Source organism: Streptomyces sp. NPDC051320 (assembly GCF_040682175.1).
Lineage (GTDB): Bacteria > Actinomycetota > Actinomycetes > Streptomycetales > Streptomycetaceae > Streptomyces.
On the sequence record NZ_JBFBAL010000012.1, the window covers coordinates 76,230 to 191,206 of the forward strand.

At 70.1% G+C, this 114,977-nt stretch carries 94 protein-coding genes, 2 tRNA genes and 7 pseudogenes (1 of these 103 only partly in view); 64 read left to right on the top strand and 39 right to left on the bottom strand.

Annotated features, from left to right (window positions below):
• Together AB0M87_RS25055 and AB0M87_RS25060 are read left to right on the top strand one after the other, a co-directional pair.
• The coding region (locus tag AB0M87_RS25055; protein WP_365856607.1) for a hypothetical protein at positions 1–625 on the top strand (625 nt) is incomplete at its 5' end.
• 327 nt (positions 626–952) lie between these two features.
• Positions 953–1,576 carry a class F sortase gene (locus AB0M87_RS25060; RefSeq protein ID WP_365856847.1) on the top strand — a complete coding sequence of 208 codons (624 nt, stop codon included), beginning with the start codon at positions 953–955 and terminating at the stop codon, positions 1,574–1,576.
• Between the two features lie 14 nt (positions 1,577–1,590).
• Here the strand turns inward: AB0M87_RS25060 and AB0M87_RS25065 are convergent, their stop codons facing one another.
• Positions 1,591–2,493, bottom strand: a complete 903-nt coding sequence (locus AB0M87_RS25065; RefSeq protein WP_365856609.1) for an amidohydrolase family protein — start codon at positions 2,491–2,493, stop codon at positions 1,591–1,593.
• 272 nt (positions 2,494–2,765) lie between these two features.
• Between AB0M87_RS25065 and AB0M87_RS25070 the strand changes: the two genes are divergently transcribed.
• From AB0M87_RS25070 to AB0M87_RS25080, 3 genes and pseudogenes are all read left to right on the top strand, one after another.
• A complete protein-coding gene (locus tag AB0M87_RS25070) occupies positions 2,766–4,145 on the top strand; it encodes a chloride channel protein (protein WP_365856611.1) in 1,380 nt (459 codons plus the stop codon).
• A 37-nt stretch (positions 4,146–4,182) separates the two neighbouring features.
• Complete coding sequence (locus AB0M87_RS25075) at positions 4,183–4,593, top strand: RidA family protein (RefSeq protein ID WP_365856614.1); 411 nt, start codon at positions 4,183–4,185, stop codon at positions 4,591–4,593.
• A 307-nt stretch (positions 4,594–4,900) separates the two neighbouring features.
• Positions 4,901–5,997: pseudogene (locus AB0M87_RS25080) on the top strand (MerR family transcriptional regulator).
• Positions 5,998–6,498: 501 nt separating this feature from the next.
• On the opposite strand, the gene AB0M87_RS25085 reads toward AB0M87_RS25080, so the two are convergent.
• Together AB0M87_RS25085 and AB0M87_RS25090 are read right to left on the bottom strand one after the other, a co-directional pair.
• On the bottom strand, positions 6,499–6,690 hold the full coding sequence (locus tag AB0M87_RS25085) for a DUF397 domain-containing protein (protein WP_365856616.1): 192 nt from the start codon (positions 6,688–6,690) through the stop codon (positions 6,499–6,501).
• Positions 6,687–7,535: a helix-turn-helix transcriptional regulator gene (locus AB0M87_RS25090; RefSeq protein ID WP_365856618.1), complete on the bottom strand. Its 849-nt coding sequence runs from the start codon at positions 7,533–7,535 to the stop codon at positions 6,687–6,689. Before AB0M87_RS25090 ends, AB0M87_RS25085 begins: the two co-directional genes overlap by 4 nt.
• A gap of 157 nt (positions 7,536–7,692) precedes the next feature.
• Between AB0M87_RS25090 and AB0M87_RS25095 the strand changes: the two genes are divergently transcribed.
• Together AB0M87_RS25095 and AB0M87_RS25100 are read left to right on the top strand one after the other, a co-directional pair.
• The gene (locus tag AB0M87_RS25095; RefSeq protein ID WP_365856620.1) at positions 7,693–8,151 is read left to right on the top strand and encodes an ATP-binding protein; all 459 of its coding nucleotides are present in this window, start codon (positions 7,693–7,695) and stop codon (positions 8,149–8,151) included.
• A gap of 178 nt (positions 8,152–8,329) precedes the next feature.
• On the top strand, positions 8,330–9,046 hold the full coding sequence (locus AB0M87_RS25100) for a DUF4232 domain-containing protein (protein ID WP_365856622.1): 717 nt from the start codon (positions 8,330–8,332) through the stop codon (positions 9,044–9,046).
• A gap of 381 nt (positions 9,047–9,427) precedes the next feature.
• On the opposite strand, the gene AB0M87_RS25105 is transcribed toward AB0M87_RS25100, so the two are convergent.
• The gene (locus tag AB0M87_RS25105) at positions 9,428–10,198 is read right to left on the bottom strand and encodes an isocitrate lyase/phosphoenolpyruvate mutase family protein (protein ID WP_365856624.1); all 771 of its coding nucleotides are present in this window, start codon (positions 10,196–10,198) and stop codon (positions 9,428–9,430) included.
• Positions 10,195–11,640 carry a cytochrome P450 gene (locus AB0M87_RS25110; RefSeq protein WP_365856626.1) on the bottom strand — a complete coding sequence of 482 codons (1,446 nt, stop codon included), beginning with the start codon at positions 11,638–11,640 and terminating at the stop codon, positions 10,195–10,197. Before AB0M87_RS25110 ends, AB0M87_RS25105 begins: the two co-directional genes overlap by 4 nt.
• A gap of 65 nt (positions 11,641–11,705) precedes the next feature.
• On the opposite strand from AB0M87_RS25110, the gene AB0M87_RS25115 reads away from it, so the two are divergent.
• From AB0M87_RS25115 to AB0M87_RS25145, 7 genes are all read left to right on the top strand, one after another.
• The gene (locus tag AB0M87_RS25115) at positions 11,706–12,395 is read left to right on the top strand and encodes a winged helix-turn-helix domain-containing protein (protein ID WP_365856628.1); all 690 of its coding nucleotides are present in this window, start codon (positions 11,706–11,708) and stop codon (positions 12,393–12,395) included.
• A gap of 61 nt (positions 12,396–12,456) precedes the next feature.
• Positions 12,457–12,705, top strand: coding sequence for a hypothetical protein (locus tag AB0M87_RS25120; protein WP_365856630.1), 249 nt, complete (start codon positions 12,457–12,459; stop codon positions 12,703–12,705).
• 11 nt (positions 12,706–12,716) lie between these two features.
• On the top strand, positions 12,717–13,025 hold the full coding sequence (locus AB0M87_RS25125; protein WP_365856632.1) for a type II toxin-antitoxin system PemK/MazF family toxin: 309 nt from the start codon (positions 12,717–12,719) through the stop codon (positions 13,023–13,025).
• Between the two features lie 225 nt (positions 13,026–13,250).
• The gene (locus AB0M87_RS25130) at positions 13,251–14,540 is read left to right on the top strand and encodes an aspartate kinase (protein WP_365856634.1); all 1,290 of its coding nucleotides are present in this window, start codon (positions 13,251–13,253) and stop codon (positions 14,538–14,540) included.
• A complete protein-coding gene (locus AB0M87_RS25135; RefSeq protein WP_365856636.1) occupies positions 14,537–15,604 on the top strand; it encodes an aspartate-semialdehyde dehydrogenase in 1,068 nt (355 codons plus the stop codon). Before AB0M87_RS25130 ends, AB0M87_RS25135 begins: the two co-directional genes overlap by 4 nt.
• Positions 15,605–15,912: 308 nt before the next feature.
• On the top strand, positions 15,913–16,575 hold the full coding sequence (locus AB0M87_RS25140; RefSeq protein WP_365856638.1) for a SigE family RNA polymerase sigma factor: 663 nt from the start codon (positions 15,913–15,915) through the stop codon (positions 16,573–16,575).
• Positions 16,572–17,642: a hypothetical protein gene (locus AB0M87_RS25145; RefSeq protein WP_365856640.1), complete on the top strand. Its 1,071-nt coding sequence runs from the start codon at positions 16,572–16,574 to the stop codon at positions 17,640–17,642. The genes AB0M87_RS25140 and AB0M87_RS25145 overlap by 4 nt, the downstream gene beginning before the upstream one ends.
• Here AB0M87_RS25145 and AB0M87_RS25150 read toward each other — a convergent pair.
• From AB0M87_RS25150 to AB0M87_RS25160, 3 genes are all read right to left on the bottom strand, one after another.
• Complete coding sequence (locus AB0M87_RS25150) at positions 17,612–18,454, bottom strand: SURF1 family protein (protein WP_365856644.1); 843 nt, start codon at positions 18,452–18,454, stop codon at positions 17,612–17,614. The two genes, AB0M87_RS25145 and AB0M87_RS25150, sit on opposite strands and share 31 nt — an antisense overlap.
• Positions 18,455–18,516: 62 nt before the next feature.
• Complete coding sequence (locus AB0M87_RS25155) at positions 18,517–20,328, bottom strand: prolyl oligopeptidase family serine peptidase (RefSeq protein WP_365856646.1); 1,812 nt, start codon at positions 20,326–20,328, stop codon at positions 18,517–18,519.
• A 47-nt stretch (positions 20,329–20,375) separates the two neighbouring features.
• Positions 20,376–21,392, bottom strand: a complete 1,017-nt coding sequence (locus AB0M87_RS25160; RefSeq protein ID WP_365856849.1) for a helix-turn-helix domain-containing protein — start codon at positions 21,390–21,392, stop codon at positions 20,376–20,378.
• A 298-nt stretch (positions 21,393–21,690) separates the two neighbouring features.
• Between AB0M87_RS25160 and AB0M87_RS25165 the strand changes: the two genes are divergently transcribed.
• The 5 genes from AB0M87_RS25165 to AB0M87_RS25185 all read left to right on the top strand — a co-directional run bounded on the left by AB0M87_RS25165 (position 21,691) and on the right by AB0M87_RS25185 (position 31,534).
• Positions 21,691–22,356, top strand: a complete 666-nt coding sequence (locus tag AB0M87_RS25165) for a hypothetical protein (protein ID WP_365856648.1) — start codon at positions 21,691–21,693, stop codon at positions 22,354–22,356.
• Positions 22,357–22,376: 20 nt separating this feature from the next.
• Complete coding sequence (locus AB0M87_RS25170) at positions 22,377–24,452, top strand: flotillin family protein (protein ID WP_365856650.1); 2,076 nt, start codon at positions 22,377–22,379, stop codon at positions 24,450–24,452.
• Positions 24,453–24,709: 257 nt separating this feature from the next.
• Positions 24,710–29,497 (top strand): DNA repair ATPase, encoded by a 4,788-nt coding sequence (locus AB0M87_RS25175; RefSeq protein WP_365856652.1) that lies wholly within the window; start codon positions 24,710–24,712, stop codon positions 29,495–29,497.
• 205 nt (positions 29,498–29,702) lie between these two features.
• A complete protein-coding gene (locus AB0M87_RS25180) occupies positions 29,703–29,942 on the top strand; it encodes a chaplin (RefSeq protein ID WP_365856654.1) in 240 nt (79 codons plus the stop codon).
• Between the two features lie 170 nt (positions 29,943–30,112).
• Entirely contained in the window at positions 30,113–31,534 is a 1,422-nt protein-coding gene (locus AB0M87_RS25185) for a DUF234 domain-containing protein (protein WP_365856656.1), read from the top strand.
• Between the two features lie 21 nt (positions 31,535–31,555).
• Here AB0M87_RS25185 and AB0M87_RS25190 read toward each other — a convergent pair.
• Together AB0M87_RS25190 and AB0M87_RS25195 are read right to left on the bottom strand one after the other, a co-directional pair.
• A pseudogene (locus AB0M87_RS25190) lies at positions 31,556–31,663 on the bottom strand (leucine zipper domain-containing protein); the annotation flags it as partial.
• A 50-nt stretch (positions 31,664–31,713) separates the two neighbouring features.
• Positions 31,714–32,421, bottom strand: coding sequence for a GPR1/FUN34/YaaH family transporter (locus tag AB0M87_RS25195; RefSeq protein WP_365856658.1), 708 nt, complete (start codon positions 32,419–32,421; stop codon positions 31,714–31,716).
• 452 nt (positions 32,422–32,873) lie between these two features.
• On the opposite strand from AB0M87_RS25195, the gene AB0M87_RS25200 reads away from it, so the two are divergent.
• Both AB0M87_RS25200 and AB0M87_RS25205 read left to right on the top strand, forming a co-directional pair.
• Positions 32,874–33,560: a hypothetical protein gene (locus AB0M87_RS25200; protein WP_365856660.1), complete on the top strand. Its 687-nt coding sequence runs from the start codon at positions 32,874–32,876 to the stop codon at positions 33,558–33,560.
• 65 nt (positions 33,561–33,625) lie between these two features.
• Entirely contained in the window at positions 33,626–33,901 is a 276-nt protein-coding gene (locus AB0M87_RS25205; protein ID WP_365856662.1) for a hypothetical protein, read from the top strand.
• Between the two features lie 136 nt (positions 33,902–34,037).
• Here AB0M87_RS25205 and AB0M87_RS25210 read toward each other — a convergent pair whose 3' ends face one another.
• Together AB0M87_RS25210 and gntA are read right to left on the bottom strand one after the other, a co-directional pair.
• Positions 34,038–34,460: an acyl-CoA thioesterase gene (locus tag AB0M87_RS25210; RefSeq protein WP_365856664.1), complete on the bottom strand. Its 423-nt coding sequence runs from the start codon at positions 34,458–34,460 to the stop codon at positions 34,038–34,040.
• Positions 34,461–34,600: 140 nt separating this feature from the next.
• A complete protein-coding gene (gene gntA, locus AB0M87_RS25215) occupies positions 34,601–35,332 on the bottom strand; it encodes a guanitoxin biosynthesis heme-dependent pre-guanitoxin N-hydroxylase GntA (protein ID WP_365856666.1) in 732 nt (243 codons plus the stop codon).
• A gap of 351 nt (positions 35,333–35,683) precedes the next feature.
• Between gntA and AB0M87_RS25220 the strand changes: the two genes are divergently transcribed.
• Both AB0M87_RS25220 and AB0M87_RS25225 read left to right on the top strand, forming a co-directional pair.
• Complete coding sequence (locus AB0M87_RS25220; protein ID WP_365856668.1) at positions 35,684–35,872, top strand: hypothetical protein; 189 nt, start codon at positions 35,684–35,686, stop codon at positions 35,870–35,872.
• Between the two features lie 471 nt (positions 35,873–36,343).
• A complete protein-coding gene (locus tag AB0M87_RS25225) occupies positions 36,344–36,874 on the top strand; it encodes a universal stress protein (protein ID WP_365856670.1) in 531 nt (176 codons plus the stop codon).
• Between the two features lie 16 nt (positions 36,875–36,890).
• Here the strand turns inward: AB0M87_RS25225 and AB0M87_RS25230 are convergent, their stop codons facing one another.
• Positions 36,891–37,607 carry a serine hydrolase gene (locus AB0M87_RS25230; RefSeq protein WP_365856672.1) on the bottom strand — a complete coding sequence of 239 codons (717 nt, stop codon included), beginning with the start codon at positions 37,605–37,607 and terminating at the stop codon, positions 36,891–36,893.
• Between the two features lie 248 nt (positions 37,608–37,855).
• On the opposite strand from AB0M87_RS25230, the gene AB0M87_RS25235 reads away from it, so the two are divergent.
• The gene (locus tag AB0M87_RS25235) at positions 37,856–38,914 is read left to right on the top strand and encodes an MFS transporter (protein WP_365856674.1); all 1,059 of its coding nucleotides are present in this window, start codon (positions 37,856–37,858) and stop codon (positions 38,912–38,914) included.
• 32 nt (positions 38,915–38,946) lie between these two features.
• Here the strand turns inward: AB0M87_RS25235 and AB0M87_RS25240 are convergent, their stop codons facing one another.
• Genes AB0M87_RS25240 through AB0M87_RS25255 form a run of 4 tightly spaced genes read right to left on the bottom strand, consistent with a single transcriptional unit; the run spans position 38,947 to position 41,559 of the window.
• The gene (locus AB0M87_RS25240) at positions 38,947–39,381 is read right to left on the bottom strand and encodes a response regulator transcription factor (RefSeq protein ID WP_365856676.1); all 435 of its coding nucleotides are present in this window, start codon (positions 39,379–39,381) and stop codon (positions 38,947–38,949) included.
• On the bottom strand, positions 39,378–40,517 hold the full coding sequence (locus AB0M87_RS25245; RefSeq protein WP_365856678.1) for a PAS domain-containing sensor histidine kinase: 1,140 nt from the start codon (positions 40,515–40,517) through the stop codon (positions 39,378–39,380). The genes AB0M87_RS25240 and AB0M87_RS25245 overlap by 4 nt, the downstream gene beginning before the upstream one ends.
• Positions 40,514–41,197: a response regulator transcription factor gene (locus AB0M87_RS25250; protein WP_365856680.1), complete on the bottom strand. Its 684-nt coding sequence runs from the start codon at positions 41,195–41,197 to the stop codon at positions 40,514–40,516. The genes AB0M87_RS25245 and AB0M87_RS25250 overlap by 4 nt, the downstream gene beginning before the upstream one ends.
• The gene (locus AB0M87_RS25255) at positions 41,197–41,559 is read right to left on the bottom strand and encodes an STAS domain-containing protein (RefSeq protein WP_365856682.1); all 363 of its coding nucleotides are present in this window, start codon (positions 41,557–41,559) and stop codon (positions 41,197–41,199) included. The genes AB0M87_RS25250 and AB0M87_RS25255 overlap by 1 nt, the downstream gene beginning before the upstream one ends.
• Before the next feature lie 259 nt (positions 41,560–41,818).
• On the opposite strand from AB0M87_RS25255, the gene AB0M87_RS25260 reads away from it, so the two are divergent.
• Positions 41,819–42,226, top strand: coding sequence for an ATP-binding protein (locus tag AB0M87_RS25260; protein WP_365856684.1), 408 nt, complete (start codon positions 41,819–41,821; stop codon positions 42,224–42,226).
• Between the two features lie 138 nt (positions 42,227–42,364).
• On the opposite strand, the gene AB0M87_RS25265 is transcribed toward AB0M87_RS25260, so the two are convergent.
• Both AB0M87_RS25265 and AB0M87_RS25270 read right to left on the bottom strand, forming a co-directional pair.
• Positions 42,365–42,438, bottom strand: a tRNA-Pro gene (locus AB0M87_RS25265).
• A gap of 194 nt (positions 42,439–42,632) precedes the next feature.
• Positions 42,633–43,571, bottom strand: a complete 939-nt coding sequence (locus tag AB0M87_RS25270) for a metallophosphoesterase (protein ID WP_365856686.1) — start codon at positions 43,569–43,571, stop codon at positions 42,633–42,635.
• Positions 43,572–43,648: 77 nt separating this feature from the next.
• On the opposite strand from AB0M87_RS25270, the gene AB0M87_RS25275 reads away from it, so the two are divergent.
• Positions 43,649–44,113, top strand: coding sequence for a GatB/YqeY domain-containing protein (locus AB0M87_RS25275; RefSeq protein ID WP_365856688.1), 465 nt, complete (start codon positions 43,649–43,651; stop codon positions 44,111–44,113).
• Between the two features lie 109 nt (positions 44,114–44,222).
• Here AB0M87_RS25275 and AB0M87_RS25280 read toward each other — a convergent pair whose 3' ends face one another.
• Positions 44,223–46,499, bottom strand: a complete 2,277-nt coding sequence (locus AB0M87_RS25280) for a transglycosylase domain-containing protein (protein WP_365856690.1) — start codon at positions 46,497–46,499, stop codon at positions 44,223–44,225.
• Between the two features lie 413 nt (positions 46,500–46,912).
• Here AB0M87_RS25280 and AB0M87_RS25285 point away from each other — a divergent pair, with 413 nt between their 5' ends.
• On the top strand, positions 46,913–47,260 hold the full coding sequence (locus AB0M87_RS25285) for a WhiB family transcriptional regulator (protein WP_365856692.1): 348 nt from the start codon (positions 46,913–46,915) through the stop codon (positions 47,258–47,260).
• A gap of 76 nt (positions 47,261–47,336) precedes the next feature.
• Here AB0M87_RS25285 and AB0M87_RS25290 read toward each other — a convergent pair whose 3' ends face one another.
• Positions 47,337–48,617 (bottom strand): ArsA family ATPase, encoded by a 1,281-nt coding sequence (locus tag AB0M87_RS25290; protein ID WP_365856694.1) that lies wholly within the window; start codon positions 48,615–48,617, stop codon positions 47,337–47,339.
• Between the two features lie 64 nt (positions 48,618–48,681).
• Positions 48,682–49,641: an ArsA-related P-loop ATPase gene (locus AB0M87_RS25295; protein WP_365856696.1), complete on the bottom strand. Its 960-nt coding sequence runs from the start codon at positions 49,639–49,641 to the stop codon at positions 48,682–48,684.
• 71 nt (positions 49,642–49,712) lie between these two features.
• On the opposite strand from AB0M87_RS25295, the gene AB0M87_RS25300 reads away from it, so the two are divergent.
• From AB0M87_RS25300 to AB0M87_RS25315, 4 genes are all read left to right on the top strand, one after another.
• Positions 49,713–49,874 carry a DUF4177 domain-containing protein gene (locus AB0M87_RS25300; protein ID WP_365856698.1) on the top strand — a complete coding sequence of 54 codons (162 nt, stop codon included), beginning with the start codon at positions 49,713–49,715 and terminating at the stop codon, positions 49,872–49,874.
• Positions 49,871–50,338 carry a RidA family protein gene (locus AB0M87_RS25305; protein ID WP_365856700.1) on the top strand — a complete coding sequence of 156 codons (468 nt, stop codon included), beginning with the start codon at positions 49,871–49,873 and terminating at the stop codon, positions 50,336–50,338. Before AB0M87_RS25300 ends, AB0M87_RS25305 begins: the two co-directional genes overlap by 4 nt.
• A gap of 159 nt (positions 50,339–50,497) precedes the next feature.
• Positions 50,498–51,385: an NUDIX hydrolase gene (locus tag AB0M87_RS25310; protein ID WP_365856702.1), complete on the top strand. Its 888-nt coding sequence runs from the start codon at positions 50,498–50,500 to the stop codon at positions 51,383–51,385.
• On the top strand, positions 51,378–52,208 hold the full coding sequence (locus AB0M87_RS25315; protein ID WP_365856704.1) for an MBL fold metallo-hydrolase: 831 nt from the start codon (positions 51,378–51,380) through the stop codon (positions 52,206–52,208). The genes AB0M87_RS25310 and AB0M87_RS25315 overlap by 8 nt, the downstream gene beginning before the upstream one ends.
• A gap of 87 nt (positions 52,209–52,295) precedes the next feature.
• On the opposite strand, the gene AB0M87_RS25320 is transcribed toward AB0M87_RS25315, so the two are convergent.
• The gene (locus tag AB0M87_RS25320; RefSeq protein ID WP_164258843.1) at positions 52,296–52,970 is read right to left on the bottom strand and encodes a Crp/Fnr family transcriptional regulator; all 675 of its coding nucleotides are present in this window, start codon (positions 52,968–52,970) and stop codon (positions 52,296–52,298) included.
• 632 nt (positions 52,971–53,602) lie between these two features.
• Here AB0M87_RS25320 and nth point away from each other — a divergent pair.
• From nth to AB0M87_RS25340, 4 genes are all read left to right on the top strand, one after another.
• Entirely contained in the window at positions 53,603–54,391 is a 789-nt protein-coding gene (gene nth, locus AB0M87_RS25325; RefSeq protein WP_365856851.1) for an endonuclease III, read from the top strand.
• A 69-nt stretch (positions 54,392–54,460) separates the two neighbouring features.
• A complete protein-coding gene (locus AB0M87_RS25330) occupies positions 54,461–55,171 on the top strand; it encodes a CoA pyrophosphatase (protein ID WP_365856707.1) in 711 nt (236 codons plus the stop codon).
• A 117-nt stretch (positions 55,172–55,288) separates the two neighbouring features.
• Positions 55,289–56,494 (top strand): MarP family serine protease, encoded by a 1,206-nt coding sequence (locus tag AB0M87_RS25335; RefSeq protein WP_365856709.1) that lies wholly within the window; start codon positions 55,289–55,291, stop codon positions 56,492–56,494.
• Positions 56,491–57,903 (top strand): 6-phospho-beta-glucosidase, encoded by a 1,413-nt coding sequence (locus AB0M87_RS25340; RefSeq protein ID WP_365856711.1) that lies wholly within the window; start codon positions 56,491–56,493, stop codon positions 57,901–57,903. Before AB0M87_RS25335 ends, AB0M87_RS25340 begins: the two co-directional genes overlap by 4 nt.
• Before the next feature lie 65 nt (positions 57,904–57,968).
• On the opposite strand, the gene AB0M87_RS25345 is transcribed toward AB0M87_RS25340, so the two are convergent.
• The 7 genes from AB0M87_RS25345 to AB0M87_RS25375 all read right to left on the bottom strand — a co-directional run bounded on the left by AB0M87_RS25345 (position 57,969) and on the right by AB0M87_RS25375 (position 67,211).
• On the bottom strand, positions 57,969–58,148 hold the full coding sequence (locus AB0M87_RS25345) for a hypothetical protein (protein ID WP_365856713.1): 180 nt from the start codon (positions 58,146–58,148) through the stop codon (positions 57,969–57,971).
• A 120-nt stretch (positions 58,149–58,268) separates the two neighbouring features.
• On the bottom strand, positions 58,269–59,195 hold the full coding sequence (locus tag AB0M87_RS25350) for an alpha/beta hydrolase (RefSeq protein ID WP_365856715.1): 927 nt from the start codon (positions 59,193–59,195) through the stop codon (positions 58,269–58,271).
• Entirely contained in the window at positions 59,192–59,767 is a 576-nt protein-coding gene (locus AB0M87_RS25355) for a phage holin family protein (protein ID WP_365856717.1), read from the bottom strand. Before AB0M87_RS25355 ends, AB0M87_RS25350 begins: the two co-directional genes overlap by 4 nt.
• A gap of 181 nt (positions 59,768–59,948) precedes the next feature.
• On the bottom strand, positions 59,949–61,289 hold the full coding sequence (gene nhaA, locus AB0M87_RS25360) for a Na+/H+ antiporter NhaA (RefSeq protein ID WP_365856719.1): 1,341 nt from the start codon (positions 61,287–61,289) through the stop codon (positions 59,949–59,951).
• Between the two features lie 280 nt (positions 61,290–61,569).
• On the bottom strand, positions 61,570–63,525 hold the full coding sequence (acs, locus tag AB0M87_RS25365) for an acetate--CoA ligase (RefSeq protein ID WP_365856721.1): 1,956 nt from the start codon (positions 63,523–63,525) through the stop codon (positions 61,570–61,572).
• A gap of 97 nt (positions 63,526–63,622) precedes the next feature.
• Complete coding sequence (locus tag AB0M87_RS25370) at positions 63,623–65,968, bottom strand: SulP family inorganic anion transporter (RefSeq protein ID WP_365856723.1); 2,346 nt, start codon at positions 65,966–65,968, stop codon at positions 63,623–63,625.
• Positions 65,969–66,221: 253 nt separating this feature from the next.
• A complete protein-coding gene (locus AB0M87_RS25375; protein ID WP_365856725.1) occupies positions 66,222–67,211 on the bottom strand; it encodes an ATP-binding protein in 990 nt (329 codons plus the stop codon).
• A gap of 102 nt (positions 67,212–67,313) precedes the next feature.
• Between AB0M87_RS25375 and AB0M87_RS25380 the strand changes: the two genes are divergently transcribed.
• On the top strand, positions 67,314–68,174 hold the full coding sequence (locus tag AB0M87_RS25380; RefSeq protein ID WP_365856727.1) for an oxidoreductase: 861 nt from the start codon (positions 67,314–67,316) through the stop codon (positions 68,172–68,174).
• A gap of 314 nt (positions 68,175–68,488) precedes the next feature.
• On the opposite strand, the gene AB0M87_RS25385 is transcribed toward AB0M87_RS25380, so the two are convergent.
• Positions 68,489–69,346 (bottom strand): HAD-IB family hydrolase, encoded by an 858-nt coding sequence (locus AB0M87_RS25385; protein ID WP_365856729.1) that lies wholly within the window; start codon positions 69,344–69,346, stop codon positions 68,489–68,491.
• A 488-nt stretch (positions 69,347–69,834) separates the two neighbouring features.
• Between AB0M87_RS25385 and ssd the strand changes: the two genes are divergently transcribed.
• The 7 genes and pseudogenes from ssd to AB0M87_RS25420 form a co-directional block, all read left to right on the top strand.
• Positions 69,835–70,938, top strand: coding sequence for a septum site-determining protein Ssd (gene ssd, locus AB0M87_RS25390; protein WP_365856731.1), 1,104 nt, complete (start codon positions 69,835–69,837; stop codon positions 70,936–70,938).
• An 86-nt stretch (positions 70,939–71,024) separates the two neighbouring features.
• On the top strand, positions 71,025–72,161 hold the full coding sequence (locus AB0M87_RS25395) for a TadA family conjugal transfer-associated ATPase (RefSeq protein WP_365856853.1): 1,137 nt from the start codon (positions 71,025–71,027) through the stop codon (positions 72,159–72,161).
• A 14-nt stretch (positions 72,162–72,175) separates the two neighbouring features.
• Positions 72,176–72,899: pseudogene (locus AB0M87_RS25400) on the top strand (hypothetical protein).
• Positions 72,896–73,687 (top strand): type II secretion system F family protein, encoded by a 792-nt coding sequence (locus tag AB0M87_RS25405; RefSeq protein ID WP_365856733.1) that lies wholly within the window; start codon positions 72,896–72,898, stop codon positions 73,685–73,687. Before AB0M87_RS25400 ends, AB0M87_RS25405 begins: the two are co-directional and overlap by 4 nt.
• A gap of 163 nt (positions 73,688–73,850) precedes the next feature.
• Positions 73,851–74,033, top strand: a complete 183-nt coding sequence (locus AB0M87_RS25410; RefSeq protein ID WP_365856855.1) for a DUF4244 domain-containing protein — start codon at positions 73,851–73,853, stop codon at positions 74,031–74,033.
• On the top strand, positions 74,020–74,580 hold the full coding sequence (locus AB0M87_RS25415; protein ID WP_365856735.1) for a TadE family type IV pilus minor pilin: 561 nt from the start codon (positions 74,020–74,022) through the stop codon (positions 74,578–74,580). Before AB0M87_RS25410 ends, AB0M87_RS25415 begins: the two co-directional genes overlap by 14 nt.
• A gap of 41 nt (positions 74,581–74,621) precedes the next feature.
• Positions 74,622–74,855, top strand: a pseudogene (locus tag AB0M87_RS25420) (Rv3654c family TadE-like protein); the annotation flags it as partial.
• Positions 74,856–74,895: 40 nt separating this feature from the next.
• Here AB0M87_RS25420 and AB0M87_RS25425 read toward each other — a convergent pair.
• Positions 74,896–77,484 (bottom strand): DEAD/DEAH box helicase, encoded by a 2,589-nt coding sequence (locus tag AB0M87_RS25425; RefSeq protein WP_365856737.1) that lies wholly within the window; start codon positions 77,482–77,484, stop codon positions 74,896–74,898.
• A gap of 80 nt (positions 77,485–77,564) precedes the next feature.
• Between AB0M87_RS25425 and AB0M87_RS25430 the strand changes: the two genes are divergently transcribed.
• The 10 genes from AB0M87_RS25430 to AB0M87_RS25475 all read left to right on the top strand — a co-directional run bounded on the left by AB0M87_RS25430 (position 77,565) and on the right by AB0M87_RS25475 (position 93,364).
• Positions 77,565–77,918 (top strand): STAS domain-containing protein, encoded by a 354-nt coding sequence (locus AB0M87_RS25430; RefSeq protein WP_003967428.1) that lies wholly within the window; start codon positions 77,565–77,567, stop codon positions 77,916–77,918.
• A gap of 85 nt (positions 77,919–78,003) precedes the next feature.
• Positions 78,004–78,468, top strand: a complete 465-nt coding sequence (locus tag AB0M87_RS25435) for an ATP-binding protein (RefSeq protein WP_365856739.1) — start codon at positions 78,004–78,006, stop codon at positions 78,466–78,468.
• 239 nt (positions 78,469–78,707) lie between these two features.
• Positions 78,708–81,119, top strand: coding sequence for a sodium-translocating pyrophosphatase (locus tag AB0M87_RS25440; RefSeq protein ID WP_365856741.1), 2,412 nt, complete (start codon positions 78,708–78,710; stop codon positions 81,117–81,119).
• Positions 81,120–81,351: 232 nt separating this feature from the next.
• Positions 81,352–81,921 (top strand): small secreted protein, encoded by a 570-nt coding sequence (locus AB0M87_RS25445; RefSeq protein WP_365856743.1) that lies wholly within the window; start codon positions 81,352–81,354, stop codon positions 81,919–81,921.
• Between the two features lie 136 nt (positions 81,922–82,057).
• Entirely contained in the window at positions 82,058–83,569 is a 1,512-nt protein-coding gene (locus AB0M87_RS25450) for a methyltransferase (protein ID WP_365856745.1), read from the top strand.
• A 362-nt stretch (positions 83,570–83,931) separates the two neighbouring features.
• Positions 83,932–86,775 (top strand): type I DNA topoisomerase, encoded by a 2,844-nt coding sequence (topA, locus tag AB0M87_RS25455; RefSeq protein WP_365856747.1) that lies wholly within the window; start codon positions 83,932–83,934, stop codon positions 86,773–86,775.
• 223 nt (positions 86,776–86,998) lie between these two features.
• Positions 86,999–90,181: a dTMP kinase gene (gene tmk / locus AB0M87_RS25460; RefSeq protein ID WP_365856749.1), complete on the top strand. Its 3,183-nt coding sequence runs from the start codon at positions 86,999–87,001 to the stop codon at positions 90,179–90,181.
• A 149-nt stretch (positions 90,182–90,330) separates the two neighbouring features.
• Entirely contained in the window at positions 90,331–91,542 is a 1,212-nt protein-coding gene (locus tag AB0M87_RS25465) for a DNA polymerase III subunit delta' (RefSeq protein WP_365856751.1), read from the top strand.
• A gap of 80 nt (positions 91,543–91,622) precedes the next feature.
• On the top strand, positions 91,623–93,173 hold the full coding sequence (locus AB0M87_RS25470) for an alpha/beta hydrolase (protein WP_365856753.1): 1,551 nt from the start codon (positions 91,623–91,625) through the stop codon (positions 93,171–93,173).
• 117 nt (positions 93,174–93,290) lie between these two features.
• Positions 93,291–93,364: transfer RNA gene (locus AB0M87_RS25475), tRNA-Thr, on the top strand.
• Positions 93,365–93,961: 597 nt separating this feature from the next.
• Here the strand turns inward: AB0M87_RS25475 and AB0M87_RS25480 are convergent.
• Positions 93,962–94,516, bottom strand: coding sequence for a hypothetical protein (locus AB0M87_RS25480; RefSeq protein ID WP_176739353.1), 555 nt, complete (start codon positions 94,514–94,516; stop codon positions 93,962–93,964).
• A gap of 198 nt (positions 94,517–94,714) precedes the next feature.
• Between AB0M87_RS25480 and AB0M87_RS25485 the strand changes: the two genes are divergently transcribed.
• From AB0M87_RS25485 to AB0M87_RS25510, 6 genes and pseudogenes are all read left to right on the top strand, one after another.
• Positions 94,715–95,311 carry a hemolysin III family protein gene (locus tag AB0M87_RS25485; protein ID WP_365856756.1) on the top strand — a complete coding sequence of 199 codons (597 nt, stop codon included), beginning with the start codon at positions 94,715–94,717 and terminating at the stop codon, positions 95,309–95,311.
• A 1,024-nt stretch (positions 95,312–96,335) separates the two neighbouring features.
• Positions 96,336–96,674 (top strand): MerR family transcriptional regulator, encoded by a 339-nt coding sequence (locus tag AB0M87_RS25490; RefSeq protein ID WP_099218797.1) that lies wholly within the window; start codon positions 96,336–96,338, stop codon positions 96,672–96,674.
• A gap of 648 nt (positions 96,675–97,322) precedes the next feature.
• Positions 97,323–97,526 carry a cold-shock protein gene (locus tag AB0M87_RS25495; RefSeq protein WP_076967088.1) on the top strand — a complete coding sequence of 68 codons (204 nt, stop codon included), beginning with the start codon at positions 97,323–97,325 and terminating at the stop codon, positions 97,524–97,526.
• A gap of 325 nt (positions 97,527–97,851) precedes the next feature.
• Positions 97,852–99,369, top strand: a complete 1,518-nt coding sequence (locus tag AB0M87_RS25500; RefSeq protein ID WP_365856759.1) for a DEAD/DEAH box helicase — start codon at positions 97,852–97,854, stop codon at positions 99,367–99,369.
• Between the two features lie 46 nt (positions 99,370–99,415).
• Positions 99,416–99,819: pseudogene (locus tag AB0M87_RS25505) on the top strand (CBS domain-containing protein).
• Between the two features lie 56 nt (positions 99,820–99,875).
• Positions 99,876–100,187, top strand: coding sequence for an SCO5918 family protein (locus tag AB0M87_RS25510; protein ID WP_069752083.1), 312 nt, complete (start codon positions 99,876–99,878; stop codon positions 100,185–100,187).
• Between the two features lie 103 nt (positions 100,188–100,290).
• On the opposite strand, the gene AB0M87_RS25515 is transcribed toward AB0M87_RS25510, so the two are convergent.
• On the bottom strand, positions 100,291–100,650 hold the full coding sequence (locus tag AB0M87_RS25515; RefSeq protein WP_365856761.1) for a hypothetical protein: 360 nt from the start codon (positions 100,648–100,650) through the stop codon (positions 100,291–100,293).
• A gap of 235 nt (positions 100,651–100,885) precedes the next feature.
• Positions 100,886–101,353 (bottom strand): annotated as a pseudogene (locus tag AB0M87_RS25520) (PP2C family protein-serine/threonine phosphatase); the annotation flags it as partial.
• An 897-nt stretch (positions 101,354–102,250) separates the two neighbouring features.
• Here AB0M87_RS25520 and AB0M87_RS25525 point away from each other — a divergent pair.
• Positions 102,251–102,436 (top strand): annotated as a pseudogene (locus AB0M87_RS25525) (PRC-barrel domain containing protein); the annotation flags it as partial.
• Positions 102,437–102,707: 271 nt separating this feature from the next.
• Here the strand turns inward: AB0M87_RS25525 and AB0M87_RS25530 are convergent.
• The gene (locus AB0M87_RS25530; protein WP_365856763.1) at positions 102,708–104,255 is read right to left on the bottom strand and encodes a hypothetical protein; all 1,548 of its coding nucleotides are present in this window, start codon (positions 104,253–104,255) and stop codon (positions 102,708–102,710) included.
• A gap of 705 nt (positions 104,256–104,960) precedes the next feature.
• Here AB0M87_RS25530 and AB0M87_RS25535 point away from each other — a divergent pair.
• Positions 104,961–108,137, top strand: coding sequence for a discoidin domain-containing protein (locus AB0M87_RS25535; protein ID WP_365856765.1), 3,177 nt, complete (start codon positions 104,961–104,963; stop codon positions 108,135–108,137).
• Between the two features lie 414 nt (positions 108,138–108,551).
• Positions 108,552–108,959 (top strand): SgcJ/EcaC family oxidoreductase, encoded by a 408-nt coding sequence (locus tag AB0M87_RS25540; protein WP_365856767.1) that lies wholly within the window; start codon positions 108,552–108,554, stop codon positions 108,957–108,959.
• Positions 108,960–109,024: 65 nt separating this feature from the next.
• Here AB0M87_RS25540 and AB0M87_RS25545 read toward each other — a convergent pair whose 3' ends face one another.
• Entirely contained in the window at positions 109,025–109,987 is a 963-nt protein-coding gene (locus AB0M87_RS25545) for a sigma-70 family RNA polymerase sigma factor (protein WP_365856769.1), read from the bottom strand.
• Positions 109,988–110,479: 492 nt separating this feature from the next.
• Between AB0M87_RS25545 and hutH the strand changes: the two genes are divergently transcribed.
• Complete coding sequence (gene hutH / locus AB0M87_RS25550) at positions 110,480–112,015, top strand: histidine ammonia-lyase (protein ID WP_365856771.1); 1,536 nt, start codon at positions 110,480–110,482, stop codon at positions 112,013–112,015.
• 37 nt (positions 112,016–112,052) lie between these two features.
• On the opposite strand, the gene AB0M87_RS25555 is transcribed toward hutH, so the two are convergent.
• Entirely contained in the window at positions 112,053–112,856 is an 804-nt protein-coding gene (locus AB0M87_RS25555) for an IclR family transcriptional regulator (RefSeq protein WP_365856773.1), read from the bottom strand.
• Between the two features lie 73 nt (positions 112,857–112,929).
• Positions 112,930–114,183, bottom strand: a complete 1,254-nt coding sequence (locus tag AB0M87_RS25560; protein ID WP_365856775.1) for a threonine/serine exporter family protein — start codon at positions 114,181–114,183, stop codon at positions 112,930–112,932.
• Between the two features lie 335 nt (positions 114,184–114,518).
• On the opposite strand from AB0M87_RS25560, the gene sigJ reads away from it, so the two are divergent.
• Positions 114,519–114,977: the start of an RNA polymerase sigma factor SigJ gene (sigJ, locus tag AB0M87_RS25565; RefSeq protein WP_365856777.1), read on the top strand. The gene runs 477 nt beyond the window's last position; only the first 459 of its 936 coding nucleotides appear in the window; the start codon lies at positions 114,519–114,521; its stop codon lies off the right edge, out of view.

Here is a 114,977-nt window from a genome sequence, read left to right on the forward strand (position 1 = left end):
CGAGGACCAGGCCGGCCGTGACCACCACGGCCGTGGTGACGGCGACAACGCCCGGCCGCACGGTGGTATGCACACCGGTGGTGGCGCCCTCGCCATGATCAAGGGTGACGACGGGAACTCGGACCAGGGCGCCGAGGACCAGGCCGGCCGTGACCACCACGGCCGTGGTGACGGCGACAACGCCCGGCCGCACGGTGGTATGCACACCGGTGGTGGCGCCCTCGCCATGACCATGGGTGACGACGGGAACTCGGACCAGAGCGACCAGGCGGGCAATGACGACCACGGCAAGGCCGACCACGAGAAGGGCGACCACGACAACGGCCGGCCGCACGGTGGTATGCACACCGGTGGTGGCGCCCTGGCCCTGACCACGGCCGTGACCACGGGCGACGACGGCGGCTCGGCCTCCGGTGTCGACCGCGGCGACTCCTGGAAGGGTGACCACGACAAGTCGCGCGAGGACGTCCGGCCGCACGGTGGCATGCACACCGGTGGTGGTGGCATGGCCGTCACCAACGGCAGCCTGGCCGCAGGTTCGATGCTGCTGCTGGGTGGCATGGGTGCGGGCGCGTTCGTGCTGCGCCGTCGCCGCGGCAGTGTCTCGGGCCTTTCCGCTGCCTGACCGATTCCGCACCACCGTACGTTTCAGAGCTGACGAGGCCACCGCCCACCACGGGCGGTGGCCGCGGCGGTGGTCATTGCCGCTCGCCGGCCCGCATCCTCGCTCCCCGCCCGCACGTGCCACCACCCCGTTCTCGAAAGGCAGCGCACCACCCCCATGGCCGCCGAGAAGCTCCCCCCGCCGCATCCGTCCTCCCCGCCCGCCCCGCACCCCTCGTCCTCCCCGACCCCGCCGCCTCCCCCGCAGCCGTCGTACCCGCCGCCGCGCTCACGCTCCCCGTTCCGCGCGTTCCCGAAGAGACGTGTGAGCCCGCTGTACCGCGCACTGATGTTGCCGGTCGCGGCCATGGCCGCGGGGGTGCTCCTCCTCTGCAACTCCTTCGCCACCCCGACCGACGACGCCAAGGCGCAGTCCGGTCCCGAGGTCGTCGCGTCCGCCCCCGCCCCGCGGGTGGCCGCTCCCACTCCGGCCGGCGTCGCCCCGCTGCCTCGCTCCACGCCGACGCGGATCACGATCCCGAGCATCGCCGTCAACGCGCCGTTCACCCCCCTCGACATCGGCGCCTCCGGGCAGCTCAACGCGCCACCCCCCAACAACACCAACCTGGTCGGCTGGTACCGGGGCGGTGTCACCCCCGGCGAGCGCGGTACGGCGATCGTCGCGGGACACGTCGACACCAAGACCGGGCCTGCCGTGTTCCTGCTGCTCCGCACGCTGAAGCCGGCGAGCACGGTGAACATCACGCGGCAGGACGGCACCATCGCCGTCTTCAAGGTCGACTCCGTGGAAACCTTCAGCAAGGCCAACTTCCCGAACGACCGCGTCTACGCCGACACCCCCGACCCGCAACTGCGGGTGATCACGTGTGGTGGCGCCTACGACAGGAAGGCCCAGGACTACGAGGACAACGTCGTCGTCTTCGCCCACCTCGACTCGGTGAAGCACACCTGATCCGCCGGCGCACCTCACACGGTGAACAGCCGCGCCGCGTTGTCATGGCAGACCGCACGCAGCCACGCGTCACCCAACCCGGTGCGCTCCAGCGCGCGGAGCGCGTCGATGTACGGATAGGGGAGGTTGGGGAAGTCCGTCCCCAGCAGCACCCGGTCCCGCAGGTCGGCCAGCCGGGGGAGCGCGGCGCGCGGGAACGGAGCAGCGGCCTCCGCGAACGGCGTGAACGCCATGGTGGTGTCCAGCATGACCCCCTCGTGGCGTTCCGCGAGCCCGAGGAACTCCTCGTACTCCGGCATCCCGAGGTGCGCGACGATCAGCCGCAGCCGCGGATGCCGTCCCAGCAGCTCGGCGATGGGGCCGGGCCCGGTGAAAGGGCCGGGCACCGGCCCGGACCCGCAGTGCGTCACCACGGGGGTCCCGTGGTCGGCCAGCAGCCCCCATACGCCGTCGAGCAGCGGGTCGTTCGGGTCGTAACCGCCCACCTGCAGGTGGCACTTGAAGACCCGCGCGCCCTGGTCCAGCGCCCGGCGCACGTCATCGACCGCCTCCGGCTCGGCGAAGAAGGTGGCCGTGTGCAGACACTCCGGAACCCGCGCCGCGAAGTCGGCGGCCCAGTCGTTCAGCCAGCGGGCCATCCCCGGTTTGTGCGGGTAGAGCATGCTCGTGAACGCCCGCACCCCGAAGCCCCGCAACGTCTCGACCCGGTGCTTCTCCTCCTCCCGGTACGTGATCGGCCACGGCCGCCCGATCAGCGGCCCGGCCGCGTCGAAGTAGGCCCACACCTTGGCCAGCACCCGCTCCGGCATGAAGTGCGTGTGCACATCGATCAGCGCCTCCAGCCCCACCGCCCGCCGGAACGCGGCAACCTCGGCCTGCTCGGTCTCGCCACCGGGCGGTATCGGCTTCTCCGGCATGGGGCCGCTCCCTCGTCGTGTACCAGCACTGTTCGGCAGGACGGCCTCGGGCCGTCGCCGGACAGCGATCATCCTCCTGCGGACGGGTGCGCGACGTGGCCGGGGTCCGTACGCCTGCCCACCGCCCCGCCGGCCGGGTCAGAGGCCGGGCGGGCGCATCGTCCCTCCGTTCGGCCGCCCCGGGTGGCCGGTGGCCGCACCGTGGGTGAGACTCGGCGGAGTTCACCGAATGCCGGCCGCTGTCCGCCGGACGGTCCCGAGGAGTCGCTCTGATGTCAGCGGACGCCCCGGTGGGAGACGATCGGAACGCCGCCCTGCTCGAGGACCCGTTCGGCCCGCTGAGGAGCAAGAACTACCTCATGCTCCTCGTGCTGACCGGTCTGTTCGGCGTACTGATCTCAGCGGGCGCCTACGGCTTCCTCGAAGCGGTCTCCCATCTGCAGAGCGCCCTCTACACCGACCTGCCGACGGCTCTCGGCTTCCACCGGCCGCCGCCCTGGTGGCCGCTCCCGCTTCTCGCGGTTGCCGGGTTCCTGGTGGCACTGACGGTGCGGTTCCTGCCGGGCAACGGTGGGCACCAGCCGGCCGAGGGCCTCAAGACCAAGGAAACCGCCGCCGCCGCCGACCTCCCCGGTGTGCTGCTCGCAGCTGTCGCCTCGCTGGCACTCGGTGCGGTCGTCGGGCCCGAGGCGCCGCTGATCGCGCTGGGCGGGGGCTCGGCGGTGTACGCCTTCCGCTTGCTCAGACCCGACTCCGAGGCCACGTCCCGGGCAATGGTGGGGGCCGCCGGCAGTTTCGCCGCGATCAGTGCCTTGCTCGGTTCGCCGTTGCTGGGAGCGTTTCTGCTGATGGAGGCATCGGGGCTGGGTGGCCCGGCGCTCGGGATCGTACTGCTGCCCGGTCTGCTGGCCTCCGGCATCGGGTCCCTGGTCTTCACCGGCCTCGGTTCGTGGGCAGGAGTCAAAGGCGTCACGCTGGTCATCCCGCACCTCCCGCCCACCGAGCGGCCCGATGTCGCCCAGTTCGCCTGGGCGTTGGCGATCGGCGTCGCGATGGCGTTTCTCGGCACCGGCATCCGCTCCCTGGCACTGCGTCTGCAACGCCAGGTGAACCGCCGCAGGATGGCCTGGACCCCGGCTCTGGGTCTCGTCGTGGCGGCCCTGGCCATCGCCTATGCGGAGGGCACCGGCAAGGGCGCGTCCGATGTGCTGTTCTCCGGGCAGAGCGCGCTGCCCCACTTGCTGCTGCACACCGGCAGTTACTCGGCGTGGGCCCTGATCCTGCTGATCGTCTGCAAGGGACTCGCCTACTGCGCTTCGCTGTCCGCGTTCCGCGGTGGCCCGATCTTCCCCGCGATGTTCCTCGGTGCCGCGTGCGGGATCGTGGTCTCCCATCTCCCGGGGCTGCCGTACGTCACCGGCGCCGCCATGGGGATGGGCGCGATGTCGGTGGCGATGCTCAAGCTGCCGTTGACCTCCGTCCTGCTTGCCACGCTGCTGCTCGGCTCCGACGGAGTGGACGTGATGCCTCTGGTGATCGTCGCGGTGGTCGTCTGCCACGTCACCGTTTCCTGGCTCACACCGCCGTCCGGGCGGTCCCTCCACCCACGGCGAAAAAGAGAAGGCGGGAACCGGCGGGGTTTGCCAGGATGAACTCGCCCTCACCCGACCTGGAAGGCCCCGGACGACCATGGCCCACGCCGTCACCCTGATCCGCTCCGCCGCCCTGTCCGACGTCGCGGAGTACGCCTACGCGGCCACGACACCCGCCGACGCACGGCTGATTTTCCTCGCCGGGGCCTGCCCGCTGAACGAGGACGGCACGACGGCGGCGGTCGGAGACTATGCGGGTCAGGCCGCCCAGGCCGTCACGAACATGCAGACCGCACTCGCTGCCGCAGGCGCCTCCCCGCAGGACGTCATCAGCACCAGGGTGCTCGTCGCGTCCGCTCGGCGGGAAGACCTGGTGACCGCCTGGAAGGTGGTCCGGGACTCGTTCGGTGAACACGACGTGCCCAGTACGTTGATGGGCGTCACCGTGCTCGGCTACCAGGACCAGCTCGTCGAGATCGAAGCGGTTGCCGCCGTGCTCGACTCCTGACGCGGGCCACGGCCTGCCGGTGAGCGTCGCTTTCGGGGCGCCCGGGCGGCGAGGAGATCCGCAGGGCCGGGGCCGTACGCGGCGTCGAGCCCCCTGCAGTCTGCTCTCCACGTCATGGGTCCCGGTCCGGTAACCAGGGGTTCGACGGCCCGGCCGCGCGAACTGGTCCAGTTGGCGCACATGCGCCTCAGCGTCGACGTGGCGTGCGGCCGTGGCCTCCGATTCGGCTCTTGCTGCTGTGAGTCCGGCTCTTGACCCTCACGTGACGTCAGGCTGCATAGTCGGTGCCGTGGAGGATCGCTGGACCGTGGGACGCGTGGCCGAGCTGGCCGGCGTGAGCGTCCGCACGCTGCATCACTATGACGAGATCGGGCTCGTGCGTCCGTCGGCGCGGACCCCGGCCGGGTACCGCGCCTACTCGGCGGATGACGTGGAGCGACTCAGGGAAGTGCTGGCCTAGCGACGGCTGGGCTTCGGGCTGCGGGAGGTTGCGGAACTGGTTGGCGACTCGTCCACCGACGCAGTTGCGCACCTGCGCCGACTGCGCGGCCTGCTGCTGGAGCGGCGTGATCGCGCTGACGCCATGGTGACGGCCATCGATAGGGAACTTGAGGCACGGGCGAAGGGACTGAAGGTGACACCGGAGGAGCAACTGGAGATGCTCGGTGCACGGCTGTACGACGCGATCGGCGGCGCCTACACCGCGACTCGGCGTACCGAGCCGCGGATCGCCGCGCAGATCTTGGCCGCGCTCGGGGACGCACAGACGGTGGTGAACGTCGGGGCTGGCACCGGCTCCTACGAGCCTGTTGATCGCGATGTGACCGCGGTGGAGCCATCGGCGGTCATGCGGGGGCAGCGGCCTGCGGGCTCGGCGCCTTGCGTGGCCGCCGCTGCGGAGAGTCTGCCGTTCGAGGACCACTCCTTTGACGTCGCGATGGCCGTCTCCACCGTTCACCACTGGGGGACCCGATAGCGGGGTTGCGCGAAATGCGGCGTGTGGCCCGCCGGGTGGTGGTGCTCACCTTCGACACCGACGAGCCCGGATGGCAGGACCGGTTCTGGCTTACCCGCGACTACCTGCCCGAGTTCGCCGCCGTCCTCGCAGAATTTCCCTCGCTCGCCGGGATGGCCGATGCGATCGGCGCCCGCGCTGAGCCGGTGCCCATCCCGTGGGACTGCGCTGACGGCCTGTTCGAGGCGTACTGGCGCCGACCGGACGCGTATCTGGAGGATCACGTGCGCCGTGCGATGTCAGTGTGGACGAGGGTCGGGCCGGAGGCCGAGCAGCGGGCGGTACGCAGCCTCAGCGACGACCTCGACTCCGGCCGGTGGGCCGAGCGCAACAGCGACCTCGCTCACCTCGACGCGGCAGATCTCGGCCTCCGCCTGCTCATCGTCTAAAGGACACCGATCGCAGTCCTTGACCCGGCGCCCGCCAGGACAACGGTGACGCGTCCCTCCTGATAGCGGTGATGTCCCATGGCCATCCCGTTCTCAGCGCCCACCACGGTTCCGCTTGTCCCGGGAGCCGGAGAGGACCCGGTGGCGGACAGCGGCACCGCCTTACGCGGCTACCGTGAGGCCAAGTCAGGTGATCAGCCTGATGTGGCCGTGGACAGCGGCGTCGAGATTCCGGTGCCCGGATGCGGATGCAGAGGTCCGCGCGGTTGCCCCGGAGCGAGGCACGGAGCACAGCCCTGGCTCGCTCGGCGGCCGGCACATCGGCGAGTCCGTCGAGGGCCCGGAGCTCTTACGGGCTTTCCGACTCCGAGAAGACCCGGTCGGTGGCCTCACAGCGAACGTGGCACGCGCCCTCCACACGCCCTGCCAGGGTGGCAGAGGTCATGGAGACCCACGGGGAGCAGTAACCCCAGGGGCGCCGAGGGCTTGCCAGGCCGCCGATCAGAGCGTTTTGGCGGCGGAGTGCGCGATGAAGGTGGACCAGGCGCCGGGGGATACGACGAGAGGGCTGATCTCTGTGTCCTTGGAGTCACGGACATGGACTGCGTCAGGACGGTGAGCGACCTCGATGCAGTTGTCGTTCTCGCTGCCGCTGTAGCTGCTCTTGAACCAGTCCAGTTGTGTGCTGCTCATAGGGCTCCTCGCATCTGTTTCAGCAGGCTCACCGTAGCCCCGCAATCGAGGGCCTGCGAACGCAGTTTGCCATAGCGCTGGAGGAGCACACTGACGTCCTTCGGGGACGTGATGAGGTTGCTCGACCGTTGCCCCTCCGTGTAGCCGATCCACCGGTGATCCGGCGTTTCGGCCAGGTACATCTGGCCATCGACGCCTGCGTGGTCTTCCTGGCAGACCGGCATCAGCTGGATCTCAACATTGCGCCGACTTCCCACGCGTAAAAGGTGATCGATGACCTCGGAGGTGACGCGGCGGCCGCCCACGTGCCGTTCCAGGAGCGTCTGCTCGACGACGAAACTGAAGGTGGTACTCGGCCGCTGGGCGAAGAGTTGCTGGCGGTCGAGTCGAAGGCCTACCTCACGCTCGAGTTCGTCCTCCGCGATCGGAGGCACCCGCCGCTCAAAGATGGCCCGAACGTAGGGTTCCGGCTGCAACAACCCTGGAATGGCACGGCACTCGTACGCATACAGCGACACCGCCTCCTCCTCGATCCCCGCCCACTGCCGGAACCACGAGGCCAGCCCCGCCTTTCGTGTCAGGCTCTGCGCCGCCGCCTTCAGTACGCGTCCGGCCGTCGGCCCCAGTACGGCCTCCGACCGCTCGATCAGCTCCCGTGGCGGGAACCGTTTCCCCTGCTCGATCTTGGCGACGTAGTGGGCCGAGGACTGAACGCGGGGCGCGAACTCCTCCTGCGTCAGCTGGGCTTCGTCCCGTAAGACCTTCAACACCACGCCGAAGGTCCTGAGGCTTTCCGACATCTCGGGTTCGCTGTTCGTGCCGCCGCCACCATGGTCCGCCGTCATCGCCGCCCGCCTTTCGCTCCCGTACTCCGCGAACGCCCCCCACCCGTTCATCGTTACGGGGAGTTACCCACCCAGTCCAGAAGGGCGACCAGTACAGACCGCTCTGTACTGGCTCCGTCCCTGTTGGCGTGCGCTCGGCCTGGCGAGTCTGGCGAACATGTCAGCTTCCCGTGCCCAAGGGGCCGTCGCCGTCAGTTCGTTCGTTCAGCGGTTCTCCGCCACCCGGCGCGGTGCACGGCTGGCGCGCCGGCTCGCCACGCATCAACTGAACGGCTGGGGACTCGCGTACGGCAACCCCGTCTCCGACTCCGTGGCGCTGCTCGTCGCCGAACTGGCGGCCAACTCCGTGCTGCACGGCCGTGTGCCGGGGCGCGACTTCGAGCTGCGCCTGATGTACGACCGGGCTGCGGGCGTCGTGCGGATCGAGGTGTCCGACACGCATCCCGCTCAACCTGCCCGCGTAAGGCGTCCCGAGGATGCGGATGGCGGGCGCGGTTTGGTCCTCGTCGAGGCCGTCGCCGCCCGCTGGGGAGTGAGTGAACGAGTGGGCCCGGGTAAGACCGTGTTCGCGGAGTTGGAGTTCGGCACTGGTCACGACGGGCACGCTCGACACTGACGGACCGGTATGTACCACTTCTTCTGCTTTCCTGTCACGGCACGTCGACTCGCATGTCACGGGGATGTCTTGATCCAACTCCGGTCGCAACGGCTCGCCACGTCATAGGTGTCCTATGAAACAACAGCGTCCCGCTCAGCCGGAGCGAGCGGGACGACACCGCTTCCCAGGAGTACCGATGCGCGTCAAGAAGATCTCCGCCCTCGCCCTCGTCGTCGCCGCTGCGGGCCTCTCGCTGACCGCGTGCAGTGGCAGCGACGGATCGAGCGCCTCCGCCAAGACCGGCGCGTCCACCGCCGTCAGCGGCTCCACCGACTCCACGGGCTCCACCGACGGCCAGCGCTCGACATCGGGTTCCTCCGCGTCCGGCTCCTCCACCGCCTCCTCCTCGTCCGGCTCCGCCACCAGCTCATCCAACGGCTCCCATGCGGGTGGCGAGGCGAACACCGCCAAGACCCAGTCCGCGACGTCGGGCTCCATGTGCAGGACCGACGATCTCGGCTTCAGCGCCGCCTCCGCGGGGGTCAAGAACGAGATAGTCGTCAACCTGAAGAACAACGGTTCCCGCGCGTGCTCCATGCACGGCTTCCCGGGCGTCCAGCTCGTGGGCCCCGACGGCCTGGGCGACACCGGGCCCGACGCCGCCCGCACCGACGCCTCGGGGGCCACCGTCAAGATCGCGCCCGGCGAGGAGACCCGCTTCCTGCTGCACTACATCCCCGACACCAGCGGCTCCGGCAAGACCTACACCAGGCTGTCCGTGACCCCGCCCAACGAGAAGGTCTCGGAGATCGTGAATCTCAACGCCCTGGCGATCACCATCGCCGCTCCCAGCGGCCACGCTCCCGACGTCTACGTCGACCCGGTCGGCTACCACGTCGGCTCTGGCAAATGACTCGCCCCGTGACAGGGCTCCGCGTGCGCGTCAGCCGCTGTTCAACACCTCACCGCGCCGTGCGTAGTCGACCCCTGGGCTCACCGACACTGGTCGCGCCAGGGGCACCCCGTCGTAAAACGTGAGCAATTCCCGGTGAAGTGTTCACTGCCCGCTCAGTTGAGCGGCAGTGAACAGATCACGGCAAAGTGTTCACGCTTTTTGGCACCACCCCATCCCGGCGCCACCCCGGCGACCGGCACCGAAGGGGGCTCGCCGCGCTATCACGTGCGGTGGGCCTTGGCGTACTGGCCGTTGCGGCCCGCGTCCTCCAGGGCCGCGTTCACCTGGAGCAGCGCGGTGTCGTCCTTCTTCACCCTTCATCGCGAACCGTGGGTGGTATTACCCGCCGTTCAGCCCCTGCACCGCGTCGTACGTAGTCACCCCCGCCCCCACCGGCCGCCCCGCCCGTACGTCCGCTGCCGCGCTCACCGCCGCGTCGAGGGCCACCCGGAACAGCAGCGAGCCGAGGCTCACCCGGCGGACGCCGAGGGCGGCGAGTTGGGTGAGGGTGGGGCCCGAGGGGGAGTAGAGGACGTTCAGCGGGATCGCGCCGAGGAGTTCGACCAGCGCGGTGATCTCGGCGGGCTCGAAGAGGCCCGGGACGAAGGCGCCGTCGGCGCCCGCCTCGCGGTAGGCGGCGAGCCGGGGGGCCGTTTCGGACCGGCGGGTTTTCAGCCAGTGCGTGTCGGTGCGGGCGTTGACGAAGAGGTCCGGTACGGCGGTCTTCACCGCGGCGATCTTCGCCGCGTGCAGGTCCGTGGGGGTGAGCGTGCCGTCGCCCCGGCCGTCCTCCAGGTTGACGCCCACCGCCCCGGCGGCGGCCAGTCGGCGTGCCAGCTCGGCGACCTCCGCCGGGTCGTCGCTGAAGCCGCCCTCGGCGTCGACGGAGAGCAGGAACGGGCGCTGGCCCAGCCGTTGGGCCAGCAGCAGCGTTTCGTCCCTGGTCGCCGCCCGGCCGTCGGGCAGGCCGGCCGCCGCTGCCACGCCGAGGCTGGTCGTACCGATCGCCGGGAAGCCCTGGGCGGCGAGGGCCGCCGCCGATGCGTGGTCCCAGGCGTTGGGCAGCAGGAGGGGCGTCTCGGTGTGGTGGAGGTTGGTGAAGGCGGTCATGGCGTCCCCGGGTCGGTATCGGTGGCGGTCAGGTTGCCGATGGCATCGGCGTAATAGGCCGATCCCACGAGGTGGAAGGCGAGTTGGCGGAAGGTCCAGCCGGCGCCGGGAGAGTGGTCGAGCTGCTCGGGCGTCAGGGTGTGCAGCCGGTTGGTCCAGATCCCGGCGAGTCGGGTCAGTCGGCTGCGGGCCTCGTCGAGGTCCTGCCGGGTGAACGGGGAGAGGTCCGCGCCGGTGGTGATCGCGGAGGCGTGCCAGTGGTCGGGCTGCGGCACCTCACCGGCGAGCCGGGCCTCCAACTCGGCGAGGTGGTCGACGAGGTGATCGGTGACTCGGCGAATCGCCTTGTGCGGCGTGTAGACGCGGTCGTCGGCCGGGAACGGGCGGCCGTCCCAGGCCGTCCAGGTCGACGCGAGGGCCAGGACGTGTTCCACCATGGCGGCAACGACGTCGGCCGGGTCACGGTCGTCCGTGGCAGGGGTGTCGTCGGCGGGGTCGTCGACCGGGGCCCGATCCAGGATTCCGGTGGCCAGGGCCAGCGCGTGGTCCCTGCCGGGGCAGACGCGGGGCGGGCTGCCGAAGGTGAGGGAAGGCGGGCCGGTCCGCTCGGGGTCGAAGGTTCCCGGGTCCGGGAAGACCTCCGGGTCCCGGTTGGCGGCCGCGATGTCCAGGGTGACCAGGTCGCCCTCGGCGATGTCGGTCCCGGCGATCCGGGTGTCGCGGACGGCGAGGCGGCGCATCACCCGCACCGGTGGGTCGTAACGCAGGACCTCGGTCAGCAGCGCTTCGGTCGGCAGGGCCTCGGTTGGCAGGATCTCGGTCGGCAGGGCCTCGGTCGGCAGGGCCTCGTTCGGCAGCGCCTCCGTGGAGCAGCAGTACCCGGCCCGGTCGTCGTCGGCCGCCCGCCGGACGGCCCCGGCGGCCCGGTCGATCAGGCCGCTCGTGGCGTCGCAGGCCTGCACGAGGAGGCCGATCCGGTTGGCGGCCACCTCATCGGCCCCGTCATCGGGCCCGCCGTGGGCTTCCGTACCGGCCGGGTGCACACGGGGCAGCAGCCAGGCCACCGCCGCGTCGGCGTCCGGGTCGTCCCCGCCGAAGTACGACCGTGCCACGATGCCGATCGCCTCCGCGACGGCGGTCGGGTCCGGGAGGCCGAGTTCCCGGGCGAGGGTACGGACCACCAGCAGGCGGGTGTCACCGTCGGGGCCGGACGCGGCGGCCGCCCCGAGGGCCGCCCGGTCCAGGCGGGCCAGATCGGCCTCCACCAGGGCCCGGCGGCGGGTGTGGGCGTCACCGGAGCTGAAACGGGCCACGGTCGCCCGCAGCCACGCCATGGTGCCGGGAACACCGGAACCGGCGGCCGGCAGCGGGACCAGAACCGGATCCGCCAGGGCGGCCAGGACCTCCTGGTAGTGATCGAACTCGTGCACGGGGCTGGTCATGCCGCCAAGCTAGAACCGCGACAGTTCGGCGCCGGCCGAACTGTGCGCCGGGGCACGATGGGCCCATGACACTCGCCCGAATCGCCGGACTGCTCGCGGACGAGACCCGGGCCGCGTTCTGCATGGCCCTGCTGGACGGCCGGGCCTGGACGGCCGGTGAACTGGCCCGGCAAGCCGGCGTCTCGCCGTCCACCGCGAGTGAGCACCTGTCCCGCCTGATCGCCGGCGGCCTGCTGGCCGAGGAGCGCCAGGGCCGGCACCGCTACGTCCGGCTGGCCGATCCCACGGTGGCAGCGCTGATCGAGGATCTGGCCGCATACGCCCCGTCCGCCGCCCCGGTCCCGAGGAACCTGCGCGAGTCCACCCGGATGAGCGCCGAGGCGCGGGCCCGGACCTGCTACGACCATCTGGCCGGTCACCTGGGCGTGGCCGTCACTGACGCCGTCATCGGCCGGGGCCTGGTCAGTGACGAGGCGGGGCTCGCCGTCACCGAGCCGGGCCGCCTCTGGTTCGCCGGACTTGGCATCGAGCTGTCCGCCCCCGACGGGGCCGGGCGGAAGGGCTCCCGGCCGGTGGTCCGCAGTTGCCTGGACTGGACGGAACGCCGCGTCCATCTGGCGGGCGTGCTCGGGGCTGCGCTCTGCGGACACGCCATCGAGCGGCGCTGGGTGGAGCGGATCGGCGGCGGCCGGGCGCTGAAGGTGACGCCCGGCGGCAGGCGGGCCTTGAAGGAGTTGCTCGAGGTCGAGATGTGACCGGAGGCGGTGGATGGGCGGCCTGCTGCTAAGTTGCCTGCATTGCTGCTAATCTGCATGCATGACTGCTCTCACCATTCGTGACGTCCCAGAAGAGACCATTGAGCAACTCAAGATCCGCGCCGTCGTGGCGAAGAAGTCCCTTCAGGCATATGCGCTCGACGTGTTGCAGCGCCAGCTCTGGGAAGAGCGGGCGCATGAGGACATGACTCGCCTGCGTACGGAAGATCTCTCCGGCGAACCGGACGCGTGGGGATATGACGAGGGCGGTCAACCGGTGGACCTGCGGAGTCGGAGGGATTCCCGTTGATTCGGGGGGCGGTGTATCGCGTAGACCTCGGCGATGCCAAACGGGGACACGAGCAGCGCGGACGCCGCTATGGGCTGGTGGTAAGCGTCCAGCGTGACACCTGGTCGACTGTCGTGATCGTGCCGACCTCGACCAGCGCCCAGCCTGCGGTCTTCCGCCCCCAGCTGACCATCGCGGACCGGGACACTCTTCTCCTCGTCGACCAGATCCGTACGATCGACACCCGTTACGTCGTCGGAGACCCGGTGGATTACCTGGCGAACGAGGACATGGCGCAGGTCGAGCAGACCTTGAGCCTGTACCTGGGCCTCCACGGTTGAGATGGACCGGGCGCCCGCCAGGTCCCGGCAGTCCCGGGATGTGACTCGCCCCACGTTCCGAGTGCGGCGGGCCATCCGGGGCAGGCACCAGACCGAGCGGCCGTGTGCGCCTTCCCGGTGATCACTGAGTGAGCGGGACATCTCATGATGTGATACATCGGGGGAGCCGTGCGGCCGCTCGCTAGACTGAGCCGACCGCAGTAATGACTGGATCGAGGAGCGCACGTGGGCCTTGTCGTGCAGAAGTACGGAGGCTCCTCCGTAGCCGATGCCGAGGGCATCAAGCGGGTCGCCAAGCGAATCGTCGACGCCAAGAAGAGTGGCAACCAGGTGGTTGTCGTGGTGTCAGCGATGGGCGACACAACGGACGAGTTGATCGATCTTGCCGAGCAGGTGTCGCCGATCCCTGCCGGGCGAGAGTTCGACATGCTACTGACCGCCGGAGAGCGGATCTCCATGGCACTGCTGGCCATGGCGATCAAAAACCTGGGCCACGACGCCCAGTCGTTCACCGGCAGCCAGGCCGGTGTCATCACCGACTCGGTCCACAACAAAGCGCGGATCATCGACGTCACGCCGGGCCGGATCCGCACCGCGCTCGACGAGGGCAACGTGGCGATCGTCGCCGGGTTCCAGGGCGTGTCCCAGGACAAGAAGGACATCACCACGCTCGGCAGGGGTGGCTCGGACACGACCGCGGTCGCGCTGACTGCTGCCCTTGACGCCGAGGTCTGTGAGATCTACACCGATGTGGACGGTGTCTTCACCGCCGACCCCCGGGTCGTCAGGAAGGCCCGGAAGATCGACCGGATCTCCTTCGAGGACATGCTGGAGCTCGCGAGTTCCGGCTCGAAGGTGTTGCTGCACCGATGCGTGGAGTACGCGCGCCGTTACAACATCCCGATCCATGTCAGATCCTCGTTCTCGGGACTGCAGGGCACCTGGGTCAGCAACGAAGTACGCCAAGCACACGAAGCACAAGGGGAACGCACGGTGGAGCAGGCCATCATCTCCGGTGTCGCCCACGACACCTCCGAGGCGAAGATCACGGTCGTCGGCGTCCCCGACAAGCCCGGTGAGGCGGCGGCCATCTTCCGCGCCATCGCGGACAGTCAGGTCAACATCGACATGGTGGTGCAGAACGTCTCCGCCGCGTCCACCGGTCTGACCGACATCTCCTTCACGCTCCCCAAGGACGAGGGCCGCAAGGCCGTCGACGCCCTGGAGAAGTCCAAGGCGATCGTCGGCTTCGACTCGCTGCGCTATGACGACCAGATCGCCAAGATCTCGCTGGTCGGCGCCGGCATGAAGACCAACCCCGGGGTGACGGCGACCTTCTTCGAGGCGCTCTCCGACGCCGGTGTGAACATCGAGCTGATCTCGACCTCCGAGATCCGCATCTCGGTGGTCACCCGCGCCGACGAGGTCAACGAGGCCGTGCGCGCCGTGCACACCGCCTTCGGCCTCGACAGCGACTCGGACGAGGCAGTCGTCTATGGGGGCACCGGTCGATGACCGGTGAACCGACGCTCGCGGTCGTCGGAGCGACCGGAGCCGTCGGTGCTGTTCTGCTCCAGATGCTGTCGCAGCATGCCGACGTCTGGGGCGACATCAGGCTGATCGCCTCGCCGCGCCGGACCGGCCGCAGCCGGGTCGTGCGCGGCGAGGAAGCCGAGGTGCTGCCGCTCACCGAGGAGGCCCTCGACGGCGTGCAGGTCGCGATCTTCGCCGTCCCCGACGAGGTCGCCGCGCGGTGGGCACCGATCGCCGCGGCCAAGGGCGCGGTCGTGGTGGACGGTTCGGCCGCCTTCCGGATGGACCCGGCGGTGCCGCTGGTGGTGCCCGAGGTCAATCCCCATGCCCTGCGGCTCAGGCCACGCGGCATCATCGCCTCCCCGCACTGCACCACCCTGGCCATGATCGTGGCAGTCGGTGCGCTGCACGCCGAGTTCGGGCTGCGGGAGCTGATCCTCTCGACGTACCAGGCGGTGAGTGGCGCCGGCCATGCCGGGATCGAGGCGCTGCGCGGCCAGACCAAGCTGGTCGCGGACACCGAACTGGGCACCCGCCCCGGCGATGTGCGCCGGGCCGTCGGGGACGACACCGGTCCCTTCCCCGCTCCCATCGCGCTGAACGTCGTCCCCTGGTCGGGCTCGGTCGCCGCCGACGGCTGGTCGTCGGAGGAGCTGATGCTCCGTGACGAGACCCGCAAGATCCTGGACCGGCCGAAGCTCCCGGTGGCGGCGACCTGTGTACGGGTTCCGGTCGTCACCACCCATTCGCTTTCGGTGCACGCACGCTTCGAGAACGAGCTCACCATCGCCCGCGCGCACGAGATCCTGGCGACCGCCCCCGGGGTGGTGCTCTTCGACGACCCGGACGCGGGCGATTTCCCGACGCCGGCCGACGCGGTGGGCACGGATCCGGCCTGGGTGGGACGCGTACGGCGCTCGATGGACGATCCGCAGGCGCTGGAGCTGTTCGTCTGCGCGGACAATCTCCGCAAAGGCGCCGCACTGAACGCGGCTCAGATCGCCGAGGCAGTGGCCGCGGAGCTCGTGACCTCGGAACCTTTGTAGAATCCGTGCACGCACTGTGAGGAAGACCTTGGTCTGCACCACTTGAACTGTGACGGGTGCCTGTTACACGATTCACTCCCCCGGGGCAGCTGCGGTCATCTGCAACCGCCGCTGCGCCGACAGCGTCTTGGGGTTCACCTCTTTCTGCGCGGGTGTCATGAGCGGCAGCGCACGAAAGGGACATTGGGGAGATCGGTACGCATGAGGGCAGTGCGCATGAGGGCATCACACGCGCGGGCGTTGGCCACATCGCCAAAAGCGATGCCATACGCGTACAACCCTGACGGGGGGAAGCGTGTCCAACTGGCGTGGCAGAGGTTCTCGATATCGCAGCGGTGTCCGGACGTGGCGGAGTGGTTCGCCCGCTCCGGCGCCCCCGTACGCCCGGTGGCATGCCGGTGATCGCCCCCGTGCCGGCCACCCGCCCCACCAGGATTCCCTCCCAGAGCGGCGGGGGCGCTGACGACATCATGGCCGTCGGCACCACCGTCGATCACCTCACCGAGACCTACCGCGCGCACTACCGGTCGTTGCTGGGTCTCGCCGCGCTGCTGCTGGACGACACGGCCTCCTGCGAGGATGTCGTCCAGGAAGCGTTCATCCGCGTGCACTCCGCTCGCAAACGGGTCAGAGACCCCGAGAAGACGCTCGCATACCTGCGCCAGACCGTGGTCAATCTGTCCCGGTCCGCACTGCGCCGCCGCATCCTCGGTCTGAAACTCCTCTCCAAGCCGATGCCGGACATGGCGAGCGCGGAGGAAGGCGCTTACGACCTACTGGAGCGCGACGCGCTGAAGAAGGCCATGCGCAATCTGCAGCGCCGCCAGCGCGAGGTACTGGTGCTCCGTTACTTCGCCGACATGACGGAGGCCCAGGTCGCCGAGGCGCTGGGAATATCGCTGGGCTCGGTGAAGGCATACGGCTCGCGCGGCATCGCCGCGCTGCGGGTGGCCATGGAGGCCCCGGCATGAGCGAGATCAACCGGAACAACCAGGCTGGGAACGGAATGCCGAACGAAGGGCCGGATCACTTCGCGGACGGCCTCGACGAGGACGAGCTCGCGCTGCGTCGGCTGATGCACGGCGCGGTGAAAGACCTCCGGCCGTCCGAGGAAGCGCTCGACCACCTGTACAAGGCCGTTCCGGCCAGGCGGGCCCGCCGCCGTCAGGTGCTGGTCGGCGCGGCCGCGGCCGTCCTGCTGGTCGGTACCGCGATCCCGGCTTTCATCCACGTCGCCGGGGCCGGCGGTGGGCCACCGCGCAATCCCGTAGCGGTGGGGCACCGCCACCATCCCCAGGACAGTACGGGCCCGACGGAGGGAGACGGCGGCGGCAAGAAGGCCACGGACTCACCGTCGGGCAGCAACGCGACCGGCAAGGGCGGAAAGCAGCACAAGCCGTCCGCCACCGGCAAGGACGCACACGCCGGTACGCCGACGGGCGCGGGCGACCCATCGAGCAGCTCGTCGAAGAGCCTGCCAATCTGCGACGCCCAGCAGTTGGGCGTCACCTCGGCGTCGACCGCGCCGGCCGACGCCGACGGCACGGTCTACGGCACCTTCCGGGTCTCGAACGTCTCGGGCACCCAGTGCTCGATCACCGACCCGGGCACCGTGCACTTCCAGGCCATGGGGGCCGCCGACCCGGCCAGGATCGCCGTGGTCGACCACACGGCGGGTGACCCGGCAGCCCGGCTGCCCGACCCCTCGCTGGAGACGACCGGTCTCGTACTGAAGCCGTCCAAGGCGTATGAGGTGAAGTTCGCCTGGGTGCCCTCGGACACTTGCCCCAGCGAGCAGCCGTCACCCGATCCGACACCCTCGGGCGGATCCGACAGCACGGGGAGCACGGGCCAGGACGTGGCGCCGCAGAACTCCGCCAACACCAGCCCGCAGCTGGCCTACGGCGACGGTGACACCTCCGACGGCAGTGTGGCCGTCGTGCACGAGGCGGAGCCGGGCGTACCGGCTGCCGAGGCGACCATCCCCAACGCGTGCGCGGGCACCATCTACCGCACGGGCGTGCTCGACACACCCTGACCGTCGAGGCTCTCCGCGTCGTCCGGGTCCGCCGGGCTCTGCGCGTCCTCCGGGCCGGGCGGCCCTTCCGGTACCAGCCCCAGCGCCAGGTCCCGGGCGGCCTCGGCCTCGCGCCGGATCAGCCGGAACCACATGAAGACGACGAACCCGGCGAAGACGAACCACTCCCCGGTGTAGCCGAGGTTCTGGAACGACTTCAGGTCGAGGCCGCTGTTCTGCGGTGCGGCCGCCGGCACCGCGGTCAGCCCCGCGGAAGCGTGCGGCAAGGTAATCCAGGCGTCGTACACCGGGTAGGGCACCAGGTTCACCAGCGAGGCCGCGCTGATGATCCCGAGCTGCCCCCTGGGCAGACCGCCCTGGGTGTGCGCCCCGTCGGTGCCGCTGTCCTCTGAGGCCTGCAGCGACCCGGTGACGGTGACCTCGTCCTTGGGCGGGGCCGGTGCCTTCGACCCCGCGGGCAGCCACCCGCGCACCACCGGGAGCGCCTTGCCGCCATCGGTGCGCAGCAGGGTCAGCACGTACGAGCCCCGCCTGCCGTCGACGACCCGGTCGGGCACCAGGAACTGCTCCCCGTACCGCCCGGTGGCCCTCGCCTGGCGGCCCGAGGTGTCGAGGGTCACCGGCAGCAGACTCGCCAGCGGGGCGGATGCCTGACGCGTGGGGTCGGGCCGGTGCTCGTCGGAATCGTGCGTGGCGACGCGGGCCTCGAACCTGCTCAGCTGCCAGGACCCCATGAAGATGCAGAAGGGGATGGCGAGCAGGACGAAGACGTTGATCCCCCACCAGCGGGGTGTCAGCAGGAACCGGTACACGCCTCCAAAGGTACGTGGCCGCCGACGGGACTCTCCCCCCGGACCCCGGACCGACGGGCGGCCTACCCCACGTGCCGCGCCACGAAATCCAGCTCCAGGCCCACCTGCTTGACCCGTTCGTCCACCACCAGCGAGCCGTGCCCCGCCTCGTACCGGTACACCTCGTGCACCGCCTGCCGGTCCGCGAGCCGCCGCACGTAGTTCTCGACCTGGCGGATCGGGCACCGGGGATCGTTCACTCCGGCCGAGATGAAGACCGGCGCCCGCACCGCGTCCACATAGGTCAGTGGCGACGACGCCGCGTACCGCTCCGGTACGGATTCCGGGGTGCCGCCGAGCAGCGTACGGTCCATCGCCTTGAGGGCTTCCATCTCGTCGTGGTAGGCGGTGACGTAGTCGGCGACCGGGACCGCCGCCAGGCCCGCCGCCCAGACGTCCGGCTGGGTGCCGAGGCCGAGCAGCGTCAGGTAGCCGCCCCAGGACCCGCCGGAGAGCACCATTTTCGCCGGGTCGGCGAGACCGGAGACGACGGCCCATTCGCGGACCGCCGCGATGTCCTCGAGCTCGATCAGACCGACCCGGTGCTTGAGCGCGTCGGTCCACTCCCGGCCGTATCCGGTCGACCCGCGGTAGTTGACCCGTACGACGGCATAGCCGTGGTCCACCCAGGCCGCGGGCGCGGAGGCGAACTCGTCGCTGTCGTGCCAGGTCGGTCCGCCGTGCACGTCGAAGACGGTGGGGAAAGGGCCGTCCCCCTCGGGCTGCTGCACCAGGGCGTGGATACGGCCGCCGGGCCCCTCCACCCACACGTCCCGCACCGGCACCGAGGCCGGCGCGGTCATCCCCGGCGGGTCCAGGACCACCGCTCCGGAGGTGGACCGCACGACCGGCGGCAGCGCGGCCGACGACCACAGGTACTCGACCGTGCCGTCGGGACGGGCGGTCGCCCCGGACACCGTCCCGGCCGGTGTCTCGACCCGGGCGAGCCGGTGACCGGCGAGCTCGTAGCGCCACAGCTCGCTGCGCGCCTCGAAGCCGTGCACGACCAGCAGCGCGGAGCCGTCCGGATACCACTCGGCGCTGACATCACCGGGCAGGTCGACGGCGAGCGCGGTCTCCTCGCCGGTCGCCACGTCCCACACCATCGGCTCCCAGCGGCCCCGCCGCTGGTGCCCGACGAGCAACCGGGTGTCCCCGGCGACCGGCGCGAAGCCCAGGACCTGCAGGCCCAGCTCCTGCGTACCGCCGCGGGTGTCGTCGAGCTCCGCGACGGACGAACCGTCCGGCCGCACCACGCGCAGCGCGGAGTGCATCGCATCGCCGTGCTCGGTGTGCTCGATCGCGATGAGCGTCCCGTCGTGCGACAGATCGCCGACCCCGGCCGACTCACGGTGCCGGTAGATCTCCACGGGCGCCGCGCCGGGGCGCACCAGGTGGAGGGTGGACCCGTCCTCGTCGGTCGAGCGTCCGACCACCGCCGTGCCGTCCCGCCCGATCGCAAGACCGCCGGAGTAGGCGGGCTCCAGGCCGGGGGTCGCGGGTTCGTCGGGGCCGCCGTGGAAGGGCTGGCGCATCCAGACGCCGAACTCGTCCCCGTCGGTGTCGGCGAACCACCACACCGACTCTCCGTCCGGCGGGAGCACACCGTCGGTGGTTCCGTTCGGCCGGTCGGTGACCTGGCGCTGTTTGCCGCTTGCGCGGTCCCAGGCGTACAGCTCGTACGTGCCGGTCGCGTTGGACACGAACAGCGAGCGGTCCGGTGCGTCCTCCGCCCAGTCGGGCAGCCCGACCCGCGGGGCCCTGAAGCGCTTCTCCCAGGACGGCATCTCGGGCTTACGCGGGGCCTGGCCGGGCGTCGTGTGTGCGTCAGTCATGCGCCCATTGTGTAGGCCCGCGACCGCCGAGTGGGTGGCGCATCCGGTCAGATCTGCTGGGCGGGCCAGTTCAGCAGCCGGGCCCCGATGACGGCCGTCTGCAGCGTGTAGCGGTGCGCCGGGTCTGCGGGGTCGGCGCCGGTCAGCTGCTGAATCCGCTCCAGCCGGTAGGTCAGCGCGCGCACGCTCAGCGACAGCCGACGCGCCGCCTCGGCCGCGATGCAGCCCGATTCGAAGTAGTGGTTCAGCGTGGAGACCAGCGGCTCGGCGCCGCCACGGGCCTGCCGGAGCGGGCCCAGTGCACTGCGGACCAGGTCGACCAGGGCGTCCCGGTCCCGGGTGAGCACCGGGTAGACCAGCAGATCGGCGGCGTGGAGCACCGGCCCGTCCAGATTCATCCGGGCGCCGAGTTCGAGGGCGTTAAGTGCTTCCTCGTAGCTGTGCACGACACCGCCGGCGCCCGGGTGGGGGCGGCCGACCGCGATCAGCGCGCCGTCGTCGGTCGCCGTGTACGTCTGTTTGGCGAAATAGGTGAGCACGTCGTCCTGGTCACCGGGGGCGACGCAGATCAGCCGGCCGTCCTTGGTGGTGAGCAGGATGCTGCGATTGCCGAACCGGCTGAAGAGGGCGAGCCCGACGCTGCGGGTGACGCGGTCGCTCTCGTCGTACGCGGTGCCGCTCTGCGCCACCGCGACGGCGTGCGTCTGCGAGAGGCGCAGCCCGAACCGCTCGGCGCGCTGGGCGAGACGGCCGAGGTCGCTGCCGCCGTACAGCAGATCGTGGATGAACTCCCGCCGGGCCGCCTCCTCCTGGCGTACCGCGACGCGCTGCGCCCGCTCGTACCCCTCGGCGAAGGCGTCGATCGCCAGCTCCACCGCGGTGAGCGCGCTCGCGGCGGAGCCGGTGGGTACGGCCGGCCAGCAGGCGCGGGTGGCGGCGAGGTGCTCGCCGATGAGACTGCGCAGCGTACGGCCGTCCTCGGCGGCCCGTTCGCCGCCGGCCCGGCGGGCATCGAGCTCGTCCCGGGTCGGACGCCGGCCGGTGGCCAGGACCTCGGACAGCATCAGCGCGTATCCGTCCAGGTAGGGCGCGGATGTCTCGGGTCCTGACACGTCTCTCCCGTGCTTCTCTCGTGCGTTCGTCTCGCTGGGTTCGTTTCGGTGCGGCGGTCGTGCCGGGCCCGGCCCTGGCATGCGCGGACCTCGAATATTGCCGGGTTTCGGCAATGCGTCAAGTCGGGGTGGGCGGTCATCATGGGACAGCGGAAACGGGGGAGAGCGTCCCGGTGCCGGAGTGCGGAAACGTACGTCGACGCCGGGACGTTCTGCCGGGGGGTTCGCACGGGGAACGGGGGAGAGCGGTATGGGGGAGTTCATCGACGCCGCTCTCGGTTTTCCCGCGGTGCTGTTCGGGGCCGCGCTGCTGGTCGTCATCGCGTTCTGGCTGCTGGTTCTGGCCGGCGCCGCCGACCACGACGCGTTCTCGCTGTACGGGGGACCGCACGCGGGGATGCACGGGGAAACCGCGCACACGGTGCCGGGTGCCGACGCTGCGGGGGACAGCGCGGTGCCCGTCACCGTGCCGGTGTCGCTGGCGGTGCTGATCGCCTGGTTCGTCAGCCTCACCGGCTCCGTGCTGGTGCGCCGCGCCGAGCCGGCCGGCGGCACCCGCACCCTGCTCGACTCGGCGGTGCTGGCCGCCGCCCTGCTGATCGCCTGGACCGTCACCCGCCGGCTGGTACGCCGGCTGCGCAGCCTCTTCCCGTATCAACCGCCTCCCTCCCGGCTGGACTTCGTGGGACTCACCTGCACCGTCCGCACCGGCACGGTCTCCGCCGACTTCGGCCAGGCCGAAGTCGCGGCCGCCGACGGATCGACTGCGGTCGTGCAGGTGCGGGTGCAGGGCGAGGACGCTCTGCTGGGCCTGCGATCAGGCAGTACCGCCCTGCTCTACGCCTACGACGAGCCCGGCGAGTTCTTCTGGATCACGCCCTACGACCAGGCTCTGGACCCGCGCACCGCCACCTGAAAGAACAGATCGAGGAATTCATGGACGCCATCTCTCTGGGCATCGGCGTGCTGGTTGCCGTTGTCCTGCTCATCGCGATCGCACTGCTCCTGGTGTTCGGCAGGCTGTTCCGCAAGGTGGAGCAGGGCCGGGCGCTGATCATCTCCAAGACCAAGAAGGTCGATGTCACCTTCACCGGCGCCGTGGTGCTGCCGGTGCTGCACAAGGCCGAGTTCATGGACATCTCGGTGAAGACCATCGAGATCAGGCGGACCGGCCGGGAAGGGCTGATCTGCCAGGACAACATCCGCGCCGACATCCACATCTCGTTCTTCGTACGGGTCAACAAGACGGTCGAGGACGTCGTCAAGGTCGCCCAGGCGATCGGCACCGAGCGCGCCAGTGACAAGGCGGCCATCCAGGACTTCTTCGCCGCGAAGTTCTCCGAGGCGCTGAAGACCGTGGGCAAACAGCTGGACTTCATCGACCTCTACACCAAGCGTGAGGAGTTCCGGGACCGGATCATCCGGGTCATCGGGACCGACCTCAACGGCTACCACCTCGACGACGCGGCCATCGACTTCCTCGAGCAGACGCCGATGACACAGCTCGACGGTGCGAACATCCTCGACGCCCAGGGCATCCGCAAGATCACCGAGCTGACCGCGGTGGAGCACGTCCGCACCAACGAGTTCCAGCGCACCGAGGAGAAGGAGATCACCCGGCAGAACGTCGACGCCCGGGAGACCATCCTGGAGCTGGAGCGGCGGCAGTCCGAGGCGGAGATCAAGCAGCGCCGCGAGGTCGAGATCCTGCGCGCCCGCGAGGAGGCGGCCACCGCCAAGGTCCAGGAGGAGGAACGCCTGGGTGCCCAGACCGCGTTCCTGCGGACCGAGGAACAGCTCGGGGTGCAGCGCGAGAACCAGGCGCGGGAGATCGCGGTGGCGCAGAAGAACCGCGAGCGGGTCATCGCCGTGGAGAACGAGCGCATCGAGAAGGACCGCCTCCTCGAAGTCATCGGGCGGGAACGGGAGACCCAGCTGTCGCAGATCTCCAAGGACAAGGAGGTCGAGGCGGAGCGCCGGGAGGTCGCCGACGTCATCCGCGAGCGGATCGCGGTGGACCGTACGGTCGCCGAGCAGGAGGAGTCGATCAAGAAGCTGCGGATGGTCGAGGAGGCCGAGCGCAACCGTCAGGCCGTGATCATCGGCGCGGAGGCGGCGGCCCAGGAGAAGCTGGTCAAGGACATCAAGGCGGCCGAGGCGGCGGAGGCCGCGGCCAAGCACCACGCCGCCGAGCAGCTCACGCTGGCCGAGGCGAGGCTGCAGTCCGCGGATCTGGACGCGCGCGCCAAACTCCGGCTCGCCGAGGGTGTTCAGGCCGAGGCGGCGGCCCCCGGACTCGCCGACGTCCAGGTCCGCGACAAGGAGGCCGAGGTCACCGAGAAGGCCGGCCGCGCGGAGGCCCGCGCGACGGAGGCCCGCCTGACGGCGGAGGCCACCGGCTCCCGGCTCAAGGCCCTGGCCGTCGCCGAGGGCACCTCCGCCCAGGCCACCGCGGACGCCGCGATGATCGGCGAGAAGCTGAAGGCGGAGGCGGCGGGCCTCACCGAAAAGGCGGCCGCGATGGCCGCCCTGGACGACGCCTCACGCGGCCACGAGGAGTACCGGCTGCGCCTCGCCGCCGAAAAGGAGATCCGGCTGGCCGGCCTCGAAGCCCAGCGCCAGGTCGCCGAGGCCCAGGCCACGGTCCTCGCCACCGGCCTGGAGAACGCCGACGTCAGCATCGTCGGTGGCGAGTCCGTGTTCTTCGACCGGCTGATGTCGTCGATCTCGCTGGGCAAGAGCGTGGACGGTTTCGTCCAGAACTCCGAAACGGCCCAGGCACTGGCCAAGCCGTGGCTCGACGGTTCAGCGAGCTTCCCCGACGACCTGACCCGGATGGTCGCGTCGGTCTCCACCGGGGACGTGCAGAACCTGACGGTATCCGCACTGCTGATGGGCCTGATGAAGTCCGGCGGCGGACAGGCGGGGGCGGTACGGGAGTTGCTGGAGCAGGCGGATCGGTTGGGCTTGGCCAATGCGGTGCTGGCGGGGGCGAACGGGGTGCCGGCGTGACGCGTGGCGGTTGAGGCGCGCCTCAACGATTGGCCTCGATCTCCCCCAGCGGTAGCTGGGGGAGTTTGAGGCCATCTGTAACGCCGGCCGGGCGCAGCCACAGCCACCCCTTCCAGCCCGTCCGGCGCTTGAGGACAAGGGGGGCCCGGGGCGGAGCCACCCCGCGGCGGAGCCGCAGAATGTCACAGCGGGAAAGGGGCGGGGAGGGGAAGCCCGCCGCAGGCGCCACGACCCGCACGCGCAAGGAGCCGCACACCATGACCACCCAGCCCGCCCCCCTCGACCCCGCCACCTACGGCGTACTCCGCTCGCGCCTGACCACCCAAGCCACCACCCTCGCCACCCGCGCCACCGCCCTCAACGCCCTGCGTACGGAGACCTTCGGCGACACCGAGCTCACCCTCACCCGCACCGAACACCTCCGTACCGAACACCCCTGCCACCCGCAGGACATAGCGACGGTCGGTGACGCCCTCCTCTTCGGCTACAACCCGGCCCCCGGTCACCCCACCGAGACGCCCGCCGACGTCCTCGCCCTGCACACCCGCACCCTGACCCCGCTCCTCCCCACCGCCGAAGCGCCGACCACCCTCCTCAGCGACCCCGCGTTCACCCACGAGTTCAGCGCACTCCACCGCTACTACCGGGACGCCCGCCTCCTGCGCCTCCGTACCGTGGACGGCAAACTGCTGGCCGTCTTCCGTACCGGTGAGACCGCCGACGACGCCCGTGTCCTGCGCTGGGCGCTGGGCCAGGACGGTACGGCCCGGTTCCTGGACGCCCGTGGCGACCGGGACCATGTCCTGCCACCGGTCCACGACTTCAGCTGGACGGCGACGACCCGCCAGGACCACCGCCTCGGCCGCCACCCGCACGTCGCGCTGCCGCACGGCGTGTACGTCACGACCGTCGGCGGCAGCCTCACCCTCAAGGTCGAGGACGACACCGAGACCCCCGACGGCATCCACTCCGAGCCGGTGGACGAGCCGCTGCAGTCGCTCGCCGACGCCGACATCGAGTACGCCCGCGCCGGCGTACTGCTGTTGCTGCGGGTACGCCCGTACAAGGAGACGGCCCACCGCCATCTGGTCTTCAACACGGTGACCGGCACCGTCGCACGACTCGACCGCATCGGCCAGGGCTGCCGCAGCCTCCCCGAGGACCAGGGGATCATCTTCCCCGGCGGCTACTGCCTCGCCACCGGCGAGCACAAGACCTTCGATCTCGACACCGAGGGGCTGGAGTTCGAGCGGGCACTCCGCTCCCCCAACGGCGAAGACGTGCTGTACGTGTTCCGCACCCGGGCCGGCGGCCGCACCCTGCTGCTGTCGTACAACCTGATCCGCAAGGAGATCGCCGCCCCGCTCCCCTGCCAGGGGTACGCCCTCTTCGACGACGGCACGCTCATCGTCCTGCGCGCGGACCGGCCGGAACCGGCACGCGTCCACCCCATGCAGATCTGGCGCACCCCGTACGTGTCCGACACCTACGCGGCGGCCGCCCCGGCCGGTACCGGACCGCTGGCCCGGATCGGCAACGCCGACCTGGTGCGCGCCATCTCCGACTGTCTGTCGCTGGCCGGCTCGGTCACCGGGGCGGAGCACGCACCCACCACCGCCCTGTACGAGACCCTGCGTGCCGCGTCCGTGCGCGTCCTGGACACCTACCACTGGCTGGGTGACGAGGGCACCGGCGATCTGCGGGAGCCGCTGGAGGCCCTGCGGGTCACCGCAGGTCAGGTACTGGCCGAGTTCGAGACCGTGCAGACGCTGACCCGGCAGGCGGCGGAGGCGTTCGACGAAGCCGCCGGGCAGCTCGCCGCGCTGGTCCGGCGATGCCGCGGGGAGGCGCCGGACTCGGCTGCCGAGTGGGTGAACCGGCTCACCGAACTGCGCCGCGCACACGGCCACCTGCTGACCCTCAAGGATCAGCGGTACGCCGACACCGACCGCATCGACACCCGCGCCGCCGAGGTGGCGACCGACATCGCCGGCTTCGCACAACGCGCCGTCGGGCATCTCCGGCGGGAGGACGCCTTCACCGGCTACCACGCCGAAACCGATCGGCTCACGGCCGAAGCGGAGGCCATCGAAACGGTCGCGGCGGCGGCGCCGGTCGCCGGGCGGCTCGACGAACTGGCCGAGGGGCTGCGGACCGTCACCGAGGTGGTCACCGGTCTTGACATCGGTGACGCCACGGTCCGTACCGCCGTCCTGGAGCGCATCGCCGAGGTGATCGGCGCGGTCAACCGCGCCCGTGCCACCCTCGAAGCGCGCCGCAGCGAGCTGGTGGTCCGGGAGGGGCGCGCCGAGTTCGCCGCCGAGTGCGCCCTGCTCGCGCAGTCGGTCACCGGCGCTCTGGCCGCCGCGGACACCCCCGGGGCCTGCGACGATCAGCTCGCCGGACTGCTGCTGCGGGTGGAGGACCTGGAGTCCCGGTTCGCCGCGTCCGACGACTTCCTCGCCGAGCTCGGCACCCGGCGGACCGAGGTGTACGAGGCGTTCTCGTCCCGTAAGCAGACCCTCCAGGACGCTCGCGCCCGGCGCGCCGAACGGCTGGGCGCTTCGGCGGCCCGGGTCCTGGAGACGATCGCCCGCCGCACCCGGGCGCTGGAGTCGGCCGACGCGATCAGTACGTTCTTCGCCTCCGACCCGCTGGCCGCCAAGGTGGCCCGGACCGCGGACGAGCTGCGCGAACTCGGCGACCGGGTGCGCGCGGACGAACTGCTGGGCAGGATCGGGGCGGCCCGCCAGGAAGCCGTACGCGCCCTGCGCGACCGCACCGACCTGTACGCCGACGGCGGTGCCACCATCCGGCTCGGCCGGCACCGTTTCGCGGTCAACTCCCAGCCGCTGGAACTCACCCTGGTGCCGGACGGCGCCGAGTCCCTGGCGTTCGCCCTGGCCGGCACCGATTACCGCTCGCCGGTCACCGACCCGGAGTTCGGCACCGCTCGCCCGTACTGGGGACGGACGCTGCCCTCGGAGTCGCCCGAGCTGTACCGGGCGGAGTACCTGGCGGCCCGCCTGCTGGCCGAGCACGGCGCCGAAACGCTCGCCGCCGCCGACGATCTCCCGGCGCTGGTACGGAAGGCGGCCGAGGCCGCGTACGACGAGGGGTACGAGCGCGGCGTCCACGACCACGACGCGGCACTGATCCTCGGCGCACTGCTGCGGCTGCACACCGAGGCCGGGCTGCTCCGCCACCCGCCCGAGGCGCGCGCCGCCGCCCAGGTGTTCTGGGCACACCGGACGACGCCCGGGGCGCGCGAGGCGTGGACCCGCAGGGCCGTCTCGATGGCCCGCGCCAGGGAGACCTTCGGCCTGGCGCCGGCCATCGCGGACTGGTGTGCCGAACTCGCCGGTGTGATCACCGGCCCGTGCGCCCGCGCCGCCGCCGATTACCTCTTCGACGAGCTGGTCCACGGTGCACGGACCGGCGCCCCGGGGGCCTTCGTCACTCGCTCCGCCGCCCGCACGCTGCTCGACAAGTTCCGCCGTGCGGTGGGCGGTCCGGCCTACGACGAGGACCTCGCCGGACTCGGTGACGACCTCACCGCCCGCCGCCAGCTCATCGAGAACTGGCTCACCGCGTACACCGTCTCGACGGGCCAGGACACCGGCCCCGGTGACTTCGCGGAGGCCGTCGCCATCGAACTCTGCCCGGAGCTGGCCCGCTACGATTCGGCGGCGCCACTCACCGCGACCGTGCCCGGCCTGCTCGGCTCCCACCCCCGCGTCGACCGCCGCCGGCTCACCGTCCGTATCGACGAACTCCTGGCCCGGGCCGCCGAGTTCCACCGCACGGAGGCGCCCGGCTTCCGTGCCTACCAGCGCCGGCGCACCGAACTGGTGGCGGCCGAGCGCGCCCGGCTGCGGCTGGACGACTACCGGCCGCGGGTGATGTCGTCCTTCGTACGCAACCGGCTCATCGACGAGGTCTACCTGCCGCTCATCGGCGACAACCTGGCCAAGCAACTCGGCACGGCGGAGCACCCGAGCGGAGCCGAGGGCGGCGCGGGAGACGGGACCGCGCCCTCCGGGCGCACCGACAGCAGCGGGCTGCTGCTGCTCATCTCCCCGCCCGGTTACGGCAAGACGACCCTCATGGAGTACGTCGCCGACCGCCTCGGCCTGATCCTGGTCAAGGTCGACGGCCCGGCGCTGGGCAACCGGGTCACCTCACTCGACCCGGCCGATGCACCGGACGCGACCGCCCGACGCGAGGTCGAGAAGATCAATTTCGCCCTCGCGGCAGGCAGCAACACCCTCCTTTACCTGGACGACATCCAGCACACCTCGCCCGAACTGCTGCAGAAGTTCATCTCCCTCTGCGACACCCAGCGCCGGATGCAGGGCGTCGTGGACGGTGCCGCCCGGACGTACGACCTGCGCGGCAAGCGGTTAGCGGTGTGCATGGCGGGCAATCCGTACACCGAGTCCGGGCGGCGCTTCACGATCCCCGACATGCTCGCCAACCGCGCCGACGTCTGGAACCTCGGCGATGTCCTGACCGGCAAGGAGGACGTGTTCGCGCTGAGCTTCGTCGAGAACGCCCTCACCTCCAACCCGGCGCTCGCGCCGCTGGCCGGCCGTGCCCGGGAGGACCTCGCCCTGCTGGTACGCCTGGCGGACGGGGACCCGACGGCGCGCCGGGACCGGCTGGGCCATCCGTACGCCCCCGCCGAACTGGACCGGATCGTCGCGGTGCTGCGCCATCTGCTCGCCGCCCGCGCGACGGTGCTCGCCGTCAACGCCGCGTACATCGCGTCGGCGGCCCAGTCCGACGCCGCCCGCACCGAGCCGCCGTTCCGGCTGCAGGGCTCGTACCGCGACATGAACAAGATCGCCGCAAGGATCGACCCGGTGATGAACGCGGCCGAACTGTCCGCTCTGATCGACGACCACTACGCGGCGGAGGCCCAGACCCTCACCGGTGACGCCGAGTCCAACCTGCTGAAACTGGCCGAACTGCGCTGCACCCTGACCTCGGCGCAGGCCGAGCGCTGGGCCGAGATCAGGGCTGCCCACGTCGCCGGCCGGTGATGAACGCGGCCCGACGATCAGCGCCTGGACCTTGCCTCATCCGCGGATAAACGCACATCAGTGCACCACGTGATCACTTCGGGTGAACCCCGACCGCGTAACCGATCACCTCGCACGAGCGTTCCGAAGAAGACCGCAAAAGGCCGCAACGAAGGCGACCGCTGTGTTGCGTTCCGTTGAGGACGTCTAGGAAAGGCTTGTGTCCATGTCTCGTATCGTGCGGATGACCGCCCTGTCTGCCATTGCTGCCGCCACGGTGATGGGGGCCGCCTCGGCCGCCTCCGCCGACGCCGGCGCGGAGGGCGTAGCCGCCGGCTCGCCCGGTGTGCTCTCCGGCAACCTGGTCCAGGTTCCGGTGCACGTCCCGGTGAACGTCTGCGGTAACACCGTGAGCGTCATCGGCGCCCTGAACCCGGCGTTCGGCAACGTCTGCCTCAACGGCTGACGGCTGTATCGGCTGCCCAGCTGCGCCCCGGCAGGCCAGGCCTGCCGGGGCGCAGCGCGGTGTCGCCCGGCTAAGCACTGCCTGGGCGGGTCTACTGCCTCGGAGACAGTATCTGTCGCGATAGTATCTTCAGCGACAGTATGTCTCGACCGGTCTCAGGGGGCTCCCGTATGCATCGCTTCATCGGGCGGGCGCGCGAGCTGAACACGCTGTGCGGCGCCCTCGACGAGGTCCGCGCAGCTGATGGTGCTCCCCAGCCCGGCCAGTGCCTGCTGATCCGCGGGCGCCGACGGGTCGGGAAGTCGACGCTGGTCGAGGAGTTCCTGCAGCAGGCCGAGGTGCCGCACGTTTTCTTCACCGCGGGCGGCGGTTCCGCCGAGTCGGAGCTGACCGAGCTGCTCGACGCGGTCAGCGGGTCGAGTCTGCCGGGGCGCGCACTCTTCGCGGAGGAAACGCCGAGCCAATGGAACGCGTCCTTCCGGCTCCTCGCCGAGACCCTGCCCGATGACACCCCGAGTGTGGTGGTGATCGATGAGGCGCCCTACTTGATGGAGAGCATCGATGCCTTCGAAGGGATGCTCCAGCGGGCCTGGGACCGGCTGCTCAGCCGAAAACCGGTGCTGCTGCTCCTGGTCGGCTCTGATCTCTCCATGATGAAGGCGCTCAACAGCTACGACCGTCCCTTCCATCAGCGCGGACGCGAAATGGTCGTGGGCCCGCTCAACCCGGCCGATCTCAGCGACATGCTCGGCCTGGAGCCCGCAGCCGCCTTTGATGCGGCGCTGATCACCGGTGGGTTGCCACTGATCTGCCGGCAATGGCAGCCGGGGGCGTCGATGTGGGACTTTCTGGCCGCTGCGCTCGAGAGCCCGATCTCCGCTCTACTGGTCTCGGGTGAGCGGTCCCTCGCTGCGGAGTTCCCGCCGCACGCCATGGGCGGCGAGGTGCTGCGAGCGATTGGCGCGGGCGAACGGACGTTCACCAACATCGCGCGTGCCGCAGGAGGGATCTCCCACTCCACGCTCACCCGCGCGCTGGGCCTGCTGACCGGGAAAGCCGTGGTGGCAGGCGAACTTCCGCTCTCCCTGAGTCCGTCGAAGGAGCGCCGTTACCGGGTGTCCGATCCGTATCTGCGCTTCTGGCTGGCGTTCCTCGAACCGCACATGGCAGAGATCGAGCGTATGCGCGGAGACATCACCCTGGCGCGGGTGAAGGAGCAGTGGACCAGCTGGCGGGGGCGCGCCGTCGAGCCACTGATCCGCGAGGCACTGGCGCGGTTGCTTCCCGACGCGGACCTGCCGGCCGCACCGGCCGTCGGTGCGTACTGGACCCGCAGCAACGACGTCGAGATCGACCTCGTCGGCGCGGACCGCGAGCCTGTTGCCAAGCGGCTGTTGTTTCTGGGCTCGGTCAAGTGGCTGGAGACCTCCGCATTCGACGCCCACGATCTCGCGGCGCTGTGCAAGCACAGGTCCGCTCTGACCGACGAACCGGTGCCGCTCGTCGCCGTTTCGCGCAACGGAGTCAACTGCACCGGCCTGCAGGCAGGTTATGGTCCGGAGGACCTCATCGAAGCCTGGCGGTCGCACTGATCCGTACGGGGTCGGCATCGGCGAGATCCCCATCTCGGCGGCGACGTGCGCGAGGGGACGCCCGGATGCGACACGTGCGACCAGCAGACGCCTCCCGGAGACCATCGGCCGGGCATTACGGTGGGACACGAAGACCGACCCGACGGAGGCCGGCGGCGTGGAGGCGATGCCGGAGAACGTCACAACTGCCGCCGCACCCCCGCCTCGCGTTCGATGTCGTTCACCTGGTGGGCGAGGCCCTCCTCCAGCGACTGCCGGGCCCGCCCGCGCCGGGCCAGCGGGAGAATCGTGCGCTGCGCGCCGTCCTCGAGCAGCAGCGCCAGGCCGCCGTACAGCGCGAAGACGCCGAGTGCCACGCCGACCCACCCAGCCGCGGTCTGCAGTCCCGAGGGGGCGCCCGCCTCGTAGACGCCGATCAGTACGAAACGGCCGGCGCCGATCAGCAGCAGGACCCCGAACAGCGGCTTGCCGCGCAGTGACGCCACGAACAGCGCGAGGATCAGCGGGGCCGCGGTGAGCAGGAATACCGCCAGGACCGGACTGCGCTGTCCGGCTGGACCCGTGATCATGGTGAGCGCGCTGCCGGCCCAGACGCAGCCGAGCACGGACAACGCACAGGCTGCTCCGCTGTCCCTGGCCAGAAAGGCGAAGATCCCCGCGAGCAGCTCGAGCGGAACGGCGAAGACGAGGATCACCAGCATCAGCGGCCGTGTCTGCGCCACCGGAATCCAGTGCAGCTCCAGCGTGGTCAGCAGCACGCTCGCCGTGCCGAAGGCGAAGAACCCCAGGGGCAGACTGCTCGCCACCGGCCGCAGAACGATCCGGGTCAGCTCGCCGGGGGGCGAAACGGGGTTCTGTGCGACCTGGTCGCTCCGGTAGCCGGGCACTGTGTGTTCCGTTCGCTTCGTACGCTTCGCTGTCCTTGGCCGGCCGCGCCCCGGCAGCACATCAGATGCCCGCCGGACATGCCTCCGGGGAGTCCCGTGAGTCGGCCGGTATCGCTCGAAATGATGCACGACGGCTGGCAAATGGGTGACGGAGCATCGGCTCCGTGACTGAGGCGAGGGAACGCGCGTTACCCACCGGGAGGGGACGGCGAACGGGCCTGCGGCCCGCCGTCGGGAAAGCTCCCCACCAGGAGAGGCGATGAGATGCGTCGTCGGAATCGGGGGACGTTGGAGCGCTGCGCAACGGGTGCCGTCGTGTTCCTGCGGGACGCTTTCGCCGCCGTTGGCGCGCGGTGTGCAGGGCGCGGAGCCCGGGATTGCCTCTGTGTGTGCACTCAAGACAGCAATACGTAGTCAGATTTCCATACAGAAAATGAAGAGCCGAGGGTTTCATGCGCAAGTTTCAACAGATCGCGCTCATCGTCGCGGCGGCAGGCGGTCTGACCGCCGTCGGCGCCGGCACGAGCTTCGCCGACGCTCCCGTCGGGTACAACGGTGCCGCCCCGGAGGCGCTCGCCCCGGCTCCTGCTCCGGCTCCGCAGCAGTATGCTCCGGCTCCGCAGCAGGCCGCCCCGCAGCAGTATGCTCCGGCCCCGCAGCAGGCCCCGCAGCAGTACGCTCCGGCCCCGCAGCAGGCCCCGCAGCAGCAGTACGCGCCGGCTCCGCAGCAGCAGCAGTACGCCCCGGCTCCGCAGCAGCAGTACGCGCCGGCCCAGCAGCAGCAGTACGCCCCGCCTCCCGCCCCGCAGCAGTACGCCCCGGCTCCGCAGCAGCAGTACGCTCCCGCCCCGCAGCAGTACGCTCCGGCGCCGGCCCCGCAGCCGCAGTCCCGTTGGGCCGTCCCGCAGGTGGCTCCGCAGGCGGCTCCGCAGGTGGCCCCGCTGGTCGCGCCGCAGTTCGCCGCCCCGGGGGTCATCTCCCCGCAGTCCGGGCCGCAGGTGAACCCGCAGGTGAACCCGCAGGTCAACCCCCTGGTCAGCCCGCTGATCGCCCCGGGAGTCCCGCAGGTCTCCCCGTTCGGGCTCGGGCGACTCGCGGCTGCTCCGGTGGGACAGCTGGACATGCCCGGAATGGGATGACCGTTCAAGGAGGGTCCGGTGCGCCGGCCCCTGCTCAGCACGTCTGCCGATCAACGGAGAAAACAATGCGCATGCTTCACAAGGCTGCCGTGGTGGCCGCCGCCCTCGGAAGTGTCGCCGGATTCGGCGCCGGCACCGCCTACGCCCACGACGAGCCGGACCAGGGCATCGACGTCGAACAGAGCGTCGAGTGCAGGTCGCACGACATGAACGTCGACGTGCTCGGGGCGGTCGGGGCCCTTAACGGGGTGCTGGGCAACGCGCTCGGTGGCGAGGGCGGCCCCGGCGCGCAGCCCATGCACCTGGGCTCGGGCATGCGCTGCGACAACAGCGCGTTCTGAGCAACAGGTAGACGCACAGAAGTCGCGGCCCCAGGAGATGGCCGGACCGGAATGATTCCGGCCCGGCCATCAACCGTCTGTGCGAAAGGGCGGCCGACGTCGATGCGCGCCGACCGCCCGAAAACCCGGTGCCCTCTCAGAGACCGAACGTGTCCGGGTCGCCCGCCAGTGCCCGGAAGCGCTCCTGTGGGTCGCTGATCAGCTTGCGCAGGGTGAGGTCGAGCAGTCCGCCGACCGCGGTGAGCTCCGCCGCGACCGTGCCGTCGGCCTTCCGGATCGTCTGCTCGATCCGGAACGTCTTGCCCTCGCCCCAGACGAACGCACAGCTCACATCGACCTCGTCGCCCGCCACCAGCTCCCGCTTGTAGCGAATGGTCGTCTCCAGCGCCACCGGACCGACGCCCTGCTCCAGCAGATCGCTCTGGTTGATGCCCCCGGCGCGAAGCAGCGACCAGCGTGCGTGCTCCGCGTACTGCAAGTACACGCTCTGGTTGAGATGGCCCTGCGTGTCGGTCTCGTACCCGCGGACCTCGACACGTACGGAAAACGGATCTGCCACGACGTACCTCTCGACCCTCTCGACGGCGAGTCGCGCCGACGGTGCCGGCGCCTCGGCTGAGCGCTTGCTCAACCCGATCCAACCGCATCGTCTCCGCAGGGCATTCCACGGCCCTCGGGAACGCGCCGTTCCCGCCGGCCTCAGGCCCCCGAGGCCGTCAGTTCCCGCTCCTGCGCCCAGTCCTGCTCCAGTTGTGGCCGCTCCAGTGGTGGCCGCTCCGGCGCACCGGCGGCGAAGGGGCACTGCCAGTCGGCGGGCTTGGGGCGGCCGGAGTAACGGCGGGCTTCGGAGAGCTGCTCGTACTCGTGCAGGTTGGGGTTGATGTCACCCTGCAGTTTGATGTCCTGCTTGCGTATCTTGTCGGCCAGCCGGTCCCACATCCCGGCGCCCTTGATCCGGTCGAACTGCTCGTGCGAGTTGAAGGCCAGCATCGGGAACGGCGGCCGCCGGCCCCACCTGCGGTGGGTCTCGTGCAGCCCGATCACGAAGAAGGGGTGGCCGGCCACGCTGTACGCGAACTCCCCGGAGCCGGCATCCGAGGCATAGCCGTCGGCCCAGCGATGGGATTGCGCGTCCTGCTCGTGCAACAGCTGCAGCTGCTGCCAGAGGAGTTCCTCGAACCGCAGCTCATCCACCCCACGAGGCTGCTCGAAGGTCGCGATGAAACTGGTGAACGTCCGGGCGCTCCAGTCCGCGGATCCCACGAACTCCGCAAGATCGAACGCCATCAGCCGAGCCGACTCCTCGCTCCCGAGGAGGTCGTAGTGCCGATGCGCGATACCGCCCCGGCGCCAGGCGGAGCGCCCCGCCAGACAGGAGAACCGATCCCCCAGGATGAACTCCTCGACTTCGCCGCGCGCATCCACCGTCATGGCCAGTCTTCCTTCCAACTACGTGCCTCCTCAGCAGGGAGATCGTCACTTCATGCCACCGATGGCGCCCACCCCACATCGGCGGCGCCCGGCCCCACGGACAGCCGCGACCGTCGTGGCCGCACGCGGGCAGGACCGAGCCCGCGAAGAGACGGGGGAGGTCGCTCAGCGATTGTGACTGGCGGAAGCCGCACAGCAAAAACCCGGGTCCGGTTCCGTCGCTTCCGTCACCGAGGGGTACGTACGCGGGTGGATCGGGTGATCGGGTCGGCGTGGTGTCATGGCCGAAAACCGGTCTTTACGGAAACTCGGAGCGACTGCTCCGATCACTCACCGTAAGGATGTCCGCTCATGATCCGTCGTCTCACGGTGGTCGCCGCGACCGCCCTGGTGGCCGCCTTCCTCGCCGCCGGCGCCGCGTCCGCCGAGCCCGCCGGCCACCCGCAGCAGCTCACCCCGAAGGAGAAGGCCGGTCTGCGCGTTACCGAAGACGTGCTGGGATCGCTCTTCGGCGGCGCCTCTTCCGGCCTCGGCTTCTGAACGACTACCGCGCGGCGACGGAGCTGCCGGTGGCGTTGTACGGCTTGCACACCGTGCCGTCCGTCCGCGTCCGAGTAGTGACAGACCAGGTTGCCCTGCGCGTCGATGACTCGGACTCCACCACGGTGCCGACCTGGTGGAAATACCCTGCCGCTGTCCCCGCTCTCGTAAACGGTGCCGAGCCCGTTGCTGCCGTCGAGGGTGACGACCGAGGCGAAGATGCGGCCGTGCACCGCGCCGCTGCGCTCGGGGCGTACGGCACGGGGACAGAGGCCGGTGCCGTCCCGCAGCGGAGTCCTCGTCGCGGCGGCAGCAGGCGGGACCTGCAGGCCGAACGGCCCTGCGATCAGCCGGAACAGCCAGGCTTCTTGCGTGCGCCCCCGCGTTGCGGGGGATGGTGCGGGGGGCGGGGGCTGCACATAGCGACACCCCGCCGGCACCTGACCCAGCACCGAGCGCGCGGAGCCGCCCATGAGCGTCGTCATCTGGATCACCGAGGGCACCTGGCCCGCCTGCGTGGAGGCCGCACTCACCCGCGCCGCCCCCGATGAGGAGATCGTGCTGCTGTACGTCATGGACGACACCGTGGTCGAGACGGCGCACGGCGCGTTCGCCGGCCTCCTCGGCCGGGGCCACCCCGAACGTGATCCCGGGCACCGGATCGAGGAGCTCTCCGAAGCCGCCGCGCAGGAACTGCTCACCGCAGCGGAGCAGTCGTTGGACCGACCGGTCCGCCGGGTGCTGGCGCACGGCCGGGTGGAACGGGAAGTGGTCCATGCCACCACCGGCGCGGACCTCCTCGTCTGCGCACGCGACGGCGACCTCGCCCGCCTCGGCCCTCGCAGCCTTGGTCACGCCACCCGGTTCGTCGTCGACCACGCCCCCTGCCCCGTCCTGCTGGTCTGGCCCGGCAACACCCCCCGCACCGACCTGCCTCCCCCGCCACCACCCCACGGGCCCCCGCCTCCGCCTCCACCGCCCGGGTCCGGCCACCGCCCCTGAACCAGCCTCCCCGGGCTCAACCGTTGAGGTGCTTGCCCACCTCGATGAACGCCTCGATCAGCGGGACCTGGGGAACGGCCGGGGACATGACCTGGGAGGCGAAGTGCACGACGACGAGGTCGAGGCCGGGGGAGATGAACAGGCGCTGGCCGTGGATGCCGCTGGCCATGAAGGAGCCGTACGGGTCGTTCGGGATCCACCACAGGTCGTGATACGAGAGGGTGGCCGGCGTGCTCGCGGGGGCGGCGGGGAAGCGGACCCGCCGGGCGTAGCCCTCCGGCGTCGCGGTGCCGATGGTGGAGGCGACGGATTCCGCCACGATCTGCTGGCCGCCGACCGCGCCGCCGCAGCGGAGCATCTCGCCGAGCCTCGCGATGTCACGGGCGGTCGCGCTGAAGCCGCCGCAGGCGCACTCGGCGCCTGCGGAGTCGAGGAGGTAGTACGCGTCCTCCTCCGCTCCGATGCGGGACCAGAGGAGTTCGCCGAGGAGCGCGGCAGTGGTGGTCCCGGTGACCCGGCGAAGGACCTCGGCCAGCGCCTCCACGTTGCCGTTCTCGTAGCGGAACTCGGTGCCGGGGGCAGCCGTTTTCCGCGCCGTGGCGAGATGCTCGCGGATGGTCGTCGGGCCCGTGTAGCCGTACGGGCGAAGTTGAGGCGCGAGAATGGCGGCGTACCGCTGGGCCTCGAGCGCCTTGTCGTAAGGGCGGCCCGCATAGCTCATCTGCGTGCCCATGTGGAGCAGGTGGTCGACCTGAGCCCTCGCCGAAGGCGGTCCCGGCCAGTTCGGGGACGTAGGTGGAGACCAGTGTGCTCCGGTCGAGGAGCCCTTCGTGCTCGAGCATCGCCGCCAGCAGGCCCATGTATGACTTCGCGGCCGAGGCGTTGAAGTGCGGAGTGTGGGGCTCGTACCCGCGTCTCCAGCCGGGTGCTGCTGTTCGCCATGACGCTGCTGTGGGCGGTGGCCCAGGTCCCGTGCTCGTCGTGGCCGCGCTTCCCACGCTCATCGCCGGCCGGGTCCTGCTCGGCGCAGCCGAGGGCCCCGCTGCTTCCATGTCCATGCACGCCCTGTACAAGTGGTTCCCACCCGAGCGGCGCGGGCTGCCCTCGGCGCTGCAGATCGGCGGAGCGGCGCTGGGAACCCTCATCGCCGCGCCGGTGGTCACCTGGCTCATCAGCTCCTTCGGCTGGCGTTCGGCCTTCGCCGCGCTCGCCGTGACGAGCGCGGTGTGGAGTGCGGTGTGGTGGAGAGTCGGACATGACGGCCCGTACGCCCCCGAACGCGAACTCCGAGCGGACGTCAAGGACGTCCCGTCCGTTGCTCGGCTACCGCTGCGTAGCCTCCTGCTGACCGGCACGGTGCTCGGCAGCATAGCCAGCGCCTTCGGGGCCTCCTGGGCGCTCTCGCTCAGTCACGCATGGTTGCCCGCCTACCTCAGGACGCAGCTCGGCATGTCGGCGGGGTCCGCTGCGACCACCATCAGCGCGATCTCCGCATTCAGTCTGGTGCTGCTGCTGACCGTCTCGCCGTTCGTCGACGCACTCAAGAGACGGCGGGTGTCCAGCCGTTGGTCGAGTGGTCTCCTGCAAGGTGCCGCAGTATGTGTGGCGGGCACGGCCATGGCGGCCTTTCCCTTCGTCGGCGCGACCGCTCTCCGCGTCCTGCTGATCGCGCTGGCCTTCGGCGGTACGGCCGTGGCCGTACCCCTGCACTACATGACGACGGCCGAGGTCGTTCCCACCGCCCAACGAGGGGTCGTCTTCGGCATCGTGGCCGCTACCGGCACGCTGCCCGGCCTCGTCGCGCCCGCCCTCACCGGCCACTTCATCGACGCACTGGACAACCCGGCCGCGGGGTACACCACGGCCTTCCTCGTCACCGCCGCCGTCATGCTCTGCGCCGGAGTGTTCGCCATCGCGGCCATCCGTCCGGAACGCGACGTCCGGCGACTCCGTCTCACTGCCGAGGGGCCCGGAGCTCGCCCCCGTACGGACACGGCTTCAGCGTCTGCCCGAAAGCCGGCTACGAAGCCGCCGACGTAGCTCCGCGCAGCCGCCCGGTCGGCCGCCGGCCATTATAGGCCGGCTCCCTCTTCGGTGACGGCGGCCGTGGACGTGCGGGCTTCGGCTCCCAGGGCCCGGATCTCGGCCACCAGCCCGGCGTTGGTGGTGCCCTTGACGAGATATCTCGCGACACCGACCGCGGCCATCTCGGTGCGTGTGCCCTGGTCGCCGTAGGCGGAGAACGCCATGATGCGGACGCCTGGGACGACGCGGATGATGTTCTGGGCGGTGTACGGGCCCCCGCCGGGAAAGCGCACGTCGAGCACCACGACGTGCGGCTGTTGGACGGTGGCGAGCCGGATGGCCTCGTCGGCGTCGGCCGCGCTGCCGACCAGGGTGAGGTCGGGCTGGGCCTTGACGACCTCGGCCAGCGCCGCGCGCAGCATGTCGTTGTCGTCGCAGATCAGCACCCGCACGGTGCCCGTGGGCGTGGCGGGCCGGGTCATGACGGCCCCTGGGGGTCAGGCCGGGAGTCGAAGTTCCTGACGGGGGCGCCGGGCAGCGGTTCGTCCAGCAGGCTGCTCGGCAGGTCGGGCACCCAGAATTCCACGGTGGTGCCGGTGCCGGGCTCGCTGCGCAGCGTCCACCAGCCGCCTGCGGTCTCGGCCCGCTCGCGCATCTCCATCAGCCCGAAGTGTTCGTGCAACCGCTGTGTGGCCGCCGGGTGCCCGGTGCCGTCGTCGGCCACCCGGACCAGCAGGCCCCGGTCCTCGGTGTTGACGCTGACCCGTACGGTGCGCGCTCGGGCGTGCTTGCGCACGTTCAGCAGCGCCTCCTGCACGATACGGAAGATGGTGATCGCCGTCTCGGAAGCCGGTTCCTTCTCCAGGGCGTGGTCCAGGGAGAACTCAAGTCCCCAGCCCCCGACCTCGTCGGTGAGGTGCTGGGACAGCGACTCGATCAAGCCGTGCCGGTCGATGCCGGGCGGCTGGAGCCGGAAGGTGAGGTTGCGCAGGCGTCCCACCGCTTCACGTACCGACGTGTCGAGCTGGGCGATTTCACTCTCGTAGGGCTCGCCGACCCGGTCGGCGAGGAGCTGAAGTCGCATACCGACGGCGACCATGGCCTGGATGGAGTCGTCGTGCACGTCCCAGGCGATGCGGCGGCGTTCCAGCTCCTGCGCCTGCACCAGGTGGGTGAACAGGCGGCGGCGCTCAGTGAGCGCCTGCTCGGCGGCGCGGCGCTCGGTCATGTCCCGGGTGACCTTGCCGAAGCCGCGCAGTTCGCCGGTCTCGTCGAAGAGGGCGGTGATCACCACGTTGGCCCAGAAGCGGGAGCCGTCCTTGCGGATGCGCCAGCCCTCGTCCTCCAGCCGGCCGTCGGCGACGGCCACCTTCAGCTCCAGTTGGGGTTTGCGGACGGCGATGTCCTCGGGCGGGTAGAAGACCGAGAAGTGCTTGCCGATGATGTCCTGGGCGCGGTAGCCCTTGATCCGCTCGGCACCCGCGTTCCACGTGGACACGTAGCCCCCGGGGTCGAGCATGAAGATCCCGTAGTCGAGGACGCTCGATACCAGCAGAGTGAACGCCGTCTCGGATGGGGCGGGGACGAAGCTCCGTTCGTCGGGGCTGGTCCCGGTCACCGGAGAAGGCCTTCCCGGCGGGCCACGGCGACCGCCTCCAGTTGGGAGCGGGCGCCGAGCTTCTCCAGGACCCGCTGGACGTGGTTCCTGGCGGTGTTGAGGGCGACGCCGAGCCGCTGGCTGATCTCGGCGCTACCGAGGCCATCGCCGAGCAGCCCGAGGGTCTCGCGCTCGCGCGGGGTGAGGGTCGTACCCAGCTGGGCGGTCCGGCCGGTCAGCCGGTCCAGAACTCCGCTGAGCAGGCCCTTGCTGAAGGCCACTTCCCCCGCAGCCACCAGGCGTACGCCGTCCTGGAGCTCGCCCAGGTTGCCGGCCTTGAGGAGGAGTCCCGAGCCACCGGCCTCGGCGACGCGGGCGGCCACCGCCGGGGTCGCCTCGCCGGTCAGCACCAGTACCCGGGTGCCGGGCGCGGCGGCCTTGAGCTGGGTGATGGCGGCGATGCCGTCACCGTCGGGCAGTCGCCGGTCCAGCACCACCACGGCGGGGCGCAGCCGGGCGGCGTCGGCCAGCGCGTCCTTCACGGACAGACTGCGGCCGACCACCTGCAGGTCGTCGGTGCGGTCCAGGGCGAGCCGGATCGCCTCAGCCACCATGTCGTGGTCCTCGACGAGCAGGATGGTGATGCGCTCACCGGCGATGCGCGGCATCGGTCCCGGCGCGGTCTGCGATGTCGAAGGCATCAGACGGTCCTCGGTGGTAGACGGGGCACGCTGTCGGCGAATAGTTCGTCGGCGCCTGTGAGGGCGAACAGCCGGGCCACCTGCGCGCAGGCTCCCTCCACGCACAGCTCGGTGCCGATTCTATCCGCCGTGGCCTTGGCCTCCAGCAGCACGTTGCAGCCCGAGCAGTCGCAGAAGCGCAGGCCCCACAGGTCGAGCACGACACGGGCGGACCGCCGCGCGAAGCAGTCGGCGAGGGCGGCACGCAACTGCGCGGTACCGTCCAGGTCGAGTTCGCCGATGAGCCGGAGGCTGGGCACGTCGTCATCGATCGCGGCGCTGACTTGGAACAACGGGCCTTCCACCGTTGTGTCTTCTCGCACGTAGCAACCCCCTGCCTGGTTGATGAGCACCAGCTCAGAGTAGTGAATCTGCACTAGAAGGCAATCCGTTCCCGAACGGATCACCCACCGCGTGGGCAGATCAGCGCCAAAGCACGAGCGCAGGGAACGCGAATCCGTGAACGTCGGCTGGGTACCCTGCGGTATAGAAGAAGGTCACAGGTGCCCCGGCAGCGCGACGGGGTCACAGGCAGCGGTGAGGCACTCGGGCTGTGAGGCACTCAGTGGAAGGGGAGTTGGGATGGAACTCCCGCCGGCCACTCCGCACGACGCCCGTCCTCCGGAGGTGTGCGTGGACTTCGACGGTGCACCCGGCTGCATCGCCGAAGCACGGGAAGCCGCCGGCGCCTTCCTCCGCCACCACGCCCCGCACGTGTGCCACACCTTTCACGTCGACGTCCTGCTGGTCGTCTCCGAGCTGGTGACCAATGCCGTCCGCCACGCTCCCGGCCCCCTCATCCTGGAGCTCGGACTGCTTCCTGGCGGGATCGGGATCACCGTGCGGGACACCAGCTCCAGCCTCCCTCGCACCCGGACCCCTGACCGGACCGGCGGACGCGGGTGGCCCATCGTCCAGAGCCTCGCCCGCCGGGTGCGCGTCGTCCCCCGCCGCAACGGCAAGGCGGTCCACGCGGAGCTGGCCTGGTAGTCCCACGCGTGCGACGGACCGGACCACCTTCGACTGCGCGTTGCCTGCCCACCAGGCCCCACCGGCAGCGGCACCCGGAAACCACTCAGGGGCCTGATCCGCTAAGCGGATCAGGCCCCTGACCTGGTATTTCAGCTGTCGGGGTGGCGGGATTTGAACCCACGACCTCTTCGTCCCGAACGAAGCGCGCTGCCAAGCTGCGCTACACCCCGATTGTCGCTCGCGTGGCGGCGACATCGTTTACTTTAGCGGACCCCGGGCCTGAGACGAAATCCGGTTTCGTTGGCGGGCGCGGTACGGCCGGGGGAGGGGTGGCCGGGGGCGGAGCGCCCCTCCCGTGTCGCCATAACGGCCGTGATCGCGACACGGGAGGGGACTCTGCGGTGGTTCGCGGGTCCGGGCTGCGTCAGTGGCGGGCCGTGAGGGTCAGGAGTGAGGCCTCGGGGGCGCAGGCGAAGCGGACCGGGGTGTAGCGGTTGGTGCCGCAGCCGGCGGATACGTGCAGGTAGGAGCGATTGCCGTGGGACTCGTGGGCGGAGAGGCCCTTGACCCGGTCGGTGTCCAGGTCGCAGTTGGTGACCAGAGCGCCGTAGAAGGGGATGCAGAGCTGGCCGCCGTGGGTGTGGCCGGCGAGGATCAGTGGGTAGCCGTCGGCGGTGAAGGCGTCGAGGGCACGGAGGTAGGGGGCGTGGACGACGGCCACGGAGAGGTCGGTCCCCTCCTCGGGGCCGCCTGCGACCTGGGCGTAGCGGTCCCGCTTGATGTGCGGGTCGTCCAGGCCGGTGAAGGCGATCTCCATGCCGTCGATCTTGAGGCGGCCGCGGGTGTTACTGAGGTTCACCCAGCCTGCGGCGTCGAAGCCGTCGCGGATGTCCTCCCACGGGTTGTGGACGACGTTGGTCGCCGGGGCCTTGCCGTTCAGACCGTGCTTGCCCTGGGCCTTCTCGAGGAGGTAGCGGGCCGGGTTACGGAACGAGGGGCCGTAGTAGTCGTTCGAGCCGAAGACGTAGACCCCGGGGAACTCCAGCAGCGGGCCGAGGGCGTCCAGGACGTCCGGGACGGCCTCCGGGTCGGAGAGGTTGTCCCCCGTGTTGACCACGAAGTCGGGGCGCAGGCCTGCGAGGGACTGCAGCCAGCGCTGCTTCTTGCGCTGGCCGCGGACCATGTGGATGTCGGAGACCTGCAGGACGCGCAGCGGTCGGGCGCCGGGTGGGAGCACCGGCACGGTGACCCGCCTCAGGCGGAACGAGCGGGCCTCGAAGCCGGCGGCATAGGCGATGCCGGCCGCGCCAACGGCCGTGATTCCTGCGGTGACTTTGAGGGGGATCCCGTAGCGTGCGCGCATGTCTCCATCGTCGCAGAAGACGGGGGAGCGCGAAATCCGCGGGCGGGGCGGGCGCGGTACCTGCGACACTTGGGCACATGACCACGCTCAAGTCCAAGCTGCACGCAGAACTCACCGAGGCCATCAGGGCGCGCGACGAGCTGCGCTCCTCGACGCTCCGGCTGACCCTCTCCGCGATCACCAACGAAGAGGTCTCGGGGAAGTCGGCGCGCGAGCTCTCCGACGACGAGGTGATCAAGGTGATCGCCAAGGAGGCGAAGAAGCGCCGTGAGGCGGCCGAGGCGTTCGAGCAGGGTGGCCGCCCGGAGAGTGCCGCGCGGGAGAAGGCGGAGGGTGAGCTGCTCGCCACGTATCTGCCGAAGCAACTGAGCGACGAGGAACTGGGCGCGATCGTCGCGCAGGCCGTCGACGAGGCGAAGGCGGCGGGCGCGGAGGGGCCGCGGGCCATGGGCGCCGTGATGAAGATCGTGAACCCGAAGGTGGCGGGCCTGGCGGAGGGTGGCCGGGTGGCCGCCGAGGTGAAGAAGCGGCTCGCGGGCTGAGGCGGCGGCCGGCGGGAGACCAGCCGGCCCGAGCATACGAGAGGGGCGCCCCGATGGGACCGGGGCGCCCCTCTCGCGTACCGCCGCTCAGGTGCGGGGGAAGCGCCGGTTACCTGCCCGGCTTGCCGTTGTTCCCGCCGAAGAAGCCGGGCGGGAAGGAGATGCCCCCGGCGCCTCCGTTGCCGCCACCCCCGGTGTTGCCGCCGTTGTTGCCGCCTCCGTTGTTGCCACCGTCGGTGTTACCGGCGCCGCCGCCGGTGGTGGTGCCACCGGTGTTGTTGCCGTTGTGGCCGCCGTGGCCCTTGCCGCCCTTCACCTTGCCGCGCGGTACGTCGACGTGGGTGAAGGCAGGGTGGTCCGTACCCAGTGCGCCACTCATCGCGGTCTTCCAGATGGGGCCCGGCAGACAGCCACCGCAGACCTTGTCGTAGTACTGGCCGCCGATGGTGATGTTGGACATCGGGATCTGGGGGCTGCCGTCGCTGCCCACCCAGACAGCGGTCGAGAGGTCCGGGGTGTAGCCGACGAACCAGGCGTTCCTGCGCTCATCGGTGGTACCGGTCTTGCCCGCGTTGTCCCGGTCGGTGAGGCCGGCCGCCTTACCGGTGCCGTCCTCGACGACACCCTTGAGCATCTGGCTGATGGTGTCCGCGGTGTGCTCGCTCATCGCCTGGCTACAGGTCGACTTCGGCACGTCGAGGGCCTTGCCGCCCGGTGACGTCACCGACTCGATGGCGATCGGGGAGCAGTACGTACCGCGGTTGGCGAAGGTCGCGTAGACCGAGGCCATCGCCAGCGGGGTCGACTCCTGGCCGCCGAGGGTGGTGGATGCGGTGTTCAGCAGCGGCTTGTCGTCGCCGCGCTGGTAGCCGACCTTCTTCGCCATGGTGAGGGTCTCGCAGAGGCCCGTCTTCCGCTCCAGCGAAGCGAAATAGGTGTTGATCGACTTGCCCAGCGCGCTGGTCATGTCGAAGGTGCCCTTCTCCGACTCCAGTTCGTTCTGCACGGACCAGGGCTTGTCGTCGGTGACCTGGCCGGAGCAGGAACGGAAACCGTCGGCCGGCAGCTTGATCGTCCGGGGCGTGTTGAAGGTCTGCGCCGGGCTGATGCCCTTCTCCAGTGCGGCCGCCGCGGTGATGGGCTTGAACGTGGAGCCCACCTGGAAGCCGTAGTTGCTGCCGCCCATCTTGTGGTCGACGGAGAGGTTCAGCACCGTCTGGTGCTTGGTCATGTCCAGGCCGTACGGACGGGACTGGGCCATCGCCAGGATCTTGCCGGTGCCGGGCTGGACCTGCACCACCGCGTCCGCGATCTTGTCGTCCTTGTTGACCTTGGAGGTGGCGGCCTTGTTGGAGGACGCCTGCGACTTCGGGTCGAGAGTGGTCCTTATGGTGAGTCCACCGACCGCCCAGAGCTTCTGCCGCTCCTTCTCGGTCTTGCCGAAGGCCGGGTCGGAGAGGAAGACCTTGCGCACGTAGTCGCAGAAGAACCCGGCGCCCTGCACCGCCGTGATGCAGCCGCTCCTCGGCTGGGTGACCTTCAGCTTGATCGGGTCGGCCATCGCCTTGTCGGCCTCCGCCTGCGACACGTCGTGGAGGTCGGCCATCCGCCGCAGCACCGTGTTGCGGCGCTTGGTGGCCTCCTGCATGTCGTTCACCGGGTCGTAGCGGCTCGGCGACTGGACCATGCCGGCTAGCAGGGCGGACTCGCTGAGCGTCAGGTCCTTCGCGGGCTTGGAGAAGTATCGGTGGGCCGCGGCCTCGATGCCGTACGCCTGCTCGCCGAAGAAGGTGATGTTGAGGTAGTTCTCGAGGATCTTCTTCTTGCCGAGGCTCTCCTCGACCTGGATCGCGTACTTGAGCTCGCGGACCTTGCGGCCGAGGCTCTTCTGCTGCGCCTCGGCGACCTTGGTGGCGTCGTCGCCGGCCTCCTCGACGAAGACGTTCTTCACGTACTGCTGGGTGAGGGTCGACGCGCCCTGGGCGGCACCGCCCTCCTGGGCGTTGCGGTTCAGCGCGCGCAGTACGCCCTTGAGGTCGACCGCACCGTGCTCGTAGAAGCGTGCGTCCTCGATGTCGACGATCGCCTTCTGCATGTACGGCGAGACGTCCTTGAGCTTCACGACCGTGCGGTCACGCTCGTAGACAGTGGCGATCTGGCCGCCCTTGTTGTCGAGGATCGTGGTGCGCTGGCTCAGCGGCGGCGTCTTGAGGCTGGCGGGGATGTCGTCGAACCCCTGGACCGTGCCTTTGGCCGCGAGCCCGAACACCCCGGCTGCCGGCAGCGCGAGGCCCGCCAGTACAGCTCCGGAGAGCGCGGCGACACCGAGGAATTTGGCGGCCTGCTGGGTCGTGGAGAGACCCCCGCCGGAGCGCTTCTTTGGCATGGAGGCAGCCTACGTCGTCGAGAAGGAGCAGCCTCATTCGCCGGACACGCGTATATGTCTTGGCCTAAGCTGCACCTCACTGTCACAGCAGTGCGGTTCTGTATCAAGCCCCCCGGCATGACTTCGCCCTCCCCGAATGGGGCGGATCCGTGCCCGAATATGCCCCGATGTGATGCCTGGCGCACCTTGTGGCATCGACGAATCATCCCGTATTGCCTGGATTGTTCGTTATGTCCTGCGCTCACTCCGTTGGGTGATCTGCCGCGTACGCATAGTCCGTTCGGGCCATTCAAGATTGGGCCCACCGGGGGTGTTGCGCTGTGCCTGCCTTCCGTAACGTCCTCAACTGGCAGCGGTGAATATGCCGCTACCGCCGTGGGGGAGCCTCGATTTCGGGAGAGGACGGCGCCGGCATGGGCTGGGTAACTGACTGGAGTGCGCAGGCGGCCTGCCGCACTACGGATCCGGACGAACTGTTCGTACAAGGGGCGGCGCAGAACAGGGCCAAGGCGGTGTGCACCGGATGTCCGGTACGCACCGAATGCCTGGCTGACGCGCTGGATCATCGCGTCGAGTTCGGCGTGTGGGGTGGCATGACGGAGCGGGAGCGGCGCGCACTGTTGCGCAGACGGCCCACCGTCACCTCGTGGCGCCTACTGCTGGAGACGGCGCGCACCGAGTACGAGCGGAGCACGGGCATGCTGCCCGCGATCGTCGCGGACGACGAAGCGTTCGAGGAGACGTACGCCGCGGTGGGATAGACCGCGCGACGGGCCGTAGCGACCGGTGTCACGACCGGCCGTGACAAACGGCCCGTAACGGCGGACCGTACGGGACTCAGGCCGAAGAACCACCGGTCGCGAGGCGATCACCGATGGTCCGGAGCCCTGCGAGGTCGTGCACGTCACCGGGAAGGGCGGCCACTTCGGCCACCGCTACCTCGGGGTGGAGAGCGGCGAAACGGTCGCGGGTGCGCTGCTCACGCGCGAGCACCCGCATCCGTTCGGCATGCAGGCGCAGCAGACCGGCGGTGAGGGCGTCGACGGTGGGTGCTGCGCTGACGGGACCTACGGTGCTGTCCGGATCTGCGGCGCTGTCGGGATCTGCGGTGGGTTCGGGAGAGGCGACCGTGGAGTCACGAACTGCTTCATTCCCGGCCTCCTGATCCACAATGCGATCGTCCTCAAGATTTTCTGCGGCGGCCAACGCCCGCTCGGCCGACAGCCGGGCGGCCCCGCTGTGGTGCACCCGGTTGAGCACCAGACCGGCCAGCGGCATCTCCTCGGCGGCCAGGCGTTCCACGAAGTACGCGGCTTCGCGCAGCGCGTCCCGCTCCGGCGCGGCGACCACCAGGAACGCCGTCCCGGGTGCCTGGAGCAGCCGGTAGGTGGCGTCCGCCCGGGTGCGGAAGCCACCGAACATGGTGTCCATCGCGGTCACGAAGGTCTGCACGTCCTGCAGGAACTGCCCGCCGAGCACCTTTCCGAGTGTGCCGGTCATCATCGACATGCCGACGTTGAGGAACTTCATCCCGGCCCGGCCGCCGACCTTCGCCGGAGCCATCAGCAGCCGGATGAACTTGCCGTCCAGGAACGACCCCAGCCGCTTCGGCGCGTCCAGGAAATCCAGTGCGGAGCGCGACGGCGGGGTGTCCACGATGATCAGGTCCCACTCGTCGCGGGCCCGGAGCTGGCCGAGTTTCTCCATCGCCATGTACTCCTGGGTTCCGGCGAAGCCGGCGGAGAGCGACTGGTAGAACGGGTTGCTCAGGATCGCGCGGGCCCGCTCGGCGTCCGCGTGCGCCTCGACGATCTCGTCGAAGGTGCGCTTCATGTCCAGCATCATGGCGTGCAGTTCACCGTCGCCGGTGGCCTTGATGCCCTCCACCCGGCGCGGGATGTTGTCCAGCGAGTCGATGCCCATCGACTGGGCGAGCCTGCGCGCCGGATCGATGGTGAGGACCACCGCCCGGCGGCCGCGCTCGGCCGCCCGCACGCCCAGCGCGGCCGCCGTGGTGGTCTTGCCCACGCCCCCGGAGCCGCAGCACACGATGATGCGGGTCGCCGGGTCGTCGATCAGTGGGTCGATGTCGAGCAGTGGCGCGGTGTCCAGGGTCATCGGCTGTCCAGGGTCATCGGCTGTTCAGGATCATCGGCTGTCCGGAGTCATCGGCGGTTCAGGGTCATGCGCTCGTGTACTTCCGCAGTTGCGTGGCCAGCCGGTAGAGCCCGGCCAGGTCCATACCCTCCACCAGCAGCGGGAGTTCGTAGGTGGGCAGCTCCAGCTCGGCCAGGACCGCCCGTTGCTCGCGCTCCAGTTCCACCCGCTCGGCGTGGTCCGCGGCCTCCGCGAGCAGCGGCGCGACCAGCTTCGCCGAGCCGCTCACACCGACCCGGGTGAGCGCCTTGGCGACGTCCTTGCGGCGGTCGCCCGACACCGTACGCACGGCCTCTTCGTCCAGCAACGCGGGGCGGACCATGTTCACGATGATGTTTCCCACCGGGAGGTCCGCGGCGCGCAGTTCGGCGATGCCGTCGGCGGTCTCCTGCACCGGCATCTCCTCCAGCAGGGTCACCAAGTGGACGGCCGTTTCGGGGGACTTGAGCACGCGCATGACGGCCTGCGCCTGGTTGTGTATGGGTCCGATCTTGGCCAGGCCCGCCACCTCGTCGTTCACGTTGAGGAAGCGGGTGATGCGACCGGTGGGCGGCGCGTCCATCACCACGTGGTCGTACACGTAACGCCCCTGCTTGTCCTTGCGGCGGACCGCTTCGCAGGCCTTGCCGGTGAGCAGCACGTCCCTGACGCCGGGTGCGATCGTGGTGGCGAAGTCGATCGCGCCGAGCTTCTTCAGGGCGCGGCCGGCGCTGCCCAGTTTGTAGAACATCTGCAGGTAGTCCAGCAGGGCGCGCTCGGCGTCGATCGCCAAGGCGTGCACCTCGCCGCCGCCCGGTGCCACGGCGATCTTCCGCTCCTCGTACGGAAACGCCTCCGTCTCGAAGAGCTGGGCGATGCCCTGTCTGCCCTCGACCTCGACGAGGAGCGTGCGCTTGCCCTCCGTTGCGAGGGCGAGCGCGAGTGCGGCGGCGACCGTGGTCTTTCCGGTCCCGCCCTTGCCGCTCACGACCTGAAGCCTGCTCACGTATGCGAGCCTAACCAGTCGGGCGGGGTCCTACGCCGGAGACTGCCAGTGACAGCGACTACAGTCGCCGTATGGCCAAATGGGAATACGCGACTGTGCCGCTTCTGGTGCACGCGACCAAGCAGATTCTGGACACCTGGGGCGAGGACGGCTGGGAGCTCGTCCAGGTGGTGCCCGGACCGAACAACCCCGAGCAGCTCGTGGCGTACCTCAAGCGGGAGAAGGCCGCATGAGCGGGGCCGTCGACGCCCGGCTCGCTGACCTGGGGCTGACGCTGCCCGAGGTGGTGCCACCGCTGGCCGCGTACCAGCCGGCCGTCCGGTCGGGGGTGTACGTGTACACCGCCGGCCAGCTGCCCATGGTGGACGGCAAGCTGGCCGTGGTCGGGAAGGTCGGCGCGGAGGTCACGGCCGACGAGGCCAAGGAGCTGGCCCGCACCTGCGCGCTGAACGCGCTGGCCGCGGTGAAATCGGTCGCCGGTGACCTGGATCGCGTCGAGCGGGTCGTGAAGGTCGTGGGCTTCGTGGCCTCGGCACCGGACTTCACCGGTCAGCCGGCGGTGGTCAACGGGGCGAGCGAGCTGCTGGGTGCGGTGTTCGGCGACCGTGGTGTGCATGCGCGCAGTGCGGTCGGGGTGGCGGTGCTGCCGCTGGACGCGCCGGTCGAGGTGGAGATCCAGGTCGAGCTGCGGGACTGAGCGGCTGCCGGCGGCCGCCTACGGGGGAGCCGCGGGGATCAACGGGGGATTGCGGGAGCGTGGGCCTCGGCGAAGCCGGTCGCGCCGCTGCTCGCCACCCGCCGACCTCGATACCCGCTGACCTCGAACATCGGCGCGATACCGGTTAGCCTCGCGCGCATGCCCAACGGTCAGTGGTACCCCCCGGAATGGCCCGCCCGCATCCGCGCCCTGGCATCCGGCGACCTCACCCCCGCCCAGCCCCGACGCGCAGCCACCGTCATGCTGCTGAGAGACCCGCCGCAGGCGGCCGCCGGCCCCACTGTCCACATGCTGCGCAGACGCACCTCCATGGCCTTCGCCGGCGGCGCGTACGCCTATCCGGGCGGTGGCGTGGACCCCCGTGACGACGACCGGCTCGTCGGCTGGGCCGGGCCGAGCCGTACTGCGTGGGGCGAGCGGCTCGGGGTCGACGCGGCATCCGCTCAGGCCATCGTGTGCGCGGCCGTGCGGGAGACGTACGAGGAGGCCGGCGTGCTGCTGGCCGGCCCGACCGCCGACACGGTGGTCGGCGACCTGTCCGGCGACGACTGGGAGGCCGACCGGGCGGCGCTCGTCGCCCGTGACCTCTCCTTCGCGGAGTTCCTGGACCGCCGCGGTCTGGTGCTGCGCTCCGATCTGCTGGCCGCCTGGGCCCGCTGGATCACCCCGGAGTTCGAGCCGAAGCGCTATGACACGTGGTTCTTCGTGGCCGCGCTGCCGAGGGGGCAGCGCACCCGCAACGCATCGACGGAGGCCGACCGCACCGTGTGGATCCGGCCGTCAGACGCGGCCGAGGGGTACGACAAGGGGGAGTTGCTGATGATGCCCCCGACGATCTCGACGCTGCGCTCGCTGAAGCCGTACGCGACCGTGGCCGAGGCGCTGGCGGGCGCGGCCGGGCAGGATCTCACTCCGGTACTGGCGAAGGCGCGGCTGCAGGCGGGCGAGCTGGTGCTGAGCTGGCCGGGCCACGAGGAATTCACCCGGCGACTGCCGGCCGCGGAGCAGGAGACCATGGATGAGTGACGCAGCCGCCCTCCCCGGGCAGCCCCGGGACACGGTCCTCTCCGGGCCGGCTACCGCGCGGGCGGTCAACGTCCTCGCACCGAACGCTTCCGCGATGACGCTCGACGGCACCAACACCTGGCTCGTTTCCGAGCCGGACTCGGAGTCGGCGGTCGTCATCGACCCCGGCCCGCTGCACGAAGGCCACCTCAGGGCCGTGATCGACGCCGCGGAACACGCCGGCAAACGGATCGCGCTGATCCTGCTCACGCACGGCCATCCGGACCACGCGGAGGGCGCGGCACGGTTCGCGGAGCTGACGCGTACCGACGTGCGGGCGCTGGATCCGGCGCTGCGACTCGGCGAGGAGGGGCTCGCGGCGGGGGACGTGGTCACCACCGGCGGCCTGGAGCTGCGCGTCGTACCGACCCCCGGGCACACCGCGGACTCGCTCTGCTTCCACCTGCCTGCCGATCGCGCGGTCCTGACGGGCGACACGGTGCTGGGGCGGGGCACGACCATGGTCGCCCACCCGGACGGGCGGCTCGGCGACTACCTGGACTCGTTGCGCCTGCTGCGCTCGCTGACCGTGGACGACGGCGTGCATACGGTGCTGCCGGGGCACGGCCCGGTGCTCGACGACGCTCAGGGAGCGATCGACTTCTACCTGGCCCACCGTGCCCACCGGCTGGCCCAGGTGGAGACCGCAGCCGAGCGGGGTCTCACTACCGCGTCGGCGATCGTGGCCGAGGTGTACGCGGACGTCGACCGGTCGCTGTGGCCGGCGGCGGAGCTTTCGGTGCGGGCACAGCTGGAGTACCTGCGCGGGCACGGCCTGATCTGAGCCCCCGTGCGAGCGCACGTGACACGTGAGGGGCGCCCCGCCTACCGGCGCGGCGCCCCTCACGTACGGACAGGCAGATGCCGGCGGCTAGCGGGACCGCTTGGCGAGGCGCTCGACGTCCAGCAGGATCACCGCGCGGGCCTCCAGACGAAGCCAGCCGCGGCCCGCGAAGTCGGCCAGGGCCTTGTTGACCGTCTCGCGGGACGCACCGACCAGCTGGGCCAGCTCTTCCTGGGTGAGGTCGTGCACCACGTGGATGCCCTCCTCCGACTGCACGCCGAAGCGGCGCGACAGATCCAGGAGCGCGCGTGCGACCCGGCCCGGGACGTCCGAGAAGACCAGGTCGGACATCTGGTCGTTGGTCTTGCGCAGGCGGCGGGCGACCGCACGCAGCAGCGCCGTGGCCACCTCGGGGCGCACATTGAGCCAGGGCTGGAGGTCACCGTGGCCCAGGCCCAGGAGCTTGACCTCGGTCAGGGCGGACGCGGTGGCGGTACGCGGGCCCGGGTCGAAGAGGGACAGCTCTCCGATCAGCTCGCCGGGGCCCAGGACCGCCAGCATGTTCTCCCGGCCGTCGGGGGAAGTGCGGTGCAGCTTCACCTTGCCCTCGGTGACCACATAGAGGCGGTCGCCGGGGTCGCCCTCGTGGAAGAGGGCGTCACCACGGGCGAGCGTCACCTCACTCATCGAGGCGCGCAGCTCAGCGGCCTGCTCATCATCGAGCGCCGCGAAGAGCGGGGCGCGCCGCAGAACGTCGTCCACGAGTTCTCTCCTTGTCGACCTGCTCAGGGGACCGGCTGGACCCCATCATGCCGGACGGGTCAATCAGTGTGATCAGTCACAAGTTTGACGCACCGGTGTTGCGCCTTGTGCGGGAGGGGGCCGATTGGGTTGGTGATTGGCTGTGACCGGCGCGGATGTCGGTGGCTGGCTCTAGGCTGGCCGAGTGTCCAAAACGCCGGTGAGAGCACGGGGCAAGGGGGCCGAACGGGTGTCGGCGAACCAAAAATTCCGCTGTGGGCGAACGGTCGCCCGGCCGGGCGATGGAAGCGGCAAAAGCGACCAAACCGTTCAAGAGGGTCGAGGGAGTCACGGTGACTGAGGTGTCCGAGCCATCGGGGAGAACGAAGCGCGCGGGGGGCGCTGAGCCGTCCGAGGGAGCCGGGTCGGCGGCGGAGCCGGCCGGGCGACCCGCGCGGGGGGCGGCTGCGCCCCGTAAGGCGGCACAGGCGACGGTCAAGGCTGCCAGGGCGGCACAGGCGGCGGACCCGCCGAAGGCGGCCAAGGCTGCACAGGCGACGGTCAAGGCGGCGCCGGCGAAAGCCGCGAAGAAGTCGCCCGACAAGGCCAAGGCCACCAAGGCGGCGCAAGCCGGGCAGGGTGCGGGCCCGTCGGTGAAGGCCGTCAAAATCCCCGCGTCCGAGTCCCGTACCGCCCTGGTGCGCCGGGCGCGCCGGATCAACCGGGAGCTCGCCGAGGTCTATCCGTACGCCCACACCGAGCTCGACTTCGAGAATCCCTTCGAGCTGCTGATCGCCACCGTGCTCTCCGCCCAGACCACCGACCTCAGGGTCAACCAGACGACGCCGGCGCTCTTCGCGAAGTATCCGACGCCGGAGGACATGGCGGCCGCCGACCCCGAAGAGCTGGAGCAGATCCTGCGGCCCACCGGCTTCTTCCGGGCCAAGGCACGGTCCGTACTCGGCCTCTCCGCCGCCCTGCGGGACGATTTCGGCGGTGAGGTGCCGGGCCGTCTGGAGGATCTGGTGACGCTGCCGGGTGTCGGCCGCAAGACGGCCAACGTGGTGCTGGGCAACGCCTTCGGCGTACCCGGGATCACCGTCGACACCCACTTCGGCCGTCTGGTGCGCCGCTGGAAGCTGACCGCTCAGCAGGAGCCGGAGAAGGTCGAGGCGGAGATCTGCGCACTGTTCCCGAAGAGCGAGTGGACGATGCTGTCGCACCGGGTGGTCTTCCACGGCCGCCGGATCTGCCACGCCCGCAAGCCTGCCTGTGGTGCCTGCCCGATCGCCCCGCTCTGCCCGGCGTACGGCGAGGGCGAGACGGACCCGGAGAAGGCGCGGAAGCTCCTCAAGTACGAGAAGGGCGGCTACCCGGGCCAGCGGCTGAAGCCCCCGGCCGACTATCCGGGGCAGCCCGCTCCCCCGTTGGGGGCCGGATGACAGCAGCGCGGAACGATCGGGCCGGCCGTGGGCGTTGGGAAGAGCAGGCGGGAGAGAGCGGGGGTGTCGATGACGCACACCGGAGAGACAGAGACCGACCGGGCCCATGAGGGCCCGGTGGCCGTGACCGGCCGAGGGCTGCCCGGATGGCTGGCACCGGTGGCGCAGGCGGCCGACACCGTGCGGCCCGAGCAGCTCAGCCGGTTTCTGCCGCCGACGAGCGGCGACGGGCGGCAGTCCGCCGTGCTCATCCTTTTCGGCGAGGGCGCGTCCGGGCCGGAGCTGCTGCTGATGGAGCGGGCCGGCACTCTCCGCTCCCACCCGGGGCAGCCCTCCTTCCCCGGCGGCTCCCTCGACCCGGCGGACGGTGACCCGCTCACCACCGGACCGCTACGGGCGGCGCTGCGCGAAGCCCAGGAGGAGACCGGGCTCGATCCGGCAGGTGTGCAGATCTTCGGCGTGCTGCCCCGGCTCTACATCCCGGTCAGCGGGTTCGTCGTGACACCGGTGCTCGGCTGGTGGCGGGAGCCCACACCGGTCCGGGCCGTGGACAGCGCGGAGACCGCCCGGGTCTTCACCGTCTCCGTGGCGGATCTCACGGATCCCGCCAACCGCGTGACGGCCATCCACCCGAGCGGCCACCGAGGTCCGGCATTTCTGGTCGAATCGGCCCTCGTCTGGGGGTTCACCGCCGGAGTGATCGACAGAATCCTGCATTTCTCCGGCTGGGAGCAGCCATGGGACCGCACCAAGCAGGTCCCGCTCGACTGGCGCACATGACAGGCTGGCCGACGTACTGCGCCACCCGGGGAACGCCGCGATCCACTGCGGCCCGCCCGGGGGCCGCGCCACAGGCCGGATGATCGTGACCGGCGGAGAAAAGCGAGGCTCACGACGGTGAACGTGCTGGACATCCTGCTGCTGTTGGCCGCCGTGTGGTTCGCCGTGATCGGTTACCGCCAGGGTTTCGTCGTCGGCATCCTCTCGGTGATCGGCTTCCTCGGCGGCGGACTCGTCGCCGTGTATCTGCTGCCGATCATCTGGGACCAGCTGACGGAGAAGGCCGAGGTCTCCACGGCCGCCACCGTCGTCGCCGTGGTCGTCGTGATCGTGTGCGCCTCGGTCGGCCAGGCCTTCACCACCCACCTGGGCAACAGACTCCGCCGTTTCATCACGTGGTCGCCGGCCCGCGCCCTGGACGCCACCGGTGGTGCGCTGGTCAATGTGCTGGCCATGCTGACGGTCGCCTGGCTGATCGGGTCGGCGCTGGCCGGCACCACCCTGCCCACCCTGGGCAAGGAGGTCCGCTCCTCCAAGGTGCTGCTCGGGGTCTCCCGGGTCGTGCCGCCGGAGGCCAACGGCTGGTTCGCCGACTTCTCCTCCGTACTCGCGCAGAACGGCTTCCCCGAGGTCTTCAGCCCGTTCGCCAACGAGCCGATCACCGAGGTCCGGCCGCCCGACCCGGCGCTGGCCAACAGTCCTGTCGCGCAGACCGCTAAGAAGTCCGTGGTCAAGGTCGTCGGCACCGCGCAGAGCTGCAGCAAGGTCCTGGAGGGCTCCGGCTTCGTCTTCGCCGACCACCGGGTGATCACCAATGCCCATGTGGTCGGCGGCGTCGACGAGCCCACCGTCCAGGTCGGCGGCGAGGGCAGGCTGTACGACGCGAAGGTGGTGCTCTACGACTGGGCGCGCGACATCGCGGTCCTGGACGTGCCGGCCCTCGACGCGCCCTCGCTGAAATTCACCGACACCCAACACGACGCGCACAGCGGCGACAGCGCGATCGTCGCGGGCTTCCCGGAGAACGGCTCGTACGACGTCCGCGCCGCCCGGGTCCGCGGCCGTATCAACGCCAGCGGACCGGACATCTACCACCGCGGTACGGTCACCCGCGACGTCTACTCGCTCTTCACCACCGTCCGCCAGGGCAACTCCGGCGGCCCGCTGCTGACCCCCACCGGCAAGGTCTACGGCGTCGTCTTCGCCAAGTCGCTCGACGACACGCACACCGGATACGCCCTGTCGGCCGACGAGATCCGCGCGGACATCGCCCAGGGCCGCACCGCGGGCCAGCAGGTCGACACCCAGGGATGCGCGCTGTGAGGCTCACCGTCCTCGGCGGAGGCGGCTTCCGCGTTCCCCTGGTGTACGGCGCGCTGCTGCGCGACCACGCGGCCGGCCGGGTCACCCGGATCACCCTGCACGACGTGGACCGGGCCCGACTGACCGCGGTCGCGCGGGTGCTCGCCGATCAGGCGGCGGGTGTGCCGGACGCGCCGGAGGTCCGCAGCACCACCGACCTCGACGACGCCCTGCGCGGCGCCGACTTCGTCTTCTCGGCGATCCGGGTCGGCGGCCTGGCCGGACGTGCCGCCGACGAGCGCGTCGCCCTGGACCAGGGCGTGCTCGGCCAGGAGACTGTCGGCGCAGGCGGAATCGCGTACGGACTGCGGACGGTGCCGGTCGCCGTCGACATCGCCCGGCGCGTCGCCCGGATCGCCCCCGACGCCTGGGTCATCAACTTCACCAACCCGGCGGGCCTGGTCACCGAGGCGATGGCCGCGCATCTCGGCGGCCGGGTCATCGGCATCTGCGACTCGCCGGTCGGACTGGGCCGCCGGGTCGCCCGTACGCTGGGCGCCGACCCCGACCGGGCACGGCTCGACTACGTAGGCCTGAACCACCTGGGGTGGCTGCGCGGGCTGTACGTCACCGACGAGCGGGCGCCGGGCGGCGAGCGGGATGTGCTGCCCGCCCTGTTCGACGACGAGGGGCTGCTGACCTCGTTCGAGGAGGGCAAACTCTTCGGCGCTGAGTGGCTGCGCACCATCCGCTCGGTGCCCAACGAATATCTGCACTACTACTACTTCAACCGCGAGACGGTCGCCGCCTACCGGCAGGCCGGGCAGACCCGTGGCGCCTTCCTGCACGAGCAGCAGGCACGGTTCTACGACGAGATGGCGCGCCCCGCCACGCCCGCCTGGCAGGCCTGGGACCGTACGCGCGCCGAGCGCGAAGCGACGTACATGGCCGAGAACCGGGAGACCGCGGGCGCCGGGGAACGAGCCCCCGACGACCTCGAGTCGGGCGGCTACGAGCAGGTGGCACTGGCTCTGATGCGCGCGATCGCCGGGGGCTCCGCGGCCGCGGGCGAAGAGGGCGGCGCGGGCGCGACGCGGCGCGGCGAAGGCACCACGCTGATCCTCAACGTCCCGAACGGCTCGACGCTCGACGTGCTCGACCCGGAGGCGGTCATCGAGGTCCCGTGCCGGGTCGACGGGAACGGCCCGCGCCCGCTGCCGGTAAGCCGGCTGACGGGCCATGAGGCCGGTCTGGTCACCGCGGTCAAGGCCGTGGAGCGCTGTGTACTGGAGGCGGCGGAGAGCGGATCGGCGCGGGCGGCAGTGCAGGCGTTCGCACTGCACCCGCTGGTCGATTCCGTGAACGTGGCGAGGCGGCTGCTCGACGGATACCGGGAGGCGCATCCGGGCCTCGGCTACCTCAGGCGCTGAGCCCCGGGCCGCCGACAGCTAGGTCGCCGTCCGCCGTCTCGCTGCGCTGAGCCTCGGGGCGGCCGTCACGGCCTGGGATGCCGGAGCCACGCCGAGACCCAGCGGGCACGGCGGCGGAGTATGCGCGGAATGCCGAGGTGAGGGTCGAGCCCCCGGACGTGCGGGCCGCCCCTCTCGTGGGTGCTCAGACCTGTGGTCGAGCGATGGTTGGGTACTGCGTCACCGTAGTCGTGCGTCCAGCCCATACCCCGACGTTTGCCCGTGCCACAAGGTCGGTAATCGCTCCTCGCGGGGCCAATTGGCCTATGCGCCAGGCAATTGGCCGTTCGTAGGACAAGCGTTCTCCGGGCTGGTGGGTTCGCCGTTCAGCGGTCCGGCTCAGGGTCCCTCAGCCAGTTGATCAGCTCCGCCGAGAACGCCGCCGGGTCCTCCTCCTGGGGGAAGTGCCCCAGGCCGTCGAACAACCGCCACCGGTAGGGCGCTTCGACGTACTGCCCGGAGCCTGCCGCACTGCGTGTGCGCATCACCGGGTCCAGGGAACCGTGCAGATGCAGCGTCGGCACCCGGACGGGGCGCTTCATCCGTCGGTTGAACTGAATCCCGTCGGGGCGCGCCAGCGACCGCACCATCCAGCGGTACGGCTCGATCGAGCAGTGCGCGGTCGACGGGATCGACATCGCTCGCCGGTACATCTCCACCGCGTTGTCGTCGGGTCGTGCGGGACCCGACCAGTCACTGACGAGCCGGCCCACCAACGCGGCGTCGTCGGCGACGAGTTGACGCTCCGGCACCCACGGCCGTTGGAACCCCCAGACGTACGAGCCGGACCTGCTCTGCGCGAAGTCGGACAGCATCGCCGAACGCCAGCGTCGTGGATGAGGCATCGAGGACACCGCGAGCCTGCGCACCAGCTTGGGTCGCATCACGGCGGCCGTCCAGGCCAGGTACCCGCCCAGGTCGTGGCCGACCAGTGCGGCGTCCGGCTCGCCGAGGGAACGGATCACACCGGTGATGTCGAGGGCCAGGTTGGCAGGGTCGTACCCCCTGGGTGTGCGGTCGCTGCCGCCCACACCCCGAAGGTCCATCGCCACGGCCCGGAAACCGGCGTCGGCGAGCGCGGTCAGCTGATGCCGCCAGGTCCACCAGAACTGCGGGAAACCGTGCAGCAACAGCACCAGCGGCCCGTCGCCGGCCTCCGTGATGTGGAAGCGGGCGCCATTGGCCGCGACATCGCGATGGTTCCAGGGCCCGTCGATCCGTACGACGGAGCCCGATTCAGCAGAAGCGGTCATGCAGAGGAGCGTGCCACAGCATCGGCCTTCTCGATGACCGCCGGATTGACATTGGCGTTACCGTTCGGAGTACTGCTCGCAGCCTTGTCCAGTGCCGGGCCGGACGACCCGCCGGATGCCTCGATGGACTCCTCGTCGGAGGACGGCCGCGGATGCGGCTTGACGCCCTGGATCACGGAGGCCGACTTCTTGACGGATGCGGCGACCTTCTGCGGCGACTTCCCCCGCTTGGCCTTCTTGGCGAAGACCATGCCGATCAGTGCGAGGAAGCCGGCCACCAGCACGTTCGCGGCGAAGGACAGCACGAAGCAGATCGCCAGGTTCCAGTGGCTCCAGGTGCGGATGCCGTAGGCGAGAGCGAAGCTCAGCATCGGCAGGGAGAAGAGCAGCACCGTACCGGCCGCCGCGAACGCCCCGCCGCCGATCGCCCCGCGCTTGACGTCCTGGCGCAGTTCGGCCTTGGCCAGGGCGATTTCGTCGTGCACCAGTGCGGACATCTCGGCGGTCGCCGAGGCGACCAGCTGACCGAGACTGCGGTCGGCGGTGCCAGCAGGCTTGCTCGGGTGGCTCATCGCTGAATCCCTCTTCTCTTCCGCTCTTCTTCCGCGGCGTGTTGCGGGGGCGTTGTGAGTTGTCGTGGTGCTGCTTGCTGATACTTCGTCTTCTCGGCCGTTGTGGTCCGTATGCGTGCCACACGCGCTCGTTCCGAGGACCGTTCCTGCGAAGGCCTGATTTTCCTGTTCCGGAGTCAGATCATGCCCGACTGTCCTCGTCCCCGCCTGCTGCACCCGTCCGTTCGGAGCGGCCGGTCTCCGCCGCCGGCTCGTCGTCCGCCTCCTCGGCGAGGCAGATCGCCTGGTACTTGCGGTTCCGCAACCTGAGCAGGACCGAGGAGATCACGGCCGCGATCACCGAGCCGACGAGTACCGAAGCCTTGATCTCGCCGGTCAGAGCGGTGTCGCCGGTGAAGGCGAGTTCGCCGATGAGCAGTGAGACGGTGAATCCGATCCCGGCGAGTACCGCCACCGCGAACACATCGGCCCACGCCAGGTCCTTGTTGATCTCGGCCCGGGTGAAGCGGGCGGTCAGCCAGGTACCGCCGAAGATGCCGACCGCCTTGCCGACGACCAGACCCAGCACCACGCCGAGCGTCTCCGGCCTGCTGAACACATCGCCGAGCGCGCTTCCGGAGACGGAGACCCCGGCGGCGAACAGCGCGAACAGCGGTACGGCGACTCCGGCCGAGAACGGACGGACCAGGTGTTCGATGTGCTCGCCCGGGGAGCGCGACTCGCCTTCACGGCGGGTGCAACGGAGCATCAGGCCCATGGCGACGCCGGCGATGGTGGCGTGCACACCGCTGTGGTACATCAGGCCCCAGTTGATCAGGGCAAGCGGGACGTAGATGTACCAGCCTCGTACATTCATCCGCAGGAGTAGCCAGAAGAGGGCCAGCCCGAGCGCGGCGCCACCGAGCGCGGCGAAATGGACCTTTCCGGCGAAGAACACCGCGATGATCAGGATCGCGAACAGGTCGTCCACGACCGCCAGGGTGAGCAGGAAGGCGCGCAGCGCGGACGGCAGTGAGGTGCCGATGACGGCGAGGACCGCGAGTGCGAAGGCGATATCGGTGGCAGTCGGCACCGCCCAGCCGTCCATCGACCCACCGCTGACGGTGTTGACCAGCGCGTATACCAGCGCCGGTGCGGCCATCCCGCACAGCGCCGCGACGACGGGCAGCACGGCGGCCCGGGGGTTTCGCAGTTCGCCCGCGACGAGCTCGCGCTTGAGCTCGATCCCTGCGACGAAGAAGAAGACGGCGATCAGCCCGTCGGCCGCCCAGTGCTCGACGGACAGGTGCAGTCCGAGTGCGCCGGGACCGAGATGGAAGTCGCTGACGGATTCGTAACTGTGACTCAGTGGGGTGTTCGCCCAGGCCAGCGCGGTGATCGCGGCGATCAGAAGGAGCATTCCGCCGACGGTCTCGGTGCGCAGAGTGTCCGCGAGGTAGGCCCGCTCGGTGCGCGGCAGCCGACCGAGAAAGGTCAGACCGGCGCGGGGGCGGGAGCGGGGCTTCGGGTCGGGCGCGGCCACGAGGGGACCTCCGGTTGGTTGGACAGCACAGCACACATGCCGACCAGACTTCCCGGCGCACCCTTGATTTCCTGGAACAGCCTACCCGGGTTGCAGCAACGGCCCATCCGGTGATCATCACCCTACGTACGAAGCGCCATCCGGGCACCTTTCGCCGGGCCCGTTCCACCGGGCCCTTCCGCCCGGGCCCTTCCACCGGGCCCGTTCCGCGACGACTGCCGAGGGGGCCGGGAGCGGGGGGTCCGGGGCGTCGGCGCCCCGGACCCCGGCCGGCCCGGGCTCAGTCCTCGCTGGAAGCGCTGGGCAGCTTCGTCTGGATCAGATCCATCACCGTGGAGTCCGTGAGTGTCGTGACATCGCCGAGTTCCCGGTTCTCCGCGACATCCCGCAGCAGCCGGCGCATGATCTTCCCCGACCGGGTCTTCGGCAGCTCGGCAACCGGAAGCACCCGCTTCGGCTTGGCGATCGGCCCGAGCACCGCCCCGACATGGTTACGGAGCTCCGCGGAGAGGTCCGCCGACTCCGCCGCCGTACCCCGCAGGATCACGAAGGCCACGATGGCCTGGCCGGTGGTCTCGTCCGCCGCACCGACCACCGCCGCCTCGGCGACCGCGGGATGCGAGACGAGCGCCGACTCGACCTCGGTCGTCGAGATGTTGTGCCCCGACACCAGCATCACGTCGTCCACCCGGCCCAGCAGCCAGACGTCGCCGTCGTCGTCCTTCTTCGCCCCGTCGCCCGCGAAGTACTTCCCCTCGAACCGTGACCAGTAGGTGTCGAGAAAACGCTGGTCGTCGCCCCAGATGGTGCGGAGCATCGAGGGCCACGGCTCGGTCAGCACCAGGTAGCCGCCACCGCCGTCCGGCACCTCGTGCGCCTCGTCGTCGACGACGGTCGCCGAGATGCCCGGCAGCGCACGCTGTGCGGATCCGGGCTTGGTGGCCGTCACACCGGGCAGCGGCGAAATCATCATCGCGCCCGTCTCGGTCTGCCACCAGGTGTCCACGACCGGGCACTTGTCGGCGCCGATGTGCTTGCGATACCACATCCACGCTTCGGGGTTGATCGGCTCACCGACCGAACCCAGCACCCGCAGCGACGAAAGGTCGAACTTGGCGGGGATGTCGTCTCCCCACTTCATGAACGTACGGATCGCGGTCGGCGCGGTGTAGAGGATCGAGACGCCGTACTTCTGGATGATTTCCCAGAACCGGCCCTGGTGCGGGGTGTCCGGCGTGCCCTCGTAGATGACCTGGGTGGCGCCGTTGGCCAGCGGCCCGTACACGATGTACGAGTGGCCGGTCACCCAGCCGATGTCGGCCGTGCACCAGTAGACGTCCGTCTCGGGCTTCAGGTCGAAGACGGCGTGATGGGTGTACGCGGTCTGGGTGAGGTAGCCGCCCGAGGTGTGCAGGATGCCCTTCGGCCGACCCGTCGTGCCCGAGGTGTAGAGGATGAAGAGCGGGTGCTCCGCCTCGAACGGCTCGGGGGTGTGCTCGACGGACTGCCGGCCGGTGATCTCGTGCCACCACACGTCCCGGCCCTCGGTCCATGCGGTGTCCTGACCGGTGCGGCGGACCACCAGTACGTGCTCGACCTGCGGGCACTTGGCGACGGCCTCGTCGATCGCCGGCTTGAGTGCGGAGGGCTTGCCACGCCGGTAGCCGCCGTCGGAGGTGATGACCAGCTTGGCGTCGGCGTCCTGGATGCGGGAGGCGACGGCATCGGCGGAGAAACCGCCGAACACCACGGAGTGCGCGGCTCCGATCCGGGCGCAGGCGAGCATCGCCACCACCGCTTCGGGGATCATCGGCAGATAGACCGCGACCCGGTCCCCCTTGACCACACCCAGCTCGGCGAGCGCGTTCGCCGCCTGCGACACCTCGTCCTTGAGCTGTGCGTAGGTGATCGCCCGGCCGTCGCCCGGCTCGCCCTCGAAGTGGATGGCGACGCGGTCGCCGTGGCCGGCTTCGACGTGCCGGTCCACGCAGTTGTACGCGACATTGAGCTCACCGTCGGCGAACCACTTCGCGAACGGCGGGTTCGACCAGTCGAGCGTCTCGGTGGGCTCGGTGGCCCAGGTCAGCCGCCGAGCCTGTTCGGCCCAGAAGCCCAGCCGATCCGCCGCTGCCTGTTCGTACGCCGCCGCGGTGACGTTGGCGTTCGCGGCCAGCTCGGTGGGCGGCGTGAAACTCCGCTCCTCCTTGAGCAGGTTGGCCAAGCTTTCATTGCTCACGAGATCGCCCTTTCGACAAAGCCTTGTGTCCCGGCTCTTAGCTCATCAGCCCGTAAGCCACTCTGACAAGGGGCCACCGCAAGAAATTGGTTTAGACCTATAGCTCGAGGCTATGAAAGCCGCTTCGGTGCCCGCCGGTCGCCGACGCACTGCCTTCGGGACGGACGGGAGCCACCCGGTCGAAGACATCGTCGAACTCGTGAGCCTCGGCGAGCAGATAGGCCTGAGCCTCGCCGACGTGGAAGTACATGCCGTGCAGCTCCAGCTTGCCTTCGGCGATGCGGCGTGCCACCACTTCGTGCGCTCGCAGATGCTCCAACTGCTGGATGACATTGGTCAGACAGAGCTGCTCGACCTCGTCGGTCGGCATCCGCCCGGAGATACGCACCCAGGAATGATGTCGGCTCAGCATCCGGCCGAGGCTGGGCAGTCCGTGCCGCAGCCATCGCTGCAGCGGGGACCGGGAGCCTTCCGGTGCCCCGTCCAGCAGAGCCTGCATCGCGCCGCAGCCGGAGTGCCCGCACACGGTGATGGACTTCACGCCCAGGATGTCCACGGCGTACTCGATCGCGGCCCCCACCGAATCGTCCGATGCCTCCTCGCCGGGCAGTGGAACGAAATTGCCCACATTTCGTACGGTGAACAGATCGCCGGGGCCGCTCGATGTGATCATGCTGGTGACCAGCCGCGAGTCGGAGCAGGTGAGGAACAACTGCGAGGGCCGCTGCCCCTCGCGAGCGAGCCGGGCGAGTTCCTGCCGGACCAGCGGAGCCGTGTTCCGCTGGAAGAAACTGAGCCCGCTGGTCAGCTGGAGACTTCCCGGCCGTTTCGACGCGGCTGCGTCGGGCCCGCTGTCCGGCGTGGGCAGGTGCTGTGCGGCGTGGTCGTCGCAGTGGTGGTTACGCCAAGGGGCCCAGGGCCGGCAGCAGGCGTGCGGGGCGGACGGGGGCTCGGCGATCCTGGTCCCCGCCCTGCCCGTGACCTCGACCCGGCCGCCCTGCGACAGATGCGTTTCCTGCCAGTGCTGTAGGGCCTCGTACGCAGCGTGGTCCATGAAGGAACCGTCCAGTTCCACCACCACAGGAGCCCCGTGCGGCACCTGACTGAACGCACGGGTCAGCCTCGGCACGGCAAGGAAGGTCAACTGGCCCCGGGCGCACACCCGGTGCAGCCCGCCTCTCTCCTCCAGGGTGATCCGGGTTCTGGCCAGCCGATGCAGGGCCAGCCCCACCGCGACCGCGATGCCGACCAGCACACCTTGCAGGACGCCGAGGACGAGTACGCCGCCGACCGTGGCCACGTACACGAGGAACTCGCGGTGCTTATGGACATTGCGGATGTGTGCGTAGTTCACCATCTGGATACCGACGACCATCACGAGGCCGGCGAGAGCGGCAAGCGGCATCCGTTCCAGGGCGGAGACCAGAAATCCCGCGGCAAGCAGCATCCACAGACCGTGCAGCACGGTGGAGCCGCGGCCCGTCGCACCGGCCCGCACATTCGCCGTGCCACGCACCGCCCCACCGGACACCGCCAGCCCGCCGAGCAGTCCGGACACCGCATTGGCGATACCCTGCCCGCGCAACTCCCGGTCCAGGTCGGCGCGTTCGACGGGCGAGCCGGGCCGGTCGGCGGTCAGTTTGTCCACAGCCACCGCGGAGAGCAGTGATTCCAGACTCGCCACCAGCATCACCGTGAACACCGCGGTGGCCAGCCCGAGCACCGGGCCCTGCGGCGGCCCGGGCAGCGCATGTGCGGACCAGGAGGGCAGGTCCACGCGGGCGATGCCGGGGGCGGCGACTGCCGCTACCGCGGTGGCGGCGGCCACCGCCGCGAGTGCGGCGGGAATCCGGCGCAGTGCCCGGCCCGAGCGGCCGGGAATCCGCGGCCACAGGATCAGCACGGTCACGGTGAACCCGCCGATCAGCGGCGCCGCCGGATCGACGCGCCCCCATTGGTCGGGCAGCGCCATGACGTTGGCAATGGCGGAGCTCTGAGGCGTGCCGCCGAGCACGATATGGAGTTGAGCCAGAGCGATGGCGACCCCGATGCCGGCGAGGGTGCCGTGCACGACGGCCGGGGAGACGGCGAGCGCTCCGCGCGCCATGCGCAGCGACCCCAGGAGCAGTTGGAGCAGACCCGCGCCGACGGTGATCGCGCAGGTGGTGCGCCAGCCGTAGGTCTGGATGAGCCCCGCGGTCACTACGGTCAAGCCGGCGGACGGTCCGCTGACCAGGAGCGCGGAGCCGCCGAGCAGACCCGCGACGATCCCGCCGACGGCCGCGGCGAGCAGGCCTGCTTCAAGTGGGGCGCCCATGGCGACGGCGAGCCCCAGGGACATCGGGACGGCGAGCAGGAAGACCGTGATCGAAGCGGAGACATCGGCTCCCGTGACCCGGAAGCGGCGTCGGTGGTCGGTGGGTTGCGCGGTGCAGGCAGACATGGATTTCCCGTCTTCTCCGGGGCGGGACTACCAACTCTTGGTAAACGGATCGTAATGCAGAGTAAAGAAGCAGGTCGGGCATTGCGGACAAATAGCCGAACGGTTCATTCGATCCGGTGATGGTGCTCCCGGCTCCGGGCAGGGCAACGCGAAGGGCCGGACGTCGGCTCGCCGACTGTCCGGCCCTTCGCGGCGGCCACGGAGGGGCGCCGAACGCTTCATCAGGATGCGTCAGACCCGTTGAAGCGGGCCGTCATGAGGCGCGGGCGACCTCGGCGTAGCGCTCACCGAGCACATAGGAGGGATCGACCTGGGCGGCCAGGTCGGCGCCCGTCTTCTCGTTTCCCCAACTCTCCGCGTTCTTCAGATGGAAGTGCACCATCTGGCGCGTGTAGCGCTCCCAGTCGCGGTCCAGGTAGCTGTCCTCGGCCGCGTCCTGCAACGACTGCAGCGCCAGCCGGTTCTCGGCTTCGAGCAGCTCGAACCGGGGCGGACGTCCCTTCTCCATCGCGCGGACCCAGTTCGAGTGGCCGACGGTGACCAGCAGGTCATCACCGATCTCGGAGCGCAGAAACGCCAGGTCGTCCGCGTCCCGCACCTTGTTGCCGACGACTTTCAGCGCGACGCCGAAGTCCCGGGCGTACTCCTGGTACTGGCGGTATACGGAGACGCCCTTCCGGGTGGGTTCCGCCACCAGGAAGGTCAGGTCGAACCGGGTGAACATGCCCGAAGCGAAGGAATCAGAACCCGCCGTCATGTCGACGACGACGAATTCCTCGGGACCGTCGACGAGGTGGTTGAGGCAGAGCTCCACCGCACCGACCTTGGAGTGGTAGCAGGCCACGCCCAGATCCGACTCGGTGAAGCGCCCCGTCACCATCAGTCTGACCTCGCCGTCGTCCAGAGTGACCCGACGCGCACAGGCGGCGTACACCGGATTGTCCTCGTCGATCCGGAGCAGGCGGGATCCCCTGCCCGGCGGTGTGGTCTTGATCATCGTCTCGGTCGAGGAGATACGAGGGTTGCTGCCGCGCAGATAGTCCTTGATCAACGGGAGATGCGCACCCATCGCCGGTAGTGCGGCGGATGCCTCGTCGTCGAGACCGAGTGCGGCACTCAGATGCTGATTGATGTCCGCGTCCACGGCGAGGACAGGAGCCTCGTTGGCGGTCAGGTGGCGGATGAAGAGAGAGGACAGCGTCGTCTTGCCGCTGCCGCCCTTCCCTACGAAAGCGATCTTCATGTTCACGAAGCGTAGTCGGCCGAACGCGTTGCGTGCGTCCGGTAAGTGAAGAAGACCACTCCAACGTGGAAGGAGTGCTATGGACGCGTAGCCTCGCTTCCTATGACTGCGTTCTCCCGGAGGTCGTCCGCCGGATCCCCGGCGACCCCCCCTGATCCCTCAGATCCCCTTGCGGCACTGGGCCGGCTGTCCGGCGTCGACAGCGCCGTGGATGCCGTACGCAAAGCAGTGGACCGGGTCTACGGGCACCGTGTCATGCGCCGGCGTGGAAACGAGGTGACGGCGGAGGCGGCGCTGCGTGGTGCGCGCGGCTCGGCTGCGCTGTCCGGGGCGGACTGGGATCTGGAGGAGGTGCGCAGGCGTACCGACTTCAGCGGCGATCCCGAGGCCCGCACGGTCGGCGCCGCTCTGCGACTGTCCGCGGAGGCCGGACAATTGCTGTCCGTCTGGCGGCAGTCGCCGCTGCGGGTGTTGGCGCGGCTGCATCTGGTGGCCGCTGCCGACTCGACGGATTCGGTGGGCCGCCCGCGGTTGGCGGGTGAAAAGGCCGACGAGCCGCTGATCGAGCTTCCGCTGCCCGATGCCGATGAGGTGGCAGTGCGGCTGGAAGGCCTTTCGCAGCTTGTTGTTGCGGGGAGCTCTGCTCCGGCGCTGGTGACTGCGGCGGTGGTGCACGGTGAGTTGCTGGCCCTTCGCCCCTTCGGTTCATGCAACGGGTTGGTCGCCCGGGCGGCCGAGCGCATCGTGCTGGTCGGCAGCGGACTGGACCCCAAGTCGATCTGTCCCGCTGAGGTCGGCCACGCCGAGCTGGGGCGTGCGGCGTACGTGGCGGCGCTGGACGGCTACGTATCCGGGACCCCGGAGGGGATGGCTTCCTGGATCATGCACTGCGGCCGTGCGGTCGAACTAGGCGTCCGGGAATCCACGGCGGTGTGCGAGGCCCTCCAGCGCGGCGCGGCCTGAGCACCGGGCCCCTGTCGGCACAGAGTGGCGGCGATACCGGTTGAGCGGTACCGCCGCCGACATGGCCACTGAGTTACCAAGCGTCCTCGAATATTGCCCATCAGGTCGGGACTTGGCCCGTGCCCTGGTGCGGCTGGCCCGTAATCGACGGGTCGACGTCGCGTGGGTGCCCAGTTTTCATGCTCGGCCCGTGGGGCCTTCATGCGGTTTCAGGTGATCCTCTCGGATGTCCTTGGTCTCGCGGGCCGTTAAAACCTTTGTACTCCTGTCGCGGGGCAAGGGGAACCCCTCGCCCCGGTTCATCGCTTATCGGCTCAAATAGGGACAAAAGCCTCGCGCCTGCGGCTTACTCGGCCACCCCTGTTCACATACCAAACCAGGCCGGCGGTAGCGGCCGCAGCTCCGAAAGCGGCGGCGGCGACCAGTGCCGGCCGAGGCGGCATGCGCAGTGCCGGCAATCGTTGCTTCAGCCTCACCGGCCGGTTGAAGACGAGAATCGGCCAATCTCGTGCGACCGCCTCCCGCCGCAGCGCTCGGTCGGGATTGACCGCGTGGGGATGACCCACCGATTCCAGCATCGGCACGTCGGTCACCGAATCGCTGTATGCGTAGGAGCGCTCGAGGTCGTACCCCTCGGACGCGGCGAGCTGCTTGACGGCCTCCGCCTTGGTCTGCCCGTAGGCGTAGTAACCCACCTCCCCCGTGAAACAGCCGTCCGATCCGACCACCATCCGGGTGGCAACGACGCGGTCCGCGCCGAGCAACTCCCCGATCGGCTCGACCACCTCCGCGCCGGACGTGGAGACAATCACCACATCGCGGCCGGCGGTGTGGTGCTCCTCGATGAGGGAGGCGGCTTCGTCGTAAATGATCGGGTCGATCAGGTCATGCAGTGTCTCCGCGACGATCTCCTTGACCTGCTGGACGTTCCAGCCCTTGCAGAGCGCCGACAGGTACGCGCGCATCCGCTCCATCTGATCGTGGTCCGCGCCGCCCGCCAGAAATACGAACTGGGCGTAGGCGGTGCGCAGGACGGCGCGGCGGTTGATCAGGCCGCCCTGATAGAACGACTTGCTGAAGGTCAGCGTCGACGACTTGGCGATGACCGTCTTGTCGAGGTCAAAGAAGGCGGCTGTACGAGGCGACGGGTGGTTTTCCACAACGCCGAGCATAGGTGCCCGCCATTCGGCTTACGCTGCGGCGCGTGGGTTTGCCTGAGAAGGCCTTCGGGTACACCATGGAAGTCACGGATCGTTCGCGACCGTGCTATCCCCGTCCGGCTCCTCCCCCCCCCGAGTCGGACGTGGGGACGACCCCAGCTCTCCCCCCCGGCTGGGGTCGTCGCATGTCCGGGCCCGTTTTCGGCCGTGACTTCCGCCCTTCGGCCCCTTCGATGGTCATGGGCTGTTCTCCCCTCCGGTCTACGGTGACCCGCTCCTCACCTTGATACCGGTCACGGAGCGTGATGGGTGGACTGCTCTCCGGAAGTCACCGATAAGAGTGGCCGACATATTCACAACCCTTGAGTTGTCCACAGTTTTCGAGCAAGATCCACTCAATTTCCCGGATCCCTGCACGGTGATTCCGCTCGCAAAGTCCGCAGCTCGTTCGTGGCGGCTTCGCGACACGACGCGAATCACTGTGAGAGGGACGGAAGATCATGCCTGGATCTGTCACACCTGACCGGACCCCGGCCGTCGACGGACGGCCGGGCGGGCCGCTGATCCTCACCGAGGACGCGGCGCTCCTGGACGATCTGCTGCGGTTGTGTGCCGCGGCCGGCGTCGAACCTGAGGTCCATCACGGCGCACCGGAACGCAGGGGCAGCTGGGAAAGCGCCCCACTGGTTCTCGTCGGGGACGACGCGGCCGTACGGGTCCGGGGACACACGCGCAGATCAGGCGTGTATCTCGTCGGGAAGGACCAGGACGATCCGGACGTCTGGCAGCGGGCGGTCGAGATCGGCGCCGACCATGTGCTGCGCCTCCCGGACGCCGAGAACTGGTTGGTGGAGCGGATCGCCGATGTGGTCGAAGGTCTTGGGGGCCTGGCGCTCACCGTCGGCGTGATCGGTGGGCGGGGCGGAGCCGGCGCATCCACGCTCGCGTGTGCGCTGGCGGTCACCGCGGCCAGGAGCGGACAGCGCACGGTGCTGGTTGACGGAGACCCGCTGGGCGGCGGACTGGATGTGCTGCTCGGCGGCGAGCAAACGGAAGGCAGACGCTGGCCGGATTTCGCCTACTCCAAGGGGCGTGTAGGTGGAAGCGCGCTGGAGGAGTCCCTGCCGGAGTTGCACGGACTGCGGGTTCTCAGCTGGGGCCGGACCGATGCCGTGGTGATCGCTCCCGAGGCGATGCGTGCTGTTCTGGCGGCCGCTCGCCGGGGTGGCGGTGTGGTCGTCGTGGATCTGCCCCGGCGGGTCGACGAAGGAGTCGCGGAGGCGCTGGCCCAACTGGATCTCGGGTTGCTCGTGGTGCCGGGGGAGCTCAGAGCCGTAGCGGCGGCAGCCCGGGTGGCCTCGATGGCAGGCATGGTCCTGCCGGATCTGCGGGCCGTCGTGCGGGGGCCCTACGCGTCGGGCCTGGACGAGGAATGGGTGGCACACGCCCTCGATCTCCCACTGCTCGGTGAACTGCCCGTCGAGGACGGCCTGCTCGAGGCGCAGAGCCGCGGTACACCGCCGGGTGGTCGCCCGCGCGGACCGCTGGCCAGGTTCTGTTCCGCGTTCTGGGATCAGGCGCTGGCTGAGGAAGGCGTCTCGTGAGCTCGAAGGCGATGACCGGCGGATCACCGTTCACCGATCGATCACAGCCCGCCGGTGGACTCGAGTCCACCGGCACCACACCGCCTCTGCTGGACGCTGTGCGGCAGCGTCTCGCGCAGAGCGGCGCCGAGCCCACCCCGGCCCGAGTGGCCGCGGCGCTACGGGCCCAGGGGCGGTTGCTGGGCGACGCCGAGCTCCTGGGGGCAGCCCAGGAACTGCGTTCCGAACTCGTCGGGTCCGGGCCGCTCGAAGCTCTGCTCGCCGATCCGACGGTGACCGATGTGCTGGTGGCCGCGCCGGACCGGGTCTGGGTGGACCGCGGTGGCGGGCTCGAACTGACCGATGTGACCTTCGCGGATTCGGCCGCGGTGCGCAGACTCGCGCAGCGGCTCGCCGCAGTGGCCGGGCGGAGGCTCGATGACGCCAGGCCCTGGGTGGACGCGCGGCTGCCGGACGGCACCCGGATGCATGCGGTGCTGGAACCGGTGGCTGTCGGATCGACCTGTCTCTCGCTGCGAGTGGTACGGCCGAAGGCCTTCTCGCTGGCGGAACTCGTCGCGGCGGGGACGGTCCCGCCGGGCGGTGATCGGATGCTGCGAGCCCTGATCGACGCCCGGATGTCCTTCCTGATCAGTGGCGGGACCGGATCGGGGAAGACAACGCTCCTGTCCTCCTTGCTCGGCCTGGTGGGCCCGGCCGAGCGGATTGTGCTCGCCGAGGATTCGGCGGAGCTCAAACCCGATCATCCGCATGTGGTGCGACTTGAGTCCCGGCCGCCGAACCAGGAGGGCGCAGGCCGGGTGAGCCTGCAGGATCTGGTGCGCCAGGCGCTGCGGATGCGGCCCGACCGCCTGGTGGTGGGAGAGGTGCGCGGGGCAGAGGTGACCGAACTGCTCGCCGCCCTCAACACTGGCCATGAGGGCGGTTGCGGGACTGTGCACGCCAACGCGGCCGTGGACGTACCGGCACGTCTCGAGGCCCTGGGGACGGCCGCGGGACTCGACCGAGCGGCGCTGCACAGCCAGTTGGCGGCTGCCTTGGCCGTGGTCGTCCATCTTGTACGTGACCGTGGCGGGCGCCGCAAGGTTGCCGAGGTCCATGTGCTGGAGCGGGACGCGGCCGGCCTGGTGGTGACCGTGCCGGCGCTGCGGTGGGAAGCGGACGGCTTCGTCCAGGGTCCCGGCTGGCCGCGGTTGCGATCGGTGATCGGGGACGCGCTGTGAACGCGCCGGCATCGGTGGCGGTCGTGTGTGCGGTGCTGGGTCTTTGGTCGCCGGCCCGGCGCGAGCGGGGGCTGCGCAGGGCGCGGCTGTTGTTCGCCGATGGCGTGCGATCGGCACCGTCGGTCGCTCCGGGCTGGGACCGGGTGCGCGGAAGGCTGCGGCGCGAGTGGTTGTGCCTGCCCGTGGCGGCGGTGATTGCCCTGCTGGGTGGTTCGACGCTGCCGCTGTTGGCGGGGGCGCTGGCGGTGCCGCTGCTGGGACGGCGGCTTCGGGCGGCCGACGCGGCGCGGAAACAACGGCAGCGGACGGACGCCGTGATCGCCCTTTGCGGTGCGGTCGCGGGTGAGTTGAGGGCAGGAAAGCAGCCGGGAGAGGCGCTGCTCGCGGCCGGGCGGGATTCGGGGGCGCTGGGTGCGGCAGAGGCCGCCGTGCTGGCTGCGGCGCGGTTCGGCGGTGACGTGCCCGATGCGTTGCGGCGGGCGGCGCGAGAGCCGGGAGCGGGCGGTTTGGTCGGTGTGGCCGCGTGCTGGCGCGTGTCGGTGTGCCCGATCGACCGTGTTGGTTCTCGCGTTGTTGCCGGTGGGCGGGTTGCTGCTCGGTACCGCGCTGGGCGCCGACCCGTTGTGGACGCTGCTGCACACCCCTGCCGGGCTCTGCTGCCTACTGGCAGGCGGGATGTTGGAGACAGCGGGGCTGTTCTGGGCGGGGCGGATCGTCCGAGCAGGGGAGGACGCATGAGCGGGAGCTTCATGACCGCCGATGTTGTCCACAGGCTGGGGGCAGCGCTGTGCGTGGTCACTGCGGTGTCCCGGCTGGGAATCGCCTGGGCTGGACGAAGACGCCGGACGACGCTGCGCAGACGGGTCACCGCGCTGCTGCCGGTGGAGGCGGCCCAGGCCGGCTGGAGGCCGGACCTCGGGGGCTGGGCGAGGCGCTGGGGCGCGCCGTTGGGGGCGGTTGCCGTCGGATACGTGCTGGTCGGCGGAGCGGTCGGCCTCGGCGTCGGTCTTGCCGCCGGGTATGGAGTGCGGCGCTGGCAGCTTCGGCGTACTCCGTCCGGTGCTGATGACGCGCAAGCGAAGGCCGCAGCCCGCGAACTGCCGCTCGCTGCTGAGCTGCTGGCGGCTTGTGTGGCCTCGGGAGCCGGGCCCCGGGAGGCGGCTGAAGCAGTTGGTGAATCCCTGGGCGGCCCGGTCGGCGATGCGTTGGCCCGGGCTGCGGCAGAGCTCCGGCTCGGTGGCGACCCGGCGACCGCCTGGGGGCGGTTCGGCTCGGTGCCGGGCGCTGCCCGTCTGGCCCGTTGCCTGGAGCGGTCGGCGTCGACGGGAGCGCCTGCGGCCGAGGCGGTGGCTCGGATGGCCGAGGGGTTCAGGGCAGACCGCACCAGGGCGGCCAAGGGCCGTGCCGGCAGGGCGAGCGTGCTGATCACCGGGCCGGTGGGCCTCTGCTTCCTGCCCGCCTTCCTGGCGGTCGGAGTGGTGCCGGTGGTGATCGGACTGGCGAGCCACCTGCTGAAGGCGAATTGACTGACCGGCTCCATCAATCACATGAACCACGCCACAGAGAGATCACAGGGAGATCGAGATGCAGAACACGCACCACGTATCGAAGGCACTCGACGTACGGGGCAGTCGACGCCCACGGACCGCCTGGACCACCTGGAACACACGGCGCTGGCTCCGTCACCGCATGGATGTGCTCAGGCATGGCTCCGGAGCCGGTGGGGACGCGGGTATGTCCACCTCCGAGTACGCGGTGGGCACGATCGCAGCCTGCGCTTTTGCCGCGGTCCTCTACAAAGTCGTCACCAGTGGGCCGGTCGCCGCAGCGTTGCAGGCTGTCGTCGAGAAGGCGCTCAATGCGAAGTTCTGAACCAGTGCGAGGAGCAGCGGGAGGGACAGCGGGAGGAGCCACGGGACGAGACCTGGCACACCGGACGCGACCCGCATCGCGACTCGCCCTGACGGGAGGAACGGGAGCAGCGGAGAGGGGATCGGTATCGGCTGAGGCGGCGATGGTGATCCCTGCCCTGGTGCTGTTCACGATGGCGCTGGTCTGGGCCCTGACCGCGGCCTCCGCACAGATCCAGTGCGTGGACGCGGCACGGGCCGGTGCGCGGGCGGCCGCCAGATCGGAGCCACGGGCGGCCACGATTGCCGCCGCCCGCTCGGCCGCTCCACGAGGTGCACGGATCACGCTGGGCCGGGTCGGTGACATCTGGCGGGTCCGGGTCGAGGCCCCGATGCCGGGGCCGGGCCCGCTCGCCCTGACGGTCGGCGCGGCGGCCGCGGCTTTTGCCGAGGACGAGGTGGGGGTAGCGGATCGCCCCGCGGCAGGGAGGTGGCCCGCAGCAGAGGTGCGGTCGGGCATGAGTGCAGCGGGTGCAGGCGACCGGACCCGTTCGGGGATGAGGTCGTGAGGAGCCCGTGGGAGGGCGCCGGCGACCGGGGATTCGCGACCGTGTGGGCAGTCATGGCTACCGCTTCGCTCTGTGTGGTCTTCGCAGCTCTGCTCGCGATGGGCCAGGCTGTGGCAGCACGTCACCAAGCGGGCTCCGCTGCCGACCTGGCGGCGCTCGCTGCGGCTGATCGGGCCCTGCTCGGCCGGGAAGCCGCCTGCGGGGCCGCAGCGAAGGTGGCGGGGGCACAGGGCGCCAGGGTGGTGCGCTGCGCGCTGAGCGGCGAGATTGCCGATGTCACCGCGCAGGCGGGCTTCGGCCCGTACAGGCCGGAGGTCAGGGCGCGGGCCGGTCCACCGGACTCGGTGGCTTCAGCGGGCTCGGAGGATCCGACGGCTCCACCAGGTTCACCCGTTCGGCCGCCTCGTCCCGTTCAGTCTCTTCGGCCGTTGAACCCGCAGGTACGTGCGGAAGGTCCTCGGGCGCACCCCGGAGCAGTTCGGTGAGCAGGCGCACTGCGCCTCGTTTGTGCAGTGGGTCGTTGCCGTTGCCGCATTTCGGGGACTGGATGCACGAGGGACAGCCTGCCTCGCACTCGCAGGAGGCGATGGCCGCTCGGGTCGCGGTGAGCCATGCACGGGCCGTACGGAAGGCCCGCTCGGCGAAGCCTGCACCGCCGGGATGGCCGTCGTACACGAAGACCGTGGGCAGCAGGGTGTCCGGGTGCAGCGGGATGGAGACGCCGCCGATGTCCCAGCGGTCACAGGTGGCGAAGAGCGGCAGCATCCCGATGGAGGCGTGCTCGGCGGCGTGCAGGGCGCCGGCCAATTGCTCGGGGTTGACGCGGGCGGCGTCCAGTTGGTCTTCCGTGACCGTCCACCAGACCGCTCGGGTGCGCAGCGTCCTGGGCGGCAGATCGAGCTTGGACTCGCCGAGCACCTCGCCGGTGATGAGCCTGCGGCGCAGGAAGGAGACGACTTGATTGGTGACTTCGACGGAGCCGTAGCAGAGCCGTCCGGACCCCCAGGGGATCTCGGTGTCGGTCTGCAGCACCGCGATGGCGGTGGTGTCGCGTGCGGTGGTCGAGTAGGGAGGGCTCGCTTCCTCCACGAGGGCGGCCGAGTCCTCCAGGTCCAGGTGTTTCACGACATAGGTGCGGCCCTGATGGAGGTGGACCGCCCCCTCGTGGACGGCGGTGTGGGCGGACGCCTCGTCGACCGTGCCGAGCAACCGCCCGGTCCCTGCTTCGACGATCTGGACGGGGCTGCCGCCCCCGCCCCGGATGTCGGCGAGGTCGGCGGCGCGTTCCCGCCGGGTCCAGTACCAGGACTGCCCACGGCGGCGCAGCAGCTTCGCGGATTCCAGCTGTGGCATGAGGCCTGCGGCGGCTGGGCCGAACAGGTTCATGTCCGCTTCGGTGAGCGGAAGTTCCGCGGCCGCCGCGCAGAGATGAGGGGCGAGCACGTAGGGGTTGTCGGGATCGAGCACGGTGGACTCCACCGGCTGCTGGAACAACGCCTCAGGATGGTGGACGAGATAGGTGTCCAGGGGGTCGTCACGGGCCACCAGGACGGCGAGGGCGCCCCCGCCGCTCCGGCCGGCCCGGCCCGCCTGTTGCCACAAGGACGCACGGGTACCCGGATAGCCGGCGATGACCACGGCATCGAGGCCGGACACGTCGATGCCGAGTTCCAGGGCGGTGGTGGCGGCCAGACCGAGCAGTTCACCCGAGTGGAGGGCCGCCTCGAGGGCCCGCCGTTCCTCGGGAAGGTAGCCACCCCGGTAGGCCGCGACGCGGCGGGCCAGCGAACGGTCGACCTCGGCGAGACGTTCCTGGGCGATGACGGCGATGAGTTCGGCGCCGCGCCGGGACCGCACGAAGGCGACCGAGCGGACCCCCTGCACGGCCAGATCGGTGAGGAGATCGGCGGTTTCGGCAGTGGCGGTGCGGCGAACGGGTGCGCCCTGCTCGCCGTGGAGTTCGGTGAGCGGTGGCTCCCACAGAGCGAAGACCAGCTCACCGCGCGGGGAGGCGTCGTCGGCGACCTCGTGGACCGGGAGACCGATGAGGCGCCCCGCTGCCACGGCGGGGTCGGCAGCGGTGGCAGAGGCCAGCAGAAAGACCGGGTCGGCGCCGTATCGGGCACACAGGCGGCGCAGTCTGCGCAGCACCTGGGCCACGTGCGAGCCGAAGACGCCGCGGTACGTGTGGCACTCGTCGATGACCACGAAGCGCAGCGCGCGCAGGAAGGAGGCCCAGCGTGGATGGGAGGGGAGTATCCCGCGGTGCAGCATGTCGGGGTTGGTGAGGACGTAGTTGGCGTACTGGCGCACCCATTCGCGTTCCTCGACCGGCGTGTCCCCGTCGTACACCGCGGGCCTGATGCCCTGACCGAGAGGCGCGGCGAGCTCTCCGAAGGTGCGCCGCTGGTCGGCGGCGAGGGCCTTGGTCGGGGCGAGATAGAGGGCGGTCGCCCCCCGGCCGTTGGGGGCCTCCGACCCGTCGAGGAGGGTGGAGAGCACCGGGGCCAGATAGGCGAGCGACTTACCCGAAGCGGTTCCGGTGGCGATGATCACGGACTCGCCGTCGAGCGCGTGTTCGGCAGCTGTGGCTTGATGGACCCATGGGTGTTCGATGCCGCGTGTCCGAATGGCAGCGAGCACTTCTGGCCGGATGCGGTCCGGCCAGATGGCATGACGTCCCTCACGCGGGGGCAGGTGCTCCGTATGAGTGATGCGCGAAGCCCGGCTCTGCCCTGCGCAGAGACGGTCGAGGACGTCCTGGGGACCGGGTCGCAGACCCGTGTCCTCGGTGGGTCGCCGGTAGCGGTGATTCTTGGCCATCGGCACCGAGTGTGTCACTGGCATGACGGACAATGGACCGAAGGCGTCGTGCATGGCTGCTGGTAAGTGATTGAATGCCATCGCGGCTGGCGATCCGTTCTCTGGCTCCGCCGGGGAGACCCCAGGGGGCGGCCGCTCGATAGCAAGGTGCTGGAGGATCCGTGGACCTGTCCCTGTCGACTCGCAATGTGTCCGGACCTGGTGGCGACCGTACGGTCGTCGAGGTCGGTGGCGAGATTGATGTATATACCGCGCCCAAGCTGCGCGAGCAGTTGGTCGAGTTGGTGAACGACGGCAGTTACCACCTGGTCGTCGACATGGAGGGCGTGGATTTCCTCGACTCCACCGGACTCGGCGTGCTCGTAGGCGGCCTGAAGCGCGTGCGTGCCCATGAGGGCTCGCTGCGCCTGGTCTGCAACCAGGAGCGCATTCTCAAGATCTTCCGTATCACCGGTCTGACCAAGGTGTTTCCGATCCACACCACGGTCGACGAAGCCGTCGCCGCAACGGACTGACGGCTCCGGCGGAAGAACGAAGAGGGGTACCGGGCTCCCAGCCCGGTCCCCCCGAGAAGCACGCCCGAACGTCTGAGGGGATCGCATGGCCACCGTTGAACTCCGTTTCAGCGCCCAGCCAGAACATGTCAGAACGGCCCGTCTGGTGGCAGCCGCAGTGGCCCGCAGGTCCGGGGTCGACGAGGCTGTGCTGGACGAAGTGAGACTCGCGGTCGGCGAGGCATGCTCCCGCGCGGTGGGTCTGCACCGCAGCCATGGCATCGTGGCTCCGGTCCGGGTCGTACTGACCGAGGAGGAGAAGGCCTTCTCCATTGAGGTCGGGGACGAGATGCCGAGCACGGGCGAGGCAGCTTCCGCCGTTCCCGGGGTGCGCAGCACCTCGACCGGGGAAGACGTCGAGCCGTCCGGCGACGGCGAGGACGAGATGGGTCTCGCGGTCATCAGCGGCCTCGTCGACGACGTGGAAGTCACGTCGAGCGGGGCCGGCGGAGTCATCCGGATGACCTGGCCGACGACACCGGCGACGACACCGGCGACAGTTCTGCCGTAACCGCTGATCTTTGCAGTCCGTTCTTGATCCCTCTGTCTTGATCCTCCTCCAGGCCCTGCTGAGCAGGGCCTTTTTATTTGCCCTAGATCTTTATCGCCATTCAATGCCTCTGCCCCATTACTGGCGCCGAACGGGTTTATTCGAGCGACGGTCGATTTCGTTTACCGCGCTCTTTTTTGATCAGGATCCGATCCCTACAATCCGTCCACATCTTGTGCTCTGAGCATCAAGGAGGACGAATGGCGGGGCTCTTCGACCCACAGCAGTCCGAACCCATCACTTCACTGGCCGCGGTGACACTCACCGACGGCAACCGGATCATCGTGATCGTCATCGCCGTGGTGGCGCTGGCGGCCCTGCTCGTCGCCCAGCTGCTGGTACGCCAGGTGCTGGCGGCCGGTGAGGGTACCGATTCCATGAAACAGATAGCCGCGGCCGTGCAGGAAGGCGCTAATGCCTATCTGGGAAGGCAGCTGCGCACCCTCGGCATCTTTGCCGTCGTCGTGTTCTTTCTGCTCTTCCTGCTCCCTGCCGACAACTGGTCGCAGCGAGCCGGCCGTTCTGCGTTCTTCCTGGTCGGTGCGCTTTTCTCGGCGGCCACTGGGTATATCGGCATGCGTCTCGCGGTGCGGGCGAATGTGCGCGTCGCGGCCGCCGCGCGGGAGGCGACTCCGGCAGTGGGCGAACCGGAAAAGGATCTCACGGCTGTCTCACACCGAGCCATGAAGATCGCTTTCCGTACCGGTGGCGTGGTCGGCATGTTCACGGTGGGTCTCGGCCTGCTGGGTGCCTCCTGCGTCGTACTCGTCTACGCCGCGAACGCGCCCAAGGTGCTGGAAGGCTTCGGCCTGGGCGCCGCGCTGATCGCCATGTTCATGCGGGTCGGCGGGGGCATCTTCACCAAGGCCGCCGACGTCGGCGCGGACCTGGTCGGAAAGGTCGAGCAGGGCATCCCGGAGGACGACCCGCGCAATGCGGCGACCATCGCGGACAACGTGGGCGACAACGTGGGCGACTGTGCCGGGATGGCGGCCGATCTCTTCGAGTCGTACGCCGTCACCCTCGTCGCCGCGCTGATCCTGGGCAAGGCCGCCTTCGGGGACTTCGGGCTCGCTTTCCCGCTGATCGTCCCGGCGATCGGCGTCATCACGGCGATGGTCGGGATCTTCGCTGTCGCACCGCGGCGCGCCGACCGCAGCGGCATGTCGGCCATCAACCGAGGTTTCTTCATCTCGGCGGTGATCTCACTGGTCCTGGTGGCCGTGGCGGTCTACGCGTATCTGCCATCGACGTACCCCGGGCTGGACGGCGTCACCGACACCGCGATCACCGGACGCGGCGGCGATCCGCGGGTGCTGGCGCTGGTCGCTGTGGCCATCGGCATCGTGCTCGCGGCGCTCATCCAGCAGCTGACCGGGTACTTCACCGAGACCAGCCGCCGACCGGTCAGAGACATCGGAAAGTCCTCACTGACCGGGGCCGCGACCGTGGTACTCGCCGGGGTGTCCATCGGGCTGGAATCCGCCGTCTACACCGCGTTGCTGATCGGACTCGGTGTGTACGGGGCGTTCCTGCTCGGCGGCACGTCAGTGATGCTCGCCCTGTTCGCGGTGGCGCTGGCCGGCACCGGACTGCTCACCACCGTCGGTGTCATCGTCGCGATGGACACCTTCGGCCCGGTCTCCGACAACGCTCAGGGCATCGCCGAGATGTCCGGTGACGTCGAAGGAGCGGGCGCCCAGGTCCTCACCGACCTGGACGCCGTCGGCAACACCACCAAGGCCATCACCAAGGGCATCGCCATCGCCACGGCGGTCCTCGCGGCGTCGGCGCTCTTCGGCTCGTACCGGGACGCGATCGCCACCGCCGTCGACGAGGTCCATGCCAGGGCGGGCGAACTGGGACTCAGCATGGACATATCCCAGCCCAACAATCTGGTGGGTCTGGTGTTCGGCGCCGCGGTCGTCTTCCTCTTCTCCGGGCTGGCGATCAATGCGGTGTCCCGTTCGGCGGGCGCCGTGGTCTACGAGGTGCGCAGGCAGTTCCGCGAGCATCCCGGGATCATGGGCCGCACCGAAAAACCGGAATACGGCCGGGTGGTCGACATCTGTACGAAAGATGCGCTGCGCGAACTGACCACGCCTGGCCTGCTCGCCGTCATGGCGCCGATCGCGGTCGGCTTCACCCTCGGCGTGGGCGCCCTCGGCTCATTCCTCGCGGGGGCGATCGGGACAGGCACCCTGATGGCCGTCTTCCTGGCCAACTCCGGGGGCGCGTGGGACAACGCCAAGAAGCTCGTCGAGGACGGCCGTCACGGCGGCAAGGGCAGCGACGCCCACGCCGCCACGGTCATCGGCGACACCGTGGGCGATCCGTTCAAGGACACCGCAGGACCGGCGATCAACCCGCTGCTCAAGGTGATGAACCTGGTGGCGCTGCTGATCGCACCGGCGGTGGTGAAGTTCAGCTACGGAGACGACGCAAGTGCCGGGATACGCGCGGTGGTGGCCGCCGTCGCCGTCGTGGTGATCGTTGCTGCGGTGTACGTGTCCAAACGGCGCGGCATCGCCGTCGGGGAGGACGGCGAGGACAGCGACGGCGGCGCGGGGGACCGGGTCCCGGAACAGGCCGATCCCGCGGTGGCATCGTGAGTCGGTCCCCGTAACGCCCCCTCAGTGCGGGGGCGGGCGACGTCGCCTGACGCCTCGTCCGCCCCCACTCGCGCGCCTGTGCGCCTCCCCCGTGCGCTGGTGAGCCTTGTCTCGCCGGCAGCTCCTTGGTTCAAATGGCTGCAATACGGAGTAAGCCGGACGCATGACGTGCGAGCGTCGCCCGGTTGGCGTGTATGTTCCGGGGCCGAGAGCCTTGGAAGGGACCAATCCGGTGAACAAGAAGCTTGCAGCCGCACTGTCCGGCGGCGCGGTACTGGTACTGGCGTTGTCGGGCTGCAGTGACGACAGCAGCGACAAGATGAACGACTGGGCCAAGTCGCTCTGCGGTGACATCGGGCCCCAGCTGAAAAAGATCAACAAGGCCAACCAGCAGATCACCGCCGTGGCGGCGGACGGCAAACCGGCGGACATCCAGAAGGCCGACTCGGCCGCGTTCCAGGATCTGTCCGAGGCCGACGCCGCCATCGCCGCCGATCTCAAGAAGGCGGGACCACCGCCGGGTGACGACGGCAAGAAGATTCAGCAGGACGCCATCACCGAACTGACCGCCAACTCGAAGGCGTACGCGGACCTGAAGAAGCAGGTCGACGCTCTGAACGTCAAGGATCAGCAGAAGTTCTCCGAGGGCCTCAAGAGCGTCGGCGACAATATGAAGAAGATCAACGAAACCGCCTACAAGCGGCTCTTCTCGGGTGACACCGGCAAGGCGCTGCTCAGCCAGGACGCCTGCAAGGTCGCCACTGTGAGCCCCTCGCCCACGGTCACCCCCAGCAAGACCTGACACAACGCACGCGGCCGGTGCGCGCCCACGGCTGCCCGTCCTGGGCGGCCGGCCCGGGGGCGTGCGCCCGGTCGGCGCCCCACGGATACCGGGCCGCGTTGATGCCGTTGTCAGTGCGAGCAGCCACAATGGGCGGGTGAGTACGACCAGTCTTCCCGCGCCCGATCGTTCGCCCCTGCTCCGCGACGCTCTGCTCGCCGCGGACTTCACCGTGGACGGCCTGCTCGATCTGCTCGGCGCGCCCGCCTACGCCGCGCTGGCACGCAGCGAAACCGTGCCCGCGTTGCGTGCCACTCGTGGTGGGACGCCGCTGGAGACGTTGGTGCGGCTGTTCCTGCTGCAGCGGCCGGTGCCATCGGAGCGCGCCGGCGCCGTGCTGCCGCTGGCGGACTGCCTCGCGGACGGCTGGCTGGCGTCGGACGGCGATGACGTACGGGCGACGGTGGACGTCCGGCCGTACGGCGGCCCGGAGGGTCAGGACTGGTTCATCGTCTCGGACCTGGGGTGCGCGGTCGGTGGGGCCGGCGGCATCGGCAGCCATGACGAAGGGGTGGTGCTGGGGGTCGGCGGAGCGTCCACCACGCTCGCCGGAATCACCGTTCGCACACCTGTCGCAAGGGCGCTCGACGTCGGCGCCGGGTCGGGTATCCAGGCGTTGCACGCCGCTCAGTACGCCACGGCGGTGACCGCCACTGATCTCAACCCACGGGCGCTCGCCTTCACCCGGCTCACCCTTGCGCTTTCCGGCGCCCCGGCGGCCGATCTGCGGGAGGGCTCGCTCTTCGGGCCGGTCGAGGGGGAGCGCTACGACCTGATCGTCTCGAACCCGCCGTTCGTCATCTCGCCCGGAGCGCGGCTGACCTACCGGGACGGCGGCATGGGCGGCGACGACCTCTGCCGTGCACTGGTGCAGCGGGCGGGTGAGCATCTGAATCCGGGGGGTTACGCCCAGTTCCTCGCCAACTGGCAGCAGGTGGAGGGCGAGGAGTGGCAGGACCGTCTGCGGTCCTGGGTGCCGCGTGGCTGCGATGCCTGGATCATCCAGCGCGAGGTGCAGGACGTCACGCAGTATGCCGAGTTGTGGCTCCGTGACAGCGGCGACCACCGCGCGGATCCGGACGCCTACGCCGCGCGGTACGAGGCGTGGCTGGACGAGTTCGAGTCCCGTAAGACGAAGGCCGTCGGCTTCGGCTGGATCACGCTGTACAAATCCGGCTCGGACCGTCCGTCGATCGTGGCGGAGGAGTGGCCGCACCCCGTCGAGCAGCCGCTCGGCGAGACCGTACGTGCGCATTTCGAGCGGCAGGACCATCTGCGGAGCCATGACGACGCCGCACTGCTGGCCGGCCGCTTCAAGCTTGCCGACGAAGTGGTGCAGGAGCAGGTGGGGATGCCCGGCGCCGAGGACCCCGAACATGTGATCCTCCGGCAGAACCGCGGCATGCGGCGCGCCACCAAGGTCGACACCGTGGGCGCGGGCTTCGCCGGAGCCTGCAACGGCACACTCACCGCCGGGCAGATCCTGGACGCCATCGCCCAGCTGCTCGGCGAGGATCCGGTGGTGCTCAGGGATCGCACCCCTCAGTCCATTCGCCTGCTGGTGGAGGAAGGCTTCCTGGAGCCGGTGGAACCGATCGAACCGGTGTAGCCGGTGAGCCGGTGGACGACCCGGCCACCTGACCGCTGCCCCCCGTAGCGTGATTTCGGCCGCGGTTTCCGGGAGGGCTGTGCGGGACGCCGGCCGACTCGGCGGGTGGTGTTCGTCCGGGTTTGAGGTGCGGAGTTCTTCGCAGCGGTAGATCCGGTGACCCGCGGTGCCGCAAGGGTGGGAGGGCCGGAGAAGGGGGCGGCAGGAGGGCAGTGAACCGATCCGGGCGGCAGGAATGGCGGTAGTCGGGTTACCGTTCCAGTGGCCGTTGCGGGCTTTCGTCGTTTGACACGGGGGCGGGATGTACCGTCACACTCCGCAGCGAGCATGACCACGAGTGCCGACCGGAGAGAAGAGCAACGTTGTCCCCGACCAGCGAGACCGCACACGGCGGCCGCCGACTCGTCATTGTCGAGTCGCCCGCCAAGGCGAAGACGATCAAGGGCTACCTCGGCCCGGGTTACATCGTCGAGGCGAGCGTCGGGCACATCCGCGACCTCCCGAACGGCGCCGCCGAGGTGCCGGACAAGTACACGGGCGAGGTGCGCCGTCTCGGGGTGGACGTCGAGAACGACTTCCAGCCCGTCTACGTCGTCAACTCGGACAAGAAGTCCCAGGTCAAGAAGTTGAAGGAACTCCTCGCGGAGTCCGACGAACTCTTCCTCGCCACCGATGAGGACCGCGAGGGCGAAGCCATCGCGTGGCACCTTCAGGAAGTTCTGAAGCCCAAGGTCCCGGTGCACCGGATGGTGTTCCACGAGATCACCAAGGAAGCCATCCGGGCTGCCGTCGCCAGCCCGCGCGAGCTCAACAAGCGCATGGTCGACGCCCAGGAAACCCGCCGCATCCTCGACCGTCTCTACGGCTATGAGGTATCGCCGGTCCTGTGGAAGAAGGTCATGCCGCGCCTGTCGGCAGGCCGCGTGCAGTCAGTCGCCACTCGCTTGGTCGTCGAGCGTGAGCGCGAGCGCATCGCCTTCCGCTCCGCCGAGTACTGGGACCTGACCGGCACCTTCTCCACCGGCCGCCAGGGCGACAGCTCCGACCCCTCGACCCTGCTCGCCCGGCTGAATTCGGTGGACGGACGCCGGATCGCCCAGGGCCGCGACTTCAACTCGACGGGACAGCTCAAGAGCGACGTACTGCATCTCGACGAGACGAATGCCCGGGCGCTCGCCGCCGCTCTCGCCGACACGGTCTTCGCCGTTCGTTCGGTCGAGTCGAAGCCGTACCGCCGCTCGCCGTATGCCCCGTTCCGTACGACGACGCTCCAGCAGGAGGCCAGCCGCAAGCTGGGATTCGGCGCGAAGTCGACCATGCAGGTGGCTCAGAAGCTGTACGAGAACGGCTTCATCACCTATATGCGTACGGACTCCACGACCCTCTCGGACACCGCGATCTCCGCGGCCCGCGCCCAGGTCACGCAGTTGTACGGCAGCGACTACCTGCCGGAGAAGCCCCGCACGTACGCGGCGAAGGTCAAGAACGCGCAGGAGGCGCACGAGGCGATCCGTCCCTCGGGCGACCGATTCCGCACCCCCGCGGAGACCGGGCTGTCCGGCGATCAGTTCCGGCTCTACGAGCTGATCTGGAAGCGGACCGTCGCCTCCCAGATGAAGGACGCCGTCGGCAACTCGGTCACCGTCAAGATCGCAGGCACCGCGTCGGACGGCCGGGTCGCCGAATTCTCCGCGTCCGGCAAGACCATCACCTTCCACGGCTTCATGAAGGCGTACGTCGAAGGCGCCGACGACCCGAACGCCGAGCTCGACGACCGCGAGCGCAGGCTCCCGCAGGTCACCGAGGGGGACGCGCTCTCCGCCCAGGAGATCTCCGTCGACGGTCACGCCACCAAGCCGCCGGCCCGCTACACCGAGGCTTCGCTGGTCAAGGAACTGGAGGAGCGGGAGATCGGCCGCCCTTCGACCTACGCCTCGATCATCGGCACGATCCTCGACCGCGGCTACGTCTTCAAGAAGGGCACCGCGCTGGTTCCCTCCTTCCTGTCCTTCGCCGTGGTCAATCTGCTCGAGACGCACTTCGGGCACCTCGTCGACTACGACTTCACCGCGCGGATGGAGGACGACCTCGACCGCATCGCGCGGGGCGAGGCACAGTCCGTGCCGTGGCTGAAGAGCTTCTACTTCGGTGAGGGCAACGCCGTGGGCGCGGCCGCGGAGGGCGGCGGCGACGACCACCTGGGCGGGCTCAAGGAGCTCGTCACCGACCTGGGCGCCATTGACGCCCGGGAGATCTCGTCCTTCCCGGTCGGCGAGGGCATCGTGCTGCGTGTCGGTCGCTACGGGCCGTACATCGAGCGCGGCGAGAAGGATTCCGAGAACCACCAGCGCGCCGACGTCCCCGACGACATGGCGCCCGACGAGCTGACCGTGGAGTACGCGGAAGAGCTGCTCGCCAAGCCGAGCGGCGACTTCGAGCTGGGCACCGACCCCGAGTCCGGCCACCAGATCGTGGCGAAGGACGGCAGGTACGGTCCGTACGTCACGGAGATCCTTCCGGAGGGCACCCCCAAGACCGGCAAGAACGCCGTCAAGCCGCGGACCGCCTCGCTCTTCAAGTCGATGTCCCTGGACACCGTCACGCTGGCCGACGCACTCAAGCTGATGTCGCTGCCCCGGGTGGTCGGCACGGACGCCGAGGGCGTGGAGATCACCGCGCAGAACGGCCGGTACGGCCCGTATCTGAAGAAGGGCACCGACTCGCGCTCCCTGGAGACCGAGGACCAGCTCTTCGGCATCACCCTCGACGAGGCGCTGGCGATCTACGCGCAGCCCAAGCAGCGCGGGCGAGCCGCGGCCAAGCCACCGCTCAAGGAACTGGGCACCGACCCGGTCAGTGAGCGTCCGGTGGTCGTCAAGGACGGCCGTTTCGGCGCATACGTCACCGACGGCGAGACCAACGCAACGCTGCGGACCGGCGACAGCGTCGAGGACATCACCCCCGAGCGCGGCTACGAACTGCTGGCCGAGAAGCGCGCCAAGGGCCCGGCGAAGAAGACGGCCAAGAAGGCGGCGAAGAAGGCTCCGGCCAAGAAGGCCACCACCGCGAAGAAGACCGCGGCGAAGAAGACCACCACGGCCAAGAAGGCGACCGCGGCGAAGAAGACCACCACGGCCGCGAAGAGCACAGCCGCGAAGAAGACCACGCCGACGAAGACGGCCGCCACGGCGGCCTCCGACGAGTAGTTCGGACCCGACGCCGCGCCGGGCGGCGGCGAACGGCCGGCAGAGCAGGCTCCGAGGGCCGGTGCCCAGCGCGGGAAGCGGGCGCTGCCGCACCGGCCTCTTCGCATGCTGCGGGCGCTCGACGGCCTGCAGCTGACACCCGCTCAGTGCACGTACGCAATCAGTGCGGCCAAATGTTCGGGGGGCCCAGCGGGGATTTGACCCTTCCGGATACGCTGGTCGGATGACGCGAGCCGAGCAGCCAACGGTCGTGAGCCCCACCTCCGACGAACTAGCCGCAGACTCACGCGAGCGCGCCGTCCGAGCCCTGTTGCGCATCCCTCCGCTCCGGCGGTTGTGGAGCGCGCAGCTCGTCGGCTCCATCGGCGATTCCCTCGCCCTTCTCGTGCTTCTGCTGTTGTCGTTGCAGGCGGCGGTCTCGCAGGAATCCTTCGGAGGCGGGTACCGGGGTGCCGCCTTCGCTGTAGCCGCCGTTTTCGGCGCGCGGGCCCTTGCCACCCTCCTCTTCGGTGCTGTACTGCTCGGCCCGGTGGCCGCGCTGATCGCGCCGAACGGGCCTCTGGACCGCCGCTGGACCATGATCGGTGCGGACGGCCTGCGGGTCGCGCTGCTGATCATCGCGCCGCTGTGGATCAACTGGACCCCGGCCAAGGCGCCCGCGCTGCTCCTGGTCACCGTCTTCGTGGCCGGTGTCGCCGAGCGGTTCTGGACGGTCGCCAAGGAGAGCGCGGCGCCCGCCCTGTTGCCGCCCCCGCCTGCCGAGGGCAGTGCGGTACGCCCGCTGCCCGACCACCTCGAAGCGTTGCGCAGGCTCTCGCTGCGCACCACCTTCGTGGCCATCCCGGCCGCGGCCGCTGCCCTGCTCATCGCCACGCTGATCAGCAATCTGCTGGGCTCCGGTATCGACTGGTTCTCGCTGCACCAGGCGGGTCTCGGCTCGTACGTCGCGGCCGGGCTGTTCGCCGCGTCCGTCTCCACGCTGTACTTCCTGGAACTGCCCGACGGCGTGACGCCCCGCGCCCGCTCTCCGCTGGAGGGCCTGCGCCGTCCCGCCGCTGGTGACGGACCCGACAAGGGACGTACCGGCGCCATCCCCCTGCTGGTGCTGGCCGCGGCCTCGGTGGCCGGAGCCGTCGCTGCCGTCGCTGCCGTCGCTGTGCTGCACACGAAGGACCTCGACGGCGGCCCGGCCGCGTTCGCGCTGCTGATTCTCGTACTGACCGGGGGCACCGTCCTCGGGATCCGTACCGCCGCCCAGACCCTGCCCGGCCTTTCCCGGCGCCGGCTGCTGGCGCTGGCGATCGCCCTGACGGGCGTGGCACTGCTGGTGATGGGTCTGGTCCCGGACACCGCGACGGTGCTGTTGATCGCAGTGCTGGCCGGCTGGTCGGCCGGTGTCGCCGCCAACCTCGCGCACACCCTGATCGATCAGGAGACCGAGGACGCCCGGCGTGCGCGCACCACGGACCATCTGCACGCTGTGGTCCGTGTCGCGGTGGCGCTCGGCTCCATCGCGGCCCCGCTGGTCGCGGCCGCCATCGGACCGCACCACCTCGCCAACGGCAGCTTCGTCTTCGCACATGGCGGTGCCGCCTTCACCCTGATGCTGGTCGGCGCGCTGCTGCTGCCGGTCGCCGCACTGATCCTCACCAAGGCGGACGACCGTTCGGGCGTACCGCTGCGCCGTGATCTGCGCGATGCGCTGCGCGGCGGCGCCGACCCGCTGCAGTCCCCGTCCACCACCGGTTTCTTCCTCGCCGTCGAAGGCGGCGACGGAGCCGGCAAGTCCACCCAGGTCGAGGCGCTCGCCGAATGGATCCGGGCCAAGGGCCACGAGGTCGTCGTCACCCGCGAGCCGGGTGCCACGCCGGTCGGCAAGCGACTGCGTTCGATTCTGCTCGATGTCTCGTCGGCCGGGCTCTCCAACCGTGCGGAGGCGCTGCTGTACGCCGCCGACCGTGCGGAGCACGTCGACTCGGTGGTCCGTCCCGCCCTGGAACGCGGCGCGATCGTCCTCTCCGACCGGTACATCGACTCCTCGGTGGCCTACCAGGGAGCCGGTCGTGATCTGTCGCCGACCGAAATCGCCCGTATCAATCGCTGGGCCACGGGCGGACTCGTACCGCATCTGACGGTGCTGCTCGACGTGTCGCCGGAGGCCGCCCGCGAGCGCTTCACGGAGGCACCGGACCGGCTGGAGTCCGAGCCCGCCGAATTCCACCAGCGCGTACGGAGCGGTTTCCTGACGCTGGCGGCGGCCGACCCCGGGCGTTACCTCGTGGTGGACGCGGCGCAGCAGCCGGAGGCCATCACCACGGTCGTGCGCCACCGCCTCGACCAGCTGCTGCCGCTCTCCGAGGCCGAGATCAGGGCCAGGGAAGAGGCACGGAAGGCCGCCGAGGAGGAGGCCCGGAGGAAGGCCGAGGAAGAAGCGGCCCGCAAGGCGGAGGAAGAGCGCCAGGAGAAGGCCCGCCAGGCCCAGCTCGCGAAGCTGCGCGCCGAGGAGGAGGAGCGCAAGCGCCTCGAGATCGAGGAGGCGCGGCGCCGCGAGGAGGAGCGCCAGGCGGAGGAAGCACGCCGGCAGGCCGAGGAGGCCAGGCGCCTCGCCGAGGAGGAACGGGCCCGCCGCGCGGCCGAGGAAGAGGCGCGCGAACAGGAGCAGGAACGACTGCGCCGGCAGAAGGCGGAGGAGGACCGGCTGCGCGCCGAGGCGGAGGAACGCCGCCGGGAGAAGCAGCGCAAGGCGGAAGCGGCGCTGCTGCGGGCGGAGGAGGCCCGGCGGGCCGCCGAGGCGGAGGCGGCCGCAGCGGCTGCCGCAGCGGCGGAGAGCGCACGGGCCGAGGCGGCGGAGGAAGCCCCCGAGTACCCGGACAACGAGTCGACGGTGCAGACGCCGATCGTCGGGGCGAACGAAGCGCAGCAGACGCCGGTCGACGTCGACGGTGCGAACGAGGTGACGCAGCCGGTGCCCGCGGTCCGGCCGCCGTCGCCGCGACCCGGTGCGGGCGGCGGCGACGCCGACGAGACCAAGGCCATCCCGAAGGTGGGCGACGCCGACGAGACCAAGGCCATCCCGAAGGTGAGCGACGCCGACGACACCAAGGTCATCCCGAAGGTGAGCGACCAGGAGGAGACGGCGGTACTGCCGCCGGTACGGGACGCCGCCCCCGAGGACCGGGTGCCACCGGGCTACTTCCGCGAGGAAACCGGCCCGCACTCCTCGCCCGAGAACGCGAACGAGCGCACCCGAGAGCTCCCGCAGGTCGACCCCGGCCGTCCGCGCAGGCGTCCGGACTGGGCGGAGGAGACCCCGCTCGACGACCTGCCCTCGCTGGCGGACGAGCTGCTGGGCTCGGACCGTGACGAGGACGAGGACCGTCGCGGAGGAGGCCGGCGCCGCCGCTGATCTCCGCGGCGGCAGCCGGCCGGCCCGTCGGTGGTGCCGGGATTGTCGGACCCCTGCGCCACAATGGGAACCGCACAGCGCCCGCACACCACCACAGCGTCCGCTGACCACCACAGCCGTCCGCACACCATGCGAAAGGGGGCGAGCAGATGACCGTATGGGACGACCTCGTCGGTCAGGACCGTGTCCAGGCGCAGCTCGCCGCCGCCGCCCGGGACGCCGACGCGCTGGTCACCGCCGATGCCGCGCACGCCTCCACCGACGGCATGTCGAAGTCGACGATGACGCACGCCTGGCTGTTCACCGGCCCGCCGGGCTCGGGTCGCTCCACCGCGGCCCGTGCCTTCGCCGCAGCCCTGCAGTGCGTCAGCCCGGACCGCGCGCTGGGGGGCGTGGCGGGCTGCGGATTCTGCGAGGGCTGCCACACCGCCCTGGTCGGTACGCATGCCGACGTCGAGGTCGTCCGGACGGAGGGGCTCTCCCTCGGCGTGAAGGAGACCCGGGAGCTCGTCCGGCGCGCCCAGCTCTCCCCGGCGGTCGGCCGCTGGCAGATCATCGTCATGGAAGATGCCGACCGGCTCACCGAAGGTGCGGGAAACGTCCTGCTGAAGGCAGTGGAGGAGCCGGCGCCCCGCACGGTGTGGCTGCTCTGCGCGCCTTCCCTCGAGGACGTACTGCCCACCATCCGCTCCCGCTGCCGCAGCCTCACCCTGCGCACGCCGCCCGTCGACGCCGTCGCCGACCTGCTGGTCAGGCGCGACGGCATTGATCCCGGGGCTGCGATGTCGGCGGCCCGGGCCACCCAGGGCCACATCGGCCGCGCCCGTCGTCTGGCCACCGACGAGCGCGCGCGCGCCCGGCGCGCCGCTGTGCTGAAAATGCCGCTGCGGATCGACGACATCGGTGGCTGCCTCAAGTCGGCGCAGGACCTGGTCGACGCGGCGACCGCGGACGCCAAAGAGGTGGCGGAGGGCTCCGACACCAAGGAGACCGAGGACCTCAAGGCGGCGCTCGGCGCTTCGGCGGGAGGCCGGATGCCGCGGGGCACAGCCGGCGCGATGAAGGAGCTGGCCGATCGTCAGAAGCGCCGTTCGACCCGTACCCAGCGCGACAGCCTGGATCTCGCGCTGACCGACCTGACCGGCTTCTACCGCGATGTGCTGGCCCTCCAACTGCGGTCCAGGGTGGCCATAGCCAACGAGGACGTACGGGACACGCTCGACCGGGTGGCCCTGAATTCCAGTCCGGAGCGGACCCTGCGCCGTATCGAGGCGATCAGTGCCTGCCGTGAGGCGCTGGACCGCAATGTGGCTCCGCTGCTCGCGGTCGAGGCCATGGCAGTGTCGCTGCGGGCGGGCTGACCTCGGTCGTCGGCCCGGTCCGAGTCACTCGTACGAGCGCTGAGGAAGACCTTCCCTCCGGGCCCGACTACGCTCCGAGGATGGACATCAGGCGTCTGCTCTCCACCTCCACCCTCGCGTTGGCCCTGGGCGGCCTGCTCGTTTCGGGCTGCTCGTCGGGCAAGTCGGCGTCCAGCGCCTCCGCGTCCGCCACCCAGGCGCAGGCCCCGAACGCCGCGCCGTCCCCGGATCTGGCCTCGTACTACGGCCAGAAGCTGAAGTGGCACGCCTGCGGCGCCACCGGCTTCGAGTGCTCCACGATGAAGGTGCCGCTCGACTACAAGAAGTCCACGGACGGCGACATCAAGCTCGCTGTCTCCCGCAAGAAGGCCACCGGCCCCGGCAAACGGATCGGTTCGCTCCTGGTCAACCCCGGCGGCCCAGGCGGCTCCGCGATCCAGTACCTCCAGGGGTACGCGGCGATCGGCTACCCGGCATCGGTCCGCGCGCGCTACGACATGGTGGCCGTCGACCCGCGCGGCGTCGCCCACAGCGACCCCGTCGAGTGCCTGACGGGCAAACAGATGGACGCCTACACCCAGGTCGACGAGACGCCGGACGACAACAGCGAGACCAAGAAGCTCACCACCGCCTTCAGGAACTTCGCCCAGGGCTGCGAGAATCACTCCGCCAAGATTCTCCCGCATGTCTCCACGGTCGAGGCGGCCCGTGACATGGACGTCCTGCGCGCGATCCTCGGGGACAAGAAGCTGAACTACGTCGGCGCCTCCTACGGCACCTTCCTCGGCGCTACCTACGCCGGACTCTTCCCGGCGCGGGTGGGTCGCATGGTGCTCGACGGAGCGATGGACCCCTCGTTGTCCTCGCTGGCCATGAACCGTGACCAGACCGCCGGTTTCGAGACCGCCTTCAAGTCCTTCGCCACTGACTGCGTCACCCACCAGGACTGCCCGCTCGGTACGAAATCCGCCGCTGACGCCTCCCATCGCCTGGAGGCCTTCTTCTCCCGGCTCGACGCCCATCCGGTGTCCACCGGCCAGAGCCGGAAGCTGACCGAGTCGCTGGGCACCACCGGGGTGATCTCGGCGATGTACGACGAAGCCTCCTGGCCCGAGCTGCGCACCGCCCTCTCGCACGCCATGGCCGGCAACGGTGCCGGTCTGCTCGCCCTGTCGGACTCGTACTACGAGCGCGAGAGCAACGGCAGCTACGCCAACCTGATGGCCGCCAACGCCGCGGTCAACTGTCTCGACCTCCCCCCGGCCTTCTCCAGCCCCGCCGCCGTCACCGCGGCGCTGCCCTCCTTCGAGAAGGCGTCCCCGGTCTTCGGCGAAGGCTTCGCCTGGGCCTCCCTGAACTGTGCCTACTGGCCCACCCACGCCACCGGCACCGCACACCGCATCGTGGCGAAGGGCGCGGCCCCGATCGTGGTCGTCGGCACCATCCGCGACCCCGCGACCCCGTACAAGTGGGCCAAGTCCCTCGCCGCCCAGCTCGACTCCGGCACCCTCCTCACCTACGACGGCGACGGCCATACGGCGTACGGGCGGGGCAGCGACTGCATCGACACGGCCATCAACACCTACCTGCTCGACGGCACCCCGCCCAAAGACGGCAAGACGTGCTCCTGACCCGCCCTGCACGCCTCTGACCTGCCCGGAAGCCCTCGGAGGAGGGGCGTCAGGAGCACCCTGGAAAACTGTGTAGACTTGGCGTCGCCGTTGACCGCACCATGGTCCGCACGGCATGCCGCCTTAGCTCAGTTGGCCAGAGCAACGCACTCGTAATGCGTAGGTCTCGGGTTCGAATCCCGAAGGCGGCTCAGAAAAACCCCAGGTCACATAGCCCGTGACCTGGGGTTTTCTCTTTTGGTGAGCGTGACATCGCGGTATATCCGTCACTTATGGCCTGTTCGCCTCAATGCGTAGGTCGCAGGTTCGTTTCGCTGTCGTCTGTGAGTTCCGGCAAGGCTCTGACCTGCAGTTTTGGTCAGCTGAGCCCTTCGGTGACCTAGCGGTCACTTACTCCGGTGGACAGCCGGTGGACAAGCGTGCTTGACGCTGCGTCAGGGAAGCCTGCGCCTTCCGTGGGAAGGGGATGGTTTCCGATGCCTGCGGAGGGGCGGTTCGGCCGGAGGGCTCTCTGTGCTGGTCCGACATAGGGAAGAAACCTCTTAGCAGCAGCTGCCTGTCGCTGTTCCACCAGCCTGCTGGTCGCCGTCGGCCGTCATGTCCCTCGCTGTGTGCGGGGAGTGCGGCCACCGCTTGTGCGCTGGGCCAAGTGCTTTGAGGGGGGAAGCGCCCTGTGGTGTGCCGCAGGGTTGCGGCACGTCACTTACGACCCAGCTGAGCGAGCCCGAGCGAGCGGCTGTCGTCCGACGCGGACGCGCCGTTGCCGAGCCCACCTCGAGAGCCTGCTCTCAGACGCTCGACCAAGCTTTGAGGAAGGCTTTCCGCCCTACAGGATCGTCCGACCTGCGGTCGGCGTGCAGGACATGCCAGGCGGTGAGTTCGAGATCGCGGATCCATAGTTCGCCGATGACTTGTGTCTTGAGGTCGGGGAGGTGGTCGGACTCGATGAGGGCTTGGCCGATAACCTCTCCGGCTGCGAGGCGTTGGGGCGGGGTCATCTCGTCGACGGCAGACAGAATCTGTCGGGCCAGGGTGGTTCCTTCGCCGGTCAGTGATTCGAGTACGCCGGCCTTGATAGTGGCGGGCAGTAGGTAGGCAGTGCCTGAAGACCTCCACAGGTCCGACCAGAAGCGTTCTCCTGCCTCGGTGGGGGCGGGGAGCGCGGCCAGCAGTCCGAGGAGATGGCCGATTGCCGCGTAGCCACCGGAGTGGGCTGCTGCAACGACTGCGATGCCTGCGAGGCGCTCCACGTCGAGCTGGCTGGTTCCCGAAGAGGGGCCCAGCTGATGTTCCAGCTGATCGGTCAGATGGGTGGACAGATGGGGGCGAACTTCAGGGAGCATGGGCGATCCTTGCGGGTGGGCGAGCGGAGATGCCGGTCCGGAAGCCTGATCGTTCCCCACGGCCGGTCGGTCTACTCGGCTCCGGCAGGCCGAACCGACGTCGGGGGCGCGGGGGTTCGTCTGGCGGCGTCGGTTCCGCATCGGCGGCGAGTTCTTTCTCCCGGACCTCTTGAGGGCTTTCGCGTTGGCTTTTCTAGCATGAGCGGGATGGTCCCCGCCTCGTTGATCGCGGGCATCGCGCTCATCTGGCTGGCTCGCACGCCGCAGGCGGCCTGGGCCTGCACCGTCTACGCGGTAACTGCCTGGTTGCTGTTCGGGACAAGCGCCATCTACCACCGCGGTACCTGGGGGCCACTGGCAGAGGCTCTCCTGCGACGCCTCGACCACGCCAACATTTTCCTGATCATCGCCGGTACCTGCACCCCCCTGGCCGTGCTGCTTCTGCCGCCCAACGACAGGTCTGTGCTGCTGTGGACCGTCTGGGCGGGCGCGTTGGCCGGCATCGCGTTCCGGGTCCTGTGGGTCGGAGCGCCGCGCTGGCTGTACACCCCGTGCTACCTGGCTCTGGGGTGGGCGCCGGTGTGGTACCTGGCCGACTTCCTGCACACCGGAGGAGCGGCCGTACTCACCCTGATCGTGGTCGGCGGTCTTCTCTACAGCGCGGGCGCAATGGTCTACGCACTCCAGCGCCCCGACCCCTCACCTCGGTGGTTCGGGTTCCATGAGGTGTTCCACGCGCTCACCGTGGCAGCGTTCACCGTGCACTACATCGCCATCCTCTTGGCCGCTTACTGAACAGCCGCCGCTCATGAGGGGCGATCCGCCGTTGTCGTGGACGGCCACCGTGATGTTGTCCGGGCAGGCGGATAGGTGAGCTGGCCCAAAGGGCAGGTGCCGTCGCCGAGCGGGCAGGTGAGACGTCGACGCTCATCGTGTCCACCAGGCCACCCTGGTCTCCGTCGGCCGTGCTGGAATCCTGTCTGAACGGGGCCTGTGTCCTGTCCGGCCGCGCTCCGACCGGATGTGCCCAGCTGCGGGTAACGGCCCTGGTCGGGTGCAAGGGTCTTGGCTGGGATGGCCCATCTGCGCTCCGCCGGTGGCTCAGGCAGAGGGTCTTTCTCGCTAGCGCCTGAAAATCTGTGCTGGCCGAGGTAGACATTGAGGTGCGGGGTGGTTATGGTTTCTCTCGTAAGCAAGAAGGACGGCAGGGCCTGGTAGAGATGAACTACCGGGCAGCAGTACTCAGCAGTTGCAGTGTGCAGGTCGGTGCGGTGGTGGAGTTCCGAAGCCAGGGTTCTTGCAGGATGGCGACGGGGCTGACGACCGGACCGGGTGGCCCGCAGTTTTCAGGGGCTGCCGTGAGCACAACCGCGGGAAGCAAGTGCAGTCCGCAGTACCAGTGGTCCCTCGGTAAATGGCGTCAGGCTGCGGCGCGCGTACCGGGAAGTTCGGCAGTGGGGTTCTAAGCCAGAGCAGATGCAGGACGGGCGACGGGGCTGGCTGCCGGAGTGGCGCTGTGAGAGGCCACCAGGAGTACGGAAGTGGTTTGTCCAGAGGGAAAGAACGGAGGAGTTGAGCGCCATCAGGATCGCCCGGGCGGAAGTGTTGGGCCCGGGTACCGCAGGACATCGTGAGTGAGGTGGTCTCCGGTCAAGCAACCGCGATCCCCGCAACCCCCGGATCTCTTTCCGGCAGGTATGCGGAAACGCAGAGCCGGCGTAGCCGATCAAGGCCGGCTGATGGTGTAGCAGTTCCTTCGGGGCCCGGGTGCCACATGGCACCCGGGCCCCTCCGACGCGTGTTCCACAGGAAGGTACAGATGACAGCAGACGACTCGTTCGGCCGCCTCGACGACGACGACTACCCCGCCTACACCATGGGCCGGGCAGCCGAGATGCTCAACACCACACAAGGGTTCCTCCGCGCCATCGGCGAAGCCCGCCTCATCACCCCACTGCGCTCCGCGGGCGGCCATCGCCGCTACTCCCGTTACCAGCTCCGCATTGCCGCCCGCGCCCGCGAGCTCGTCGACGGCGGTACCCCGATCGAGGCCGCCTGCCGCATCGTCATCCTTGAGGACCAACTCGAGGAAGCCCAGCGCATCAACGCCGAACACCACCGAGACACCAAGCCGCCCGGCATGCCGACCTCGGCCTGAAGCGCCGCGCGCCCGGTGGAAGACCGGCAGGTGTCGGACTCACCTGCCGGAAGTGTGCTCAAGGGTCGTCTCCCTTGCGGTCGTCATGCTCGAAAGGCTGCTCTCGTCTTCGGTGTGGGTGCTCTGTCGTGGCGCTGCTTCTTCGCGCAAGATGTCCATCGGCTGGTTGGGGCGGCGTCTGCAGGCAGCTTCGACCCAGTGAAGAGCTTTGGTCGCGGCGTCAGAGGCAGCTTCCCGGAGGCGTACCGCCCCGTTCGTGCCCTTCGGGCTACCGTGAACTCCAGCCTGTCGCCGCCGGGAAGCGGTCGGCATCCCCGCACTGTGAAGGGTGAGGACCCTTCCGGCAACGCTGTGCTCGGGGCGGGCCGATATCTATGGCCGCGGCGTGAGAGTTCAATGCGCCGCGCTGGGAGTGTTTTTACCGCAGCAAAGAGACTGAAATTTTTCACCGTACGCGGACCATTACGGCATGCTACTGTCGATCTCGGTTGCAGTTGTGGTTCCCAAAACTTCAAGCTTCTGCGTGGGTATTTCCAACCAGTGGAAGCTTCATTGTATTTCCGGTTCTCTCCGGGCGGGGCATCATCGCGGCGACGCGGAATCCGTGCATGACGGATCCCGACGTACCTGCCCCGAAGGAGATATGACATGGCGTCAGGCACTGTGAAGTGGTTCAACGCAGCCAAGGGTTTCGGCTTCATCGAGCAGGACGGTGGCGGCGCTGACGTGTTCGCCCACTTCTCGAACATAGCGGCCCAGGGCTTCCGCGAGCTGCTCGAAGGCCAGAAGGTCACCTTCGACATCGCACCGGGCCAGAAGGGCCCGACGGCCGAGAACATCGTTCCCGCCTGACGCTGACGCGCACTTCGTAGCTGGGGCCCGCATCCTTCGGGGTGTGGGCCCCAGCTCCGGGCATTCTCCCGGAGTGGTGCCACCTGCGGTGAAATCCTCGCCCGCAGAGTTTTCTCGCTGCCCACTCCTTCCGAGTCCCACCTACCGGTGGAACTGGATTCCTCGCCCCTGTGGCGTCGCCCGTTCCATGGCCTGCCTCCCCATCCGGGATCATTCGCAGGCCTTATTTGATTCCCTATTCTGCTCGGCCCGTTCTTGTGATTCCCCGCGCTGTTCTTCCGCTGCGGGAATTCCTTGATACGTGCCGTATCAAGGAAGGTTCTGAATGAACCCCACACGTACGAACAACCGCTCTTCCCGTGCCCGCAGCCGTACCGCCGACTCCGGCCGGGGCGGTAGCCGCTTCAACTCGACCGCCCCGACCCGTTCCGCTGCCCCGGCCCGTTCCGGCGGTTCGGGCCGCTCGGGTGGCCATGGGCGGCGGCCCGCCGCGGTACAGGGCGAGTTCGCCCTGCCGGTCACGGTCACTCCCGCGCTGCCCGCCGTCGAGGCGTTCGCCGACCTCGACATGCCGGCACAGCTGCTGGCGGCGCTGACCGCGCAGGGGGTGAGCGTTCCGTTCCCGATCCAGGGGGCGACCCTGCCCAACACCCTGGCGGGCCGCGACGCCCTGGGGCGAGGGCGCACCGGCTCCGGCAAGACCCTCGCCTTCGGACTGGCCCTGCTGGCCCGCACCGCCGGTCAGCGTGCCGAGCCCCGTCAGCCGCTGGCCCTGGTCCTCGTGCCGACGCGTGAGCTGGCCCAGCAGGTGACCGACGCCCTGGCTCCCTACGCCCGCTCGGTGAGGCTGCGCATGGCCACCGTCGTCGGTGGGATGTCGATCGGGAGGCAGGCCCAGGCGTTGCGCGGTGGTGCCGAGGTCGTCGTGGCGACGCCGGGCCGGCTCAAGGACCTCATCGACCGTGGTGACTGCCGACTTGACCAGGTCGCGATCACCGTGCTGGACGAGGCCGACCAGATGGCCGACATGGGCTTCATGCCCCAGGTCACCGAGCTTCTGGACCAAGTCCGCCCCGAGGGCCAGCGGATGCTGTTCTCCGCCACCCTGGACCGTAACGTCGACCGCTTGGTCCGCCGCTACCTCAGCGACCCGGTCGTCCACTCCGTCGACCCCTCCGCCGGTGCGGTCACCACGATGGAGCACCACGTGCTCCACGTGCACGGCGCGGACAAGAACCGTACGACCACCGAGATCGCTGCGCGCGACGGCCGGGTCATCATGTTCCTGGACACCAAGCGGGCTGTGGACAAGCTCACCGACCACCTGCTGGCCAGCGGTGTGAGGGCCGCGGCGCTGCACGGCGGGAAGGCGCAGTCGCAGCGCACCCGGACCCTCACCCAGTTCAAGACCGGGCACGTCACCGTGCTCGTGGCCACGAACGTCGCCGCGCGCGGCATCCACGTCGACAACCTCGACCTCGTTGTCAACGTCGACCCGCCGACCGACCACAAGGACTACCTCCACCGCGGCGGCCGAACCGCGAGGGCAGGGGAGTCCGGCAGCGTCGTCACGCTGGTCACTCCCAACCAGCGCCGCGACATGACCCGCCTCATGACCGCCGCCGGCATCGTGCCCCAGACCACCCAGATCCGCTCCGGCGAAGAGGCACTCGGCCGCATCACCGGCGCCCAGGCCCCCTCCGGCATTCCTGTGACGATCACCGCGCCGGTAGTCGCGCGGCGTGAGCGCAGCCGCAGCGCATCCTCTCGCGGCCGGCGCAGCCCCGCCTCCGCGGCCCGGCGCGTGACCGCACATCAGTCCTCCTTCGACGCCGCAGCCTGAGAACTCCGTGATCCGGAAACTCACCCACCACTGCAGGAGGCACCTTTTGACGTTCGTCCAGATGCAGCCCCGCACGACGAATGCCACTGCCGTAGGCAGGACGGTCGCCGATGCCATGGACACCGCCGGGCCGCAGGTCTGTGATGACATGACCGTCGAGGTGGCCCTGTCCGTCATGGCCAGTGCCCGCACCGGGCATCTGCTTGTCTGCGACGACAGCGGCCGGTGTACCGGGCTGGTCACCCAAACCCAGCTTGCAGCAGCTCGTGACGGTTCCGCGTACTCGGACAGGGTCCGGCTGCGGGACATCCTCGGGGACCGAGGGCCGTTCACCTCGCCCGTGACCACCATGGCCGAAGCCGGCACATGATGCGCTACAGCGACGTCGATGCCCTGCCCGTGGTCGACGAACACGGCAGCGCCCTGGGCGTCCTCGCCCTCGCCCGCTGAGCCGTCCCATCCGCGGCAGAACCACTCCCTCTTCGTTCCTCTCCCTGTGAGGCATCATGCGCTGTGTCATCGCCCGCTTCCCGTTCGACCTCACCAGGAGCGGCGTCCTGGAATCGATGAAGGGCATCAAGCCCGAGCACGCTCCCGGCGAGTCCGTGATCATCGGCCGACGGACCTACCCCGTCAAACAGGTCGGACAGGTCATCACACGCCAGGACCGCCGCGACTTCAGCGCAGGAGAAGTACTGCGGGCCATGACCCAGCTCGGCTTCACCTGCCGCGACCTGGCCCCGGCCCCCGCACCCACTCGCGTTCTCAATCCTTTGCAGCAGGCATCCGCGATGCTCGGCGCCCCTGTGGCCGCTTGAGCGACGGGCAGGCGTGAGCCGCCGGCAAGCAGTGGTGAGGGGCCGTCCGGAGCATCCGGGCGGCCCCTCACCGTGTGCTGGAGCAGTCCGGCCCGACAGCGTCTCAGTGGTCGGAGTAGCTGAAGTCGCCCATCGTCCAGGCGCTGACGTCCTCGATCGCGACCCGGTACATCCCGCCCGTCTCCGGGATCCCCACCGTGCCCTGCAGAATCCGCGCCACGTGGAAGTGCAGGTGCGTGGGCGGCCCTTCCTCGGGTGCAGCGGTGGTGAACATGGCGGAGAAGTCGCTTAGGCGGGCCGAGTCCGCAAGGACCTCCGACACCCGCTGCCTCCAGACGGCCTCGGGTGCCAGTCGGCCCGTGATGACAGCTCCACCTGCGACCACGGTCAGGGCCATCTGATTGCTGCGCCCGGATTCCACCAGGGCGGCAACGTCAACAAGCAGCGCGTCAGGCTTCGACATAGGGCCGATTATATTCGTCGAACATTGGCAGGCTCTCCCGCGCTGCCGCTGCGAGCAGGACAGCACTGAGGCCCTGTTGCCGGAGGCGCTGAACCGCCTGTCAGCGGCACCGGAGCCAACGCTCCTCCTGCCTGCGGACGCCTGCTCCGAGAAGGAGACGAGTCGGCTCACCTCTGCATCGAGTCGATCCTCGCGCTCGGCGCATGGTCCGTTACGGGCATGAGGCCGGGCACCTTCAGCTTCGAGGTCCTGCGGCCGGTGAGGGAGAGGTGTGCTGTCCTGCCGTCGGGGAAGCTTCGGAGACGTCGGCGCCGTGGTCCGCGTCGCGGCGGGTGGACATGGTGCCGTACCAGTCCAGACACATCACGGTGGCGTCGTCGTCCAGCCGCCCGTCATGGGCGTGGACGACGTACTCGATCAGGACCCGGGCGGCCTCCCGCGGGTGCAGGTCCTGGGTGCTCTCGATGAGGGCCGGCAGATCGAGAGCCGCAGCGCTGCGCTCCAGCATTCCGTCGGTGAGCATGACCAGCCGGTCGCCGGCCTGCAGGTCCAGCTCCTGGACCGTGTAGGTGTGGGGTGCTATGAAGCCGAAGGGCATGTCGACGGCCGGTGTGATCTCCTCGACCTTTCCACCGCGCAGGCGCAGGGGCCAGGGGCGGCCGGCGTTGATGAACTCGGTTCGACCGTCGCGCAGGCTGATCCGCGGACGCGATGGTCTGCTCTCGCCGCGGGTGTCGTGTTCTGGCGATGCGTCGCGAGCCGACCTCAAGGATGCGCAGCCGCTGCGGTGCGTCTGCCGACACCCTGGGCGGGGGCACCAGCGGGTGTCGGCCTTGATCCAAGGGAGGGGGCGGAGCACGGTCGTGACCGACTTTCCGGCCTGGCGGGAGTGGAGCTCATGGGACCGGAAGCGGAGGTGGCGAGGTGCCTAGCCAGCCCTGAGACACCGGTGCGGCGCGGACCACCTCGGGAGCCTTCAGTCGAACCGACCCCGCTGGGCATCCCAAGGGGCTTCTGCTTCCAGGCGGAGTCGGCGCAACGTGCCTTCCGTCTCACGCCTGAAGTGTTCGAAGGACACCAGACGCTGCCACAACGGGTCAGGACGGCAGGGGACGGCGGCTCCTTCGGATGACCATTCTTCGGCGAGCCGACTGTACAGAGGTGTACTCCCGTTCATCGCTTCGTCAGAGGCCTGCTCTCGAGCGTGAGCCGGGCTGCAGGAATGTTTGCCGCGCGCTTGCTCCGGAAGACGAGGGCCCGCTCTGCGCTTGCCCCTGCCGGCCGGTGCGCTGCGGTTCGATTCGGCCCCATGATCATTCGTCACATATGCCAGAACGATTCCTCCACCTCTCCGGATACTGCTGCCGTACTCCGCCGGCCTGCCCTGGCCCGCCCTTCGCGCAACGGCCGCCTCCGCCACAGGGCCTTGGCGGTCACGGAAGCCACCACTCAACCCGCTCCAGCGGCAACCGACTTGGCTTGCTCACACGCCGACCGCCGCATCGAATGGCTGATTGCTCGGCACGTTGCAGGGAAGGAAGAGACCGTCGTAGGAGACCAGGCCACCGTCCGCGGTCGGCCGGGATGAAGGGCTGGGTCGGTGAGCAGTATGTGGATGTACGCGCAGGACAGCGGTCACATGGATGGCCAGTCGCTGGTGGGCTTCACCGTGGAGGCCGCGGACGGGGGCATCGGCCACGTAGACCGTCAGCAGGACCAGCCCGGCATGCAGCACTTGGTCGTCGACACCGGTGTGTGGAAGTTCGGCAGAAGCGTGCTGATCCCGGCCGGTCACCGGTGGACGGCCGGTGGACAGACGCCTTTGGACGGTGCGGTACGGGGTGGCACAGGCCAAGTGGCTGCGCATGCTCTGACCAGTAAGAACGTCATGAGACAGCACAACAAGTCACCACCCGGCATGATCGCTCGCGGTCTCGTAATGCGTAGGTCTCGGGTTCGAATCCCGAAGGCGGCTCTGCCGAAGCCTCAGGACTCACTCGCCGTGACCTGGGGCTTTTGCTTTTTTGATGCGGACCGCGTTCCGGCTCTGCGTTCGGTCAGGCACTCCCTCCCGGGTCTGCTGGTTCAGGCCAGGGGAAGCCGAGTGCCTCGGCGTGCGAGCGGCTGCCTCCCCTGACCTGCGCGTAGGTTTTCGGGTCCTGCTCGGCCAGTTGCCGCAACGCCGCAGCGGCCTGATGCTCGGGAGGTGTGCCGTCGTCGGGAAGACTCCAGATGAACTGCAACCAGGGGCCGTCCTTGTCCCGCTGCCCGGCGGCAAGGCCCGGCCAGTAGGTGAAGGAGACCACGGCCGAGTCCTGATCGTGGAAGTCGGTGCCGATCCAGCCGACCCGGCTGTCCCATCGGGTGAGGAGATCCGGTTGGTCGCGTAGCTCCGCGGTTATCAAGCGGGCGGTATTCCGAGCCGGCCAGGCCCAGGACCGGTCGTTCTCGGCACGCTCGATCTCCGTGTCGTAGTCGGCTGCATCGAAGCGGTACTCGGCGAGGGGCGCCTGGGGTTGCCGCGTCGGCGGGCGACGCCAGTCACGCCACACGACCTGGTCGCCTTCCCTGCAGATGGTCACGTAGAGCGCGCCGCAGCAACCTTCGGTGCAGTAAGCCTCGGCGAGCTGCACCTCACGGGGTTCGGCTGTGGCCCGCAGGCGGCCGCTGTCGAGAAGGTACTCGGGGGAGTTGGCCGGCCCCTTGCCGAATGCTTCGGGTACCAGGGGCCGGCCGTCGATCAGCAGCCGTGCCTCGACCGTGTCCGGGCCTGCCGGGTCTCGGACGGTGGTCTCCACCCGGAACCGGGAGGCCGTCGCGCGGTGGAAGGGCTGCCGTGCCGCGCGACGTATCCAATGGACCCGGCGACTTTCGGCGGGCTCCTCGGGCTCGCTCTCGGCGACGGCTGCCCAGGACCGCGTGCTCAGGACGGCTTCCAGGGTGCGCAGAAGGGCTTCTCGCTGTCTTGGCTGCCAGTCGAGAAGCACGCTGGGGCCACTGTGCAGGTCCAGGGCGACGGACAGCAGAAGGGCGTAGTGGTCCAGCGTCGGGGGCAGTTGGGAGGCGCGTGCGACGAACGCGTCGTAAGTGGTGGTGGCTTGCCGGTAGCTGAGAATCTCGGGCTGGTAGTCGCGCAGCCCCGTCATACGGGAGAGGAGACGCCCGGCCTGGGCCACTACCCGGGCTTCGAACTGCTCCTGGCGGAGAACGTCGGCGAGTTCGACGGCCTCGGCGATTCTGCGGGCGGTTGAAGGTCCGACAGCACCTGAGTCGAAAGGGGTGTTGATCAGCCATCTGCGGGCCTCGTGGTCATCGCGCGCGGCGATCGCGACGATCAGGTGGCGCAGGGCACGGCTCTCGGCGTGGTTGGCCAGCCAGACCAGGGCTGCTGTCGGGCAGTCGAGGGTGGTGAGCGCGCCGACGACGGGACGGGCGAGAACCCTCAGCAGGCCGAGGATCTTGAGGTAAGGCACGTCCTCCGGTTCGCCGAGACGAGCCAGGAGAGCGATGCCGACGTTCACGGTCAGTGTGCTGGTGCCGGTACGTGTCAGACGGCGGCCGAGAGCACGGGCCGCCACTGTCTCTTCCAGGGGCAGATCGGCCATCGCGGCCTGGATATGACGATCCCGAACACCCAGCGTGTGCAGCCTGCGGTGGATCTCATCGGCAGCACGGACCGTGTCCGGACTGGACAGCAGAGGCGCGACAGCATTCCGCACACCTGCTTGGCCCTCGCGCCAACCTAGGGGTGCACGTAGGTGTGGCGGGTCAGGCGAGGGGTAGCCACCGTGAGGCAGTCGACCGTCGGGCTTCGACTGGTACAGGCGCAGCGCGTATGCGTACAGGGAGGGCCAAGGGGCGGGGACTTCACCGCCTGCCTGGGCGCTCATCGGGTGGGGTGAGACTCGATTCCATAGGTCATGCGGCGGATCCTGTCACCACTGGTTGGTCGACGGCCAGGGGTTTTAGTTGGTCAGCAACGGGCCTGACGGACGGTCTCGGGAACAGCCGGCCGAAGAGGTCCGCACCGGCCACCCTGGACGGGCCTTCTGGAGCGCATCCCTCACCTCCAGGGAGGCATGCATGCCCCGCACTCGACTTCTCTCCTCACGGGATGACTCCCCGCCCGGCAGGGCGGCCGGTCCGACTGCGCTGCCCGATGACCGCGCGGCCTCCGCGGAGGGCGTGAACGGGTCGGGCAGGTGCCCGCAAGGGGTTGACGGCGGCGAGGAGCGGTGCAAACAATGACCGACGTCTGACAACGTTGTCGAGTGGGTGTCGACCCCCGGCCCCCGAGGTTGGAGCCACCCGTGCAGGACAGCACACCCCCGCTGAGCCGCCGTCGATTCACCCAATTCGCCGGAATGGCGGCGGCCTTGGTCGCTGTGCCGACGACGCTCGCAACCGCCTCGCCCGCCCGGGCCGAGGAACGGGCGGGCGAGGCGCCCCGGGACATCGTTCCGTCCAGCACCCCGCCGGACCCCGTCGCCGCCGCCTACCACCAGGTCCTGCTGCGCCACACCCGGTGGACCGAAACGCAGTGGGACGCGGCCGCCGGGCACTACAGGGCCACCGACTTCGGCTTCGCCGTCGTGCTCGGGCACGCCCTGCTGCTGACCCGGGGCGGCTACGACGCCGACATCACCGGGATCGACGAGGACACGCTGCGCTCCCGCACCCTGGCCACCATCACCCATTTCGCCGCCTCCAACCGCCTGACCGGCGGTAGCGAGTGGGGCAAGACGCTGTTCTTCGACACCACGTTCCAGCTCTACTTCGTGCTCGCCGCCCGCCTGCTGTGGGACCAGTTGGACGCCGCGACGCGTGCACACGTCGACACCATCGTGCGCGAACAGGCCGCCTACACCACCTCGCTGGGCTCGGGCAACGACCCGCTGTCGGGGAGCTGGACACCAGACGGGCTGCGCGGCAACCACGTCGGCGACACCAAGCTCGAGGAGATGGGCGTCTACGCCCAGTCGCTGGCGCCCGCGCTGGCCTGGGCCGCGGACGACTCACGGTACGCGTCCTGGAGTTCCCGGTACGGGACGTGGAGCCGCAACGAGACCGGTCTGCCGGCCGCGGACCTGGCCAATGCGGCGGTCGTGGACGGCGTCCCGGTCAGCGACAACACCGCGCAGAACCTCTACGACACCTTCATCGTGGAGAACCACGGCTCGTTCGGCCCGCACTACCAGTGCGAGCTGTGGCGCACGTCCGGCCGCAACTCGGTCCATTTCCTGACCGCCGCACGGCCGCTGCCCGAGGTGCTCACCGCCCAGCCGAACGCGGACCGCCTCTGGGCCTCCACGCTGGCGGTGATGAGCGACTCCGGTGAGCCGCTGATGCCGATGGTCAACGACCGCGAGCACCTCTACGGCCGCGACGTCATTCCCGTCGCGTTCCTCGCCCAGGTGCTGGGCGACCCGGCCGCCGCCTACGCCGAGGCCGCCCTTGCCGAGCGCCTGCCGGCCTACCAGGCGTACGCGCCGGCCGACAGGATCACCAAGTTCTCCGGCGAGCCCAAGTACGAGCCCGAGGCGCGTGCCGAACTGGCCATCAGCTACCTGCTGCACGAGTGGCGGGCGGCACAGCGCGAACACGTCACCGCGCTCACCGCGGAGGAGCTCTTCCGCCGAGCCGCCGGTGTCACCGACTTCGGCACCGGGCCGGGACTGGTCGCCCACCAGACACCACGGGCGTGGGCGGGCGCGGTCACCAAGCCGGGCTTCGTAAAGTTCTGCTGGCAACCGGCGCACGACGACTGGCTGTTCTCGCTCAGCGGCAGTACCCCGATGTTTCTGCCTGCTACGTCGGGCAACGTCGCCGGCCGTGCCGTCGCCACGTACACCGAGCTGCGGGACGGTCTCGACGCCAGCGCGGTGCTGCTCACCCTGGACAACGGGTACGCGGGCTTCACGACGCTGCCCGGCGGCGAGGTCGTCTACGCCACGACCGGCACCGCGGTCGGCGAGGGCCGGATCGAAATCTTCAACCTGACCATGCCGGGCGTCGCCGGGCTCGACGGCAGCCGCACCTATACCGCCGCGGAAGGTTCGGCCACCGTCGCGGCCGCCGACAGCGGCAACGCCGGGCACCCGACGGCCGGTCCGCGCACCGACAACCTGACCTTCCCCCGTGGCACTTACCGGTACCTGCGCATGCTGGGCCGGCGCGGCCACCCCAAGTACGGCTACTCGCTCTACGCGTTCGAGGTGCGCGACGGCGCCGCGGGCGCCGACCTGGCCCGGGGCGGCACCGCGTCCGCGTCTTCCGCGGACACCGGGAAGGGCGCGGCGCTGGTCGTGGACGGCGACCCGGCCTCCCGCTGGGCGGTCTCGGTCGGCGAGCGCACCCGCGCCGACAGCTGGTGGGAGGTGGACCTGGCCGCGCCCGTCGCGGTGGACCGGGTCTCGCTGAGCTGGGAGACCGCGGCCGGCGAGGCGTACGCCGTGCAGGGCTCCACCGACGGTTCGTCCTGGACCGATCTGGTCGCTTACCCGCCGGCCGATCTCAGCAGCGCCGGCGGGTGGATCAGTGTGGACGGCCGGGCAGGGTTCGTCGTCCGGGGCAGCACCAACCCCCTGGCCGTGTACGGCGACACGGTGATCCTCTCGGACGGGCCGGCGGCGCCGCTGCTCGTCGAGGGCGTGCCCGACGGCTCCCCGGCGGCGGTTCGCGCCGCGGCGGCGCGCCCGGCGCCCGAGGCCGGCCACGAGGCCGTGCGGGCTTCCACCGCCGGCGGCCACCTGAGCCTGTTCAACCTCTCGGGCGCGGCGGTGGTCACCGAGGTCAGGGTGGAGCAGGACACCCACGTCGTCACCCTGTACGCGGGCGGCCAGACGGTGACGGCGCAGGGCACGGCGTTCCGGGCCGCGCTCGGCCCGGCCGCCGCGGTGGTGGCTCCGGCCCGTGCGGTTCTGCGTGCCCTGGACGGCCGGCTACCGGTGGGGCTGAGCGCCGAGGTCCGCGACGCTGCGACCGTCGTGCTGCGTGGCCCGTCCTGCCGGGTCGAGGTCGCCGCGCCCGGCGGTCGCGCGGTCCGGGTCACACTGCGTTCGGGGCACGCCCGCACGGTCACGCTCCCGGGTAGGGCGCCCTTTCCGCTGGACGACCTGGCGCTGGGGCGGGTCACCTTCCCGACGTCTCCGTTGCCGGCCGGCATGTCGGACCCCGCCGCCGCGGTGGACGGCGACCCGCACACCGCGTGGACGCCGGGGCCGGGCGGCCGGATGGTCGTCGATCTGGGTGCGGCCGTGCCGCTCGGCACGGTCACCGCGCGCTGGACCGGCGGCCGGAAGCCTGCCGCCCGGATCGAGACGAGCACCGACGGGCTGACGTACCAGCACGCCGGGACGCTCTCCGGCCGCAGCACGACCGCTTCGCTGCGGCTGTCCGGGCAGGCCCGGTACGTCGCCCTCGCGGTCGCGGATGGTGCCCCGCACGGTGCGCGGCTGGTGTCCCTGGCCGTGACGGGACCGCGGTGAGTGGAGGCCGGGCGGGTCGGCGGGGGGTCCACCTGGGATTTCTGCGTTTCGTTGACGTGGTGATGCGGGCCGATCGGACGCTGAGGGTCCATGCATCGCAATGCGTAGGTCCGAAGTGGCCGGCGCCCCGGGCAGCGTCGCGGTTTCCGCAGGAGAGCCGCCACCGGCCTCGCCACCGTCCTGCTGCTGAGGGACGGAGGCAGACGGGCCCGTCGGGAGATGTGGCTGACCGAAATCCGCATCGTCCGGGCCAGGGCTCCGGTCGGCTTAGACGCGTCCGCGGGGCCGACGGCGCAGAGGGGACTCCCTCCGAAGAAAAGATCTCGAGGTTCGCGCGATGAGTTCCGAAAGGCACGCCGGTATGTACTGACGGGCCACTTCGGGCCCGACCGAGTGCAGTGACAGGAGAGAACGATGTCCGACAACCGCGCGAGCGATATGGCCGCGATCACCGCCGTCCTCGAGGGCGTCTACAAGGCATGGGATGCCGGCGACGCCGATGCCTTCGTCGCCGACTACACCCAGGACGCCACCGCGATCCTGCCCGGCTCCCACCGCCTCTCCCGCGAGGAGATCCGGCAGAGCATGGCGGCCGGGTTCGCCACCTTCCTGAAGGGCACCACGACGACCAACCGGCAGCTGGGGACCCGGTTCCTGGGCCGTGACGGCGCGATCGTCGTGAGTGAGACCGGCATTCTCTTCCCCGGCGAGTCCGAGGTGCCCGCCGACCGGGTCACGTACGCGACGTGGGTCTTGGAGAAGCGCGACGGCGACTGGCTGGTCGCCGGCTACCACAACAGCCCGGCCAACGCCGCTGGTTGATCCTTGGTCGGTGACCCCGGGTCCGTCCGCCCCTGTCGGGCGGACCCGTGCCGGCGGCGGGCGGATCAGCCGTCGAGCTTCGGCGCCAAGGTGAAGGCGGCGTACACGTCGGCGTCCTGGAAGACCGAGACGCGGCTGATGCCGCCACCCGTGACCGTGAACACCTGCAGGGTGTGCAGCTCGTACACGCCGCCGTCCCCGCGCCGATAGGCGGCGAAGCCGGCCTGCCCGTTGGCCCGCACCGGCAGCAACCGCCAGTCGGTGCCGGCCTTGTCGAACACCCAGCCCATGAACCCCGCGTAGTTCTCCCGGCCGGTGAACCAGTTGACCATGGGCGGCATCTCCATGAGGACGTCCTCGGTCACCACGTGCAGCAGCCCTGGGATGTCCGCCCGGACGAAGGCCGCCATGTACCGGTCCACCCACGACCGCTGTTCTGCGTCGGAAGGTTCAGTGACCTGCTCCTGCGGTACACCCGCGGTCCGGATCCGGGCGCGAGCCCGCTGCAGCGAGCTGTTCACGGACGCGACGGAGGTCTCCAGGATGTCCGCTGCTGCCGCCGCCGGGTAGTCGAGCACGTCGCGCAGGATCAGGACGGCCCGCTCTCTCGGTGACAGCAGTTGCAGCGCTGCGACGAAGGCCAGCCGCAGACTGCCCCGGTCGATCACCGCGGTGGCCGGGTCGCCCGGGCCGAGCAGGCTGTCCGGGAGCGGCTGCAGCCAGGTTGCCTCCCCGCCGTGGACGAGCGGGCGTAGCGGTTCGCTCTCGGTGACCAGGCCCGAGGGCATGGGGCGGCGGGCGAGCCCGTCCAGCGCGGTCAGACACGCATTCGTGGCGATCCGGTACAGCCAGGTCCGCAGCGAAGCGCGCGCCGGGTCGTAACGGTCCCACGCGCGCCATGCCCGCAGATACGTCTCCTGCACGAGTTCCTCGGCGTCGTGGACCGAGCCGAGCATCCGGTAGCAGTGCGCCAGCAGTTCCGGCCGGTGCCGCTGCACCAAGGACTCGAAGTCCCCTGTCGACGTCATCCCCGTGCTGCCGCCCTTCCGGTCTGCTCATCCGCCCCCACGGTAGCCGTCTCACGGCTCCGGTCGCAGCCGTTCTCCTGCCGGGCACGCGAGCTGAGTATCTACGGCCAGGGCTCTCCGGCGAGGCTCTCTCCGGTCACGGTGGCGGTCACGATGCGACGCACCAGGCGTGGCCCCGGCAAGCGCCGTGCGGTGGTCGACGTCGAGGTCCGGGTTGAGCTCGGCGAGCTTTTCGGCGGTGTGAAACAGCCGCGGGGTGTCGCTGGGCCGACTCCCCACGCGTCGCCGCGCCGCGCCCGGGTGATCCGGAGACGCCCGTAGCGCAGGAACCGGGGGAGACGCCCACCACCATGACCGTTCCGGTCCAGCGGGGGTAGACGCAGCGAACGACTTCTGTCCGGGATCCGAGACATTGACAGGTGTCTTGGATCCCAGACACTTCTCTCTCCAGGTGTATCGCCTCCGCCCGCCGACGTGCGGCTTCATGAAGGCATGACTGTTGTTATTGGCATCGGCCCGCTCTCCGCCGAAGAAGTCGTCTCCGTCGCCCGCCACGACGCCCGCGTCGAACTCTCCCCAGAAGCCCGCAAGGAGATCGCGCGCAGCCGCGAAGTGATCGAGGGCCTCGCCGACGACGTGGCGCCCCACTACGGCGTCTCCACCGGCTTCGGCGCCCTCGCCACCCGCCACATCCCGGGCGAACTCCGCACCCAGCTCCAGCGCAGCCTGGTGCGGTCGCACGCGGCCGGCTCCGGTCCGGAGGTGGAACGCGAGGTCGTCCGCGCGCTCGCGCTGCTGCGGCTGTCCACCCTCGCCACCGGCCGTACGGGCGTGCGGACCGAGACCGCCGAGGCCTACGCCGCCCTGCTCAACGCGGGGATCACGCCCGTGGTCCACGAATACGGCTCCCTCGGCTGCTCCGGTGACCTGGCGCCCCTCGCCCACTGCGCACTCGCCGTGATGGGCGAGGGCGAGGTGCGCGATGCCCAGGGCGTACGCAAGCCGTCCGCTGAGGCGCTCGCCGAGGCGGGCCTCACCCCGGTCGTCCTCCAGGAGAAGGAGGGCCTCGCCCTCATCAACGGCACCGACGGCATGCTCGGCATGCTCGTCCTGGCCGCCCACGACCTGCGGCAGCTGCTCCGCACCGCCGACATCACCGCCGCGATGAGCGTCGAGGGCCAGCTCGGCACCGACGCGGTGTTCGCCGCCGACCTGCAGGCGCTGCGCCCCCACCCGGGGCAGGCCGACAGCGCCGCCAACCTGCGTGCACTGCTGGCCGACTCGGACATCGTCGCCAGCCACCGTGGACCGGACTGCACCCTCGTCCAGGACGCGTACTCGCTGCGCTGCTCCCCTCAGGTGCACGGTGCGGCCCGCGACACCCTCGCGCACGCCGAGACGGTAGCCGCCCGCGAGCTCGCCAGCGCGGTCGACAACCCCGTCGTCACCCTCGACGGCCGGGTGGAGTCCAACGGCAACTTCCACGGCGCGCCCGTCGCCTGCGTACTCGACTTCCTCGCCATATCCGTCGCCGACGTGGCCTCCGTCTCCGAGCGCCGCACCGACCGCTTCCTCGACGTGGCCCGCAACCGCGGCCTCAACCCCTTCCTCGCCGATGACCCGGGCGTCGACTCCGGCCACATGATCGCGCAGTACACGCAGGCGGCCATCGTCTCCGAGCTGAAGCGGCTGGCGGCGCCCGCCTCCGTCGACTCCATCCCCTCCAGCGCCATGCAGGAGGACCACGTATCGATGGGCTGGTCCGCCGCACGCAAGCTGCGCCGCGCCATCGACGGGCTCACCCGGGTCCTCGCCGTCGAGCTGTACACGGCCGCCCGCGCCCTCGACCTGCGCGCCCCGCTGACGCCTGCGCCGGGCACCGCCGCCGTGCGCGACGGCCTGCGGGCGACGGTCGAGGGCCCCGGCCCCGACCGCTGGCTCGCTCCCGAGATCGAGGCGACCGTGCGCTATGTCGCCGACGGCGACGCCCTGGCCGCCGCCGAGTCGGCGGTCGGCCGGCTCAGCTGACCCGACCCGCTCGTGCGCGAGGGGCCGGACCCGGAGCTCATACGCTCCGGTCCGGCCCCTCCGCGGGACTCCGCGGAGCCTCCAGCACCCCGCCGATGCGACGGCTCAGCTCGCGGGCGGTCCGTTCCACCTGCCCGGCGATCCGCTCGCGCTGTTCCGGCCCCACCTCCGCGCCGGGGAAGGTGACCGCGACGCCCGCGATCGGGTGGGCGCTGTGGTCGAGGACGGCGGCGGCGACGGAGGAGAAGCCGCGGGTGATCTCTCCCTCCTCCGTCGCGTAGCCGCGCCTGCGCACCTCGACGAGGAGGTTGTGGAGCGCCGACAGCGAGCTCGGCCCCGGCTCGTCGCGGGAGACGAACACCGAGGGATCGGGGAACAGCGCCCGCACCTGCGCCCGGGACAACCGTGCCAGGACGGCCCGGCCGCTGGCGGTGAGATGGGCCGGCAACCGGACCCCGACGTCGCTGACGAGCGGCGCACGTCCCAGTGCTCGTTCCTCGATGACGTAGAGGACCTCGCGCCCGTGCAGCACGGCCAGGTGAGCGTTGTGCCCGGTTCCGTCGACCAGCATCGCCAGCGGCAGCCTGGCCAGCCTCTCGAACGGGGCCTGCCGGCTGTAGCCCGAAGCAAGCTCGAAGGCGCTGACGCCCAGCCCGTAACGGCGTTCCTCCGGAAGGTGCACCACGAAGTCCTCCCGGACCAGCGTGTCCAGCAGGTGGTAGGTCGTCGACCGGGGCAGTCCGACGTCACGGCTGATGGCGGCCGCCGGGACCGGGCCGACTTGATGCGAGAGGTACCGCAGGATCGCGAGGACCTGGGCGGCGGCGGGCACGGTGGACATGGCGCGAGCGTACGTGGACCCCCGTCCCTCGGACCCGGCACTCCGCCGGCACGTCTCGGGCGCAGAACGCCGCCTACCGCAGCCGGAGCACGGCGGCGCCGGGCCGCGGGATCCGGCTGATCACCGAGCCGATCAGGGTGCCGATCGAGACCCCGAACACCGCCGACACGGCAGTGATCACCGCGTGCGCCCCGTTGCCGACCTGGATCTGCGCGGTGTTGAGCAGACCGAAGGAGCCGGGCACCACGATCCAGAACGCGGGCAGGTAGGCCACCTGCCACGACGGTCCGCCGGGCAGCCAGTGCGCGACGGTGGCAGCGGCCGCCGCGGTGACCGCGCCGGCCAGACCGCCCACCGCGGCACCGTCGGCGGAGCTCACCGTGACCTGGACGGTGGCGGTCACCGCGATCACGGCGACGATCCACGGGATGGCGGGTGGTGGCGTGTTCACGTTGATCACCACTCCGGCCAGGGCGAGTGCCAGCCCCAGACAGGTCGCCCACCAACCCGAGGCCGGCACCTGGACGTTGGCCAGCGCGGAGGCCGGCGCGCCGGTGGCGAGGGCGCCGGCCGCCACCCCGGTCAGGAAGAGCGCGAGCTGCACCGATCCGGACACCAGCCTGGCCGTACCGGCACTGGCGGCACCGGCCGTGATCTCGGACAGCCCGGTGACCAGGAGGCTGCCCGGCAGCAGGATCGCCAGGGTGGCCACGATCGTGCGCAGCGGGCCCTCCAGCAGGGACGCCTGAGCGGCCAGCAGCACGAGCACGGAGACGAGGAAGCCGGCGGTGACCGGCAACAGCGGCCGCAGCAGCGGCCGGTGGCGCGCCAGCATGGTGAGCCCCGCCACGAGGAACGAGCCGATCGCGGCGACCACGACATTCGCCGCCACCGGTTGCAGGTAGAGGCAGATCCCCACGCCGACCGGGACGGCGCCGAGGTCCGCGACCCAGGCGGGCCAGCGGGCGGGCGCCCGGCGGATCCGCTCGAGGTCGGCGAGCGCCTGGTGACCGTCGAGTTCACCCGCGCGGAGCCCGTGCACCACGTCGACGACCTCGGCCGTCTGCTCGAACCGCAGCGCGGCCCCGACCGGCTGGAACGCCGTTCCCTCGTCTCCGTCCAGGGCGACGAACAGCCCGGTGGTCAGGGCGGCGACGCGCACGTCGGGTGCTCCCAGCGCATGACCCAGCCGGCGCAGTTCCTCCTCCACGTCGTGGACGGGCAGACCGCCGCCCAGCAGGGCGGCGCCCAGATCGAGCAGAAGGCGGCGGCGCGGGTCCGCGGGGGAGCGGGACGGGCCGGGGTCCGGTGGTGTGGTGCGGGGCATGGTGCGTATCGTTGCATTCCGCCCGACCGGGTTCGCGCGGTGGTACCGGGCAGGGAGGTCCGTCCGAACGTGGAGGCGCACAGCGTTCTCTGCCCGTGGCGGGCTCCGGCGCCGCCGTCATCAGGCACCACAACCCCGGCCCGGCCAGGCACCGGTGGATCCTGCGTGCGTCGGACCAAGTCGGACCAAGGGCTCCGACACCGCGCCCACGGTCGTCGGTCATCTCGCCGCGAGCCTCACCGGCGTCGGCGCCGATGTCAACGCGGCCTCACAGTTCGGTGCGGTGTCTCGTCGGACCGGTGACGGCAACTGCGACCGAGGGAGTCGGCGACACGATGAGCACCGCACCGGAGCCGGGAGACGGCCGGCTCGATCCGGGCCTGAGCACGATCATGAGCGAGCGGCGTCAGCTGATCAATGTCGCGTACCGGCTCCTCGGCTCCCTGGCCGACGCTGAGGATGTCGTGCAGGAGACGTATGCCCGCTGGTACGCCATGTCCCGACCGCGGCAGGACGCCATCGAATCCCCCGGCGCGTGGCTGACGACGGTCGCCAGTCGGATCTGCCTCGACCTGCTCGGCTCGGCGCGGGTCAGGCGGGAGAACTACGTGGGCGAGTGGATCCCGGAGCCGCTGCCCGACCGCACCGAGTGGATCAGTGGTCGGTCGGGCGGTGCCACCGCCGATCCGGTGGACCGAGTCACCCTCGACGAGTCGATCACCATGGCTTTTCTCGTCGTGCTGGAACTGATGACACCGGCCGAGCGTGTCGCATTCGTCCTGCACGATGTCTTC

Bases quoted from the DNA above. Each gene is read 5' to 3' on its own strand.
- AB0M87_RS25060 (WP_365856847.1), top strand. From the start codon at position 953: ATGTTGCCGGTCGCGGCCATGGCCGCGGGGGTGCTCCTCCTCTGCAAC.
- AB0M87_RS25065 (WP_365856609.1), bottom strand. From the start codon at position 2,493: ATGCCGGAGAAGCCGATACCGCCCGGTGGCGAGACCGAGCAGGCCGAG.
- AB0M87_RS25070 (WP_365856611.1), top strand. From the start codon at position 2,766: ATGTCAGCGGACGCCCCGGTGGGAGACGATCGGAACGCCGCCCTGCTC.
- AB0M87_RS25075 (WP_365856614.1), top strand. From the start codon at position 4,183: ATGGCCCACGCCGTCACCCTGATCCGCTCCGCCGCCCTGTCCGACGTC.
- AB0M87_RS25085 (WP_365856616.1), bottom strand. From the start codon at position 6,690: ATGAGCAGCACACAACTGGACTGGTTCAAGAGCAGCTACAGCGGCAGC.
- AB0M87_RS25090 (WP_365856618.1), bottom strand. From the start codon at position 7,535: ATGACGGCGGACCATGGTGGCGGCGGCACGAACAGCGAACCCGAGATG.
- AB0M87_RS25095 (WP_365856620.1), top strand. From the start codon at position 7,693: ATGTCAGCTTCCCGTGCCCAAGGGGCCGTCGCCGTCAGTTCGTTCGTT.
- AB0M87_RS25100 (WP_365856622.1), top strand. From the start codon at position 8,330: ATGCGCGTCAAGAAGATCTCCGCCCTCGCCCTCGTCGTCGCCGCTGCG.
- AB0M87_RS25105 (WP_365856624.1), bottom strand. From the start codon at position 10,198: ATGACCGCCTTCACCAACCTCCACCACACCGAGACGCCCCTCCTGCTG.
- AB0M87_RS25110 (WP_365856626.1), bottom strand. From the start codon at position 11,640: ATGACCAGCCCCGTGCACGAGTTCGATCACTACCAGGAGGTCCTGGCC.
- AB0M87_RS25115 (WP_365856628.1), top strand. From the start codon at position 11,706: ATGACACTCGCCCGAATCGCCGGACTGCTCGCGGACGAGACCCGGGCC.
- AB0M87_RS25120 (WP_365856630.1), top strand. From the start codon at position 12,457: ATGACTGCTCTCACCATTCGTGACGTCCCAGAAGAGACCATTGAGCAA.
- AB0M87_RS25135 (WP_365856636.1), top strand. From the start codon at position 14,537: ATGACCGGTGAACCGACGCTCGCGGTCGTCGGAGCGACCGGAGCCGTC.
- AB0M87_RS25145 (WP_365856640.1), top strand. From the start codon at position 16,572: ATGAGCGAGATCAACCGGAACAACCAGGCTGGGAACGGAATGCCGAAC.
- AB0M87_RS25155 (WP_365856646.1), bottom strand. From the start codon at position 20,328: ATGACTGACGCACACACGACGCCCGGCCAGGCCCCGCGTAAGCCCGAG.
- AB0M87_RS25160 (WP_365856849.1), bottom strand. From the start codon at position 21,392: ATGCTGTCCGAGGTCCTGGCCACCGGCCGGCGTCCGACCCGGGACGAG.
- AB0M87_RS25165 (WP_365856648.1), top strand. From the start codon at position 21,691: ATGGGGGAGTTCATCGACGCCGCTCTCGGTTTTCCCGCGGTGCTGTTC.
- AB0M87_RS25170 (WP_365856650.1), top strand. From the start codon at position 22,377: ATGGACGCCATCTCTCTGGGCATCGGCGTGCTGGTTGCCGTTGTCCTG.
- AB0M87_RS25175 (WP_365856652.1), top strand. From the start codon at position 24,710: ATGACCACCCAGCCCGCCCCCCTCGACCCCGCCACCTACGGCGTACTC.
- AB0M87_RS25180 (WP_365856654.1), top strand. From the start codon at position 29,703: ATGTCTCGTATCGTGCGGATGACCGCCCTGTCTGCCATTGCTGCCGCC.
- AB0M87_RS25185 (WP_365856656.1), top strand. From the start codon at position 30,113: ATGCATCGCTTCATCGGGCGGGCGCGCGAGCTGAACACGCTGTGCGGC.
- AB0M87_RS25200 (WP_365856660.1), top strand. From the start codon at position 32,874: ATGCGCAAGTTTCAACAGATCGCGCTCATCGTCGCGGCGGCAGGCGGT.
- AB0M87_RS25205 (WP_365856662.1), top strand. From the start codon at position 33,626: ATGCGCATGCTTCACAAGGCTGCCGTGGTGGCCGCCGCCCTCGGAAGT.
- gntA (WP_365856666.1), bottom strand. From the start codon at position 35,332: ATGACGGTGGATGCGCGCGGCGAAGTCGAGGAGTTCATCCTGGGGGAT.
- AB0M87_RS25220 (WP_365856668.1), top strand. From the start codon at position 35,684: ATGATCCGTCGTCTCACGGTGGTCGCCGCGACCGCCCTGGTGGCCGCC.
- AB0M87_RS25225 (WP_365856670.1), top strand. From the start codon at position 36,344: ATGAGCGTCGTCATCTGGATCACCGAGGGCACCTGGCCCGCCTGCGTG.
- AB0M87_RS25230 (WP_365856672.1), bottom strand. From the start codon at position 37,607: ATGGGCACGCAGATGAGCTATGCGGGCCGCCCTTACGACAAGGCGCTC.
- AB0M87_RS25240 (WP_365856676.1), bottom strand. From the start codon at position 39,381: ATGACCCGGCCCGCCACGCCCACGGGCACCGTGCGGGTGCTGATCTGC.
- AB0M87_RS25250 (WP_365856680.1), bottom strand. From the start codon at position 41,197: ATGCCTTCGACATCGCAGACCGCGCCGGGACCGATGCCGCGCATCGCC.
- AB0M87_RS25260 (WP_365856684.1), top strand. From the start codon at position 41,819: ATGGAACTCCCGCCGGCCACTCCGCACGACGCCCGTCCTCCGGAGGTG.
- AB0M87_RS25270 (WP_365856686.1), bottom strand. From the start codon at position 43,571: ATGCGCGCACGCTACGGGATCCCCCTCAAAGTCACCGCAGGAATCACG.
- AB0M87_RS25275 (WP_365856688.1), top strand. From the start codon at position 43,649: ATGACCACGCTCAAGTCCAAGCTGCACGCAGAACTCACCGAGGCCATC.
- AB0M87_RS25280 (WP_365856690.1), bottom strand. From the start codon at position 46,499: ATGCCAAAGAAGCGCTCCGGCGGGGGTCTCTCCACGACCCAGCAGGCC.
- AB0M87_RS25285 (WP_365856692.1), top strand. From the start codon at position 46,913: ATGGGCTGGGTAACTGACTGGAGTGCGCAGGCGGCCTGCCGCACTACG.
- AB0M87_RS25290 (WP_365856694.1), bottom strand. From the start codon at position 48,617: ATGACCCTGGACACCGCGCCACTGCTCGACATCGACCCACTGATCGAC.
- AB0M87_RS25300 (WP_365856698.1), top strand. From the start codon at position 49,713: ATGGCCAAATGGGAATACGCGACTGTGCCGCTTCTGGTGCACGCGACC.
- AB0M87_RS25305 (WP_365856700.1), top strand. From the start codon at position 49,871: ATGAGCGGGGCCGTCGACGCCCGGCTCGCTGACCTGGGGCTGACGCTG.
- AB0M87_RS25310 (WP_365856702.1), top strand. From the start codon at position 50,498: ATGCCCAACGGTCAGTGGTACCCCCCGGAATGGCCCGCCCGCATCCGC.
- AB0M87_RS25315 (WP_365856704.1), top strand. From the start codon at position 51,378: ATGAGTGACGCAGCCGCCCTCCCCGGGCAGCCCCGGGACACGGTCCTC.
- AB0M87_RS25330 (WP_365856707.1), top strand. From the start codon at position 54,461: ATGACGCACACCGGAGAGACAGAGACCGACCGGGCCCATGAGGGCCCG.
- AB0M87_RS25345 (WP_365856713.1), bottom strand. From the start codon at position 58,148: ATGGGCTGGACGCACGACTACGGTGACGCAGTACCCAACCATCGCTCG.
- AB0M87_RS25350 (WP_365856715.1), bottom strand. From the start codon at position 59,195: ATGACCGCTTCTGCTGAATCGGGCTCCGTCGTACGGATCGACGGGCCC.
- AB0M87_RS25355 (WP_365856717.1), bottom strand. From the start codon at position 59,767: ATGAGCCACCCGAGCAAGCCTGCTGGCACCGCCGACCGCAGTCTCGGT.
- AB0M87_RS25370 (WP_365856723.1), bottom strand. From the start codon at position 65,968: ATGTCTGCCTGCACCGCGCAACCCACCGACCACCGACGCCGCTTCCGG.
- AB0M87_RS25375 (WP_365856725.1), bottom strand. From the start codon at position 67,211: ATGAAGATCGCTTTCGTAGGGAAGGGCGGCAGCGGCAAGACGACGCTG.
- AB0M87_RS25380 (WP_365856727.1), top strand. From the start codon at position 67,314: ATGACTGCGTTCTCCCGGAGGTCGTCCGCCGGATCCCCGGCGACCCCC.
- AB0M87_RS25385 (WP_365856729.1), bottom strand. From the start codon at position 69,346: ATGCTCGGCGTTGTGGAAAACCACCCGTCGCCTCGTACAGCCGCCTTC.
- ssd (WP_365856731.1), top strand. From the start codon at position 69,835: ATGCCTGGATCTGTCACACCTGACCGGACCCCGGCCGTCGACGGACGG.
- AB0M87_RS25405 (WP_365856733.1), top strand. From the start codon at position 72,896: ATGAGCGGGAGCTTCATGACCGCCGATGTTGTCCACAGGCTGGGGGCA.
- AB0M87_RS25410 (WP_365856855.1), top strand. From the start codon at position 73,851: ATGGATGTGCTCAGGCATGGCTCCGGAGCCGGTGGGGACGCGGGTATG.
- AB0M87_RS25415 (WP_365856735.1), top strand. From the start codon at position 74,020: ATGCGAAGTTCTGAACCAGTGCGAGGAGCAGCGGGAGGGACAGCGGGA.
- AB0M87_RS25425 (WP_365856737.1), bottom strand. From the start codon at position 77,484: ATGGCATTCAATCACTTACCAGCAGCCATGCACGACGCCTTCGGTCCA.
- AB0M87_RS25435 (WP_365856739.1), top strand. From the start codon at position 78,004: ATGGCCACCGTTGAACTCCGTTTCAGCGCCCAGCCAGAACATGTCAGA.
- AB0M87_RS25440 (WP_365856741.1), top strand. From the start codon at position 78,708: ATGGCGGGGCTCTTCGACCCACAGCAGTCCGAACCCATCACTTCACTG.
- tmk (WP_365856749.1), top strand. From the start codon at position 86,999: ATGACGCGAGCCGAGCAGCCAACGGTCGTGAGCCCCACCTCCGACGAA.
- AB0M87_RS25465 (WP_365856751.1), top strand. From the start codon at position 90,331: ATGACCGTATGGGACGACCTCGTCGGTCAGGACCGTGTCCAGGCGCAG.
- AB0M87_RS25470 (WP_365856753.1), top strand. From the start codon at position 91,623: ATGGACATCAGGCGTCTGCTCTCCACCTCCACCCTCGCGTTGGCCCTG.
- AB0M87_RS25480 (WP_176739353.1), bottom strand. From the start codon at position 94,516: ATGCTCCCTGAAGTTCGCCCCCATCTGTCCACCCATCTGACCGATCAG.
- AB0M87_RS25485 (WP_365856756.1), top strand. From the start codon at position 94,715: ATGAGCGGGATGGTCCCCGCCTCGTTGATCGCGGGCATCGCGCTCATC.
- AB0M87_RS25490 (WP_099218797.1), top strand. From the start codon at position 96,336: ATGACAGCAGACGACTCGTTCGGCCGCCTCGACGACGACGACTACCCC.
- AB0M87_RS25495 (WP_076967088.1), top strand. From the start codon at position 97,323: ATGGCGTCAGGCACTGTGAAGTGGTTCAACGCAGCCAAGGGTTTCGGC.
- AB0M87_RS25500 (WP_365856759.1), top strand. From the start codon at position 97,852: ATGAACCCCACACGTACGAACAACCGCTCTTCCCGTGCCCGCAGCCGT.
- AB0M87_RS25510 (WP_069752083.1), top strand. From the start codon at position 99,876: ATGCGCTGTGTCATCGCCCGCTTCCCGTTCGACCTCACCAGGAGCGGC.
- AB0M87_RS25515 (WP_365856761.1), bottom strand. From the start codon at position 100,650: ATGTCGAAGCCTGACGCGCTGCTTGTTGACGTTGCCGCCCTGGTGGAA.
- AB0M87_RS25530 (WP_365856763.1), bottom strand. From the start codon at position 104,255: ATGGCCGATCTGCCCCTGGAAGAGACAGTGGCGGCCCGTGCTCTCGGC.
- AB0M87_RS25540 (WP_365856767.1), top strand. From the start codon at position 108,552: ATGTCCGACAACCGCGCGAGCGATATGGCCGCGATCACCGCCGTCCTC.
- AB0M87_RS25545 (WP_365856769.1), bottom strand. From the start codon at position 109,987: ATGACGTCGACAGGGGACTTCGAGTCCTTGGTGCAGCGGCACCGGCCG.
- hutH (WP_365856771.1), top strand. From the start codon at position 110,480: ATGACTGTTGTTATTGGCATCGGCCCGCTCTCCGCCGAAGAAGTCGTC.
- AB0M87_RS25555 (WP_365856773.1), bottom strand. From the start codon at position 112,856: ATGTCCACCGTGCCCGCCGCCGCCCAGGTCCTCGCGATCCTGCGGTAC.
- AB0M87_RS25560 (WP_365856775.1), bottom strand. From the start codon at position 114,183: ATGCCCCGCACCACACCACCGGACCCCGGCCCGTCCCGCTCCCCCGCG.